94 protein-coding genes, 1 tRNA gene and 2 pseudogenes are annotated in these 109,558 nt (G+C 61.5%); 26 read left to right on the forward strand and 71 right to left on the reverse strand.

What is annotated here, in order from left to right:
• The first annotated feature begins 123 nt into the window (after window positions 1–123).
• Window positions 124–579, forward strand: a complete 456-nt coding sequence (locus M0D69_RS19260) for a hypothetical protein (protein ID WP_301783543.1) — start codon at window positions 124–126, stop codon at window positions 577–579.
• 13 nt (window positions 580–592) lie between these two features.
• Here M0D69_RS19260 and M0D69_RS19265 read toward each other — a convergent pair whose 3' ends face one another.
• The 10 genes from M0D69_RS19265 to M0D69_RS19310 form a co-directional block, all read right to left on the reverse strand.
• Window positions 593–1,720 (reverse strand): diguanylate cyclase, encoded by a 1,128-nt coding sequence (locus M0D69_RS19265; protein WP_301783544.1) that lies wholly within the window; start codon window positions 1,718–1,720, stop codon window positions 593–595.
• Between the two features lie 34 nt (window positions 1,721–1,754).
• Window positions 1,755–2,771 carry a chemotaxis response regulator protein-glutamate methylesterase gene (locus M0D69_RS19270; RefSeq protein ID WP_301783545.1) on the reverse strand — a complete coding sequence of 339 codons (1,017 nt, stop codon included), beginning with the start codon at window positions 2,769–2,771 and terminating at the stop codon, window positions 1,755–1,757.
• 28 nt (window positions 2,772–2,799) lie between these two features.
• The gene (locus tag M0D69_RS19275; protein ID WP_301783547.1) at window positions 2,800–5,175 is read right to left on the reverse strand and encodes a hybrid sensor histidine kinase/response regulator; all 2,376 of its coding nucleotides are present in this window, start codon (window positions 5,173–5,175) and stop codon (window positions 2,800–2,802) included.
• On the reverse strand, window positions 5,172–6,008 hold the full coding sequence (locus M0D69_RS19280; RefSeq protein ID WP_301783548.1) for a chemotaxis protein CheW: 837 nt from the start codon (window positions 6,006–6,008) through the stop codon (window positions 5,172–5,174). The genes M0D69_RS19275 and M0D69_RS19280 overlap by 4 nt, the downstream gene beginning before the upstream one ends.
• Window positions 6,001–7,551, reverse strand: a complete 1,551-nt coding sequence (locus tag M0D69_RS19285) for a protein-glutamate O-methyltransferase CheR (RefSeq protein ID WP_301783549.1) — start codon at window positions 7,549–7,551, stop codon at window positions 6,001–6,003. The genes M0D69_RS19280 and M0D69_RS19285 overlap by 8 nt, the downstream gene beginning before the upstream one ends.
• Window positions 7,548–8,015 carry a chemotaxis protein CheW gene (locus M0D69_RS19290; protein ID WP_301783550.1) on the reverse strand — a complete coding sequence of 156 codons (468 nt, stop codon included), beginning with the start codon at window positions 8,013–8,015 and terminating at the stop codon, window positions 7,548–7,550. Before M0D69_RS19290 ends, M0D69_RS19285 begins: the two co-directional genes overlap by 4 nt.
• 39 nt (window positions 8,016–8,054) lie before the next feature.
• The gene (locus M0D69_RS19295) at window positions 8,055–9,620 is read right to left on the reverse strand and encodes a methyl-accepting chemotaxis protein (RefSeq protein ID WP_301783622.1); all 1,566 of its coding nucleotides are present in this window, start codon (window positions 9,618–9,620) and stop codon (window positions 8,055–8,057) included.
• Window positions 9,621–10,232: 612 nt separating this feature from the next.
• Window positions 10,233–11,510 carry a type II toxin-antitoxin system HipA family toxin gene (locus M0D69_RS19300; protein WP_301783551.1) on the reverse strand — a complete coding sequence of 426 codons (1,278 nt, stop codon included), beginning with the start codon at window positions 11,508–11,510 and terminating at the stop codon, window positions 10,233–10,235.
• A complete protein-coding gene (locus tag M0D69_RS19305) occupies window positions 11,507–11,779 on the reverse strand; it encodes a helix-turn-helix domain-containing protein (protein WP_301783552.1) in 273 nt (90 codons plus the stop codon). Before M0D69_RS19305 ends, M0D69_RS19300 begins: the two co-directional genes overlap by 4 nt.
• A gap of 248 nt (window positions 11,780–12,027) precedes the next feature.
• Window positions 12,028–14,412 (reverse strand): AsmA family protein, encoded by a 2,385-nt coding sequence (locus M0D69_RS19310; protein WP_301783553.1) that lies wholly within the window; start codon window positions 14,410–14,412, stop codon window positions 12,028–12,030.
• Window positions 14,413–14,664: 252 nt separating this feature from the next.
• On the opposite strand from M0D69_RS19310, the gene M0D69_RS19315 reads away from it, so the two are divergent.
• Together M0D69_RS19315 and fetB are read left to right on the forward strand one after the other, a co-directional pair.
• Window positions 14,665–15,345, forward strand: coding sequence for an ATP-binding cassette domain-containing protein (locus M0D69_RS19315; RefSeq protein ID WP_301783554.1), 681 nt, complete (start codon window positions 14,665–14,667; stop codon window positions 15,343–15,345).
• The gene (fetB, locus tag M0D69_RS19320; protein ID WP_301783555.1) at window positions 15,342–16,154 is read left to right on the forward strand and encodes an iron export ABC transporter permease subunit FetB; all 813 of its coding nucleotides are present in this window, start codon (window positions 15,342–15,344) and stop codon (window positions 16,152–16,154) included. Before M0D69_RS19315 ends, fetB begins: the two co-directional genes overlap by 4 nt.
• Before the next feature lie 37 nt (window positions 16,155–16,191).
• On the opposite strand, the gene M0D69_RS19325 is transcribed toward fetB, so the two are convergent.
• From M0D69_RS19325 to M0D69_RS19360, 8 genes are all read right to left on the reverse strand, one after another.
• On the reverse strand, window positions 16,192–18,132 hold the full coding sequence (locus M0D69_RS19325) for a response regulator (RefSeq protein WP_301783556.1): 1,941 nt from the start codon (window positions 18,130–18,132) through the stop codon (window positions 16,192–16,194).
• Between the two features lie 136 nt (window positions 18,133–18,268).
• The gene (locus M0D69_RS19330; RefSeq protein ID WP_301783557.1) at window positions 18,269–18,733 is read right to left on the reverse strand and encodes a response regulator; all 465 of its coding nucleotides are present in this window, start codon (window positions 18,731–18,733) and stop codon (window positions 18,269–18,271) included.
• A 60-nt stretch (window positions 18,734–18,793) separates the two neighbouring features.
• Window positions 18,794–21,154 carry an ATP-binding protein gene (locus tag M0D69_RS19335; protein WP_301783558.1) on the reverse strand — a complete coding sequence of 787 codons (2,361 nt, stop codon included), beginning with the start codon at window positions 21,152–21,154 and terminating at the stop codon, window positions 18,794–18,796.
• Window positions 21,151–21,750 (reverse strand): biliverdin-producing heme oxygenase, encoded by a 600-nt coding sequence (locus tag M0D69_RS19340; protein ID WP_301783559.1) that lies wholly within the window; start codon window positions 21,748–21,750, stop codon window positions 21,151–21,153. Before M0D69_RS19340 ends, M0D69_RS19335 begins: the two co-directional genes overlap by 4 nt.
• A gap of 433 nt (window positions 21,751–22,183) precedes the next feature.
• The gene (gene ligD, locus M0D69_RS19345; protein ID WP_301783560.1) at window positions 22,184–25,018 is read right to left on the reverse strand and encodes a DNA ligase D; all 2,835 of its coding nucleotides are present in this window, start codon (window positions 25,016–25,018) and stop codon (window positions 22,184–22,186) included.
• A gap of 47 nt (window positions 25,019–25,065) precedes the next feature.
• Entirely contained in the window at window positions 25,066–25,974 is a 909-nt protein-coding gene (locus M0D69_RS19350; RefSeq protein ID WP_301783561.1) for a Ku protein, read from the reverse strand.
• A 221-nt stretch (window positions 25,975–26,195) separates the two neighbouring features.
• Window positions 26,196–26,780 carry a DUF6013 family protein gene (locus M0D69_RS19355; protein WP_301783562.1) on the reverse strand — a complete coding sequence of 195 codons (585 nt, stop codon included), beginning with the start codon at window positions 26,778–26,780 and terminating at the stop codon, window positions 26,196–26,198.
• 174 nt (window positions 26,781–26,954) lie between these two features.
• The gene (locus M0D69_RS19360) at window positions 26,955–27,971 is read right to left on the reverse strand and encodes a zinc-binding alcohol dehydrogenase family protein (RefSeq protein WP_301783563.1); all 1,017 of its coding nucleotides are present in this window, start codon (window positions 27,969–27,971) and stop codon (window positions 26,955–26,957) included.
• A gap of 136 nt (window positions 27,972–28,107) precedes the next feature.
• On the opposite strand from M0D69_RS19360, the gene M0D69_RS19365 reads away from it, so the two are divergent.
• The gene (locus M0D69_RS19365; RefSeq protein ID WP_301783564.1) at window positions 28,108–29,052 is read left to right on the forward strand and encodes a LysR family transcriptional regulator; all 945 of its coding nucleotides are present in this window, start codon (window positions 28,108–28,110) and stop codon (window positions 29,050–29,052) included.
• A 197-nt stretch (window positions 29,053–29,249) separates the two neighbouring features.
• On the opposite strand, the gene M0D69_RS19370 is transcribed toward M0D69_RS19365, so the two are convergent.
• Window positions 29,250–30,467: a cytochrome P450 gene (locus tag M0D69_RS19370; protein WP_301783565.1), complete on the reverse strand. Its 1,218-nt coding sequence runs from the start codon at window positions 30,465–30,467 to the stop codon at window positions 29,250–29,252.
• Between the two features lie 140 nt (window positions 30,468–30,607).
• Here M0D69_RS19370 and serB point away from each other — a divergent pair, with 140 nt between their 5' ends.
• Entirely contained in the window at window positions 30,608–31,453 is an 846-nt protein-coding gene (gene serB, locus M0D69_RS19375) for a phosphoserine phosphatase SerB (protein WP_301783566.1), read from the forward strand.
• A gap of 68 nt (window positions 31,454–31,521) precedes the next feature.
• On the opposite strand, the gene M0D69_RS19380 is transcribed toward serB, so the two are convergent.
• From M0D69_RS19380 to M0D69_RS19450, 15 genes and pseudogenes are all read right to left on the reverse strand, one after another.
• Window positions 31,522–32,718, reverse strand: coding sequence for a cystathionine beta-lyase (locus M0D69_RS19380; protein WP_301783567.1), 1,197 nt, complete (start codon window positions 32,716–32,718; stop codon window positions 31,522–31,524).
• A gap of 89 nt (window positions 32,719–32,807) precedes the next feature.
• Window positions 32,808–33,464, reverse strand: a complete 657-nt coding sequence (locus M0D69_RS19385) for a hypothetical protein (RefSeq protein ID WP_301783568.1) — start codon at window positions 33,462–33,464, stop codon at window positions 32,808–32,810.
• Between the two features lie 26 nt (window positions 33,465–33,490).
• A complete protein-coding gene (bktB, locus tag M0D69_RS19390; protein ID WP_301783569.1) occupies window positions 33,491–34,678 on the reverse strand; it encodes a beta-ketothiolase BktB in 1,188 nt (395 codons plus the stop codon).
• 56 nt (window positions 34,679–34,734) lie between these two features.
• Window positions 34,735–36,126 carry a 30S ribosomal protein S12 methylthiotransferase RimO gene (gene rimO, locus M0D69_RS19395; RefSeq protein WP_301783570.1) on the reverse strand — a complete coding sequence of 464 codons (1,392 nt, stop codon included), beginning with the start codon at window positions 36,124–36,126 and terminating at the stop codon, window positions 34,735–34,737.
• Between the two features lie 115 nt (window positions 36,127–36,241).
• Window positions 36,242–37,294, reverse strand: a complete 1,053-nt coding sequence (locus tag M0D69_RS19400; RefSeq protein WP_301783571.1) for a tRNA-dihydrouridine synthase — start codon at window positions 37,292–37,294, stop codon at window positions 36,242–36,244.
• A gap of 9 nt (window positions 37,295–37,303) precedes the next feature.
• Window positions 37,304–37,690 carry a type II toxin-antitoxin system VapC family toxin gene (locus M0D69_RS19405; RefSeq protein WP_301783572.1) on the reverse strand — a complete coding sequence of 129 codons (387 nt, stop codon included), beginning with the start codon at window positions 37,688–37,690 and terminating at the stop codon, window positions 37,304–37,306.
• Complete coding sequence (locus tag M0D69_RS19410) at window positions 37,687–37,935, reverse strand: type II toxin-antitoxin system Phd/YefM family antitoxin (protein ID WP_301783573.1); 249 nt, start codon at window positions 37,933–37,935, stop codon at window positions 37,687–37,689. The genes M0D69_RS19405 and M0D69_RS19410 overlap by 4 nt, the downstream gene beginning before the upstream one ends.
• 239 nt (window positions 37,936–38,174) lie before the next feature.
• The gene (locus tag M0D69_RS19415) at window positions 38,175–38,546 is read right to left on the reverse strand and encodes a type II toxin-antitoxin system HigA family antitoxin (RefSeq protein WP_301783574.1); all 372 of its coding nucleotides are present in this window, start codon (window positions 38,544–38,546) and stop codon (window positions 38,175–38,177) included.
• Window positions 38,543–38,799: pseudogene (locus tag M0D69_RS19420) on the reverse strand (type II toxin-antitoxin system HigB family toxin). The gene M0D69_RS19415 and the pseudogene M0D69_RS19420 overlap by 4 nt, the downstream one beginning before the upstream one ends.
• 218 nt (window positions 38,800–39,017) lie before the next feature.
• On the reverse strand, window positions 39,018–39,614 hold the full coding sequence (gene phaR, locus M0D69_RS19425) for a polyhydroxyalkanoate synthesis repressor PhaR (protein ID WP_301783575.1): 597 nt from the start codon (window positions 39,612–39,614) through the stop codon (window positions 39,018–39,020).
• Between the two features lie 173 nt (window positions 39,615–39,787).
• Window positions 39,788–40,528 (reverse strand): 3-ketoacyl-ACP reductase, encoded by a 741-nt coding sequence (locus tag M0D69_RS19430; protein ID WP_047897600.1) that lies wholly within the window; start codon window positions 40,526–40,528, stop codon window positions 39,788–39,790.
• Between the two features lie 88 nt (window positions 40,529–40,616).
• Window positions 40,617–41,798: an acetyl-CoA C-acetyltransferase gene (locus M0D69_RS19435; protein WP_301783576.1), complete on the reverse strand. Its 1,182-nt coding sequence runs from the start codon at window positions 41,796–41,798 to the stop codon at window positions 40,617–40,619.
• A 307-nt stretch (window positions 41,799–42,105) separates the two neighbouring features.
• Window positions 42,106–43,938: a class I poly(R)-hydroxyalkanoic acid synthase gene (gene phaC / locus M0D69_RS19440; protein ID WP_301783623.1), complete on the reverse strand. Its 1,833-nt coding sequence runs from the start codon at window positions 43,936–43,938 to the stop codon at window positions 42,106–42,108.
• 471 nt (window positions 43,939–44,409) lie between these two features.
• Window positions 44,410–45,270 carry a peptidoglycan editing factor PgeF gene (gene pgeF / locus M0D69_RS19445; protein WP_301783577.1) on the reverse strand — a complete coding sequence of 287 codons (861 nt, stop codon included), beginning with the start codon at window positions 45,268–45,270 and terminating at the stop codon, window positions 44,410–44,412.
• Window positions 45,271–45,275: 5 nt separating this feature from the next.
• The gene (locus M0D69_RS19450) at window positions 45,276–46,535 is read right to left on the reverse strand and encodes an RluA family pseudouridine synthase (RefSeq protein ID WP_301783578.1); all 1,260 of its coding nucleotides are present in this window, start codon (window positions 46,533–46,535) and stop codon (window positions 45,276–45,278) included.
• 57 nt (window positions 46,536–46,592) lie between these two features.
• Between M0D69_RS19450 and M0D69_RS19455 the strand changes: the two genes are divergently transcribed.
• Window positions 46,593–47,465, forward strand: a complete 873-nt coding sequence (locus M0D69_RS19455; protein WP_301783624.1) for an outer membrane protein assembly factor BamD — start codon at window positions 46,593–46,595, stop codon at window positions 47,463–47,465.
• A gap of 118 nt (window positions 47,466–47,583) precedes the next feature.
• On the opposite strand, the gene M0D69_RS19460 is transcribed toward M0D69_RS19455, so the two are convergent.
• The 3 genes from M0D69_RS19460 to M0D69_RS19470 all read right to left on the reverse strand — a co-directional run bounded on the left by M0D69_RS19460 (window position 47,584) and on the right by M0D69_RS19470 (window position 51,077).
• Window positions 47,584–49,806, reverse strand: coding sequence for an ATP-dependent DNA helicase (locus M0D69_RS19460; RefSeq protein ID WP_301783625.1), 2,223 nt, complete (start codon window positions 49,804–49,806; stop codon window positions 47,584–47,586).
• A gap of 164 nt (window positions 49,807–49,970) precedes the next feature.
• Window positions 49,971–50,207, reverse strand: a complete 237-nt coding sequence (locus M0D69_RS19465; RefSeq protein WP_301783579.1) for a DUF465 domain-containing protein — start codon at window positions 50,205–50,207, stop codon at window positions 49,971–49,973.
• Window positions 50,208–50,282: 75 nt separating this feature from the next.
• Window positions 50,283–51,077 carry a colicin transporter gene (locus tag M0D69_RS19470; protein ID WP_301783580.1) on the reverse strand — a complete coding sequence of 265 codons (795 nt, stop codon included), beginning with the start codon at window positions 51,075–51,077 and terminating at the stop codon, window positions 50,283–50,285.
• On the opposite strand from M0D69_RS19470, the gene M0D69_RS19475 reads away from it, so the two are divergent.
• Together M0D69_RS19475 and M0D69_RS19480 are read left to right on the forward strand one after the other, a co-directional pair.
• Window positions 51,064–51,438, forward strand: coding sequence for a hypothetical protein (locus M0D69_RS19475; protein WP_301783581.1), 375 nt, complete (start codon window positions 51,064–51,066; stop codon window positions 51,436–51,438). The genes M0D69_RS19470 and M0D69_RS19475 overlap by 14 nt on opposite strands.
• 52 nt (window positions 51,439–51,490) lie before the next feature.
• Entirely contained in the window at window positions 51,491–53,854 is a 2,364-nt protein-coding gene (locus M0D69_RS19480; protein ID WP_301783582.1) for a Tex family protein, read from the forward strand.
• 110 nt (window positions 53,855–53,964) lie between these two features.
• On the opposite strand, the gene M0D69_RS19485 is transcribed toward M0D69_RS19480, so the two are convergent.
• The 17 genes from M0D69_RS19485 to ndk all read right to left on the reverse strand — a co-directional run bounded on the left by M0D69_RS19485 (window position 53,965) and on the right by ndk (window position 73,777).
• On the reverse strand, window positions 53,965–55,848 hold the full coding sequence (locus M0D69_RS19485; protein WP_367619737.1) for a potassium transporter Kup: 1,884 nt from the start codon (window positions 55,846–55,848) through the stop codon (window positions 53,965–53,967).
• A 305-nt stretch (window positions 55,849–56,153) separates the two neighbouring features.
• Complete coding sequence (locus M0D69_RS19490; protein ID WP_301783584.1) at window positions 56,154–56,714, reverse strand: phosphoribosyltransferase; 561 nt, start codon at window positions 56,712–56,714, stop codon at window positions 56,154–56,156.
• A 103-nt stretch (window positions 56,715–56,817) separates the two neighbouring features.
• Window positions 56,818–58,164: an adenylosuccinate synthase gene (locus tag M0D69_RS19495; RefSeq protein WP_301783585.1), complete on the reverse strand. Its 1,347-nt coding sequence runs from the start codon at window positions 58,162–58,164 to the stop codon at window positions 56,818–56,820.
• 174 nt (window positions 58,165–58,338) lie between these two features.
• Entirely contained in the window at window positions 58,339–59,490 is a 1,152-nt protein-coding gene (locus tag M0D69_RS19500) for an ATP phosphoribosyltransferase regulatory subunit (RefSeq protein WP_301783586.1), read from the reverse strand.
• 162 nt (window positions 59,491–59,652) lie between these two features.
• Window positions 59,653–59,844, reverse strand: a complete 192-nt coding sequence (locus M0D69_RS19505; protein WP_047897627.1) for a DUF2065 domain-containing protein — start codon at window positions 59,842–59,844, stop codon at window positions 59,653–59,655.
• A gap of 42 nt (window positions 59,845–59,886) precedes the next feature.
• The gene (gene hflC / locus M0D69_RS19510) at window positions 59,887–60,801 is read right to left on the reverse strand and encodes a protease modulator HflC (RefSeq protein ID WP_301783587.1); all 915 of its coding nucleotides are present in this window, start codon (window positions 60,799–60,801) and stop codon (window positions 59,887–59,889) included.
• Window positions 60,802–60,812: 11 nt separating this feature from the next.
• Window positions 60,813–62,276 carry an FtsH protease activity modulator HflK gene (gene hflK, locus M0D69_RS19515; protein WP_301783588.1) on the reverse strand — a complete coding sequence of 488 codons (1,464 nt, stop codon included), beginning with the start codon at window positions 62,274–62,276 and terminating at the stop codon, window positions 60,813–60,815.
• Window positions 62,277–62,323: 47 nt separating this feature from the next.
• Window positions 62,324–63,604, reverse strand: coding sequence for a GTPase HflX (gene hflX, locus M0D69_RS19520; protein WP_301783589.1), 1,281 nt, complete (start codon window positions 63,602–63,604; stop codon window positions 62,324–62,326).
• Between the two features lie 29 nt (window positions 63,605–63,633).
• Window positions 63,634–63,870 (reverse strand): RNA chaperone Hfq, encoded by a 237-nt coding sequence (hfq, locus tag M0D69_RS19525; RefSeq protein ID WP_031356421.1) that lies wholly within the window; start codon window positions 63,868–63,870, stop codon window positions 63,634–63,636.
• Between the two features lie 151 nt (window positions 63,871–64,021).
• Window positions 64,022–65,359, reverse strand: a complete 1,338-nt coding sequence (gene der / locus M0D69_RS19530) for a ribosome biogenesis GTPase Der (RefSeq protein WP_031356422.1) — start codon at window positions 65,357–65,359, stop codon at window positions 64,022–64,024.
• Window positions 65,360–65,850: 491 nt separating this feature from the next.
• A complete protein-coding gene (gene bamB / locus M0D69_RS19535) occupies window positions 65,851–66,990 on the reverse strand; it encodes an outer membrane protein assembly factor BamB (protein ID WP_301783590.1) in 1,140 nt (379 codons plus the stop codon).
• 149 nt (window positions 66,991–67,139) lie between these two features.
• Window positions 67,140–67,769, reverse strand: coding sequence for a tetratricopeptide repeat protein (locus M0D69_RS19540; RefSeq protein ID WP_301783591.1), 630 nt, complete (start codon window positions 67,767–67,769; stop codon window positions 67,140–67,142).
• Window positions 67,770–67,869: 100 nt separating this feature from the next.
• On the reverse strand, window positions 67,870–69,216 hold the full coding sequence (hisS, locus tag M0D69_RS19545) for a histidine--tRNA ligase (RefSeq protein ID WP_301783592.1): 1,347 nt from the start codon (window positions 69,214–69,216) through the stop codon (window positions 67,870–67,872).
• Window positions 69,217–69,222: 6 nt separating this feature from the next.
• On the reverse strand, window positions 69,223–70,542 hold the full coding sequence (gene ispG, locus M0D69_RS19550) for a flavodoxin-dependent (E)-4-hydroxy-3-methylbut-2-enyl-diphosphate synthase (protein WP_301783593.1): 1,320 nt from the start codon (window positions 70,540–70,542) through the stop codon (window positions 69,223–69,225).
• A gap of 164 nt (window positions 70,543–70,706) precedes the next feature.
• The gene (locus M0D69_RS19555; protein WP_301783594.1) at window positions 70,707–71,873 is read right to left on the reverse strand and encodes a RodZ domain-containing protein; all 1,167 of its coding nucleotides are present in this window, start codon (window positions 71,871–71,873) and stop codon (window positions 70,707–70,709) included.
• Window positions 71,874–72,109: 236 nt separating this feature from the next.
• A complete protein-coding gene (gene rlmN / locus M0D69_RS19560) occupies window positions 72,110–73,252 on the reverse strand; it encodes a 23S rRNA (adenine(2503)-C(2))-methyltransferase RlmN (RefSeq protein WP_301783595.1) in 1,143 nt (380 codons plus the stop codon).
• A 99-nt stretch (window positions 73,253–73,351) separates the two neighbouring features.
• Entirely contained in the window at window positions 73,352–73,777 is a 426-nt protein-coding gene (ndk, locus tag M0D69_RS19565) for a nucleoside-diphosphate kinase (RefSeq protein WP_301783596.1), read from the reverse strand.
• A gap of 407 nt (window positions 73,778–74,184) precedes the next feature.
• Between ndk and M0D69_RS19570 the strand changes: the two genes are divergently transcribed.
• Both M0D69_RS19570 and M0D69_RS19575 read left to right on the forward strand, forming a co-directional pair.
• Complete coding sequence (locus M0D69_RS19570; protein ID WP_047897646.1) at window positions 74,185–74,883, forward strand: Bax inhibitor-1/YccA family protein; 699 nt, start codon at window positions 74,185–74,187, stop codon at window positions 74,881–74,883.
• Window positions 74,884–75,073: 190 nt separating this feature from the next.
• Window positions 75,074–76,180, forward strand: coding sequence for a transposase (locus tag M0D69_RS19575; RefSeq protein WP_301783597.1), 1,107 nt, complete (start codon window positions 75,074–75,076; stop codon window positions 76,178–76,180).
• A gap of 13 nt (window positions 76,181–76,193) precedes the next feature.
• Here the strand turns inward: M0D69_RS19575 and aroC are convergent, their stop codons facing one another.
• The 3 genes from aroC to M0D69_RS19590 form a co-directional block, all read right to left on the reverse strand.
• On the reverse strand, window positions 76,194–77,297 hold the full coding sequence (aroC, locus tag M0D69_RS19580; protein ID WP_301783598.1) for a chorismate synthase: 1,104 nt from the start codon (window positions 77,295–77,297) through the stop codon (window positions 76,194–76,196).
• An 81-nt stretch (window positions 77,298–77,378) separates the two neighbouring features.
• On the reverse strand, window positions 77,379–79,313 hold the full coding sequence (locus M0D69_RS19585; RefSeq protein WP_301783599.1) for an MFS transporter: 1,935 nt from the start codon (window positions 79,311–79,313) through the stop codon (window positions 77,379–77,381).
• A 189-nt stretch (window positions 79,314–79,502) separates the two neighbouring features.
• Window positions 79,503–79,955, reverse strand: coding sequence for a CBS domain-containing protein (locus M0D69_RS19590; RefSeq protein ID WP_031359018.1), 453 nt, complete (start codon window positions 79,953–79,955; stop codon window positions 79,503–79,505).
• Between the two features lie 255 nt (window positions 79,956–80,210).
• On the opposite strand from M0D69_RS19590, the gene M0D69_RS19595 reads away from it, so the two are divergent.
• From M0D69_RS19595 to M0D69_RS19605, 3 genes are all read left to right on the forward strand, one after another.
• Window positions 80,211–81,524, forward strand: coding sequence for an O-acetylhomoserine aminocarboxypropyltransferase (locus M0D69_RS19595; RefSeq protein ID WP_301783626.1), 1,314 nt, complete (start codon window positions 80,211–80,213; stop codon window positions 81,522–81,524).
• The gene (locus tag M0D69_RS19600; RefSeq protein WP_301783600.1) at window positions 81,521–82,342 is read left to right on the forward strand and encodes an alpha/beta fold hydrolase; all 822 of its coding nucleotides are present in this window, start codon (window positions 81,521–81,523) and stop codon (window positions 82,340–82,342) included. The genes M0D69_RS19595 and M0D69_RS19600 overlap by 4 nt, the downstream gene beginning before the upstream one ends.
• A gap of 224 nt (window positions 82,343–82,566) precedes the next feature.
• Window positions 82,567–82,887, forward strand: a complete 321-nt coding sequence (locus M0D69_RS19605; RefSeq protein ID WP_047898191.1) for an Mpo1-like protein — start codon at window positions 82,567–82,569, stop codon at window positions 82,885–82,887.
• 16 nt (window positions 82,888–82,903) lie between these two features.
• Here the strand turns inward: M0D69_RS19605 and M0D69_RS19610 are convergent, their stop codons facing one another.
• The gene (locus tag M0D69_RS19610) at window positions 82,904–84,211 is read right to left on the reverse strand and encodes a YihY family inner membrane protein (protein ID WP_301783601.1); all 1,308 of its coding nucleotides are present in this window, start codon (window positions 84,209–84,211) and stop codon (window positions 82,904–82,906) included.
• Between the two features lie 122 nt (window positions 84,212–84,333).
• On the opposite strand from M0D69_RS19610, the gene wrbA reads away from it, so the two are divergent.
• The 4 genes from wrbA (at window position 84,334) to M0D69_RS19630 (ending at window position 87,772) form a co-directional block, all read left to right on the forward strand.
• Window positions 84,334–84,936 carry an NAD(P)H:quinone oxidoreductase gene (wrbA, locus tag M0D69_RS19615; protein ID WP_301783602.1) on the forward strand — a complete coding sequence of 201 codons (603 nt, stop codon included), beginning with the start codon at window positions 84,334–84,336 and terminating at the stop codon, window positions 84,934–84,936.
• Window positions 84,937–84,953: 17 nt separating this feature from the next.
• Entirely contained in the window at window positions 84,954–85,367 is a 414-nt protein-coding gene (locus tag M0D69_RS19620) for a DUF2069 domain-containing protein (RefSeq protein ID WP_301783627.1), read from the forward strand.
• A 110-nt stretch (window positions 85,368–85,477) separates the two neighbouring features.
• A complete protein-coding gene (locus tag M0D69_RS19625; protein WP_301783603.1) occupies window positions 85,478–86,941 on the forward strand; it encodes an FAD-binding oxidoreductase in 1,464 nt (487 codons plus the stop codon).
• A gap of 27 nt (window positions 86,942–86,968) precedes the next feature.
• A complete protein-coding gene (locus M0D69_RS19630) occupies window positions 86,969–87,772 on the forward strand; it encodes a metallophosphoesterase (RefSeq protein ID WP_301783604.1) in 804 nt (267 codons plus the stop codon).
• Window positions 87,773–87,938: 166 nt separating this feature from the next.
• On the opposite strand, the gene M0D69_RS19635 is transcribed toward M0D69_RS19630, so the two are convergent.
• Window positions 87,939–88,109 (reverse strand): hypothetical protein, encoded by a 171-nt coding sequence (locus M0D69_RS19635; RefSeq protein WP_158934310.1) that lies wholly within the window; start codon window positions 88,107–88,109, stop codon window positions 87,939–87,941.
• A 164-nt stretch (window positions 88,110–88,273) separates the two neighbouring features.
• Window positions 88,274–89,212 carry a LysR family transcriptional regulator gene (locus M0D69_RS19640; RefSeq protein ID WP_301783605.1) on the reverse strand — a complete coding sequence of 313 codons (939 nt, stop codon included), beginning with the start codon at window positions 89,210–89,212 and terminating at the stop codon, window positions 88,274–88,276.
• A 208-nt stretch (window positions 89,213–89,420) separates the two neighbouring features.
• Between M0D69_RS19640 and M0D69_RS19645 the strand changes: the two genes are divergently transcribed.
• From M0D69_RS19645 to M0D69_RS19660, 4 genes are read left to right on the forward strand one after another with little or no spacing between them, the layout of a single operon-like run.
• On the forward strand, window positions 89,421–90,926 hold the full coding sequence (locus M0D69_RS19645; protein ID WP_301783606.1) for an efflux transporter outer membrane subunit: 1,506 nt from the start codon (window positions 89,421–89,423) through the stop codon (window positions 90,924–90,926).
• 2 nt (window positions 90,927–90,928) lie between these two features.
• Complete coding sequence (locus M0D69_RS19650; protein ID WP_301783607.1) at window positions 90,929–93,088, forward strand: FUSC family protein; 2,160 nt, start codon at window positions 90,929–90,931, stop codon at window positions 93,086–93,088.
• Window positions 93,078–93,278, forward strand: coding sequence for a DUF1656 domain-containing protein (locus M0D69_RS19655; RefSeq protein WP_301783608.1), 201 nt, complete (start codon window positions 93,078–93,080; stop codon window positions 93,276–93,278). Before M0D69_RS19650 ends, M0D69_RS19655 begins: the two co-directional genes overlap by 11 nt.
• Window positions 93,279–93,317: 39 nt before the next feature.
• Window positions 93,318–94,184 carry an HlyD family secretion protein gene (locus M0D69_RS19660; protein WP_301783609.1) on the forward strand — a complete coding sequence of 289 codons (867 nt, stop codon included), beginning with the start codon at window positions 93,318–93,320 and terminating at the stop codon, window positions 94,182–94,184.
• A 6-nt stretch (window positions 94,185–94,190) separates the two neighbouring features.
• Here the strand turns inward: M0D69_RS19660 and astE are convergent, their stop codons facing one another.
• From astE to M0D69_RS19705, 9 genes are all read right to left on the reverse strand, one after another.
• Window positions 94,191–95,219 (reverse strand): succinylglutamate desuccinylase, encoded by a 1,029-nt coding sequence (gene astE, locus M0D69_RS19665; protein ID WP_301783610.1) that lies wholly within the window; start codon window positions 95,217–95,219, stop codon window positions 94,191–94,193.
• On the reverse strand, window positions 95,203–96,546 hold the full coding sequence (gene astB / locus M0D69_RS19670) for an N-succinylarginine dihydrolase (protein ID WP_301783611.1): 1,344 nt from the start codon (window positions 96,544–96,546) through the stop codon (window positions 95,203–95,205). Before astB ends, astE begins: the two co-directional genes overlap by 17 nt.
• Before the next feature lie 9 nt (window positions 96,547–96,555).
• Entirely contained in the window at window positions 96,556–98,031 is a 1,476-nt protein-coding gene (gene astD / locus M0D69_RS19675) for a succinylglutamate-semialdehyde dehydrogenase (RefSeq protein WP_301783612.1), read from the reverse strand.
• Between the two features lie 11 nt (window positions 98,032–98,042).
• Window positions 98,043–99,092 carry an arginine N-succinyltransferase gene (astA, locus tag M0D69_RS19680; protein ID WP_301783613.1) on the reverse strand — a complete coding sequence of 350 codons (1,050 nt, stop codon included), beginning with the start codon at window positions 99,090–99,092 and terminating at the stop codon, window positions 98,043–98,045.
• Complete coding sequence (gene aruF, locus M0D69_RS19685) at window positions 99,089–100,144, reverse strand: arginine/ornithine succinyltransferase subunit alpha (protein ID WP_301783614.1); 1,056 nt, start codon at window positions 100,142–100,144, stop codon at window positions 99,089–99,091. The genes astA and aruF overlap by 4 nt, the downstream gene beginning before the upstream one ends.
• Before the next feature lie 43 nt (window positions 100,145–100,187).
• Window positions 100,188–101,399 (reverse strand): aspartate aminotransferase family protein, encoded by a 1,212-nt coding sequence (locus M0D69_RS19690; protein WP_301783615.1) that lies wholly within the window; start codon window positions 101,397–101,399, stop codon window positions 100,188–100,190.
• A gap of 225 nt (window positions 101,400–101,624) precedes the next feature.
• Entirely contained in the window at window positions 101,625–102,368 is a 744-nt protein-coding gene (locus M0D69_RS19695; protein ID WP_301783628.1) for an ABC transporter ATP-binding protein, read from the reverse strand.
• Between the two features lie 217 nt (window positions 102,369–102,585).
• Window positions 102,586–103,011: a hypothetical protein gene (locus tag M0D69_RS19700; protein ID WP_301783616.1), complete on the reverse strand. Its 426-nt coding sequence runs from the start codon at window positions 103,009–103,011 to the stop codon at window positions 102,586–102,588.
• A gap of 33 nt (window positions 103,012–103,044) precedes the next feature.
• Window positions 103,045–104,256 carry an EAL domain-containing protein gene (locus tag M0D69_RS19705; RefSeq protein ID WP_301783617.1) on the reverse strand — a complete coding sequence of 404 codons (1,212 nt, stop codon included), beginning with the start codon at window positions 104,254–104,256 and terminating at the stop codon, window positions 103,045–103,047.
• 419 nt (window positions 104,257–104,675) lie between these two features.
• Here M0D69_RS19705 and M0D69_RS19710 point away from each other — a divergent pair, with 419 nt between their 5' ends.
• The 4 genes from M0D69_RS19710 (at window position 104,676) to rpsU (ending at window position 106,673) form a co-directional block, all read left to right on the forward strand.
• Window positions 104,676–105,221 carry a GNAT family N-acetyltransferase gene (locus M0D69_RS19710; RefSeq protein ID WP_301783618.1) on the forward strand — a complete coding sequence of 182 codons (546 nt, stop codon included), beginning with the start codon at window positions 104,676–104,678 and terminating at the stop codon, window positions 105,219–105,221.
• An 82-nt stretch (window positions 105,222–105,303) separates the two neighbouring features.
• On the forward strand, window positions 105,304–105,897 hold the full coding sequence (locus M0D69_RS19715) for a YigZ family protein (RefSeq protein ID WP_301783619.1): 594 nt from the start codon (window positions 105,304–105,306) through the stop codon (window positions 105,895–105,897).
• A 5-nt stretch (window positions 105,898–105,902) separates the two neighbouring features.
• Complete coding sequence (locus M0D69_RS19720; protein ID WP_301783620.1) at window positions 105,903–106,250, forward strand: 2Fe-2S iron-sulfur cluster-binding protein; 348 nt, start codon at window positions 105,903–105,905, stop codon at window positions 106,248–106,250.
• A 210-nt stretch (window positions 106,251–106,460) separates the two neighbouring features.
• Window positions 106,461–106,673: a 30S ribosomal protein S21 gene (rpsU, locus tag M0D69_RS19725; RefSeq protein WP_006999077.1), complete on the forward strand. Its 213-nt coding sequence runs from the start codon at window positions 106,461–106,463 to the stop codon at window positions 106,671–106,673.
• A gap of 398 nt (window positions 106,674–107,071) precedes the next feature.
• Here the strand turns inward: rpsU and M0D69_RS19730 are convergent.
• Together M0D69_RS19730 and M0D69_RS19735 are read right to left on the reverse strand one after the other, a co-directional pair.
• Window positions 107,072–107,148, reverse strand: a tRNA-Met gene (locus tag M0D69_RS19730).
• Window positions 107,149–107,226: 78 nt separating this feature from the next.
• Window positions 107,227–108,375, reverse strand: a pseudogene (locus tag M0D69_RS19735) (peptide MFS transporter); the annotation flags it as partial.
• A gap of 32 nt (window positions 108,376–108,407) precedes the next feature.
• Here M0D69_RS19735 and M0D69_RS19740 point away from each other — a divergent pair.
• Window positions 108,408–108,551, forward strand: a complete 144-nt coding sequence (locus M0D69_RS19740; protein WP_301783621.1) for a hypothetical protein — start codon at window positions 108,408–108,410, stop codon at window positions 108,549–108,551.
• The last annotated feature ends 1,007 nt before the right edge of the window (window positions 108,552–109,558 follow it).

Consider the following 109,558-nt stretch of genomic DNA (forward strand, 5'->3'; position numbering starts at 1 on the left):
TACATACATGTATAAGTGTTCCTAAGCCACTCAGGCAATCATCTGGCGCGCTGTCCATCTCCGGCCTGAAGGCCGAGGTCTTTCGCGCAACCTGATAATGCGGCGAGCGGAACCGCCGCCGGCGTGCAGCGCAGCGCCGAAACCGCCGTGCGCGGCGCGATAGTCGAATTGGGCGGCGGTTTCACGGTCCTTCGCCGGCCGCGGGCAATCGTCGATGTAATCGGCGGCCTGCGTTATCTCGGCGCTAATGGAACGCTCGATGCGAGCTTCGAGCTGCCCGGCGGCGGTACGCGCGGCGCGCATACCTCGCAGAGCGCGGACATCGTGAACGGATTCGCCGGCGTGCACGGCCGGATCGCGATGACGCAAGACGGCCGCTGGTATGTGCCGTTTTATCCGGATGCCGGCACGGGCTCGTCGAAGGTGACGTGGCAGGCCATGACGGGCGTAGGTTATGTCATGAAATGGGCCGACGTCAGTCTCGCATATCGCTACCTGGCGTTCCACGGATCCAACGATCAACTCATGCAGACCGTTCGCATGAGCGGCCCAAGCCTGGGCGCAACCGTCCGGTTTTAATCGGCCAGCCAGTTCAGTTGGCGACTTCCACCCGATTGCGCCCGTCACGCTTCGCCCGATACAAAGCAAGATCGGCGGCTTCGATCAACTGTTTAACCTCTTCGCTTGGCTGTGGCACCTGCATGACGCCGCCTACGCTGATCGTCACCCGTTCGCTGGCTGAACCCGTGTGCGGGACGGCCAGCGCCTCGACCGCCATGCGGATCTTTTCGCCGAGCAGACGCAAGCCGCCCGCCGACGTGGACGGCAGCACTACCGCAAATTCCTCGCCGCCGAAACGCGCGGCGAGATCGGCGGGACGGTTCAGGCTCGATTCAATCGCGCGCGCGACGAGCTTCAGCACGTCGTCGCCGGCGACGTGGCCGTACGTGTCGTTGTACGACTTGAAGTTATCCACATCGATCATCAGGAAGCCGAGCTGCGACTGGTCGCGTGCAGCGCGTTTCCACTCGGCGTTCATGTAGTCGTCGAGACAGCGACGGTTCGATAAACCCGTCAGCCCGTCCGAATTCGTCAGGCGCTGCAGTTCCAGATTGGTTTCGAGCAGTTTCTGCTGCGACTGCCGCAATGCGCGGTACGCCTCGTCACGCTGCAGCAAGTTCAGATACGAGCGCGAGTGATAGCGAATCCGCGCGATCAATTCGATGCTGTCCGGCAACTTTACCAGATAGTCGTTAGCGCCCGCGGCAAACGCTGCGCTCTTGATGCGCGGCTCTTCCTTCGTCGACAACACGATGATCGGAATATCGCGCGTCGACTCGTGCTCGCGGTATTGGCGCACCAGCGTCAGCCCGTCCACGCCGGGCATGACCAGATCCTGCAGGATTACGGTCGGCCGCGTGGTCTGGGCGACCCGCAATGCGTCCTCGGGATTCGCACAGTAGTGGAAATCCAGCCGCGGCTGATCCACCAGCGCGCGGCGCACCGCTTCAGCCACGATCGTCTGATCGTCGACGAGCAGCACCATGACCGGGCTCTCGGCCGCGCTAGGTGCGTTCAGCGCATCGGCGAGCAGGTCGGCGGCCGAACGGTCCTCGGCGGCGGCATCGAGAGGATCGGCCGGGCTTTCCGGATTGGCTTCCGAACTGGCCTGAGCGCGTCGTGCGCGCTCGGCCAGCGGATCTGCATTTCGATGTTCCATGGCTGAATCCTGTTCTGTATCGAGTTCGAGCGCCTCATTTGCGCGACGATGCGAACGCCTTCTGCAAGGCATTCGCGATATTCGGGAGCGGCAGGATAGCCACCGCCGCATTGAGCGCGGCGGCCGCTTTCGGCATGCCATAAACGGCGCATGTCGCTTCGTCCTGCGCGATCGTGTAATAACCCTTGGCGCGCATGGCGGCGAGGCCCGCTGCGCCGTCGCGGCCCATGCCGGTCAGCAGCACGCCGACGGCATTGCCGCTCCAGCGCGCAACTACGCTCTGGAAAAATACGTCGATGGACGGCCGGTATGGCGTCGCCAGCGGCTCTTTCGTGTAGGCGAGCCGATTGCCGCCGCCGAAGAAATGCAGGTGATCGTTGGTCGCGGCGAGCAGCACGCAGCCAGGCACGGGCCGGTCGCCCTCGCGAGCCACGCGCACGGGCAGCGCCGACTGTTCGTTGAGCCAGTCGGCCATGCCGAGCGCAAACGCCTGATCCACGTGCTGGACGATCACCGTGGCCGGTGCGAAGTCAGCCGGCAGCGCGGCCAGCAGCGTCGCCAGCGCGCTAGGACCGCCCGCCGACGCGCCAATCGCCAGCAGGTCGGTGTCGGAGGTGATACGCGGTGCCGCCGCGACCGGATTCGCGGCGGCTTTCGTCACCTGCTGGGCGCCAATCTGGTCGATCTTGGCGATCAACGCCGCGATCCCGCGCTTCGCGTCGGGGCCCGAGAGCACAGGGGTATCGACGGCATCCAGCGCGCCTGCACCCATCGCCTCATAGACGCGCCACGCGTTCGCCCCCACGTCCACCGTCACGATCAGGATTGCGCACGGCGTCTCGCGCATGATCCGCCGCGTGGCCTCCGTGCCGTCCATGTGCGGCATCACGAGATCCATCAGCACGACGTCGGGTTTCTGCGCCGTGCAGTAGTCGACCGCCTGCGCGCCGTCGGTCGCCACCCAGATCACCTCGAAGTCGCGCCGGGTCGCCAGCGCCCCGCGCAAGGCATCCACTGCCAACGGCATATCGTTCACGATCCCGATCTTCATCGCTCGTCTCTCTCTTTTTAGTGGTCTCTCACGACTGCGCCTCGCCGATCAGGTCGCGCACTGCATCGAGCAAGGTCTGGTCGTGGAAGCTGCCCTTCGCCAGATAGTAGTCCGCGCCGGCATCCAGTCCCCGCTGGCGGTCCTCCGCCCGATCCTTGTACGACACGATCATCACCGGTGTCTCGCGCAGATGCGGATCGCGCCGGATCAGCGTGACCAGTTCGATGCCGTCGAGGCGCGGCATGTCGATATCCGTGATCACGAGATCGAAGCGATCGCTGCGCACCGCGTTCCAGCCATCCATGCCGTCGACCGCAATCGTCACGTCGTAACCGCGCCCGGCCAGCAATTTGCGTTCGAGTTCGCGCACGGTCAGCGAGTCGTCCACCACCAGCACGCGTTTTTTCGGGGTGGCGACCACACGCGCCGCGCCCTGCGAGACACGCCCGAGTTCGCCGTCGACAACCAGCTTTTCGACCGCGCGCAGCCAGTCGTCGAGATCCGCGATCAGCAGCGGATCGCCGTTTTCCATCAACGCGCCCGCCGCGATGTTCGGCACCTTGCCAAGACGTTTATCGAGCGGCTGCACGACCAGCATGCGCTCGCCGAGAAAGCGGTCGACCACCACGCCGTAGCTCACCGCCCCCTGCCCGATCACGACGACGTTAAGCGTGTCGCTGACGGTTTCGAAGGTGCCCGAGCGGAGAATCTGATGCGCGGTGATAATGCCTAACCGCCGGCCTTCGAACGCGAAATGCTGATGCCCTTCGAGCAGATCGATCGATGGCCGCGGCAGCACCAGCGTACGCGTGACATGCGCGAGCGGCAGGCCGTACGGCTCGCCGTCGACTTCCACGATCAGGCTTCGGATCACGGAGAGCGTCAGCGGCAACTGCATGACGAAACGCGTGCCGGCGAGCGCTTCCTGTGTGACTCGCAGACTGCCGCGTACCTGGCGCACGACGTCCTGCACGGCATCCAGGCCGACGCCGCGGCCTGAGACGTCGGTGACGGTGTCGCGCATGGAGAAGCCCGGCAGGAACAGGAATTCAAGTAGTTCGGCATCCGAAAGACGCGCGGCGGTGGCCTCATTGGCCAGGCGTTTCTGGACGATGGCGCGGCGCAACGCGGGGAGGTCCACGCCGCCGCCGTCGTCGCTCACGCTGATGAAGAGCGAACCCGCGCTATGGCGTGCTTCCAGCGTGATCGTGCCTTCAGGCGGTTTGCCGAGCGCCAGGCGCAGCGACGGCGCTTCGATACCGTGATCGACGGCGTTACGCAACAGATGGCCGAGCGGCGCTTCGAGCAAGTCGAGGATGTCGCGGTCCACCCCCGTCGATTCACCGACAATGACGAACCGCACTTGTTTATCGAGCGAACGCGCGACGTCGCGGACCATGCGCGCAAAACCGCCGGTGGCGTCAACGAACGGCCGCATCCGGCACTCGAGCGCTTCGTCGTAGAGTTGCTGCGACAGGTGCGTCGAGCGCCGGTCGTAGTTTTCCAGTTCGGCCAGGCGCTCGCCAAGCTGACGGTGCGCTTCAGCATTCAGACGGCGAACTTCATCGAGCGCGTCCAGCGTGCGGGAATCGAGTGCCGCGGTCGGGGCGGCCATTGAAGTCGGGGCCGAGGTCGAAGCCGAGGTAGCCGCTTCGGTCAGCGATTCGTGCAAGAAGTCGAGCGCCCGGCTTGCGTCGCGCTGGATGCGCTTCACGCGCAACATGGATTGCGCGAACGGTTTGAGCCAGCGCGATTCAACCAGCGATTCACCCGAATGGCTCAGCAAGCGGTCAAGCGTATCGGCACGCACGCGCAGCATGCGGGCCGGCTCGCGCAGTTCGGCGGAGCGGACAGGCTGGTGGGTGGACTCCAAGGTTTCCGTGACTTCGGCGGTTTCCTCAACCGGCGCGGCGAGTGTTAATTCAGCCGATAAATCAAAGTCGGCATCTGCCTTCGGTGCTTCAAAAAAAGATGCAGATGAAGGCGCGGCCACGCCGTTCATGCGCGCGTTCAACTGGTCGACGAACGCATCCACGTTCGTCTGCGACACCGTTTCGTCGCCGGAAGCATGACCAATCTGCACGATCAGATCGACGCCGCTCAGCAGCACGTCGATCATGGCGGCATCGACGCTCACGCGCCCTTGCTGCGCGCCGACGAAGCAGTCCTCCATCACATGCGCGAGGCTCACGCCGGCCGGCACACCGACAATCCGCGCTGCGCCCTTCAGCGAATGCGCCGCGCGCATGCAGGCCTCGAGCGTCACCGGATCGCGCGGCGCGCGTTCGAGCGCGAGCAGGCCGTCGCTAAGAATCTGCCCCTGCGCACGCGCTTCCTCGCGAAACAAGTCGATGAGCGACGGCTGGCCGCGGCTTGGCCCCTGGCCTGTTTCAGCACCGCTCATGTGAGGCTCCGGTTCAAGGTCTCGAAAAGTTTGGCCGCGTCCAGCAGGCCCACCGTCACGCCCTTCCACGCCGTCACGGCCACGGCGTGCGACGCCGACATGCTGGCGACCGTCGCCGGCACTGCCTGGAAATCGGCGCGCGCGAAACGATGCACGCCATCGACCGCATCGACGGGGAACACGATCGGATTGCCGAGATCACCCCGCTGACCCTGCTCGCCGCCCGGCTCGACGACCAGCAGGCGCGCGAGATCCCGGGCATCGACGCCTTGCTGCGTGCCCGGTCGCCGGCCATCCTGCCCGACCTCCGATGCGATCCCGAACAAGCGCGCGAGCGACGCACACACAAGCAAGGTCCCGCGCACGTTCACCACGCCGAGCACCGCCCGATGGCGCCGGTGCGGAAGCGAGTGAATCGGCCGCAACTGCGCGACTTGTTGAAAGATCGCCGTGGGCAAACCCAGCCACTCATCGCCGATACGAAATACGAGCCACGACGTGGCATCCGCTTGCCCGGCAGCGTATTCGCTCAGCGACTGCGTCGTCGGCCGATGCACCCCCTCGCGCTCGATGGAGGAATCAGCGGCTTGGTCACGATCCAGCACGCGCGCCGCGGCGGCATCGTGTACAGGACAATTCCGGCAATGGATGTAACCCGCCAGACGCGGACAAGAACCATCGCCCCGAACGCCGATGCGGTTCCAGCAGTCATCGATAGCCGTGTCAAGCAAGGGCAAGGGCAACCGCTCAGCCGGAGCCAACGCTGCTTCAAGCCGCTCGGCAGTTTCATGAAGCTCAAGAGGAGCGTCTTGTTGGTCGCGCGGATCACTCATGGCGGCCTCCCGATACTCGCTCGGCACGCGCCAGCAGCAATTGCGCGCCCGTCCGATCGCCTTCCAGCCCAAGCACGGCTGCGAGATGCGTCAGCGCTTCACCATGCTCCGGATCCAGGTACAGCGCACGCTTGTAAAAACCTCTCGCCTCGGTTTGCTCGCCCTGAGCATCTGCGATCACCCCGAGCAAGTAGTAAGCGTCGGCGCTGGTTGGATGCGCCTCAAGATACCCGCGCGTCATGTTGGCGGCTTCGAGCAAAGCGCCGGTGTCGGCGAGCGCATGGGCCTGTTTGAGCAGGTCCGGTTTAGCGGCAGGCCCGGCATTCGTCATCGCTATGTCGGAGGTTGCTCGCGGCGCAGTCGCAACAGACGAGCCGGATGAGAACGAGCGCCCGTGTGCATCGTTCGCATGCGCGCCTGACCCGGTGCGTTGACCGAACACAGTGGCCACGGCCCGGCTCAATCCGGCAACCGGCACCTTTGACGTTGTTGCACGCGTCGCCAGCTCCATTGCCCTTTCAGCGCTGGCGATGGCCGCGAACAGCGCACGCGACCGGTCTCCCAGAACATGCTCGCCCCGTCCGCGCCCGCCAGCAAACCCCGGCAACGCACCGCCCGCCAGTCCGCCCTCGGGCCGTGTGAACGCGAACGCCAGCGGCAGCTTCGCCGACGCCATGCCTTCGCGCATCATCAGCCCGGTCTCGGCCGGTCCAACGAACAGCATCCCGCCGGGCGCAAGCAAATTGTCGAGTACCCGCATCGCCGTATGCTGCGTCTGTCGGTCAAAGTAGATCAGCACGTTGCGGCAGAAAACGAAATCGAAGGGTTCGAGCGTCTGGGGATCGAGTGTCAGCAGATTCGCCTGGCGAAACCGCACGCGCTCCGACACCACAGGCAAAAGCCGCCATTGCTCGCCAACCGGCGCAAAAAAACGCTCGCGAAAGCTGAGCGCGCGGCTGCGGAACGCGTTGCCGCCGTAATGCGCACGACCGGCGATCTCGAGCGCGCGGCCGCTGATGTCGATTGCATCGATGGAAAAACGCTCCGGCGCAATACCCGCTTCGAGCATGGCCATCGCGATGGTGTAGGCCTCCTCACCCGTCGAACACGGCATGCTCAGGATCCGCACCGGCTTGAACGGCTGGTCGAGCAACCGGACGCGCGCCAGTCCGACCAGCGCGCTGAACGCTTCGGCATCGCGGAAAAACCACGTCTCCGGTACGACCGCCGCCTCGATCAAGGCCTGCAATTGCGCCGGCACGCTATTCACCACGAGCCAGAACGCTTCGATGCTCGCCCGCGACGGATCCAGACCGTCGGCACCGGCCGCACGCCACGCGGCAAACCGCTCGGAGACCACGCGTTCGATCCCTTTCTCGCCAATAGACGCTGGATCCAGACCGATCGTGCGCTGCAACAGCGCGGCGAACTGCGCGACCTGCGCATGTGGGAGCGGCTCGCGACGGCTCTCATAGATCTCCTGGATCTTGTGAAATGCGTCGGCGGCGCGGCGGGCCTGATCGGAGATGAAAGCGCGCTTCATGCTTCACTCTGCGTGAAGAGTTGCGCCTGCACATGTTCCGGCAACAGATGTTCGATGCGCACCCATTGAACGAGGCCTTGCTCGTCGCGTGCAAGCGGCCCGAGATAACGCGCGTCCGGCGCTTCAACGCCCGCGTGCCGGAACGCGGCGCTATCGAGCGTTAGCATGCGCGTGGCGCGCTCGAGCAGGATGCCGAGGCGCCGGTACTCGACGCCCGTGATGCTGTCATGCGGGTAATACACCAGCGCCAGGCGCGTGGAGAGACGTTCGTGCGAACGCCGGCCGAGTGCGAGTGCGGCCAGATCGATGACCGGCACCGGCAAACCTTCGTACTCCAGCACGCCCGCGACCCACTCCGGCACGCCGGGCATCGCCTTCAGCGGCACAAGCGAAAGCATTCGCTCGACCTGGGAACTGTCGATCACGTAGCGGTCGTTATCGAGCGTGAACTGGACGAAGAGCATGGTCTCAGCAGCCGGACAAACGATCAGAAAGCGCGCGGGTCACGTCGCCACCTTAAAGCGTGACACACCGGTACGCAGGCCATTGGCGGTGTGCGTCAGGTCGTCGATAGCTTGCGTCGACTGGCGCAGCGACTCGGCCGTCTGCTGCGCGGCTTCGGACAATTGGGCGAGCGCCTGCGTGATCTGGTCGGCGCCGGTCGCCTGCGTCTGCATCCCTTCATTGACCATCACGAACCGCGGCGCGAGCGTTTGCACCTGCTGGATGATCTGCGACAACTGTCCGCCGACCTGCTGCACGTCCGTCATGCCGCGCCGGACTTCCTCGGAGAACTTGTCCATGCCCATTACGCCCGCCGCCACCGCCGACTGGATCTCCTTCACCATCTGTTCGATATCGAAAGTCGCCACCGCCGTCTGGTCGGCGAGACGCCGGATCTCGGTCGCGACCACCGCGAAACCGCGCCCGTATTCGCCCGCTTTTTCGGCCTCGATCGCCGCGTTCAGCGACAGCAGGTTGGTCTGGTCGGCGACTTTCGTGATGGTGGCCACCACCTGGTTGATGTTGCTCGCGCGCTCGTTGAGGATCGCAAGCTTGCCGTTCACCGATCCGGCCGCCTCCATCACGAGCCGCATGGTGTCCTCCATCCGCGTGAGGCCCAACTGACCCGTGCCGGCCAGCAGCGCCGATTGCTCGGCCACGCCGGACACTTCGTTCATCGTGCGCACGAGATCGCGGGATGTCGCAAAAATCTCCCGCGACGTCGCGCCGATTTCGGTCGTCGTCGCAGCGGTTTCGCTGGCCGTGGCCTGCTGTTCGCGAGCGGTTGCGGCAATTTCCGCCACCGATGTGGTGACCTGCACCGCCGACTTCTGGGCCTGTCCGACAAGACCGGTCAGTTCGTCAGTCATACGGTTGAATCCTGCTCCGAGCGCGCCGAATTCATCCCCGCGCTCGAGACGCAGGCGCTGCGAGAGGTCGCCGGTGCGCATTGCGTCCACCACTTCCACTAGCCGCTCCATTGGCACGGTGATCGCTCTTAGCAGAAGGAAACCGGCCCAGGCCGCCGTCAGGATGGTCGCCACCAGGATCACCAGCAACGTGATCTCAGCCTTGCTGACAGACTCGCGAATGCTCTTCGACGAGGCCGTCTGCTGATCGTTGTTGTGCTCGACGAGCGCCCTCACCACGGTCCGGCCCGTTTCCCAGACCGGCGTGAGCTGGGTGTTGAAGACCGCTGCGGCAGCCTCTTTCGACGCCGGCAAATCGGCCATGATCTGCGCCTGGACCGGCGCGTAGAGGGAGCGCTGCTGCTTGAAATCGGTGAAGAGACGGCGGTCGGTGTCTTCAAAGACCGTGGCCGCGTATTGGTCGATCAGCTTGTCGAGCGATTCGCGGGTTTCCGCGATGCGCTGCGTGTCGCGCTGAACCTGGTCAGGCGCGTTATCGATGAAAATAAGCCGCTGTGTCACCGTGTAGTTCTCGAACCACGCTGCACGGATGGTCGTCGCGAGATACACGCCCGGGGACGAATCCTCTTCCTGGCTGCGCGCGTCCCGGTCGATGGCGCCGAGCAGGATGTATGAGCACACGGCCATCACCAGCATCAGCGCCAGGATCACGCCAAAGCTGGCAAGAATTCGATTTCGTATGGTCAACTGCTTCACGCATGAACCTTTTCAGTAAGGGTGGACATCGGTGCACAGCGCACGGATCGAGCAGGGTGCGGCGCAATTTTAAGACGGAAAACGAAACGGTTTGCGGATAAATGCGAGCGTTTGTCTTTTAGCTACTAGGCGAGCTGCAACAGGCAGCCAAGTTGTGCACAGAAACTGGGGAACACCCTGTTGACAACCTTCTGACAAACACCCGAACGCGTTGAACGCAAACGGTTTTCAGGCATCGCTTCAAAGTGCGCCGGGCGTGTCCATTCGATGGTTTTATCGCAAGAAGTTGTGCACACAAACTGTTGAAGGATCTGTGGACAAGCGTGAGGTTAAGTTTGCAAGTCTTTGATAAATAAGCGTAGTTCTGAATCGATTCGATTTGAACCACGCACAACGGGCCATTTGGCCGCGGCGCGGGTCCTGCAACGACCGGCGACTTATCCCCGGGAATTGTGGGCAGGGTTGTTATAAGCACGGGGCTGAACGCTTAAGTCACTGACGCAGCACGGTTTAATACCCGTGACTCAAAGGCGTCTTGTTGACGCCAAGGTTTCAGGGCAGGCGGAATGCCGGCCGCTTCGCCCGCGCGACGGGGATCGCGCCCGTGCGGCGGATCACGTCTCGAATCTGTGTGAGCAGATCGTCGGCTCTATATCGATCGTCGTGGCTAAGGCGCTCAGCGATGGTCTCGAATGCCCGGTCGATACGCAGCAGGATCGCTTCCGCCTCGGCGCGTTTCAGGCCCAGGCGTTCGCCGTACGCCACGAGCTGTGCGGGAACGGGAAAGACTTTCGATTTATTCAGGTTCAGCGCCATCCGGCCGTCGAGCAACGAATAGACGCCCGTGCAGACGACATCGTAGATGGGCGCCAAGCGACGCGGCCCGGTGGGATCGGCATAGACAATGCCGATATTCTTCATGTGCGCGTCGCCGTCGCGAAGAAAGCACGACAGCGCGACGCGCTCGAACAACCGGATCGATTGCGCGCGGAAATCGGCGCCTGTGTAGACCTCCACCGCCCGCGCGATCATTTCGTAACTGCCGCGGTATTTGTCGTTTCCGGTCAGCACGCTCATGTCCTCGAAGCCGAGCGCCGTGCCGTCCGGCGCACGATCGAAGCGCGCCATGACGAACAGCAGGCCGTCGTTGGAGAGCCAGAAATCCGGTACTTCGAAACCCGCCTCGCGCGCCACCGACATGCACAGGAATTCGTTGCGCGCGACCCCTGCATAGTCGTCGCCCTCAGCCTTCACGATGACCGTGGTGAGCGGCAAGGCCGCATGCGCGTCGAGCGTGGTTACGCTTGTGGAAGCATCGGAAACCAGCGGCACCACCGTCTTCGGCTGCACGCCCGAAATGCCCGAACCCAGCGCATATTTGCTCACCAGCCGCTCGAACAATTGTCCCGATGGCGACGACAGCAGCTCGTCCAGGCGCTCACCCTCGCCTTCGGGCACCGTCTCGCCGTGCAGCGCGTAGGTGAGTCTGCCGATCTGGTTTCGCCCGGCGAGGAACAGCAGGAACATGTCGCTCGGGGTGCCGAAACGCGCCAGTTTTTCTTCGATGATGTATCGCAGATAACCTTCCGGGCGATTCATCGCGAATATGTTCATCAGCGCGCCGCTGCTATAGCTCTTGCGCCGCACAGGCATGGTGAGCGACACAGCCGCGTCCGGCTCGACATCGCCGTAATTGAAGACGAAGGTGCTTTCCTTGGCCAGCAAACCCGCTATGCCCTGAGGTGTGTGGACGTCGAGCTGGCGGATTTTGTCGAAGAGCTTTTCCAGGTCGAACGGCGGCGCAGGTTTAAGCGATGACGGCGTGCTCATTCTTCCTCCCTGAAGAAGAAGTCCAGGTCTTCGAAGACCACCGTGTCTTTCGGACGCAACGTGAGGTCGTAGCCGAGCGCGTTGGCGATCCGGCAAAGCTCGTGAACTCCGACGTTCTGCCCGCCTTCCGCATTGGTGATTGTGCGCCGGGAGACACCCGCACGATCAGCCAGCGTTTGTTGACTCATACGGCGTTCGCGCCGGAGCGAGCGGAGTTCCGCTGCCAGACGTTCGAAATTGCTGATGGGGTCGGTATATTTGCGCGTCATGATGCGTAAATATAATCTATTTTCAAATTTTGCGTATTATTATGCGCATTTTTTGCTGTGACAAGCATGGTTTATATACCTTCATGATTGAGCACTATTGTACGCAAATTATACTGAATTGTTAAAAATGCGCGCCAAAATGCGCATTTTTACTGAAATGAATGTGTAGATTTGGTGGCCCAATGCAAGAAGCCCCGCTTCGCGGGGCTTCTTGCAAACATAGACGGATGGCAATCTCGACGCCATTATCAGCTCCCGCGATAGAGCGCCGCACCGGCCGGGGCGGATGCTGCCGGCCGGGCCCGGCCCTTGGCGCCACTGGATGACGAAGACGACGCAGCCGCCGGATTCGCCACACCTGGTTCCATATACCCCGGCGCACCCTTGGCCTTTTCCTTCTGCCCGGGCGGCGGTGCGCTCGGTGCGGTACGCATGTCGGCGAGCATCTGCGTGCACGGCAGCGGTTTGTTGTTACTCGGCGCGATCAACGGAATCAGCGCGGCAAACGGGTTGAGCAACCCGAGCCCGACCGCCGCCGCGCCACGCGCGGCCAGCGCGCCGGCGCTCACGCCCACATGCGGGTCCTTGAACGTCCCCTTCACATACAGCGGCGAGCGCAGCGAGAACACCCGGAAACCCTTGGTGTGCGGATGAATATTCAGGTCCATCTCTTCGGTCTTGAGATTCACGGTGCCGTCCATGTTGATCACGGCGTCGTCGGTATCGAGGGCGAACACGCGCGATTCGAGCACGCCGTTGGTCGCCACGAAATCCGCGGCCGCGCAATTGATCTTCACATCGCGTTTGCCGAAGAGCTTTTCGTAGACCGCGTTCGCCACGTTCAGCCCAGCCGCTTCCATATACAGCCGGCTGACGGCGCCGTCGGTGATCAGTGCCTTGATCTCGCCGTTCATCGTTCCGGCGAGTGCGGCCGGCGAATTGCCCGTCGCCGATAACGCCGCATCCCCGTTCACTTCACCCAACGCGGTCTGCATCGTCTTGACGGTCGGCAGCAACTCCTTGAGCTTAAGATGCCGCGCCGATGTCGAAAAACGGCCCTGGAGCGGCTCCGTGCTGCCGTCGAGATGAATGTTCGACGACAGCGTTCCGCCCGCCACGCCGAACGACAACGGTTCGAACGACAGCACGCCGTCCTTCATCATCAGGTGCGTGTAGAGGTTGGTGATAGGCAGCGCCGGGTCCTTGATGATCTTGCGGCCGGTGAACTTCACGTCGGCATCGATTGTCTTCCAGCGATCCGTCTTGAACTCCTCAGCCGGCAGCGCCTTCGACGACGGCTGTTTCTCCGTGTCGCCGCGCTTGGCTTTGCTGGCGTTCGAATCGGCGCCGATGACCGGAGCGAGATCGGAGAACTGCAGCAGGTTCGAAACCAGTTCGCCAGACAACAACGGCCGCGGCTCGCGCCCCACGAACGTCAGCGATCCGTTCAGGTCGCTGCCGCCCACGCGCCCGGTGAAGTTTTCATACCTGAAGACGTTGCCGCCCGCCTTGAACTGGCCGACGAGCCGCCCTTCCGTTGCATACGGCGGCGTCGACGGCAGCGGCACCCCGACGATCGGATACAGATGCTCGAAGCTCACGCCCTGCAGCCACAGGCGCAAATCGAGCGCCGCGAGATGCGCGGGGTCCGTCACGGTTCCCACAAACGCTATATGCGTATCGCCGATACGAACATCCGCCTGCACGGGGAACGGGCGCATGGCGTCCTGCAGCGCGAGCACGCCGCCCACCTTGCCGTCGCCGGACACCGCCACATTGTTGTATTTGCCCTTCACCGACCAGCCGATGCCATAAGGTGGCACGGTTGGCTTAGGCCCGTCCTTGGTGGTGATGCTGGTGTTTGCGGAGACGCTCGCCGGGTTCGGCGCGCTGGCATTCGCGGCGGCCGCCGCCGACGCAGCGGATGCGGCCGCGGCTTCCGATGCCGCGGCTTTATCGACTTGCTGGTTCAGCTTGTTCGCGCCGCTCTTGCCGACCATCTGGGCCGACGATTTCTGCGATGCCGCTTCTTGCTGCTTCATGACATCGCCGATGGGAATCATCTGGCCGAGCGTGGTCACGACGGCTTGCATGTCCGCTTTCGTGATCTCGTCGGCGTAGGCGATGGTGCCATTGTTCAGGCCGATGTCATGCAGTTGAAGATTCCAGGCCGACGGTTGCGTCGACTGCTGGAACTTGAACGTCCAGCTGTTGCGGTTGTCCTTGAGGCGTTCCAGATCAACCGATGGATTCACCAGGTTGATCGATGGAATCACAATGTTGCGCGCGAGCAGCGGCAGGATCTCGACCTGGAAATCGATCTCGTCGAGGGTCGCGAAAAATTTCTGTTTGGTCCAGTCAGGGTTTGCCACCGTGATTTTTTCGGCCGAAAAACGCGGCCAGGGAACCCAGCGGCGCCAGCCGGTTTCACCGGACGGCCGTTGCCAGCCGACCTTCAGGTCGCCGGTAATCTGGAACTGCCGCCCTATCGCCTGCGAGACTTTATCGTCGACCCAGGGGCGGGCCCGGTTCCAGTCGAAGGCGAGAAACACGATCACCAGCACAGCGATCAGGACGATCAGAACCGCAATGATCCAGGCGACTATTTTTCCGATTTTCCGGCCAAGCGCCATAAAGGCTCCATCGTTATTCTTGAGTTTGTCTTGAGTTTTTCTTGATTGACACGCGCAGCACACCCCGTGCCTGGCGGATGATACCGGCCAGGTCCGCATACCGGCGAGACCGGATGAACCCACCGCTCGCGACGTTTAGAAAGCGCGATCCAAAACACACGCACAAACACGCGCAGCTAAGTCCCAAGCATCGCGTAAGGACGGGTGATTTATGATTGCGCTCCGAGATCATTCCCCGAGCATGTCTTCGCCATGTCCACACTCGCCGACACGCCGCTGATTCGCGCCACTGCCCTCACGCGCCACGATCCCGTGCGCAACACGAGCTTGCTGCACCCGACCACGTTTATTTTATCCGGTGCTCAGCGCGCGGTTATCACGGGACCATCGGGATCGGGCAAGAGCGTGTTCCTGCGTGCGCTTGCGCTGCTCGATCCCGTCGACGGCGGTGTCATCCAGTGGCGTGGACGGGCTATCGCGCGGGGGGGAATCCCGGCTTACCGGCGGCAGGTTGCCTATATTGCGCAACGCCCGGCCATGCTCGATGGCAGCGTGGAAGACAACCTGCGTTATCCGTTTTCGCTGAAGGTGTATCGCGACGTGCGCTTCGATCGTGAGCGTGTGGTGGAGCTGGCGCGCCGGGCAGGCCGCGACACCGATTTCCTCGACAAGCGCGCCAGCGAGCTATCGGGTGGCGAAGCGCAGATTGCCGCGTTGATCCGCGTGTTGCAAGTGGACCCCGACGTCCTGCTTCTCGACGAACCGACTGCATCGCTCGATCCTGCTTCGGCGCTGGAAATAGAAGCGCTCGTGAGCGCCTGGTTCGCCGATGGCCATGGCGAACGCGCCAGCATCTGGGTGTCGCACGATCCGGCACAAGCCAAACGCGTGGGCGACCGTCAGCTCGTCATGACTGCGGGGACTTTGTCATGAGCGGCTATCAGAGCCTGAGTCTGCTCGACATCGCCATTGCGGCGGCGTTGATCCTGGTGAACGGAGTGTTGTCGGTTGCGTTGAAGCTCGACCTGGAACGCAAGCTGGTCTGGGCGGCGGCGCGCAGTGTCGTGCAGTTGCTCGTGATCGGTTATGTGCTTGGATGGGTCTTCCGGTTTGACCGCTGGTACGTCGTAGTGCCGTTGATGGCGTTGATGACACTGATAGCGGGACTGTCGGCATCGAACCGCGGGCGGCGTACGTACGTCGGGCAGCGCGTGGATAGTGTCGTGTCTATCTGGGTGAGTTCGTGGCTGGTGGCCGCAGTGGGATTGTTCGTCGTGATCCGGATTCATCCCTGGTACGAACCTCAATACGCGATACCGATTCTTGGGATGATCCTCGGCAACACGCTAACGGGTGTATCGCTGGGCATCGAGCGGATGACCGAGGAACTGACGGCGGGACGAGGTGCGGTGGAGATGTCGCTGGCGCTGGGCGCTACACGGTGGGAAGCGGCGCAACGACCGGCGCGGCAGGCGGTGCGAGCGGGAATGATCCCGACGTTGAACCAGATGACGGTAGTGGGACTGGTGAGTCTGCCGGGAATGATGACGGGCCAGGTGTTAGCGGGTCAGTCGCCGCTGCAGGCGGTTCGCTATCAGATCGTGATCATGTTTTTCATCGCCGCCGCCTCGGCTCTCGGAACCGTGGGCGCGGTGTTATTGACCTACAGGCGGTTGTTCTCGCCGGAACATACGTTCATGGCGTCGAAGCTAATAGAGAGGGAGAAGCCCAAGCGCGGATGAAACGAAGAGGGACAAAGGGACCATAGAGTCCCCGAACTCAAGCGCCGCCCGGCCGCCGCGCCAAAGCATGAATCAGCGATTCGAGCCGGGCGAAGTTGACCGGCTTGGTGAGGTGATCCATGAACCCGGCATCGCGGCATCGGCGGATATCTTCGTCCATGCCGTAGCCGGTAATGGCAACCGACGGTTTTCCCGGCTGCAACTCGGTCCACGCCCGGGCGACGTCGAGGCCGCTGCCATCGGGCAGACCGATATCGCTGACCAGAAGATCGAACACTTCGCTGCGGGCCAAAGCAAGCGCCTCGGCGACGGTCGTGGCAACCCCGACCTGATGCCCGAGCACCTCCAGCACCTGTGCCATGGCCGACGACGTGTATTCGTTGTCCTCGACGAGCAGCACCTTCAACGACCGCACGATCTCATCCGGATCCTGAGCCGCGCGAGGCGAAGTTTCGTCTTCGGTCGCCGCCTTGACGAGCGGCAACGTCAGCGTAAACCGTGCCCCCTTGTCGCGCCCTTCGCTCTGGGCGGTCAACGTTCCACCGTGCTTCATCGCAAGCGTACTGGCGATAGCCAACCCCAGCCCCAAGCCGCCAAACGCGCGCGTAATGGAGTCATCGGCTTGCTCGAAGGCCGAAAAAATCCGCGGCAACGCTTCGGCACTAATCCCGATACCGCTATCGGTCACCGAAATCGCGATGGTCGACGCATCCGGATTCCACGTCCGCACCGCGATACGCCCCCCCGCCGGCGTGAACTTCACCGCGTTTTTCACCAGGTTCCACACGATCTGCTGCAAGCGCGCGGCATCGCCGAAAACAAGCGTGGACGCGGCGCCCAACGTGGTTTCCAGCGTCAGTCTCTTGCCGCGCAAATCGGACTCCGACATATCGAGCGCGCTCGACATCAGCGTCTCCAGCACCACGTTCGCAAAATTCAGCGAAAGCTTGCCGCGCGCGATACTGGTCAGGTCGAGCAAATCGTCGATCAAGCGCGCCTCCAGCTCCACATTGCGCCGGATCAGTTCGAGCGTGGCCTGCGCATCGGCGGGCAGCGCGTGGCGTATTTCGAGCAAACGCACGGCTGCGACGATCGGCGTAAGCGGCGTGCGCAACTCGTGCGAAAGGACCGCCAGGAAGTGGTCTTTCGCCCGGTTCGCGGTCTCGGCCTGCTCCTTCGCGACGCGCAAGGCATCGGCGGCCATATGCTCTTCGGTGACATCGCGGATGATCTTCGAATAACCGATCAGATCCCCGTTCTCGGCGCGAATCGCCGTCGTCACTCCCGACGCGAAGAACGAGCGTCCGTCCTTGCGCCAGAGCCAGCGGTCGTCGCTCGCACTGCCTTCGACCTGCGCCGTTTCCAGTTCCTTCGCAAACACATTGGTGTCGCGATCTTCCTGGCCGTAGAACACCTCGGCGGACTGGCCGAGCACATCGTGCGGCGCGAACCCGAGAATCCGCTCCGACGCCGCGTTCCACGTCCGGATCCGGCCCTCCTGATCGAGCGTGATGACAGCGTAATCCTTCAGCGCATCGACCAGCAGGCGGAAGTGCGTTTCCGTTTCCCGCAGCGCGCGTTCGACCGCAATGCGCTGCTGGCGCTCGGTGCTTTCCGTCAACGCGCGCCGCACGACGGCGGGCAGCCGCTGCAAGCGTTGCTTCAGGACGTAGTCGGTTGCGCCGCGCTTGAGCATGTCCACCGCGTGCTCCTCGCCGAGCACGCCCGAGACGAAGATGAACGGCGTATGCGGCACCCGCTCGCGGGCAATCGCCAGCGCTTCGACGCCGGAAAACACCGGCATCACGAAGTCCGCGAGGATCACATCGAAGTCGGATGCCTCGAGCGCCGCGATGAAACCCTGCTCCGTGTAGACAATCTGCACGTCGACTTTGTAGTCGGCGCGCTCCAACTGGGTCAAGGTCAGTTCCGCGTCGAGCGCGTTGTCTTCTACGAGAAGCAGATGCAAGGGCTGCATGGTCTGGGCACTCAGGCGAACCGGCGCGCGCGATACTGCCGGGTGGCTCGCATCGGGCGAAACAATGAATGGACCAGCGTGCCCGGACCGGAACACCGAGCGCCGTGCAGGATGAAGAAGACAGTGTGCACCAGATTCATTCCGACGCCGGTTGACGGCGAACACGCGTGGAACCGGGCGGCGGTTCGTTCAGCACGGCCCAGAACACGCCGAGATCGGCAATCGCTTCCACAAATTCGTTGAACCCGACCGGCTTCACCACATCAGCGTTCACGCCAAGCGCGTAGCTGCGCACAAGATCCTGCTCCTCGCGCGACGACGTAAGCATGACCACCGGAGCCGACTTCAGCGTGTCGCTGGAACGGATGGTTTCCAGCACTTCGAGACCGTCTATTTTCGGCAGCTTCAGGTCGAGCAAAATGACTGCCGGATTACCCGGATTGCGTGCGCTCCAGTTACCTTCGCACCGCAGATAGTCGATCGCTTCCTGACCGTCGCGCGCCACGATCACTTCATTGGCAAGCTGGCTCTTGTCGAGCGCCATGAGTGTCAGTTCGAGATCGCTGGGATCGTCTTCGACAAGCAAAATGGGTTTCAGCATAGTCCTGAATGACAGGTTTAAAGAAACGTTGGCAGGGGCGATCGATCAAGTATTGCACCTTCACCTCGACGATGACGGCAGTTCCGGTTTGCGCCGCTTGCCAGCTTCGGTTTCAGTGCGTCCGGGGTCGGCCCTGAACACTTTCGGCAGCGAAAAATGGAACACGGCGCCTTCGCCTTCGCGGCCTTCGGCCCAGGTCCGGCCGTCGTGCCGCTCGATGATCCGGCGCACGTTCGCAAGGCCAATGCCGGTGCCGTCGAACTCTTCCGCACGATGCAGCCGCTGGAACACCCCGAACAATTTGTTCACGTACTTCATATTGAAACCAACGCCATTGTCCCGCACGCTGACGATGTATTCGTCTGTCGTCGAATTCACCGACAACTCGATTTTCGCCGATTCACGTGTCCGCGTATATTTCACCGCGTTCGAGAGCAGATTGCGCAGCGCGATCTGCAGGAACGCCGGATCGCCGGTCACTTTGGGCAGATCCGGGATGATCCATTCCACCTTTCGGTTCGCTGTCTCGGCCCCGAACTCCTGCGCGACCGATCTCACCAGCTGGTTCAGATCGACGACCACCGGGCGCAACGCGGCGCGGCCCATTTGCGAAAACGTCAACAGATCGTCGACCAGCACGCCGGCGAAACGCGCCGAATCGAGCATGTTGTTGAGAAAACGCTTGCTGCGCTCAGACAGCTTCTCCCCTTCGTTCTCCCGCAGCAAATCGCCATACCCGGCGATATGCCGCAGCGGCGCGCGCAAGTCGTGCGAAACGGAGTACGAAAACGCCTCGAGCTCCTTGTTTGCGCGACGCAGTTCGTTCGAGAGTTCCGCCAGTTCCTCCGCGCGGCGCAGCACGATGTTGAGCAGCCCCAAGCGAAATTCACCCGCGATTTCCAGTTCCACCGGACGCCAGTGGAGCGAGCGGTTGCGCACGGTTTCAAGCCACGGGGCAAAGTCGCGGCGCGGCGCGACGCTGCCGTCCTGGCTCGACACGCGCTTGACCGGCTCGCCCGCCCACTTGATCGTGCGCGTAGTTTCGGGACGGAACCAGATCACGTAATTGCGGAAAATCTGCGAGATCGGTACGGCCAGGATGCCGCTCGCGGTGTCCGTGTGATGGGATGCACGCGGCCACACTTCCGGCAGCGCATCGGTCGCGTAGACGCCCATTGTGCTCGACGCAAGCCACTGCGCGAGCGCAAGCACAGTGTCCTGATCCGGCGTAGAACCGACGAGCGTGGCTTTCCCCTCGACCACGATCGCGGCACCGGTCGATCCGGCGAAACACAGCAAGTCGGCGGGCGCGGCTTCGAGACCGGCAAGATAGTCATCCTGCTCGGCCAGGGTGCCGATGAGGCGTGACATCGTGCGCCGCAAGCCCAGCAGATACGCGGTCTCGGCGCGCTCCTCCTTCGCCTCGATCTGCAGCGACAGGATCTGCCCGAGGTGCTCGATCGCCAGGCGCACTTCAAACGGCACGAGGCGCGCGTCGTGGTCGTGGCACGAGATCAGGCCCCAGAGCTGCCCGCGCACAACCAGCGATACCGACATCGACGCATACATGCCCATGTTGCGCATGTACTCGAGATGGATCGGCGAGAAGCTGCGCAGCGCGGCATAAGTCAGGTCGGTCGGCCGGCCAGTCGCGGGGTTCACTGGCGGCACGAGCCGCGCGGCTTTCGCGTCCACATTCGCGACGAGACGCACGCGCTGTTTCACGTATAACGCGCGGGCCTGGCGCGGGATGTCGGAGGCGGGGAACAACTGGTTCAGGAATGACGCGTAGCCCTCCTCTATATGCTCCGACAGCACCTGGCTGCGGCCCTCGTCATCGAATTTGTAGAGCAGCACGCGGCCGAAACCCGTCATCGCGCGCACTTCGCGCACGGCGAGGTCCGCGAGTCCGACTATAGTCTCGACGTCCTGCAGACTGCGCGTGAAGGTGCGCACGAGCGGATACATCGATGCAAACACGTCCGCATTCGGATGCCACGTCACTTCAAGTTCGACGATCAGGTTGCCGTCGTGCCGGTGCATCGTGATGTCGAGTTCAGGGCCGTCCATCGTCGCGGCTGCGCGGTCCTGCGGGGCTTCGCGCGGGCTGAAGAGCGGGTTCGCCACCGAGCCGATATAGAGCGGCGCTTCGTCAAGCATGGTCGTGGCCGCGGCATGTGCGACCCGTGCCGCAGCCGCGCTACCAATCAGCACGTCTACGGGCTCGCCCAGCAATTGCTCCACTGGCCTGCCCACAAGCGCCGCGACGTTCTCGCTGGCTTGAAGGACGGTGAGCGTGCCGGAGAGGCACAGCAGATAACCGTGCGGCTGGATGCCGCCGGGGATATGAATCGGCTCGGCGTCGCATTGCGCGTTCGCCGCATCCGCGGCCGGTAACACCGGCTCTGACTCACTGCTCATGCCATTGCCCCTGACCCTGTGCGAACCTTGCCGAGCCAGTCGTGCAAACCCTCGAACGTGGCGATCGCGGCATCGACTGCCACGTCGGCCTGCTCGGCCGGCACGTTCGCGCGCACGGTCTCGCGGAAGACGTTCCACATGCTGCCCGTGCGTAAGCCGTAGCCCTCGAAATAAGCGTTGCCGCGGCCGCTTTGCAGACCGAACAATGTCGCGACGTGCGGCGCGATAAAGCGCCCTCCGAGCGTCGAGCCCTCCATCACGTACATGGAACCGAATACGCGGCCGATGCTGTCCATCGCCGGCAAGCGCTCAACTTTTGTCACCGCGCTGGCGCGAGCGTTGTCCCCGGTCAGAAACGTCAAATCCGACGCAAGCAGCGACGCCTTGCGCCGTCCTTCGAAAAACTCGCGCAGCGGTGCAGGCATGGCCGCCGCAACAGAGTTCTCCCAAGGTGCAACGTATCCATAAAAGCTTTCAAGCAATGCAACGTAATCCTCGCGCGGCCACTCAGTGCGCATGAGGTCCAGTGCGTTTTCCAGCCGTGCATGACACTCGGCTGTTTCGGTTTTCAGACGGGACATAAGATCGTATTGCATGATCCGTTCGATAGGTTGCCGCGCGAGCGTGCCGCGATGTTGACCCGAATGCCAGGTGCTGAGTACCGGATACCGGACCGGGCGGGCGGCGTTGCGTCAGTTCGTGATGGCTGCGGCGTGGGCCGGCACGTCAAATGGACCGGGCGAGACGTCGAGCGTGCCTGACTCGTCGTCGCGAACTCTGCGCCGAGTCGGCATCGATTACCGATGTATGCCCGGCACGCACGCAAAAATGGTAGAAACAACTGCAGTGGATATCGGGTAAGCGCCTTTCTCAGCTTGCCTCACACGGGACCGTGCGAGTTCTTCGCGAGTTCTCCCATATCGCGCGCTCATTCTACGCAAGAGCCGCTTTGTTGACCACGGGCAGCAACCAGCAAAGCCGCGTCACTGCTTGCACTTGCCGCGGATGTTCACTTGCATGGACTTGCGTTCACTTGATATCGAGCCGCTTTTTCATCGAAGCGGTGATGCGTTGCCGTGTCTTGGCGTATTCGCTCCATGGATCGGTTTTGAGTGTCTCCAGGCGTTCATGCAGATTGCCGATATTCCATTGATCGCCGCTCGTGGTCGCGTCGAGCTCGTCCCAGCCGATAGGCACCGACGCCCCCATCCCCGGCCGGGCGCGCAGCGAAAACGCGGCGACCGTGCTCGACCCGCGGTTGTTGCGTAAATAATCGACGAAGATCTTGTCCCGGCGATTCTGCTTGCCCATCTTCGCGGAGAAATACTTGGGCAGCGTGCTCGCCATATGCTGTGCAACTGCTTGCGAAAAACCCTTCACTTCGTCCCAGCCAGCTTGCGGCATGAGCGGCGCCACCACATGCAGCCCCTTCCCGCCGCTCGTCTTGCAAAACGATTCAAGCCCGAGTTCTGCCAGCAATTCACGCGTGAGGCGTGCGGCCTCCTGCATCCGGTCCCAGCCGAGCCCATCGCCGGGATCGAGATCGAAGACCATCCGGTCAGGCTTTTCGAGCTTGGCGGCAAGCGCGTTCCAGGTATGCATCTCGATCGTGCTCATTTGCGCTGCGCCCACCAGTGCGCCGACGTTTTCTATCGTGATGAGCGCAGGATGACCGGGGTCAATACCTGGATGCTGTTTGACGTTCGGGATGCTCAGCTTCTCGCTGTGTTTCTGGAAGAACAACTCGCCGCCGATATCCTCCGGCGCGCGCACCAGCGACACCGGCCGGTCCTTCAGATGCGGCAGCATCCACGGTGCGACGGCTTCGTAATACAGAGCGAGATCGAGCTTGCGGACACCGGTCGACGGGTCGATCACACGATCGGGGTGACTGATCTTCACGCCCGCCACCAGTTCGGTACCAGCGGGACTACGCGCGGCTTTTTTAGCAGCCGTTTTCGCGGAAGCGGGTTTGGATTTCCCATTTGATTTGGCCGTGTCGATGGCCTTCGTCGCCGCTCTCACCGCGTTTTTGGCCGTCGACTTCTTCGCGGGCTTTTCGTCCTCATCGTCCAACGCAACCTCCTTCGTCGATTTCGGCACTTCCTTGACGATCTGTCGCGCCGGCTTGTCGTCCCTCAGGGCGACGAACGACGCTTGCCGCACGATCCGCTCCGACGTCCATTCCGCGAAATTGCATTCGGCGACAAGTTCCGGCCTGACCCAATGCACCGGTGTCCGGCTACGCTCTTTCGGCGCGGCGGCGAACGGCATCGTCTTGATCTCGCGTGCATCGAGTTGCTTTTTGATGTCGCGCAAAGTCGATGCATCGAAGCCGCTGCCCACGCGTCCCGCGTACTGCAGCTTGCCGTGCGTGTCGTACACGCCGAGCAATAGCGCGCCGAACTGGCCCCGGCTGCCCGTCGGTTCCGTATATCCGCCGATCACGAATTCCTGCCGGCGCCGGCACTTCAGCTTGATCCACGCGCTGCTGCGTCCCGACGTATAACCGCTGTCGCGCCGCTTGCCGATAATCCCTTCCAGCGCCATGTCGCAGGCGCTTTTCAGCAAGTCGTCGACGCTGAATTCGAAGTCCGCGGAGAAACGCAGGGCGTCGTCATCGAGTGGCTCCAGCAGCGCCTTCAAGATCGCTCGCCGCTGGACCAGCGGCACGCCGCGCAGGTCGTAGCCGTTCAAGTAGGGGATATCGAAAAAATAGACGGCAATATCTTGCGGACGATTGGCGTCGAACGCGTTCTGCAGTTTCTGGAAGTTCGGCAGACCGTTGTCGTCGAGCACGACTGCCTCGCCGTCCAGCCACGCGCTCTCCACATCGAGCTTGGCTAACGCCTTGACCTGACGACTGAATTTGTCGGTCCAGTCGTGTCCGTTGCGCGTGAAGATCTGCGTCGACTTCGCTTTCGATGCCTCGCGATCGATGCGTACCAGAATCCGGTAACCGTCAAATTTTATTTCGTATGACCAATCATCGCTCGATGGAGGTGTATCCACGAGCGTCGCCAGTTGCGGCTTCATCGTGGCCGGAAGCTTCGCGCGCACCGCATCCTGGATCGCGGGATTATTGGCAAGCGTGCGCAGCGATTCCGCGCTCCGGTTAGCCACGATGTCCGGCCTCGGCTGATCCGGGCTTTTACCTTGATCTTTCACCGCGGGCCGTTTCGGCGACGGTGCAGCCTTCGTGGCCCTGCTCGTCTTCGCGGCGGTCTTGCGCTCGGCCCTGTCGCGCACTTCGCCGCTTTTCGTACGTGCGCCGAGCGAATCGCTCATCACGCTGCCTGGCTTTTTCAACAGCACGTCATAGTCGGCTTCGCTGCGCGCTTCGTCGTCGCGTTCCTTGATCAACAGCCATTGTTCCTTGTCGCCATTGCCACGCATGTTGCTGCGCACGAGCGTCCAGCCGCCGCGCAGCTTCTCGCCGTGCAGAACGAACTTGAGCTTGCCTTTTGCATAGCTTTCACGCGCTTCGCCGATGCTGCCGGACTGCGGCTCCCACGTCCCGTGATCCCACACGATCACGCTGCCCGCGCCGTAGTTATCCTCGGGAATATCGCCTTCGAACGAGCCGTAATCGACCGGATGATCTTCCACATGCACGGCAAGCCGTTTCACCGATGGATCCAGACTCGGCCCTTTCGGTACTGCCCACGATTTCAGCGCGCCATCGAGTTCGAGACGAAAGTCGTAGTGAAGACGTCGTGCATCGTGTTCCTGGATGACAAACGAAAGCGCGCTCGCCTGAGCTTTCTTCGACGTGCGCCTGGCCTTCGCAGCCGCGTGGCCGGAAGGCTCGGGCGTCTGGTTGAAACGCCTCATGCGCTGATAGGTGTCGAGTTTATCGGCCATCGGCGAATCGCTTTTCCTGGTGCGTGGTAACGCGTGACGACGAGCTCTTAGGCGCGTTTGCGGCGCGTTGTGGTCTTGCGCGCGGGTTTGGCCGCCGGTTCTTCCGCCTCGGCTTCGGAGGTGTCGTCGTCGGTATTCTTAGCGGCGCGCCTCGCGGGTTTTCCCTTCTTCAAACTGCGTTTGAGCAGTTCGGACAAGTCGAGGATCTCCGCCGATGCCTTGCGCGGCGCACCTTCCTCCACCTCCGACACCTCCTCGGTCTTGCCCTCCTTCACCTTCTTGTTGACGAGCGCCATGATGTCTTCGCGGAACGTGTCGTGATAGTCGTGCGGGTTCCACGCATCGCTCATGTCGTCTATCAATCGCTGGGCCATCTCCAGTTCTTTCGGCGATACCCCCGCCTTCTTCGAGTTCTCGTCGGGGAACTTGAACTCGTCGAAATCGCGCACTTCGTCAGCCCAACGCAACGTGTTGAGCGCCAACGCCGGACCCACCGGAATTAGCGCGGCGAGATGCTGCTTGTTGTGCAGCACCACGTTCGCAATCCCCACTTTCCCCGACGCCTTCAACGCATCGCGCAGCAGCGCATACACCTTCTCGCCCTTGCGGTCGGGCGCGAGGTAATACGGGGTATCGAGGGAAAGAAACGAGATCTCGGGTGCTTCGACGAACGCGAGAATATCCACGGTCTGCGTCGACTCAGGATTAGCCGAGCGAATTTCAGCGTCGCTCATCACGACATATTTGCCCTTCTCGTACTCGAAGCCTCGCACGATGTTCTCGCGCGTGACGTCCTTGCCCGTGTTCTTGTTGAACTGCTTATAGCCGATGGGATCCATCGAGCGCTTATCGAGCAGGTTGAAGCCGACTTTCTCCGACTGCGTTGCCGGATAAAGCTGCACGGGGACGTGGACCAGCCCGAAGCTGATCGCGCCTTTCCAGATCATGTGTGGCATCGCGCTTGGCCTTTTGCGAAAAGCCGCTCTGACGGCGTTGACGATATAAACGGTCTGCGCGCGCCGACAAACGTGTGGTCGCGTGCTCTCGTGGTCGTTACACCGTTGCAGAAAACGTGCCAGATGGGACCGCTCGCGCCGGCTTGACGACGACAGACTGAGCGCAGGCAGCGCGCCCTCGAACGCCCCCTGCGATACGCAAAATTTGCCGGACTAGAAGGTTACTTGCGGCTGGCGCTGACCGTGAGTTTCGTGCCGTCGCTGAGCGTGACGGATTTTTCGGCGCCGCCGGTGGGCATCGTGAAATGGACAAGCTGGCTGAAGAAGTTATCGGTGGGACATTGCAGTTTCTTGCCGGCCACGGTGACGGGCGTCGTCGCGCGCGGCGCGTGGCCCTGGAAACTCAACTGAACGTCGGCGTCCCCGCTGTTCGCGATCACCGCCGCGAAACGAATCTTCACCTGACGTACCGTCGTCCCGCTTGCGTTGCGGATGGCGTCCACGCCCGGGCACGCGTCCGGGACGTTCTGCGAACCGCCTGCGGGTTTGCTTTGCCACGTGAAGTCATCGGTCTGGCCCGAGCGGATCGTGCGGGTTTCCTGCGCACTGCCCCAGTTCTTCGACGCCATCTTCACCGTGTATTTGATCGGTCCGTCGTTGGCGACTTCCGACAGCACCTTGATGCTTGGCGTCGCATTGGCCGCCGACACAGCCACGCAAGCCAAAAGCGCCATGACGGCGTTGGCGGAAATCACGCGACCTTGCTTCGACCGGCAACCCTGAATAAAACCCGAACGATCGATCATGCGAAAAGCCCCTCCGTGTGCAGCCGTCACGCCGGGCATACCGCAACGGCGCCGGGGTAGTCCGAGCCGCGCGTGAGGCGCGATCAGTCTAGCGCGACGCGCGCTGCGGGCTTCTCATGGGAAACCCGGGGCACGCGGCTTGCAATGGATCGGCCGATCGATACGCTGGACGAATCAGAACCCGGTCAGCACGAGCTTGCCGATCGCCCGCCCTTCTTCCAGCAGCCGGTGCGCTTCGCGCAGGTTCGTTGCATTGATCTTGCCGAGATCGCGGCCGAGCGTTGTCTTGACCGTGCCTGCGTCGATCAGTCGCGCCACTTCGGTCAGCAGCTTGTGCTGTTCAATCATGTCCGGCGTGCCGAACATCGAGCGTGTGAACATGAATTCCCAGTGGAACGCAGCGCTTTTCGCCTTCAGCAATTCGACAGCAATCGGCTTGTCGTTTTCAACGATCGTGCAAATGCCGCCTTGCGGAGCGATGACAGCAGCGGCGGCCGGGAAATGTTTATCCGTGTCGTTGAAGATCAGCACATAGTCCACTTGCTCGAAACCTGCGTCCCTCAGTTGCTTCGGCATGTCGCCGAAATGATCGACGATATGATCCGCGCCCAGTTCGCTCGCCCATTTCGCCGACTCCGGCCGCGATGCAGTCGCGATCACCTTCAGCTTCGCGACTTTTTTCGCGAGCTGGATGCCGATCGAACCCACGCCGCCCGCGCCGCCAACGATCAGCACGGACTTGCCCGCGTCGTGTCCTTCCGCCGATACCCCCAGCCGGTCGAACAGCGCTTCCCATGCGGTGATCGTGGTGAGTGGCAGCGCCGCTGCGTGCGAGAAATCGAGCGACTTCGGTTTCACGCCGACAATGCGTTCATCGACCAGATGGAACTCGCTGTTCGAACCCGGCCGGGTGATGCTGCCCGCGTAGAAAACGGGATCGCCCACTTTGAACAGCGTCACGTCCGGGCCGACCGCTTCGACCACGCCCGATGCGTCCCAGCCGAGCACCCGCGGCGTCTCTTCAACCTTGTCCTTCGGCGCACGGACTTTCGTATCGACGGGATTCACGCCGATCGCTTCGATCTTCACCAGCAGATCGCGTCCGGCAGGCGCGGGTTTGTCGATCTCCACGTCCATCAGCGATTCCGGATTGGAGATTGGCAAGTAGCGAGTCAGTGCAATAGCTTTCATGGAATAGCTCCTTAAGGTGTGTCAAGCGTCGGATGTGCGATGCATGGACGCGATCTTAAGGATTTTCGGCTTCGCGTGAAACCGTCATAATCAATAAAACATTTTATTGATAAACAAGAAAATGACGAAAATGGATATGCAAAGCGAATCAAGCCATAAGGCGCAGCTCGACTTGCTCGACGTCGCGTTGTTCGTGCGGGCGGCGGCTTTATCGAATCTGTCGGCGGCGGGACGGGAGTTCGGACTGTCCGCCGCCGTGGCCAGCGCCCGGCTCGCTCAACTCGAACGCCAGCTTGGCGCGCGGCTTTTGCATCGCACGACACGGCGCATCAGCGTCACGCAGGAAGGCGAGATTTTCGCCGAGCGCGCCCGCGCGTTGCTCGATGCCGCCGATGCTGCGCGCGCATCGGTTGGACGTGCGTTCGAGCAACCGCAGGGGCGTTTGCGCGTGACGATGCCGTCGTCGCTCGGGCGTCAGCATGTATCGCCGGTGATCCCCGAATTTTTGCGCCGCTATCCGGGCGTGACGCTCGACTTGCGGATGACCGACCAGCTAGTCGACCTCGTCGATAAAGGCATCGATCTGGCGGTGCGCATCGGCGCGCTGAAGGATTCGACGCTGGTTGCGAGAAAACTCGCCAGCAACCGACGCGTGCTGTGCGCCTCACCGGCGTATCTCGCCGAGCATGGCACGCCGCGCCATCCCGCTGATCTTGCGCAGCACGAATGCGCGATTCTCTCCGGTCAGCGCGACTGGGCGTTCGTCACGCCGGCCGGGACTATCGACGTACGCGTGTCGGGCAGGCTCGTGACGGATAACGGCGAAGTGATTCGCGACGCGTTGCTCAGCGGGTTCGGTATCGGGTTGAAATCGACGTGGAGCGTGGCGCCGTTCCTGCACAGCGGCGAGCTGGTGACAGTGCTCGACAGCTATCCGCTCGCAGAAACGGTGGCGATCTGGGCGGTCTATCCGAGCCGCGCATTCGTGCCGCCGAAAACGACGGCGTTCATCGATTTCCTGACGGAGCATTTCGGCGATCCGCCTTATTGGGACGTCGATCCGCAACGGGTGATGCGGTAGTCGCTTCCGCGCAAATGCAAATAGGAATTTGCGTATTCTTAAAACCCCGGCGCAACGAGATCATTGAAACGCAATGACGAATTGCAGCGGATTCAACCAGCCGCCTGCGTTCGCGACAGCGTCTTGAGTTTGGATGGCGTCGTGTACCCGACGGGCCGGCGCGCCTGTGGCAACCAGTCCTTGCTGTCCTCGAGTTGTCACCCCACCGCCACCGGCGCCTTCACAAACCCTCGAAACCGCGCCCGCGGCGCGCGCACCGGCTCCCCCGCCAACCGGTAATCCGGGAACCTCGCAATAAACCGTCCGATCGCGATACGCGCCTCCAGCCGCGCCAGCGACAAGCCCGCGCACTGGTGAATCCCAAATCCAAACGCAAGATGCCGGTTCGGCTCACGAGCGATATCGAAACAATCTGCCGCCTCGAACTGCTCGGGATCGCGATTCGCCGCACCGATGCACAACGTCACCGGCGTCCCGCGCACCACTGGCATCCCGTCGATATGCGTATCCGCCGTCGCGATCCGGTTGCCGAGCTGATTCGAACTTTCGTAGCGCAAACACTCCTCGATCGCACTCTCGATCAGCGCCGGTTCGCCCAGTAACCGTGCCCGCTGCTCCGGCCATTGCGCCAGCAGCACGATCCCGTTGCCGATCAGATTGGTGGTTGTCTCGTGACCCGCGTTCAGGATAAAAATGCAGTTATGCAGCAGTTCGGCTTCGTCCAGGCGCTCTCCGTCGGCCTCGCTTTGAATCAGCCGCGTCAACACCTCATGCTGTGGATCGCCGGGATGCGCGCGGCGGCGTGCCACCAGCGTCACCAGATAATCGATGAAATCCGTCACCGCGCGGTTGCCCCGCGCTTCCTGCTCAGTGTTGAGCGCGGGTTCGAGCGCGCCGAGAATCGCGAGCGACCAGTCGCGCAACGGCGCGCGTTCATCGTGCGGCACGTCAAGCAAATTGCCGATCACTTCAACTGGAATCGCCGAGGCGAAATCGTCGATCAAATCGATCTCGCCGCGTGCGGCGACCCGATCGAGGAGCCCGTCGATCAGGCGCGCCAGACCCGGTTCCATCGCCGCGATCGCACGCGCGGTCAGCGCTCCCGCAATCAGTTTGCGCACGCGCGTGTGCCGCGGCGGATCGTTGAATACGAGGCTGGTCGTGTGATGCGCGAAAAGCGCGGTATCGGCGCCGTACTTCGGGCCGAATTCCACGGTCTTGTCCGAACTGAAGGTTTTCGGATCGCGATACACCGCCTGCACGTCCCGGTAACGCGTGAGAAGCAGCGAACCATCGGGCATTCTTTTGATCGGCTCCGTGGCGCGCAACGCGTCATAGACCGGATACGGATCGGCGTAAAACGCGGCGTCGAGCTTGCGCAGGTCGAAGGCACGCGCGCGTTCGGTCGGGGTCATGCACGTCTCCGTCGTTTGATCGACAGCCATCATAGCGGCGCGGCGCGTGCATCCGCCATCGGTCGGGACCATTACAATGGCGGGTCTTGCGCTGCTTATTTGCGTTTTCTTCCGCTCATTTTTCTCGCTCGCCGCCTGTCATGAACCTCGTCATCCAAAGCCTCGAACCGATCGCCGATACGCATCTGAAACCGCTCGCCGCCCTCGCCCGCTCGCAGCAGACCAAACGCGCCGACCCGGCCGGCCGGGTGGTGCGCCTGCTTGGCGCGGAGCCTCTGCAACGTCCCGATATCGATGCGTATTGCGGCGCGCATCGGCTGGATTACGCGTTCATCGAGCCGGCGCTGCGCCTGAGTGACTTCGGTCTGGTCGCCATGGACATGGATTCGACGCTGATCACGATCGAGTGTATCGACGAGATCGCCGATTTCTGCGGATTGAAGGCGGAGGTCGCGGCGATCACCGAAGCGTCGATGCGCGGCGAGATCAAGGACTTCAACGAAAGCCTCACGCGGCGTGTCGCGCTGTTGAAGGGGCTCGACGCAAGCGCCTTGGAACGGGTTTATGAGGAACGGCTGCGGTTGTCGCCGGGTGCGGAAACGATGCTCGAAGGAGTGAAAGCAGCAGGTTTGAAAACCTTGCTGGTATCAGGCGGTTTCACGTTCTTCACGGAGAAGTTGAAGGCGCGTCTCGGCCTCGATTTCACGCGCGCGAACATGCTCGAAATCGTCGATGGTAAGCTGACCGGGAAAGTGACCGGCGAGATCGTCAACGCCGATGTCAAAGCGCGTACGCTGCGCGAGACCTGCGCGAAACTGGGCATCGACCCGCGCCGTTCGATCGCCATGGGCGACGGCTCGAACGACCTGAAGATGATGGCGGAAGCGGGGTTATCGGTGGCTTTCCGGGCAAAGCCGGTGGTGCGCGAAGCGGCCGGGCTGGCGTTGAACTTCGTGGGACTGGATGGCGTGCTGCGGCTGTTTTGAGTCAGTCGGCGAAATCGGGCTTGACTTGAGGCTGAGGCGAGGCTCGAGCCCGATCTCGATCAACGCCCTTACCCGCCCAACCCCGCCAACGCCCGCTCCAGATCCGCCCACAGATCCGCCTGATCTTCCAGCCCGATATAAAACCGCACCAGCACGCCTTCATGTGGCCAGACACCGGCGGTGCGCATCGACTTGATGTGGTACGGCATGGCCAGGCTATTTGCCCCGCCCCAGCTCCAGCCGATCGCAAAGTTTTCCAGCGCCTCGACGAAGGTATCGATTTGCGCCGGGCTGTAGCGCTTATCGAAGACGACTGAAAACAATCCGCCCGCACCCGTGAAGTCGCGTTCGTAGAATTCATGACCCGGGCAATCGGGCAACGCCGGATGCAGCACCGCCGCGATTTCCGGCCGCGTCTTGAGCCAGCGAGCCAGCGACAGCGCCGTCCGGTCGTGAGCCTCGAAGCGGATCTGCATGCTCGGCAAACTGCGCAACACGAGCGAGCAGTCGTCGGAAGACACACCGATCCCCATGCGCATCCGAGCGCGTTTCAATTGCATATGGATGGCTTTGTCGGCGGTAATCGTCGCGCCCATCAGGATGTCGCTGGCGCCGGAATGGTACTTCGTCAGCGCCTGGACGGAGATGTCCACGCCGTGGTCGAACGGCTTGAACGCGAGCCCCGCCGAATAGGTGTTGTCGATCGCCGTCAGGATCTTGCGCGCCCGCGCGATCTTGGTGATGGCCGGCACGTCCTGCACTTCCATCGTCACGGAACCCGGCGCTTCGAGCCAGATCAGCTTTGTGTTCGGCTTGATCAATGCGTCGATGCCCGCACCGATCATCGGATCGTAATACGTTACTTCGAGGCCGAAATCGGCAGCGAGCCAGTCGGCGTGTTCGCGATTCGGCGAATAGGCGTTGTCGGGAATCAGCACGTGATCGCCGGCCTTTACCAGCGCGAAGTACACGTTGGATATTGCCGATAAACCCGAAGGCTGCAGCAACGCATGTTTGCCACCTTCGATTACTGCGAGCCGCTGCGCGAGCGCGAGCGACGTGGGCGTGGCGTGCAGGCCGTAGCGCCACTGGCTGTCGTCGCTCCAGACGAGCGCGCGCATGGCAGCGAGGTTCGGGAATACCACCGTCGACGCCCGTGCGACCGGCACCGAAAACGAGTCGAAACCGGGGCTTAGCTGGTCATCCGGATGGACGATGCGGGTCTGCAAGCTGCGGGCGCTGGACGAGTTGCTGGAATCGGTCATGAGTGTCCTGCTTGTTCGAGGCTATAAGAAAAAAGCGCCATCGAACGAAGCCGACGACGCCGTATTACATCGAACGGCGAGTTCGCGTTTCACTCGCCGATGATCACATTGCTGGTCCCGCCCAGCGCGTTGCCGGGGACCGGTGGAGCGGGTGGCGGCGCGGGTTCCAGCGAAGGCGCGGCCGGTTGCGGCGCTTTCGGTGCGACCGCACTGGCGGCAGGAGCAGCGCCCGATCCGGACCCGACCGGTTTGAGGTTGAACGGCACCGGATTGGAATCGTCGGCATTCATGCGTTCGCCCGACACGCTGCCATCGGCTGCAAACTTGCCGACCCAGTTCCCGGTGATATGCGTGCCGTCGTTCGACTCTTCGATCTCGAGCGTATCGCCGTCACGGTCGCCTGCGACCAGAATCACCGTCGATGCTCCGGCGAACCGGTATTCGCCGTGCACACCCGTGCGCTCATCTGTTTTTGCGCCGAGCTTCATTTCGATCTGCTTGTCGCCAAGCGTGCCGACATAGCGCGGGAAACGCGCGTACGCCGGATTCGGCGTCAGCGGTTTGGCGGGCGGGAGCGCGAGCGTTTCGATGGCTTCCGCCGTACCGGGCGACTGCAAGCCCAGATCGCCTGGCGTGGCAGCTGCACGTGCCGCCGAGACAGCTCGGGAGCCGTCGGGCGGCATCGCCGAATTACAGCCGGCGAGCAACAGCGCTGCCGCTATTGCCGCCACTTTCATTTGCGTCATCGAATAGTTTCCTGTCCTTACCCTGCTCACGCGCGTTCGAAGATTGCCGCGATGCCCTGCCCGCCGCCGATGCACATCGTCACCAGCGCGTAGCGTCCGCCCACGCGCTGCAACTCGTACAGCGCTTTGACGGTGATCAACGCGCCGGTTGCGCCGATAGGATGGCCGAGCGAAATACCCGAACCGTTCGGATTGACCTTCGCAGGATCCAATTCGAGTTCCTTCGATACCGCGCAAGCCTGCGCCGCAAACGCTTCATTGGCTTCAATCACGTCGAGCTCGCCAACGGTCAGTCCCGCGCGCTCCAACGCCTTGCGTGTAGCGGGAATCGGGCCAATGCCCATGTATTTCGGATCGACGCCCGCATGCGCATACGAGACGAGCCGCGCGAGCGGCTTCAGGCCACGCTTGTCGGCTACGCTGCGTTCCATCAGCACCACAGCGGCGGCTGCGTCGTTGATACCCGACGCATTGCCCGCGGTCACCGTGCCGTTTTCCTTGGCAAACACAGGCTTGAGTTTCGCGAAATCCTGGAGCGTCGGGTTCAGACGGACGTGCTCGTCGGTATCGAAGACGATGTCGCCCTTCTTCGATGCCTGCGTGACGGCAAGAATCTGTTCCTTGAAATAACCCGCTTCAATAGCCCGCGCCGCACGTCGATGCGATTCCAGCGCAAGCTCGTCCTGCATCTCGCGCGAAATGCCGTACTTCGCCGCGACGTTTTCCGCCGTGACGCCCATGTGGATCGTATCGAAAGGATCGTGCAGCGCGCCGAGCATCATGTCGATGAGACGCGCATCGCCCATGCGTTGGCCAAAACGTGCCGACTGGGCCAGGTACGGCGCACGGCTCATGCTTTCCGCGCCGCCGCCGATGGCGATATCCGTGTCCCCAAGCAGGATGGATTGCGCAGCGGAAACGATCGCCTGCAGGCCCGAACCGCACAGCCGGTTGACGGTCAGCGCGGGCGCGTGCTGCGCGACACCTCCGTTCAACGCCGCGACTCGCGCGAGATACATGTCCTTGGGCTCGGTCTGGATTACGTTGCCGAACACCACATGGCCGACGTCATCGCCCGACACCTTCGCCCGCGACAAGACCTCGCGCACCACGCGTGCGCCGAGATCGGTCGGGCTGAAGTCCTTCAGCGCGCCGCCAAAATCGCCGATTGCGGTCCGTACGCCGCTGACCACCACCACTTCACGTTGTGTCATGTCATCTCCTTTCACGGGTGATTTTCGTAAGCCGCGCCGACAGTAAGATCAAGCGCTCAGACTTCGCCCCACAAGTCATGGCCATCGGCGCCGGTGATTTTCACCGACACGAAATCGCCGGCCTTATAGCGCTTTGACGCCTTCTTCGCCGGCTCGATATACACCACGCCATCGATCTCCGGCGCATCCGCTGCCGTGCGCCCCACGCCGCCTTCGTTGCTCAGTTCATCGACGAGCACTTTCAGCGTCTTGCCGATCTTGCGTTTCATGCGTTCCGCCGACAATTCCTCGGCCAGTTCCATGAAACGCGCGCGACGGTCTTCGCGGACCTCGTCGGGCAGCGCGCCGTCGAGTTCGTTCGCAGTCGCCCCTTCGACCGGCGAATAAGCGAAACAGCCGACTCGATCCAGATCGGCAATGCGAATGAAGTCGAGCAGCGTCTGGAATTGCTCTTCCGTTTCACCCGGAAATCCAGCGATAAACGTGCTGCGAATGGTCAGCTCCGGACACATTGCGCGCCATTTCTGCACCCGTTCGAGCACCTTCTCGGCGTTCGCCGGGCGTTTCATGCGCTTGAGCACTTCGGGATGCGCGTGCTGAAACGGGACGTCCAGATACGGCAGCACGTGGCCCTTCAATGGACCTTCGGCCATCATCGGAATGACTTCGTCCACGCTCGGATACGGGTACACGTAATGCAAGCGGACCCAGGCGCCGTATTGCGCCGCCAGCTCGCCCAGCGCACCGACGAGATCCGTCATGCGTGTCTTGACCGGCTTGCCGTTCCAGAAACCGGTGCGATATTTGACATCGACGCCATACGCGCTCGTGTCCTGCGAAATCACGAGCAACTCCTTGACGCCGGATTTGAAGAGGTTTTCGGCTTCGAGCATCACGTCGGCAACCGGGCGCGACACCAGATCGCCGCGCATGGAAGGGATGATGCAGAACGTGCACCGGTGATTACACCCTTCCGATATCTTCAGATACGCATAATGCCGCGGCGTCAGCTTGATGCCGGCAGGCGGCACGAGGTCGATGAACGGATCGTGCGGCTTGGGCAAATGCAGATGCACGTGGCTCATGACTTCGGCGGTCGCGTGCGGCCCGGTCACAGCCAGCACCTTCGGATGCACTTCCTCGATCAAACCCGTTCCGCTCGCGCTTTTCTTCGCGCCGAGACAGCCGGTCACGATCACCTTGCCGTTCTCGTGCAGCGCCTCGCCGATGGCGTCGAGGCTTTCCTGCACGGCTTCATCGATGAAACCGCAGGTGTTGACCACGACGAGATCGGCGCCGTCGTAGGAGCCGGAAATCTCGTAACCCTCCGCGCGCAGTTGCGTAATGATCTGCTCGGAGTCGACCAAGGCTTTCGGGCACCCGAGGGATACGAACCCGACTTTAGGAACCGAAGGGGTCGGCACGGCGGGGGAAATGGTCTGCGACATAGGTGGGTCCGGCGTATAGCGGTGACGATGGCGACAAATGGGGACGGTGCGCAAGGTAACGGGTACGGCGTCCGTGAGGACCGGAGTCCGGACAGCGTCCCGCGCACGCAACCGTTTATTGTACCGCGCCAGCGATGGTGCAGCTGACCGGGTGGAAAGGCATTGTCGAACCGAGCCGGCCGAGGGTTGCGCTTTGGGGTGCGGGTATCGAGTCCTTGAATGCCGGAGCGCCCTCGATCACGCCAAGGATTTCGTGCGAATCATGCAGGCGCCGGATGGCTGCGTGCAGCTCGGCGGCCTGCGGCCAGGTCCGCTTGAGATAGCCGAGCCACATTTTGACGCGTCCGTGCTCATGACGGGCCGCGACACGGACTTGCAGCTTTCTCAGGTAATCGGCGAGTTGAGCGAGCACGGCCGGCCATTCCTCGCCGGAAGGCGTCCGGTCCATCAGCCCGCGGATGCGCAAAGCCAGGAACGGATCCGAGACGGCGCCGCGCCCGATCATCACGTCCGCACAGCCGCTAACCGCCCGGCACCGCTCCCAGTCGGCCACTGTCCAGACTTCTCCATTGGCGACGACCGGCACGCCCACGGCGGCGTTTATACGTGCGATCCACTCCCAGTGAGCTGGCGGCCGGTAGCCGTGGTCACGCGTTCTGGCATGCACGACAAGGGAGGCGGCACCGCCCTCCGCCAGCGCCGTGGCACAGTCGATCGCAAGCGAGGTATCGGACACGCCAAGCCGCATTTTTGCTGTCACGGCGATGCCAGCAGGCACCGCCGCGCGAACGGACGAAACGATCCGGTTCAGCTCTTCAGGGTGCGCCAGAAGCATCGCGCCACCGCCGTGTCGGTTGACGATCTTGGCGGGACAGCCGAAGTTCAGATCGACTCCATGCGGCGACAGACTGGCTGCACAGGCCGCATTCAGCGCCATCCATCCAGGATCGCTGCCGAGCAATTGAATCACCATTGGCGTGCTGCCGGGTGTACGGCCCCCGTGGAGGACTTCGGGCGTTTCTCTCTCATAGACACTTCGGGGAAGTACCGAGCCCGTAACCCTGACGAATTCGGATACGCATCCGTCGAATCCGCCTGTGCGGGTCAGCACGTCACGCAGCACGTAGTCCGCAAGCCCTTCCATGGGCGCAAGAAATAGCCGGCTCATGCGAGAACGTCAGATTTTGACAATGGTGTCACTATAAAGGGCCACCGTAGCGTCATGGGTCATCAGTCGCATCGGTTCAACCAGGGCTTGAGCAACGAGCATCCGGTCAAACGGGTCTTGATGATGCGCGGGCAACCCTTCCACCGCGATGGCATGCTCAGCGTCGATGGCAAGGAACTGATAACCGGACTCTCGGAAATAGCGTACGGCATCTTCGCTCGAGACAGGCATGTCCCCGCGCCCGAGGGCGTACTTAATCGCGATTTCCCAGACGCTGGCGGTACTGACCCAGACCGTCGTTTTCGGCGACTGAATGAGCGTGCGCGCCGCTTGGGCCAGCTTTGGGCTGTCTGTGATGGCCCATAGTGCCACGTGTGTATCGAGCAGAACGTTCAAGATTTACCTCCTCCGAGGAACAGTTCCGCTATTTCCTTGTTGTGCGCATCAATGGAGTCGGGCACCTCAAACGCATCCTTGGCTATTCCAATGCGTTTTCCTGCCGGCACGTTCTCCAGGGGAACCAGTTTGGCCACAGGCCGACCGCCTCGGGCGATGATGATTTCGCGCTCTCGCCCCTGTTCGATGGCCTCCACCAAGCGTGACAAGGTGGATTTCGCTTGCAACATGTTGACGATTTCCATTGGACATCTCCCATTATTTCATATTCCAGACTAGTCTAGTCTAGCTAAGTGATAAATTCAAGATGACTGTCGCCAAACCATTCAAGATGACTCTCGCCAACCCTCGTCCGAGCGGTGCCGCTTTGGTCGAAAGTCTAGGGAGGACCCGTTCATCCTGTGCCGCATACATCAAGCAGCGGGACTGCTGCCCGCCGAATGGGCTTTATCAGGGGGGGGTAACTCAGACATAATGCCGCGGTCTACGCGGCGCCGATCAACACTTCGGCCGGTATGCGCAAACCCTCATGCAGGCGCCGGATCATGGCTAGGCTAAGCGGTCGGGTTCCACTCAGAACCTCGTATACGCGGTTCGCGGGGCCGATGTACGGCTTCATGTCCGTGACTGACAGCCCGCCCTTCTCCATGCGAAACCGGATTGCCTCGATCGGGTCAGGCCACTCGAGCGGAAAGTGTTCCTGTTCGTAGCGTTCAACCAGGACACCCAACACTTCGAGCGCGTCGCCTTCTGGCGTCCCTTGCTCTGGATCGAGATCGACGAGCGCTGCCACTCTCGCCAGTGCAGTGCGATAGTCCTCTTCGTTGTGCAGCGGTCGAATTTCCCTATTCTTCACTCCATTTCCACAGTTTTCGCGTCGACCTTGTCGTACTCGGTGTGCGTGCCGATGAACTTAATGGAGACAGCGCCAATTCGGTATGCGATAGCCACAATCAACCGGTAGTCACATCCTTTCAGATTGAACACCACGCGGTTGCCCCCGACAAAACTGGCCGACGCATATCGGCTCTTGATATCCTGCGGGTTCGCCCAAGTTGCTTTGGTCGCTCACAGAAGTCGAGTATGGTTCGCCTGGCAAAAATTCGCATGAAATCAATCACAGTCCCAATTTGGGACTGTGTAAAGATCGGCCACGGAAATGAGAAAAAGACAGGGATGTAACGCGGTCTATTTTCACGCGCCTACGGGCATCCGAGCGAAACGAAGCCAACTCTCGGCGCGGTCGCATGCTGCGCGCCCAACCTTGACCCGCGCGGCTTTCAAAGCCGTCGCAAGTCTCCTGCAAACCGCTCGCCGGGCCGCCCCCTTACTTCTTCTCGGGCGTAGGCGTGGTTCCCGGCGTAGGCGTGCTTCCCGGCGCATTCGGGAACGGGAACGTGTTGAACATCGACTTCGCCTGGGTCTGCATCTGCTCCTGCATCTGCATGAACATATTCTTCGATTGCTCGATATAGCTCGTCATCATTCCCTGCATCATGGGCGCCTGCATGTTCATGAATTGCGACCAGACTTCGGGATTCAGCGGCACGGCATTACCGTCGATCAGCCCTTTCGACTGGTCGGTGAGCTTGTGCTGGATGTCGATGAACGCCTGGATATTCTTCTCCAGGTACGTGCCCATCATGCCCTGCATCGCGTTGCCGTAGAAGCGGATGATCTGCGAGAGCATGGTCGATGAAAACATCGGCAGGCCGCCGCTTTCTTCTTCCAAAATGATCTGCAACAGGATGCTGCGCGTCAGGTCCTCGGCGGACTTGGCGTCCATCACCTTGAACTCTTCCTGGTCGAGCACGAGCTGTTTGACGTCGGAAAGCGTGATGTAGGTGCTGGTTTCGGTATCGTAGAGCCGGCGATTCGGATATTTTTTTATGAGTCGTTCGGCGGATTTCTTTGTAGTGGTCATGTAACGCCTTTAAACGCAAAACTCAAACTGTGCCGACGGACTCCGCGTAATTGAAAGCGACGCAAGCCGCCGGTTCGTAGTCGGTGCCGGCGAACCGGCATCCAGTTGCAACGTCCCGCTCCGACGCGGGACGCGCGGCGCGCACAGCTTTATGGCGCGCCGCTTGAAGCCCCTCACCCCATGTGCAAGCCGCCATTCAGCGAGAAGTCGGCGCCAGTCGAAAACCCCGATTCCTCCGATGCCAGCCACGCCACGATCGAGCCAATTTCCTCCGGCCGCCCGAGCCTGCGAACCGGAATGGTCGCGACGATCTTCTCCAGCACGTCCGGACGGATCGACTTCACCATATCCGTCCCGATGTAACCCGGCGAAATGGTATTGACCGTCACGCCCTTGGTCGCCACTTCCTGCGCCAGCGCCATCGTGAAGCCGTGAATGCCGGCCTTGGCCGTGGAGTAGTTGGTCTGGCCGAACTGCCCTTTCTGACCGTTCACCGACGAAATATTGATCACGCGTCCGAAGCCGCGCTCGACCATGCCGTCGATCACCTGTTTCGTCACGTTGAAAAGGCTCGTCAGGTTGGTGTCGATAACGGCGGTCCAGTCTTCGTGCGTCATCTTGCGGAACACAACGTCGCGCGTGATGCCCGCATTGTTCACCAGGATGTCGACTTCGCCGACTTCGGCCTTGACCTTGTCGAAGGCGTTCTTGGTCGACTCCCAGTCGCCCACGTTGCCTTCGGAGGCGATGAAGTCGTAACCCAACGCCTTTTGCTCTTCGAGCCATTTGACCCGGCGCGGCGAATTCGGCCCGCAACCCGCGACGACCGTGTAGCCGTCCTTATGCAGCCGCTGGCAGATACTCGTACCAATGCCGCCCATGCCGCCCGTCACATACGCTACTCGTTTCGTCATTGCTCGCTCCGTTTATCGTTATGCGCGCCGCCGTCCGGGCTTCTCAACACCCGGGCCGTGGCGCGCGGTGCTCTCGCACGCTGTCTCCCTACGGTCGCTCTACCGCGAGCGCCACACCCATACCGCCGCCGATACACAACGACGCCAGCCCTTTCTTCGCATCGCGTTTCTGCATTTCATGCAGCAGCGTGACGAGAATCCGGCAACCGGACGCACCGATCGGATGACCGATCGCGATTGCCCCACCGTTCACGTTGACCTTCGACGTGTCCCAGCCCATCTGCTGATGCACCGCGAGCGCCTGGGCCGCGAATGCTTCGTTGATTTCCATCAGGTCGAGGTCGGACGCGGACCAGCCCGCGCGTTCCAGACAGCGCTTCGATGCCGGCACGGGACCCATACCCATCACTTTCGGATCGACGCCTGCATTCGCGTACGCCTTGATGCGCGCGATTGGCGTGAGGCCGAGCGCATCGGCCTTTTTCGCCGACATGACGATCACAGCCGCAGCGCCATCGTTGAGACCGGACGCATTCGCCGCCGTCACCGTGCCTTCCTTCGAGAACGCGGGTTTCAGGCCGGAAAGGGACTCCGCCGTCACACCGTGGCGCACGAATTCGTCGGTGGCGAAACGCAGCGGCTCGCCTTTGCGCTGGGGAATGTCGACGGGCACGATTTCATCGTTGAAACGGCCCGACTTCTGTGCCGCTTCCGCCTTGTTCTGCGAGAACGCCGCAAACTCGTCCTGAGCCGCACGCGAAATGCCGTATTCCTTAGCGACGTTCTCCGCCGTAACACCCATGTGGATCGAGTTGAATGCGTCCCACAGGCCGTCGACGATCATCGAATCGATCAGCTTCGCGTCGCCCATGCGGAAACCGTCGCGTGAACCCGGCAACACGTGCGGGGCCGCGCTCATGTTTTCCTGACCGCCCGCGATCACGATGTCGGCATCGCCCGCGATAATCGCGTTCGCCGCCAGCATCACGGCCTTCAGGCCCGAGCCGCACACCTTGTTGATGGTCATGCCCGGCACCGAGCTGGGCAAGCCGGCCTTGATCAGCGCCTGGCGCGCCGGATTCTGGCCGGAGCCCGCCGTGAGAACCTGGCCGAGGATCACTTCGCTGATCTGCTCGGGCTTGAGGTTCGCGCGTTCAAGCAATGCGCGAATCACGATTGCGCCAAGATCGGGTGCGGCGATCTTCGCCAGCGACCCGCCGAATTTGCCCACGGCCGTCCGTGCGGCCGATACGATCACTACGTCTGTCATTTCAGTTTCCTTTGAGAATCGAAAGTGCTAGCCCGGTTTTGGCCGGCTGACTGCGTGGCCGGCTGGATACGTGTTCGCGCTTGCCCCTTGTTAGCCTGCTCCGCTTTTTGCTCCGTTTCTTGCTCCGTTTCTGACCGGTGCAGGCGACGCTCTCAACAGCGCTGGCGCTACGATTTCTTCCACTACTTCAGCTACGTTGAAACGATACGTCGGATACTGTTGACCCGTCGCGTTCGAAATGCAATCGGGTCCGATCCGCATGACCCGCTTTGGCTAGAACTCAAGCTACACGGGTCACGCTAAAACGTCATTGATCCCGCTGCAGGACATAACGTCCCGGAGCCGGTTCGATCACCGGAAAATCTTCCGACCCGAGCGCCGCTTGTGGCTTCACTTTCTTGCCACCATACCCGTCGAGCCATTCGGTCCACGTGGTCCACCAGCTACCCGGATGTTCGATCGCGCGTTCGAACCATTCATCGGCATCTTCGGGCAAGGTTTTGTCGTCGCTATCGAGAAGCCAGAAACTGCGCTTGTTCTTCGACGGCGGATTGATCACGCCCGCTATGTGTCCCGATGCCCCGAGCACAAACGTCTGCGGCCCAGTCAACAACGGCGCGGACGCATACGCTGCCGTCCATGGCACGATGTGATCCTCGCGTGATCCGTACAAGAACGTCGGCACGTCGATCAGCGATAAATCCACCTTCTCGCCACACGTCGTCAGGTCGCCCGGATTACGCAGCCGGTTTTCCAGATACGTGTTGCGCAGATACCAGACGAACATCGGTCCCGGCAGATTGGTCGAATCGCTGTTCCAGTACAGCAGGTCGAACGCCTGCGGCGTGCGGCCCTTCAGGTAGTTGTCCACCACGTAGTTCCACACCAGATCGTTCGGGCGCAGATACGAGAACGTGTTGGCGAACTCGACCCCGCGCATCAGCGCCGGCGGTTTGCCATCCTTGCCGCCGATGGCCTGCTCGCGCATCTGCACGTGCTGCTCATCGATAAACACATCGAGCACGCCGGTGTCCGAGAAATCAAGCATGGCGGTGAGCAGCGTCATGGATGCAGCCGGATGTTCGCCACGCGCGGCCAGCACGGCAAGCGCCGTTGCGAGCATCGTGCCGCCCACGCAGAAGCCGAGCGTGTTGATCTGCTCGTGGCCGCTGATCTGCTTGACTACATCGATAGGCGTGAGCACACCTTCCTCGATGTAATTGTCCCAGGTCTTATGCGCAATCGATGCATCCGCGTTACGCCACGAGATCATGAAAACCTGATGGCCGGCATCGAGCGCATGGGCGACGAGCGAGCCTTCCGGCTGCAGGTCGAGGATGTAGAACTTGTTGATACACGGCGGCACGATCAGCAGCGGCCGCTCTCTTACGGTCGCGGTATGGGGTGTGTACTGGATCAGTTGCAGCAGGTCGTTTTCGAAGACGACCGAACCTTGCGTAGTCGCGATGTTCTTGCCAACCACGAAACCCGATTCATCGCTTTGCTGGATCTTGCCGCGCTGCATATCGGCGAGCAGATTCATCATGCCTTTTTGCAGGCTCTCGCCGCGGCTCTCGATCAGCGCCTTCTGCGCATCCGGATTCAACGCGATGTAGTTGCTCGGCGACGCGGCCGCCGCCCATTGCTGCACGGCGAATCGAATCCGTTCGCGGGTCTTGTGATCCCCTTCGACAGCTTCTGCAAGCTCCTGCAAATAGCGCGCGTTCAGTACGTACCATGCCGCGGTGAATGCAAAACCGGGGCTGGATTGCCACGCGGTCGCAGTGAAGCGCCGGTCTTTCAGCGTCGATAAATCGATGCTTTGCTCGGTTGCCTGCTTGATGAGTTCCGTGGCGTCGCGCGAGAAACCGGCCTGCAGTTCCTGCAGGCGCTGCGGCGCGATAGCCGCGGTCGGAATCTTCGGCATGGCGGGCATCGACGGTATCGCGAACGGAGATTGGCTACTGCCGCCGGGAAAACCGGGAAACCCCTGGAAACCGCCAAGCGCGGCGAACGGATTCGCCGCTGCCGATGTTGATTCACCCGTTTCCGTTTGTCCTGAATTCGCCTGAGCGGCGAACTTTTGCCACAGCGCCGGATCGGCTACTGCGCGCCACGTGTTGAGCCATTGCTCGAACATCTTTTGCACTGCTGCGGGGTCCGCGGCCGGCGTGCCAAAAGGCGTGCCCGATGTCGCCTCAGCAGCGGCGGACGAACGTGAAGAACCGGGTGACGATGAGGAAGAAGATCTGGAGGCAGCCATATCCGCGTTTAACCTAAGCGTCCCGAGAGACTGAGTTGCTGATGCAGGCGTGACGTGGAGCCGCTTCGTCGCGGTTGTCGCGCCGGGCCGCTAAACGCCCGACTGCGATGATGTGACCTTGCTACGCCGTGCGCTTTTGTGAAACATTCTTGCTCCGCGGTGCAAGGCATGTCAATGCGTCGCCTTGATTTTGACGCAGTGCGATATTTTTTTCATCATCGTTTTCCCGATGTGACACGGTGATGAATGTCAAGATTTGTTGCGCAACATAAGACGCGCAAGTCGTGTTTTCGGAGTGCAGCAAAAACCGTGCGCTGGGGCATCGGGTCAACGTGGGTGAGCGACGGCTCAATCCGCCAGCCAGATCATTGCGGCCATGCGCCCGGTTGTCCGGTCCCGTCGATACGAATAGAACCGATCCGCTTCAGTCACCGTGCAAAACGTACCGCCATGGACGTTCTGCGATCGCACGCCCGCCTTTTCAAGGCGCAAACGGGCGAGCGCGTAGAGATCCGCGAGATATTTGTGTTTTTCATCGCGCTCGACGAACGCAGCAACGGTCGCGTCCCGACATGCGGGATCGGCCGCAGCGACGAACGCGTCGAGCACGTCCTCGCCGACTTCGAACGCCGTCGGACCGATCGCCGGGCCGAGCCATGCGTGCAGCGTGCTGGTCTGGGCGCCAGCCAGATGGGCGACGCGCGCCGCCGTCTTCTCCACGATTCCAGCCGCCAGTCCACGCCAGCCGGCGTGTGCTGCGCCGACGGCGCGGCCGGCTGCATCGCAGAGAAGTACCGGCAGGCAGTCCGCGATCATCACTACGCACACAACACCCGTGCGATCGGTCACCGCCGCGTCGGCTTTAACCGCCGACGCGGCAGAACCGGCGCAGCGATCGATCACCGCGCCCGCATCTTCGATCTCCGCCCCATGCACTTGCTCGAGCCACGCAACCGGAGCAGCGGTGAGTTCGACCACACGCCTGCGGTTTTCCATCACGGCTTCGGGTGCATCGCCCGTGTGCAGGCCGAGATTGAGTCCGCCGCGGCCATTCGCGCCGCCATACGGCGCGGCGCTGACGCCGCCGTTGCGCGTGGTCGCAAACGCGTGCACGCGATGTGAAACAGCGCCGGGACCGCCCGACCAATCGGGCCAAAGACAATCGTCGTCGCGAAGCGGCGCGTACGCGGCGAAGTCAGCCTTCACCATGGGCGTCATTCCTCGTCATCATCATCATCATCTTCGTCGTATTCGATCGGCTGCGACTCGTCCCAGCCGCCGCGTGCCTGCGGGTCGTATCCCTCTTCCTCGATGAAATCCGCGTCCTCAGGATCGAGATCCGTCGCTTCGTCGCGTCCGAGGCCCAGTTCAGCCGCCAACGCTTCGATATCCTCCGGCACGTCCGCGCGCCAGTTGATCTCGCGGCCCGTGGTCGGATGAATCAGTCCGAGCCGCCAGGCGTGCAGCGCCTGTCGATTGAAACCGTCCGGCAGCGGCTGCACCGAGCGCTTGCCGCGTGCGTGGCCGTAGATCGGATCGCCGAGCAGCGGATGGCGGATATGCGCGCAATGCACGCGAATCTGGTGGGTTCGTCCCGTATCGAGATCGCAATGGACAGCGGACACAGGCTGGTTGTTCCACATCGCGCGGTCGATGGTGCGGTAATGCGTGCGGGCATATTTCCCCGAAGCGCTCTCCACCACCGCCATGCGCGTACGGTCACGCGGATCGCGGCCAATCGGGGCGTCGATCGTGCCTTCGTCCGGCATCGTTCCCCACACCAGCGCAACGTAGCGGCGCTTCACCGTGCGGGCCTGCAACTGGCGTGTGAGGACGGTCTGCGCTTCGAGCGTGCGCGCCACCACCATCAATCCCGACGTTTCCTTATCCAGCCGATGCACGATGCCCGCGCGCGGCAAACCCGCGGCGGCGTCGCCGTATCGGTACAGCAGGCCGTTGAGCAGCGTGCCGCTCCAGTTGCCCGCGGCCGGATGCACGACCATACCCGCGGGCTTGTTGATGACCACGAGCGCATCGTCTTCATAAACGATGTCCAGCGGCACCGGTTCCGGCGTGAACGCAAGCTGCTCGGGCAGCAAATCGGGAATCAGCGTGATGGTGGCGCCCAGCGGCACCGGCTGCCGGATCTTCGCGGGCGCGCCGTCCACCTGCACGCGTTGCGCATCGATCCAGGTCTGCAGGCGGCTGCGTGAGAATTCGGGGAATAACCGCGCCATGACCTTGTCGAGGCGCTCGCCGGCGTACTCGTCGGGCACGAGGATCGTGCGCGGCGTTTCGGCGTCGGCGCGGCGCTCGTGCAGGTTGGTGGGCACGGGTTTGCCATGAATCTCCGATGCAACATCCGGCGCAGCTGCCGGTTCGGTCAAATCGTCCGGGCGTGCGTCGTCGGCCGATGCGCTTGGGCTATAATCTTTGCTGCGATCTTTGGTACGACTTGTACTTGAGCGGGTCATTTAGACTGAAAGCTGGGAATTAGCCAGAAAGGCATGAGCTAGAAAATGCAAGCACTGATGCGAGCCGTGAATCAAGCTTTGAGAACCGTTTTGAACCCTGTGCGCCAGTTGCTCCGGCTATCGTCGAACTCGTCGGTCAGGGTCGTCGCGCTGGCTGCGGGTGCCGTCATTGTTGCGGGCTGTCATGGTTTGCCCGAGAAAACCGACGAAACGGCAACGTGGAATAACGGCAAATTATACTCGGAGGCGCAGGATGCGCTGTCCGGCGGTGACTTCGGCAAATGTGCGAAGTATTTCGAGAACCTGGAAGGTCGCGATCCGTTCGGCCATTTTGCGCAGCAGGCGCAGATCAATGTCGCTTACTGCAACTGGAAAGACGGTGAAACCGCTTCCGCTGATTCGGCCATCGACCGCTTCATCAAGCTGCATCCGGATCACCCGGACATCGCCTACGCGTATTACCTGAAAGGCATGATCCACTTCAACGACGACCTCGGTTTGTTCGGCCGTTTCTCCGGCCAGGACATGAGCGAACGCGATCCGAAGTCGCTGCGTGAATCGTACGACGCGTTCAAGGTCGTGGTCGACAAATATCCGCAAAGCAAGTATGCGCCGGACGCTGCGCAACGCATGCGCTACATCGTGAATGCGCTGGCTTCGCACGAAGTGCACGCGGCGGACTATTACTATCGGCGAGGCGCATATGTAGCGGCAATCAATCGCGCGCAACTCGCGATTCGTGAATACCGGAATGCACCTGCAACGGAAGACGCGTTGCACATCATGATGCTGTCGTACGGCAAGCTCGATCAGCCGCAACTGGAAGGCGACACGAAGCGCGTGTTGGCCGCCACGTTCCCCGACAGCCCGTATGTCACCGGCAAGCAGCGTCCCGGTAAGGAGAACAAATCGTGGTGGCAGATTTGGTAAGCGTTTCTGGACGCTGACCATTGCAATAAAAAAACCCGGCTTTTTCGCCGGGTTTTTTTATTGTTTGGTTTTTCATTGCGTGAGAAGCAAGCTTGTCTACGGGTGACAAACACCGCCCTTATTCGTCCTCTTCAGCCACCGCCGTTTCCGGATCGGTGAAAAACGCGCGCACCACTTCCAGCTCGCGTGTGCGCTTGAAAGGCGGCAGGCTTTGCCAGATGCGCCGGCCATAGGGTTTATCGACGAGACGGGTATCGCAGATCATCAGCACGCCACGATCCGTTTCCGCACGGATCAAACGGCCCGCGCCCTGCTTCAGCGTAATCACCGCCTGGGGCAACTGGTGCACGGCGAACGGGCTCAGGCCCTTCTTCGTCAACGCATCCAGCCTCGCCGACAACACCGGATCGTCGGGCGGCGCAAACGGCAGTTTGTCGATGACCACCAGCGACAGCGCATCGCCACGCACATCTACACCTTCCCAGAAGCTTTGGCTACCCACCAGGATCGCGTTGCCGTAGGAACGGAAGCGGTCGAGCAATTCGGTGCGGCTCGCGTCGCCCTGCACCAGCAACGGACGGTCCCAGCCACGACGTTCGATGGTGTCACGCAACCGGTTTGCGATCCGGTCGACCGCGCGCAAGGTCGTGCACAGGAAGAACACGCCCCCCTTCGATGCCTCGATGACAGGCAGCGCGCCATCGAACACAGCGTCGGTGAAATTCGGCGACGACGGTTGCGGCAGGTTACGCGGCACGTACAGCAAGCCTTGCGTCGGGTAATCGAAGGGACTGGGCAGTGTCATCGAACGGCGCGCGTTCAGGCCCATTTGCGCGGCGTAATGCGTGAAATCGCCACGCACCGATAAAGTCGCCGATGTGAAAATCCACGCACGCGGCACGCCAGCGCGCTGCTTCGAAAAGATCGGCGCGACGGACAGTGGCGTCTCGTGCAACTGCACCGTGTGCGAGAACACTTCGATCCATCGCACCATCTCGTTCGGATCGCCTTTCGCCGCCGCTTCGGCTTCCTCGGCCACGGCCTTTTCGACCGAAGTCGGCGGCGCGGTCCAGCCGCCAAGCAAGCCCTGCAACTCGCGCGCGCGACGCAGCAATGCGCCGAGAGACTCCGCCCGTTCAGCGTGTTCGCCGAGCGCTTTGGTCAGCGCGTCGAGATGCTCTTCCAGCGTATCGAGTGCGTCGAATAGCGGATGGTCGTCGGCAAGCTGACCGAGCGACATGCGCACCGAATCTTCCTTGAATGCCAGCCGTACATCGCGCGCCGCACGTTCCAGCGCCGCGCCAAGTTTGGTCCAGTCAGAGAAATCGCGGGCGTGGCTCAAACCTTCCGCTACAGCGTCGCGGGCCAGTTCGAGAAACTGCGTGGTGGATACCGTCTCGCCGAAAAACAGCGTCGCGGTTTCGGGCAACTGATGCGCTTCGTCGAAGATGATGGTGTTGGCGGTCGGCAGCAACTCGGCCATGCCGGTGTCGCGCAGCATCACGTCGGCGAAGAACAAGTGGTGATTCACCACCACAATGTCCGCCTGCTGCGCCTCGCGCCGCGCCTGCATCACAAAGCACTCTTTGTACTGCGGACATTCCTGGCCGAGGCAGTTGTCGCGTGTGGACGTGACCATCGGCCAGACGGGCGAATTCTCGGGCACGCTCGCGAGTTCGGCTTTGTCGCCGGTGCGCGTGAGCTTCGCGAAGCGGATGATTTCCTGCAAATGCGACGTGTCCTGGCGCGTCGGCAAACGGCCGTTGTCGGCGGTGCGTTGCAGGTAGTAGTGACACAGATAATTCGCGCGCCCTTTCAGCATGGCGACCGACACCGGCACGGCGAGCGCGTCGCGCACGGTGGGAATGTCCCGCTGGAATAGCTGGTCCTGCAAGTGCTTCGTGCCGGTCGAGACGATCACCTTGCCGCCCCACAACATGGCCGGCACGAGGTACGCGAAGGTCTTGCCGGTACCCGTGCCCGCTTCCACGATCAGCGTGTTCTCGCCGCCGTCGATACCGGTCGACGCCGTCGCCAAACCAAGCTCGTCCGCGCCGCCCTCAGGCACGACCGGCGCATCCGATGGCCCGAATTTGCGCGCGGGACGGCGTTGCGCGTCGAACATCGCGGGTTCGGGCATCGCACGCCCGGACGCTTCCATGGCTGCCGCAACCGCGCGCGCCATCTCGACCTGCGAGGCACGCGAACGATAACCATCGATGTGCCGCGCCAGCAGACCCTCGGCGGCAAAAATCGCGTCGAGTTCAGTGCGCCGCTTCGGTGCGAGTGAAAGCGAAAGCGAGGTGTCGACGACACCCGCCTTCGCGGCCGGCTTCAGCACGGATTCCGCGTTCTCTGTGAGAGCATTGTCGGGCGAATTCAAGGGGGCGTTCCTGCTTGTGTTCCTGCTCGTAACTGGCGTAAGCCAAGCTTGTTTCTACCCTGCCGGCGAGGCGGCCTGGGCAGCTGGCATGAAGTTCTTCCGGGCTACGCACGTCACGCGACTTACGTATCTTGAGTGCCTGAGCGCCCGTCCGGTTCCAGCTGCAATTGCAGCAGGATGATTGTGTCCTTGACCTTGAGCTTGCGCTTCTTCAGCCGCCGGATCTCGAGGTCGTTGATGCCGGGAACGTCGGCCATCTTGCCGATAAGACTATCCAGGCCGTGATGCTCCGCCTCCAACTGCCCGATACGTTCGCGGATCGTGCCTGTGTCGACTGCTGCTGCAGGATATGCATGCATACTCGGCTCCCCTGGTCGCGGCGAGCCGCTTCAGGTCATTGGCGGCGTCGCCCGAGGTTGCGGTGCGGCCCCGGCTTACTTCGGCTGCTGCTGTTGCTGTTGCTGCTTAAGCTGTTCCTGATGCGCGCGGTCTGCCGCGTCCTGCTGTGCACGCTGCGCCTGCTTGGCGGCTGCTTCCTTCTGCCGGGCCTGGACTTCCGCCTGGTGCTCGGCAGCGTCGCGTTGCTTGGCCGCAAAGCGTTCGGCCTTGTCCTCGCGGTCCTTTGCGTCCTGCACGCCGCGCGCGGCGGCATCGGCGAGTTTCTTCTGGTAGTCCGCCTGCTTGCGATCGAAGGTAGCCTGGTTCTGTGCACGCTGCGGCGCTTCCGCGTTCCGCTGCGCCGCGGATAACTCGTTCTGGCGCTGCTTCTCGGCGAACGATTCCGCGCTAGCCTTCTCGCTCGCCGAACGCTGCGGCGCTTCGGCCGCGTACTGTGCGCGTTTGATCGCGGTTTGCTGGTCACGCTGCTGCGCGTGCAGCTGGCGTTGTTCGTCGTCGAGCGCCAGCTGTTCCTTACGAATCTGCTGGCTCACCTCGCGCTTGGCTTCGCGCGCGACGCCCACACAATGATTGACGAAGAAGTCGCTGTAGCAATCGTGCTGCTTGACCGCGTAGCGATAGTTATTCTCCTCGCTGCGCACATCCAGCGCCTTCTGGCGCGCACTGAAACCGTTTGGGTCGGCCGCTGCGTCGGGCGCGCTAGCTTCGAGTGCGCCGGCCGCCTGACTTGCCGGCACGTCCGATGCAGCTCCCGCGGCACTGCCTTGCGCGCCTGTCTCGACGAGCGGCGTTTGCGTGACAGACGTGCCCGGGTCGATGGGCTTCTGCATCTGCGCCATCGCCGCGGGCCCGAAACCTGCGCAGGCCAGCACGAACAGCACTGCGGCGACGGGCCGGGCGACCTGCAAGACCTGCCGCGACGCCCTTGTCGGCCGCACGACGGCAACAGCGCCGCCCGATGCGGTCAGACCGGTCGAGGCGAACGAATCGACTGGAGCAGTCGGCGAAGCGGGCAAAAGGCGGGAAGTCGGCAACGTGATAGCCAGCGTGATAGACAAGGAGACGGACAAGGTAGTGAAAGCAGCGTCTACGATCCTGAAATTCTATCACCGCGCGCCGGAGCCCTCCGGCATTTATGGCAAAATGCCCCGCTTCACCAACCCGGCAAACGTGTTCGCGCGGCTTTTGTGAAAAGCGCGGCACTAAAAGCCCTTGATGAGCCAGCAGGCTGACGCAGACCCCCATGACGGAAACCGTAGCACTCAAGATTGTCCAGCGCATCGCCACCGAGTTGAGCGTGCAGCCGCGGCAGGTCGCCGCCACCGTGCAACTCCTCGATGAAGGCGCAACCGTTCCGTTCATCGCCCGTTATCGAAAAGAAGTGACAGGCAATCTCGACGACACGCAATTGCGCAATCTCGAGGAACGGCTCATCTATCTGCGCGAGCTGGAGGACCGGCGCGCGGTGATTGTCCAGAGCATCGACGAACAGGGCAAACTCACGCCCGAGCTGCGTGCAGCCGTGGAAGGCGCCGACAGCAAGCAGGTGCTGGAAGACCTGTATCTCCCGTACAAACCGAAGCGCCGCACCCGCGCGATGATTGCTCGCGAAGCCGGCCTGCAGCCGCTCGCGGACGCCCTTCTTGCCGATCCGAAGCTCGATCCGCAAACCGAAGCAGCACGCTACGTGGATGCCGAAAAAGGCGTCGCCGATATCAAAGCCGCGCTCGACGGCGCCCGCGATATCCTCTCGGAGCAGTTCGGCGAAACGGCGGAAATTCTCGGTAAGGTTCGCGATTACCTGTTCAAGCAAGGCAGCGTGATTTCGACGGTCGTCGAGGGGAAGGAAAAAGAGGAAGGCGAGAAATTCCGCGATTACTATGACTACTCGGAGACGATCCGCACCGTGCCGTCGCATCGGGCGCTCGCGCTGTTCCGGGCTCGTAATGCGGGCGTGCTAACGGTCAAGCTTGGCTTGGGCGGAGAACTCGATGCGCAAGTACCGCATCCGGGCGAAACCCTGATCGCGAACCATGTGGGGATCGCCAATCAAGGGCGCCCCGCCGATAAATGGCTGGCAGACGTGTGCCGCTGGTGCTGGCGCGTGAAGGTCCAGCCGAATATCGAAAACGATTTGCTGACGAATTTGCGTGAAGAAGCCGAAGCTGAGGCCATTCGCGTGTTTGCACGCAACCTGAAAGACCTCCTGCTCGCAGCGCCTGCGGGTCCGAAAGCCGTGATCGGCCTAGATCCGGGCATGCGTACCGGTGTGAAAGTGGCCGTGGTCGATCGTACCGGCAAGCTGCTCGCGACCGACGTGATTTATCCGCACGAACCGCGTCGCGACTGGGACGGCTCGCTGGCCAAACTCGCGCGAATCGCCGCGCAGACGCAAGCCGAACTGATCAGTATCGGCAATGGCACGGCGTCGCGTGAAACCGACAAGCTCGCGAGCGAGTTGATCGCGAAACATCCGGAACTGAAGCTGCAGAAGATCGTGGTGTCCGAGGCGGGCGCATCGATTTATTCGGCCTCCGAACTGGCATCGAAGGAATTTCCTGATCTCGATGTGACGCTGCGCGGCGCTGTGTCGATCGCCCGGCGGCTGCAAGATCCGCTCGCCGAACTCGTCAAGATCGATCCGAAAGCGATCGGTGTCGGCCAGTATCAGCACGACGTCAACCAGCGCGAGCTTGCCCGCTCGCTCGACGCAGTAGTCGAGGATTGCGTGAACGCGGTCGGCGTGGATGCCAATACCGCGTCGGTTGCGCTGCTCGCGCGCGTGTCGGGGTTGAACGCGACGCTGGCACGCAACATCGTCGATTTCCGCGACGCCAACGGTCCGTTTGCCTCACGTGATCAATTGAAGAAAGTGCCCCGTCTCGGCGATAAAACCTTCGAACAGGCCGCCGGATTCTTGCGCATCAACAACGGTGTGAATCCGCTGGACCGCTCGTCCGTGCACCCGGAAGCGTATCCGGTCGTCGAACGGATCCTGGCCAAGATCAAGAAACACGCCGCCGATGTCATGGGCAAGCGCGAAGCATTGGCAGGTTTGTCGCCGGCGGATTTCGTCGATGAACGATTCGGCCTGCCGACCGTGCGCGACATCCTCGCCGAACTTGAAAAGCCGGGCCGCGATCCGCGTCCCGAGTTCAAGACGGCCACGTTCCGCGAGGGCGTCGAAAAACTCTCCGATCTCACGCCGGGTATGATCCTGGAAGGCGTGGTCACGAACGTGGCGGCGTTTGGCGCGTTTATCGATATCGGTGTGCATCAGGACGGATTGGTGCACGTATCGGCGATGTCGACGAAGTTCATCAAGGACCCGCATGAGGTGGTGAAGGCGGGTCAGGTGGTAAAAGTCAAGGTGCTGGAGACGGATGTGAAGCGCCAGCGGATCGCGCTCACGATGCGTCTGGACGACGACTTCGCCGCGGACGGCTCGTCCGCACAACAGCAGCCACGTGGTGCGCAGGACCGCCGAGGCGGCAGCGGTGGCGGTGGCGGTGCAAGCGCCCGCGACATCCGCGGCAATGCGGGTGGCAAGCGTGAGCCGGAAGCGGCCAGCGCGATGGCAGCGGCGTTTGCAAAGTTGAAGAAATAAGCGAACGACACTGCTCGAAGAAATGAAAACGGCCCGTTCAGCGAGACGGGCCGTTTTCATTCAACGATCAATTCGGGCCGCGTGTATAGACTATTCAACCACGCTCACCATCAGATCTCGATCTTCGTCCCCAACTCAACCACCCGGTTCGCGGGAATACTAAAAAAGTCCGTCGGCTTGGCGGCATTCTGGTGCATCCACGCGAACACGCGTTCGCGCCACACAGACATGCCCGGCAACTGCGTTGGCACGACCGTCTCCCGTGCCATGAAAAACGATGTATCCATGAGTTCGAACGTCATGTCATGGGTACGACCAATTTCGTGCAGCACCGCCTTAACGTCCGGCGTTTCGTTAAAGCCGTACTGCGCCTTCGCAAGATATAGCCCGCCGCCCGCGTCCTTTACCTCCACTCGCGCAGCGTCGTCAACGTACGGCACATCGCGCGTCACGAAATTCAGGAAGATGGTGCGCTCGTGCAGAACCTTGTTGTGCTTCAGGTTGTGCAGCAGGCTCACGGGCACGAGCGAGTCGTTGCCGGTCAGATAAATCGCCGTACCCGACACCCGATGCGGCGGATGCGCGAGCAATCCCTGCAGGAACGGCATCAACGGAATACCATCCGCGGCGGTCCGGTCCTTGACGATCATGCGGCCCTTGAACCACGTCATCAGCAGGAAAAACAGCACCCCGCCGATACCCAGCGGCAACCAGCCGCCCTGCTCGATCTTGAGAAGACTGGCGCCGAAGAACCCGACATCGACGATAAAAAACACGCTGATAATCGCGCCCACCAGAAACTTATTCCAGCCCCACAGCTTGGTCATCACGACCGACGCAAGAATGGTCGTGACCAGCATGGTCGCGGTGACGGCCAGTCCATACGCTGCCGCAAGATTCTCGGAGCTTTTGAAGCCGATCACGATGCACAGGATGATGAACAACAGCATCCAGTTCACGACCGGAATATAGATCTGCCCGATCGCGAGATCCGACGTATGCAGGATCTTCATACGGGGCACGTAACCAAGCTGGATTGCCTGGCTCGTCAGCGAATACGCGCCTGAAATCACAGCCTGGGACGCAATCACCGTCGCAACAGTCGACAGGATCACCAAAGGCAGCAACGCCCATTCCGGCGCCATGAGAAAGAACGGGCTTTCCCGGGCTTCCGGCGAGTGCATCAGCAACGCGCCCTGACCGAAATAATTGAGCAGCAGCGACGGCATGACGAGGCCATACCAGCCGTAGCGAATCGGCTTTGCGCCGAAGTGCCCCATGTCGGCATACAGCGCTTCTGCGCCGGTCAGCACCAGCACGACCGACCCGAGCACGATATACGTCTGCAGCACGTGCGCGGCCATGAACGAAAACGCGTAGTACGGGTTCAACGCGATCAGCACGCGCGGCATTTGCACGATGTGATACACGCCAAGCAAGGCAAGCGTCAGAAACCACAGCACCATGATCGGGCCGAAGAGTTTGCCGACTACCGACGTGCCGCGGCGCTGGATCCAGAACAGCATCACGAGAATGACGATGGTAATGGGAATGACATAATTCGACAGTGCCGGCGTGGCGATTTCCAACCCTTCCACTGCCGATATCACCGACATGGCCGGTGTAATCACCGCATCGCCGTAAAACATGCACGCGCCGAAAATGCCGAGCATCATCATCACGCCGGTCGCACGCCCGGACCCCTTCAACGTGCGCAATGCAAGCGTCATCAGCGCGAGCACGCCGCCTTCGCCGTTATTGTCGGCGCGCATCACGAAGAGCACGTATTTGATGGCGACGACAATCACGATCGCCCAGAACAGCAGCGAGATGACCCCGAGGATGGAAGCTTCGTTCAGTTCGATGCCATGCGACTTGCTGAAGGCCTCTTTCAATGCATACAGCGGGCTGGTACCGATATCGCCGAACACCACGCCGATTGCGGCGAGTGCCAGGGCAGGCAGCGGCTGTTTGCGCTCATGCGCATGGGTCATATTGTTCATAAACGCGGGAGCCGTCCGAAGCGGAAAAAAACGAACGCCATTCTAACGTTGCGTGCGGCGCCTGACCGGCCTGTTGTGATACCACGACGGCCGGAGCGAGACGGCAGTTTAGCATTGCGGCAAAGCCGCGAAGGTGCATGGACGGCGCTTTCCGCCGTTTATCGGCGATGTGCAAAAAAACGCCGTTCGAGCGCATTGGATTGCGAATCGAACGGCGTTTAGTTTCATTTTTTGTTCTTCTTTTTTTGTTCCTCCGAGTCACGGCCGGCCGGGATCAAGACAGGCTCAAGCCCCGATCAACCGCGATCGTCTTGTACGCCCCGCTTGATCCACGCGCCGAGATTGTGCGGCCGCACGGTATCCCATTCCTCGAATGGTTGATGAATCCACGGATTCGTCTCGAGGAATTGCACGTGATAGTCGGGCTTCACCTTCGAACAGCCCTTGTACCAAAGCACGGCCGAGCGCACTGCGGTGACCGCCGGATAACGTTCCTTCAGGTGCTGCTGCACGCGCGAGAGCGTCACGCCCGAGTCGACCAGGTCATCCACGAGCAGCACGTTGCCCGACAGTTCGCCGCGCGTCATGGTGATGTATTGACCGATATCGAGCGATCCCTGCTCCGTGCCCGCCGCCTCGCGATAGGAACTTGTCGCCAGGATGGCGAGCGGCAGGTCATAAATGCGCGAAAGCTGGTCGCCCACACGCAAGCCACCCCGCGCGAGGCACAGGATATTGTCGAACTTCCAGCCCGAGTCGTGCACGGCGAGCGCGAGCAGTTCGATCAGCCGGTGATATTCGTCCCAGCCTACCCACAGGTTCCGGTCGTCGTTGCGCGGATCTTTCATCGCGATCATGGTGAAACTCTTTTCAATATGTACAGCTATGTACGTCTGTTGAATATGCAAAAGTGGCCGCTGATTCGCGGCCACTTTGGTCGTTGCTACACGTCCGGGCTACTTAAACCTTGAACGGGTGGCGTAACAGGATGGTTTCGTCGCGGTCCGGACCGGTCGACACCATGTCGATAGGCACGCCCGCCACTTCCTGGATACGCGACAGGTAGTCACGCGCATTCGCCGGCAAGCTATCCCATTGCGTAATGCCGATGGTGCTTTCCTTCCAGCCGCCGAACGTCTCGTACACCGGCTCGCAACGGGCCACCTCCGACGCGCCGCGCGGCAGGATGTCGACATCCTTGCCGTCGAGCTTGTAGCCCACGCACAGCTTCACTTCGTCCAGGCCGTCGAGCACGTCGAGCTTCGTCATGCACAAACCCGAGATACCGTTGATCTGGATCGAACGGCGCAGCGCGGCGGCGTCGAGCCAGCCAGTGCGGCGCGGACGCCCGGTCACCGAGCCGAATTCCTTGCCCACGGTCGCGAGCGTCAGGCCAACCTGCTCCTGGCGGTTCGCGTTGTCGGCGTCATACAGCTCGCTCGGGAACGGACCTGCGCCCACGCGCGTGCAGTACGCTTTCGTGATGCCGAGGATGTAGTTGAGCTTTTGCGGACCCACGCCCGCGCCAGCGGTCGCCGCGCCAGCCACGCAATTACTCGACGTGACGTACGGATACGTGCCGTGATCGATGTCGAGCAGCGTGCCTTGCGCGCCTTCGAACAACAGGTTGCGCCCAGCATGGTTTTCGTCGTAGAGACGGCGCGAGACGTCGGTCACCATGGGCGCGAGGCGCTCGGCGTAACCGAACATGGTGTCGAGCGTTTCCTGATAGTCCACGGCGGCGGCGCCCAGATAGCCGGTCAGCACGAAGTTGTGGAAATCGAGGGTTTCGCGCAGGCGTTCCGCGAACACGGCCCGGTCGTACAGATCCTGCACGCGCAGGCCGCGACGGCCGACCTTGTCTTCATACGCCGGGCCGATGCCGCGTCCCGTCGTGCCGATCTTCGCCGCGCCACGCCGCGCTTCGCGCGCCTGGTCGATGGCGATGTGATACGGAAGAATCAGGTTGGCGGCTTCGGAGATGAAAAGACGCTTCTGGACGTCGACACCCGCTGACTCCAGCTCGCCAATTTCCTTGAAGAGCGCCTCCGGCGACAACACCACGCCATTGCCGATGTAGCAGGCGGTGCCGGCGCGCATGATGCCCGAGGGAATCAGCCGAAGGATGGTTTTCTTGCCGCCGATGATCAGCGTATGGCCGGCATTGTGGCCGCCCTGGAAGCGCACGACGCCCTGGGCGTGGTCCGTCAACCAGTCGACGATCTTGCCCTTGCCCTCATCACCCCACTGGGTGCCGACCACGACGACGTTGCGCCCCGGGTTCACATTCACTGCGCTGGCAGACATGTCAATTTGATAGCTGGTTAAAAACGCATTTTACCTATGTTCGCGGAAGGTTCCGAGTTTTTCCCGGTATTTGCGAACGCGTATCGATTTTGCATCGATCGAATGAGGCTGAAGTCTGGTCTGCGGTTTGACGCTGCAAGACGCCGCAGAACGCGGCAACAAACCGCAAAACCGCTAGGAACGGACCTCCACGACCCACTTTCCATCGCGCTCGATCAGTACGCGATCGAACGCGAACTCGTCGAGATCATGGTCGTGGCCGGGCAACGCCTGGATCACCACCTCGCCCGCGTCGCGCAATTCAGCGACCGCCGCGAGCAGCGGTTCGTCGTGTTTCCATGGGGCGAGCACGGCGCTGCCGCGGGCATCGACGGGAGAAATACGGGCGACTTCGCGCAGGTCGAGCGAGAAACCCGTTGCCGGACGCGCGCGGCCGTAGGCCTGGCCGACGTGATCGTAACGGCCGCCGCGCGCCACCGCGTTCGGCACGCCGTCCACATAAGCCGAGAACATCACGCCGCTGTGGTACGCGTAGCCGCGCAGATCGGCGAGATCGATCATCAGCTCTGCGCCATTCGCCTGGCCGGCGAGGAACGCGAGGTCGTCGAGTGCGCGGCCGATTACCGGCAGATTCGGCAGCCGGGCGCGCGCTTCGTCGAGCACGGAAGCGTCGCCATACAGCGACGGCAACGCGCGCAGCGCTTCCCGGGTGACATCGCCGAGATTGGCTGTGAGTTCGTTCAGGCGCGGCACATCCTTCGCACCGAGCGCGTCATACAGCGCTTCGCCGAGCGCCGCTGCGGCCGGCTCGAGTTCGAGCAAGGCAGCCAGAACGCCGGCGTGGCACAGGTCGAGGCGCACTTTATCGAGGCCGCTCAGACGCAGTGAATCCAGCATCAGTTGCTGGATCTCGAGATCCGCTTCCAGTCCGGCGTGACCGTAGATTTCCGCGCCAATCTGGATCTGCTCACGCGTGGCGTGCAAGCCGCGCGGCCGCGTATGCAGCACATTGCCCGCGTAGCACAGGCGCGTCACGCCCTGGCGATTCAGCAAATGCGCGTCGATACGCGACACCTGCGGCGTAATGTCGGCGCGCAGGCCGAGCGTACGGCCGGACAATTGATCGACGAGCTTGAACGTGCGCAGGTTCAGATCGCTGCCGCCGCTGGTCAGCAGCGACTCGAGATACTCGAGCATCGGCGGCATCACGAGTTCGTAGCCATACGAACGAAAACGGTCCAGCAGCCGGCGGCGCAATTCTTCAATCTTGCGAGCCTCGGACGGCAAGACGTCGGCGATATTCTCGGGAAGTAACCAGGTGGACATCAGTGCGTTTCCTACGGAGCGTTTGAGCACGGCGGATAATGAATGTCGCCGGTCAGGGCAAGCTTTGAGTCTATGGGCGACCAACTACTGCACGTCGTCCCACTTTGAAATTTCCGGTCGCGAGTTTCAGGTCGCAATTCAGGTCGCAATTCAGGTCGCAATTCAGGTCGCAATAAGCAGCAGGATCACGCCAAGCACCATGGCGATCAGGCCGCCGATGCGAATCTGGTGCGGCGGCCGTTGCGCGATCCGGCGGAACGTGTCGCGCCAGGAGTTAGGGAAGACGAACGGAAACATCCCTTCGATAATCAGCATCAACGCAATCGCGAGCAGTAACGATGCAGCCATATCCATTCGATTTAAGGCGTCGCGGCTCGCACCGCGACGCTTGGACGCTCAGCGTTTGTGCGCGAGCGCCGGGGTGGTGGCATCGGCTCCGCTCGGCGCAGCGCCATTCGGGCTGCGCATGAAGCGGAAGAAGTCGCTGCTTGGATCGACGACCATCACGTCGCCGGCATTGAAGGTCTTTTTATACGCTTCGAGGCTTTGATAGAACTGGTAGAACTGCGGATCGACGCCGTATGCGTCGGCGGCAATCGACGCAGCCTTGCCATCGCCCTCACCCTTGATGGTCTGCGCTTCTTTGTAGGCATCGGCGAGAATGGCTTCCTGCTGGCGCTCCGCGCTCGCTTTCAGCGCATCGGCATCCGCCGTGCCCTTCGCGCGCGCCTCGGCCGCCGCTTGCTGGCGCGCCGCGATCATGCGTTTGTAGACCGAATCGGCCACCGCCGGCGGAAAGTCGATGCGCGTCAGTTGCAGATCGACGAGTTCCACGCCGAACGCGGCCACCGGCTGCTCGATCTCCTTCTGTGCTTCGCTCGCGATAGCCTGCTGTTCACCCAGCACGTCCGTCAGCGAGCGTTTCGTGAACGCCGATGTCAACGCCGTGCGCGTGAGCGCGGCCAGCCGGTCCTGCGCCGTTTGCGTGTTCTTCTCGTTGCTTTCGAAGAGCTTGAGCGGATCGGTCACGCGGTACTTGATGACCGTGTTCACGATCACCTCGTTCTTGTCCGACGTGTTGAAGCGATCCGTGCCCGCTTCGTCGAGCGTGAGCGTACGCGTGTCGATCAGCGTGAGCGCCTGGAACGGCGGCGGCAGCTTGAAATGCAGGCCGGGCGTGACGAGCGTGGGCGAGCCGCCGCCATGCGAGGTCACCACGCCCGCATGGCGTTCGTCGACCACGAACATCATGGACGAGCCGATGAACAGCACGATTACCACAGCGACTACGAGCGCAATAATTCGATTCATGATCGCGCTCCTCATTGAGTTTCGTCTTCACGCGAGCGCGAGCGAAATGCGTCGCGCGAGCGGAATGGGTCACCCGACGACTGCGCTGCTGCGCCCGAAGCGGCAGCAGACGCCGCGGCGCTGGCGGCGCTGGCGGACTGGGCCGTCACAGCCGAAGCCGCCGATGCGCTTTCCGCACGTGCGTCCTGCGTGATAGAGCCCCCGGAACTTCCCAGCACGCCCGCAGGCGGAGCCCCGACCGGCTGATTCGGGCCTGATGACGCTGCTGCACCCGACGCCGGAGCGCCTGCGTTTGCATGCTGACGGTTTGCATCGACGAGCTTGTCGAGCGGCAGATACACCACGTTATTCGAGCTCTTGCTGTCGACGAACACCTTCGTCGCACGCGAGTAGATCTGCTGCATTGTGTCCAGATACATGCGTTGACGAATCACTGCCGGCGCCTTCGAATATTCTGCGTAGACCTGCTTGAAGCGCTCGGCATTGCCTTGCGCCTGCGAAACGACCCGGTTGCTATAGCCCTTGGCGTCGTCGATCATGCGCGCCGCGTCGGTTTTCGCGCGCGGCAATAGTTGATCGGCGTAGGCCTTAGCGGTATCGACCGCGCGCTCGTTGTCCTGACGCACCTTCGCCGCATCCTCGAACGCGGCCTGAACCTGCGCCGGCACCTGCACGCTCTGGATCGTCACACCGGTCACCTGCAAACCCGTCTTGTACGAATCGAGCGATGCCTGGATCCGGTCGACGAGCTTCGCGCGCAATGCTTCGCGATCCTTGAAAAGCAGGTCGTCGGTGCTATGCGTACCGGCGATCTCGCGAATCGCGGCCTGGGCCGATTCCGTTACGTTCTGGTCGGGATCGACATTGCGGAACAGATAGTCGGTTGCCGACTTGATCTGGTACTGCACGGCAAACCGCACATCGACGATATCCGCGTCGTGCGTGAGCAGCGACGCGTCGCGTACGTTGGCCTGGGTAACGGTGTTGTTGCGACCGACTTCGACCGAACGAATCTGCGACGTATTGACGATCTCCTGCGACTCAAACGGATACGGAAGACGCCAGTGCATGCCCGCGTCCGCCGATCCTTCATATTTGCCGAAGCGCGACACGACCCCGACATTGCCGTCCTGTACGACGAATACGCCGCTGCCCAGATAGATCGCAATCAACACGCCGATGACAACGCCCATCCCGATCTTGGCGCCGCGGCCGTTGTCCGTTCGCGGACCACCGCCGGCCGGTTTTTTGCCGAACAAGCCGGCGAGCTTCTTGTTGAAGTCGCGCCACATTTCGTCGAGATCCGGCGGACCTTCACCGTCCTTGTCCTTCGATGGACGCTTTGGTTCCTGCGGACGCTGTTGGTCCTGGCTTTTGCCGTCGCCATTGCCATCGCCCCGCCCCCAGCGCGGATCGTTGATCGAAAAGACGGCATGCGAAAGCTGCCGGTTACTCCGCTCGTTGTAGTCGTTCACTCGGTGATTCACCATTAGACAGCCGGGTCAATGCAAATCGGAACAGATCAGTGCCCGTGCTCGGGGACCTTGCGGTCTTCACTTTTGTCGGCTGACCGGTGGTCTTCCGGTAGCGTGGTTCCGTCGTCGGATGTGCTATCCATGGACTCCGGCACGATTGTGCCGTCCGGAAGTTCCGTGTACTCGTTGTTATCTTTGGGTTCGGAAGCCGCAAATTCGGCGATGGCCGCGCGCAGCGCGTCGAGTCCCTGACCCGTTCGTGCGCTCAAAAAGACGCGCAAAATATTACCATACTCGTCCCTTTCAACCGCGTCGCCACGGGCCGCCAATTCAGGCACCGCGTCGATCTTGTTGAAGACGAGGATCTGCGGAATGCCGTCGGCACCGATACTGCTCAGCACCTTGTTCACCTCGTCGATCTGATCGAGGCGCACCATGCTCGACGCATCCACCACGTGCAGCAGCAAGTCGGCCTGAACGGTTTCTTCGAGCGTGGCGCGAAAAGCCGCGACCAGTTGGTGAGGCAAGTCACGGATGAAACCAACGGTGTCGGACACCACTGCCTGGCCCGCTTCTTCGCTGAGATAGACCCGTCGCGAGGTGGTATCGAGCGTGGCGAACAACTGGTCCGCCGCATACGCCTGCGCCTTCGTCAACGCATTGAACAGCGTCGACTTGCCCGCGTTCGTATAACCGACGAGCGACACCGACGTGGTCCGGTTGCGCACGCGCTGACGCCGCTGCGTGCCATGCTGGCGCCGCAGCTTCATCAACCGCGCCTTCAGTGCCTTGATCCGCTCGCCGATCAGCCGGCGGTCGGTTTCAAGCTGCGTTTCACCCGGACCGCGCAAACCGATACCGCCCTTTTGCCGCTCGAGGTGAGTCCACGCGCGAATCAATCGGGTGGACAGGTATTGGAGCTGCGCGAGTTCGACCTGCAGCTTGCCTTCGTGACTGCGGGCACGCTGCGCAAAAATGTCGAGGATGAGACTGGTCCGGTCAATCACACGCCGGTCCAGCGCCGTCTCCAGATTGCGTTGCTGCGCGGGCGCGAGGGCGTGATTAAAAATGACAAGTTCCACGTCGTTGGCTTCGCACGCGAGGCGCAGCTCTTCGACTTTGCCGCTGCCGACAAACATCTTGGCATCGGGACTGGAACGGCGACCGGTCAGGGTGACGGCGGGATGGGCACCCGCACTTTGTGCGAGCAGACTGAGTTCTTCGAGACTGGCATCGAAATCGATTTTGCCGAAGTCGATACCGACAAGCGCTGCGTTGATCAAATTAATGTTTTCATTTTGAAGCGACCGGTGAATTAGCACGTTCATTCATGCCGTGACACCGGGCGCAACGAGGTTTAGGGCGTTTCTGCATCCGGGTGGAAATTCACCGGACGCGCCGGCACGACCGTAGAAATGGCGTGCTTGTAGACCATCTGGGTAACCGTATTCCGGAGCAACACGACGTACTGGTCGAACGATTCAATATTGCCTTGCAGCTTGATGCCGTTGACCAGGTAAATCGACACCGGCACATGCTCTTTTCGCAGTGCGTTCAAAAACGGGTCTTGTAACAATTGCCCTTTGTTGCTCATAGCAAACTCCGTATTATTTTTGCAGGTTGACGTGATTGCGACGAAGAAAAAGAGATCCGCCGTCAATCGCTACACTATAGCCGATTTTCATTTTCGCACCAGCGCGCCCCAGCCGGCGAAAACCCGGCGAAACGCTTGGTGCACGCGGGATTCAGCCTTTGTCCGCGTAAGGGTTCGCGCTTGAACGGAACTCTATGCGCAATGGAGTCCCAACCAGCCCAAAAGTTTCTCTAAAGCGGCCTTCGAGATAACGTTTATAGGTATCGGTGATCGCGTCGAGGGCATTTCCGTGCACGACAATGATCGGCGGATTCTGCCCGCCCTGGTGCGCATAACGTAGCTTCGGACGAATCGGTCCGCGGCGGCGCGGCTGCTGAAATTCCACTGCATCGATCAGTGCGCGCGTGAGCTTCGGCGTGGGCAGCTTGGCCATGGCAGCGGCGTAGGCGTCATCCACCGACTTCATCAACTGGCTGATACCCGTCTTTTCCAGCGCCGACACGTAATGGAATTTAGCAAAGTCCAAAAACTTGAGCTTGCGTGTAAGGTCGGCCTTGGTGCGCTCACGTACATGCGAGTCCAGTCCGTCCCATTTATTCACACCGACCACCAGCGCCCGCCCCTGTTCGACTACGAAGCCCGCGATATGCGCGTCCTGGTCCGAGATGTCCTGCTGTGCATCGAGCAGCAGGATCACCACGTTAGCGTCGGAAATGGACTGTAACGTCTTCACCACCGAAAACTTTTCCACGGCCTCGAACACCTTGCCGCGACGACGTAACCCTGCCGTATCGATTAACGTGTATTTGCGGCCGCTGCGCTCGAAATCAACATAGATGGAATCGCGCGTAGTGCCGGGCATGTCGAACGCGATCACACGCTCTTCGCCAACCAGCGCATTGATCAGCGTCGACTTGCCGACGTTCGGACGTCCCACGATGGCGATTTTTACGCCGCGCGCCGCCTTTTCCTCGGGGTCTTCTTCGGGCTGCCCGGCATACGCGATTTCGAGTGCATCGCCGATCATTTCGGTCACGCCGTCGCCATGCGCCGCCGAGATCGCACGCGGGTCGCCGAGGCCGAGTTCGTAGAAGTCGGCGGCCACCGCGCTGTACTTCATACCTTCGGCCTTGTTGACCACCAGGAACAGCGGCCGGCCGGTCTTGCGCAGATAATCCGCGATCGCCTTGTCCTGCGGCGCGAGTCCGTTGCGACCGTCGGTGATGAACACGACCACGTCGGCCTCTTCCACCGCCTGGCGCGTCTGGCGAGCCATTTCGTGCAGGATGCCATCTTTCGCGACCGGCTCGAAACCACCGGTGTCGACCACCAGGTAAGGCCGATCGCCGACCCGGCCTTCGCCATAGTGGCGATCGCGGGTAAGGCCGGGCAAGTCGGCGACGAGTGCGTCGCGCGAGCGCGTCAGGCGGTTGAAAAGCGTCGATTTCCCCACATTGGGGCGCCCCACGAGGGCAATTACGGGTTTCATCAGATGGTGTTCACAGTTGAACGCAAGGCGGATGATTCCGGCCCGGCGCGCGCCGGATAAAAGTCCGGAAACGGCGAGCCGCGAGTGTACGTGGCCCGGCGATGTGTCGAAAATTAGCACGGTTCCAGCGGAGCGACCGCGGCGTGCAGCGATGTTCCACGTTCATGGCGTTTGAAGCGCATGTGGAACGCAGTGAGCGCTCCGCCAAACGACATGATCGATCGAGCAACGTCACCCGAAGGTGTGGACCGGTGCACAACTCTGCTGCCGAAATCCCGATGCCTGTTGTTACTTGTACCGTTGCCTGACCTGCTGCTTATGTTGCCTGTACTACTTGTGCGCTTATTTGCCGCACGATAATCCTTCACGCGCGGCCTTGATGAATCGATTCTATTCGCACGGCGCGGACTCAAAAAACAAAAAAGTCCGGAAAAACACGAACGGCCGGCAAAACCGGCGCGCTCGTCAGAACTTTAGATCAACTCAGGCCATCAGCGCGGACGGAAACCATACAGGCCGCCGTCGTGCGTCTGGATGACCAATGTATCGCCCGCCAGCACCGGCGCAGCGGTGATTGCGCTGCCGTCGGTCTTCGCACGGCCGACAAATTCGCCATTTTGCGTCGAAAGGAAATGCACGTAGCCCTGGTAATCGCCGACAACCACCGCGCGACCCAGGATGAACGGCACGCTGACCGTGCGATTCTTCAACTTGTCGTTCTTCCAGAGAGGCGCACCGTCAATACCGCTAAACGCGTTGACGACCGACCAGTCGTCGCCGGCGGCGACAATCTCGTTGTCCTGCGCAAGACCGCTGTCGCTTGAGAACGCTTTTTCCCATTGCGGCCGGCCCGAATTCGCGTCGAAACAGCCGATGCGTCCCTGGAACGTCACCGCGCAAGTCTCCGATCCCACCAGCGTCGGCGCACCGGTTACGTCGTTGATACGTTCGACTTCGGTCACGCCCTTCGGGAACGACACCGGCGTCTGCCAGTAGGCATCGCCGGTTTGCAGGTTGATTGCAGCGAAAGTGCCGCCCGGGAAGCCCGCCAGGACCGCTTGGGACGCGGCGAACGTCATGCCCGCAGCCACACGCAGGTTAAGCGGCACGGCGCGCGCCTGGAAAATCCACTTCTGTTCGCCGGTCTGGGCGTTAAACGCGATCACCTTGCCGTCGATCGTCCGGACGATGACAACATCGTTGCCGACCAGCGGCGGCGAGATGATTTCGCCCGGTGCCGTCGCCATCCAGAGTTGCTTGCCGTCCGGTCCGAGCAGGTAGACGTTGCCTTTCAGGCCGCCGACCGCGGTCAGGTTGCCGTCGCTGCCCACGCCAGCCGACAGGTCGTCTTTCAGCTTGGTGCGCCACACGTCCTGACCGGTCTTCGCGTCGATCTTCGCGACCGTGCCGTTGGCGCCCGCGGCGTAGATGGCGTCGCCTACAGCCACCGGCGAGAACAGATAACGCCCGGCCTTGCCGACGCTCGCCTTCCAGGCCTGCTCCACGGTTAGAACCGGCTTGATGTCGACAAGCGGAGTCGGTACGCGGCGCTCGTCCTTGGTGGCGCAGGCGGTAAGCATAACCGTCATCGCGCAAGCGAGCGGGAGAGCGTAGCGTTTCAGAAAGATCATCGGTGGACGCAACATGGATAAAGTGAAATCGGTTGATCGGTGTGCGGCGTGGTGCTCGGGTTCACCGCTGCAAACCGGTGACTTTAACCTAGTGAGCAACGCGCCTGCATAAAGACAAGGTCGGCTGGGCCTGTAGTCGGCCGTCGAGGCTAGCCGCCGAGTGCGTCCAGCTTGAACTGGACCAGTTGACGAGCGGACGTGTCGGACTTCGGCAGCGTGTCGAGCGCGGTCTTGTAGGCCGCGCGCGCGTCATCGCGTTTGCCTTCGGCTGCCAGCAGGTCGCCGCGACGATCCGAGACCACGCCCTTGAACGCGTCGAGCGGCGCGTCGTCGAGCACCTTCAGGCCTGCGTCGTAGGCTTTTTCGTCGAGCAGCAACAACGACAGCCGCAGTTTCGCGATCTGTTTGTATTCGGCGTCCTTCGCGTGGTCAGCGGCCCATTGCAGTTGTGCTTTAGCACCTGCGTTGTCGCCCGCGGCGTACAGCGATTTGGCGGCGGCGAGCGCCGTCATCTGCGCGTAAGCCGTGCCGCCGAACTTGTCTTCCATGTCCGTGGACACGCGGGTGACCAGCGCCTTGTCAGTCGATGCCACTGCTTGCTGGACCTGATCGTAGAGCACCGCAGCTTCGGCAGCCTGCCGGCGCTGCCAGAAATTCCAGCCGTTCCATCCTGCCGCGGCGACCAGCACCACGAGCACGATCCAGGTCGTGGAGTTGCCCCATTTGGCCCACCAGGCCTTCAGGTTTTCAAGTGATTCTTGTTCTTCGTGATAGCTCATGCCCTGCGTATTCCTTGACTGCTTTTGTGTTCGCGCGCAACGCCGCGCGCCGTTGTTTCAGGCCGCCGCACGGCTTTACACGCATGGCGCTGCCCGACAATCAGTCGGCGCTGTCGTCGGCGGTTGCCACCATCGCATTGATTAGAAATTCGGTCAAGTCTTCCACCGGCACCGTGGCTTGCTCGTTCTTTTGACCCGTCGATTCGAGCGACGCACTGCGCAGCGGCTTCACGCCGACCATGCCCTGCGCCAGTTCGTTCTCGCCGAGCACAACGGCGAACGCCGCACCGCTTGCATCGGCTTTCTTCATCTGCGACTTGAAGCTCGACGGCGTGCCGTCGGAGCTGCAATGCAGAATGACGTCGAGACCGGTATCGCGCAGACGCTCGGCGATGATAAACGCCTGCTCCGCCGCCGCTTCGCCCTGGTGAACGACGTAGATGTCGGTCCCTTCCGGCGCCGGCACGAGATCTTCTTCTTTCAGCAATTCAAGAATGCGCTCGACACCCATCGCCCAGCCGCACGCCGCCGTCGCCTTGCCGCCCAGTTGCTCGATCAGAGGATCGTAGCGTCCACCGCCCGCGACCGTGCCCTGCGCGCCGAGCTTGTCGGTCACCCATTCGAACACGGTGAGGTTGTAGTAATCGAGGCCGCGAACCAGACGCGGATTGATCTTGAACGGAATGTTGTTCGCCTTGAGCAGGCGCTGAACGCCTTCGAAATGCGCAAGCGACTCGGGCCCGAGGAAATCGACGAGCTTCGGCGCGTTCTGCGCAATCTCCTGCATCGCCGGATTCTTGGTATCCAGCACGCGCAGCGGATTGGTATAGAGACGGCGCTTCGATTCTTCGTCGAGGGCATCGACGTGTTGTTCGAGATACGCGATCAATTCCTGCCGATGCGCAGCACGCTCTTCCGGCTGGCCGAGCGAATTCAGCTCAAGCCGGATACCGGACAGGCCGAGATCGTCCCACAAACGCTGGCACATCATGATGATTTCAGCGTCAGTGTCAGGACCTGCGAAGCCGAGCGCTTCCACGCCGACCTGGTAAAACTGCCGGTACCGCCCGCGCTGCGGACGTTCGTGGCGGAACATGGGGCCGATGTACCACAACCGTTTAGGGCCGTCGTAGAGCAGATTGTGTTCGATCGACGCACGCACCACGGCAGCCGTGTTCTCAGGGCGCAGCGTGAGATGCTCGCCGTTGAGCGCGTCGGTGAAACTGTACATTTCCTTCTCGACAATATCCGTCACCTCGCCAATGCCACGCGTGAACAACTGCGTATGCTCGACGATCGGCGTCCGGATGTTCTGATAGCCGTATGCGCGCAGCATCGACTTGACGGTGCTTTCGAAGAATTCCCACAACGCGGCATCCTGCGGGAGGATGTCGTTCATGCCCTTCACGCCGCTCAGCTTCTCGAGCTTTTTCTTCTGTTCAGTCATCTGTCTTTAAAGTGTTTCTGCCTGCGCGGTTTCGCGCTTGCCGTAAGTGCGTGTGACGTACTCGCTGACGATTTGCTGGAAATCCTGAGCGATATGGTCGCCGCGCAGCGTCTTCACCTTCACGCCGTCGATAAACACCGGCGCCGCCGGATTCTCGCCCGACCCCGGCAAGCTGATGCCGATATTCGCCTGCTTCGACTCACCCGGCCCGTTCACAATGCAACCCATCACCGCGACGTGCATTTTCTCGACGCCCGGGAATTGATCGCGCCATACGGGCATTTCGTTACGCAGATACGTCTGGATCTGCGACGCCAGTTCCTGGAACAACGTGCTGGTGGTGCGCCCGCAGCCGGGGCATGCGATCACCATCGGGGTGAACGAGCGCAAGCCCATGGTCTGCAGGATTTCCTGGCCGACGATCACTTCGCCGGTCCGCGCACCGCCGGGTTCCGGCGTGAGCGAGATGCGGATCGTGTCGCCAATCCCTTCCTGCAGCAGCACCGACAACGCCGCCGTCGACGCGACGATACCCTTCGAACCCATGCCCGCTTCGGTCAGGCCGAGGTGCAGCGCGAAGCTACAGCGCTTGGCCAGCTCGCGATACACCGCGATCAGGTCCTGCACGCCGCTCACCTTGCACGACAGGATGATCTTGTCGCGCCCGAGTCCGAGTTCAACCGCGCGTTCTGCTGACCCGATCGCCGATTGAATCAGCGCTTCATACATCACGCTTTGCGCTTCCCACGGCGTGGGACGGGCTGCGTTTTCGTCCATCATCCGCGCTAGCAGGTCCTGGTCGAGGCTGCCCCAGTTCACGCCGATCCGCACCGGCTTATCGTAGCGTGCAGCCGCTTCGATCATCTGGGCGAACTGCGTGTCGCGTTTGGCTCCTGCGCCAACGTTGCCCGGATTGATCCGGTATTTCGACAGCGCTTCGGCGCAAGCCGGATAGTCCCGCAACAGCGTATGACCGTTGTAATGAAAATCGCCGACGAGCGGCACAGTCACGCCCATCCGGTCGAGCTGCTCGCGTACCGCGGGAACCGCGGCCGCAGCTTCAGGCGTATTCACCGTGATCCGCACCAGTTCCGAGCCGGCTTGCGCCAGTTCCTTGACCTGGATTGCCGTGCCGATGGCGTCGGCGGTGTCGGTGTTCGTCATCGACTGGACACGCACGGGCGCATCGCCGCCGATTGTCACGAGCTGGCCGCCCCAGCGTACGTCGACGGCATGCGACGCCCGCCGTTTCCACGATCCGCCGAAGACTGGCTCCGACGAACAAATCTTGCTTTCAATAAGGGGTTGTTGAGCTTTGGATTGCATCGAAAGACCCTTTGCGCCGCCGGCTATCACACGGTGACGCGTATCTGGACATGAATGAGACTCGAGGACATAAAACGACGCCGCCACCTTTGCGACGCCCTGATGAAATCTTCGCACAACTCCGTGTCAAGGCTGAGAATCAAGGCTGAGAATCGGGCCTGAACTCAGGGCAGCGAAAAACGGGCGACGTTGCCCTTCGCCGGGCCGAATTTGGCTGGATCAACGGGTTGTCCGTCGAATGTCAGCGTATCGAGACCCGCCCGATTTCCAACCGTGATCTTGAACGGCGCGTCGCCTGCCACTCGTTGCACGCTGCCAGCCTTGACCAGGCCTGAAAACACTTCCTTGCCATCCTTCTGGCGCACGCTGAACCAGCTGTCGCTCGCCACCTTGAATTCAAGTTCGTTGGCGCCGGACCCCACCGAAGCAGCCGCTGAGGCCGTAGCAATCACGTCTGCCTGCGGCACAGGTTTCGTCGAACTCGCGACCGGCGGACTGACCGGAGCACTTGCGCTTTGTGCATGCGCGGCGGCGCCCTGAACGGCCGTAATCGTCGATGAAGAAGCGGGGAGCGCATTCGTGCCCAGTGGACTTGGCATCGGTTGCGCACCGGCCACATTCGCCGGCGCTTCCGTAGCAGCCTCGCCCGATGCAACCGACCCCGTGTTCGCTGTTGTTTCCTCGGTGGCCGCCACCGAGGAACTCGCGCTTGTCTCGCCGCTCGTTGCCTGGGTCGCACCGTTGGCGCTAGCCTTCAACCGGGCAAGCCACGCGGCGGAATCCCCGCCCGTGTGCCACATAGCGAGTGCGATCACCGCGACAATCACCGCCGCGACGCCCCACAGCCACGACCGGCGCCTCGGCGAGCTGCCGAGCGGCACGGAAACGCGACCACGCGGCAAGCCCGCACCGGACGATGCCGGCAGCGACAAATTCTGCTCGACCGGACCGCTCGCATGACGCAACGCGGCCGTGAACGGTGCGGGATCGGCGCCCATGATTTTCGCGTAACTGCGGACGATGCCCGTTGCAAAGTTCCGGTCGGGGAATAGGCTGAGGTCGCCGCTCTCGAGCGCACGCAGTTTCTGCGGCGATACCTTCAATCGAGCGGATACATCGTCGAGTGACCAGTTTTTCGCTTCTCGAAGCTGCGTAAGACGCGCACCGACCGCTGCGACCGAATCGAGATTCACTGCCTGGATGTCGCCCGGCGCGGCATTGGCGACGCTCGCGGTGTTCTCGGGCTCACTGCCGGGCAGAGCTCCGGCCTGACTGCCAGATTGGCCAGCTTTATGAGCGCCGAAAGGCGTCGGGTGCTGCGGCTCACTCATCCCAATTTCCTCGCATCGATTCTTTTTTGTCGCTGTTCAGCTTCGTCGCTGACCATGGCACCACCGCACGGTACAACCGAGCCGGTGTTGCAGACCGCTTTATAACAAAATGCACGGCTTTGTGTGCCGCCTTCGATCGTTTATTGCCGGAATTTCCGGTTTTTTCGCTGAATGAGGCGCTGCAGGTCGGCAGCGCACACATCCCGCTTATCGTCCTGCTTACCATCTCACTTCCATCAGACAGCGCGAACCTCGATAACCTTCGCCGTTTTGCCCATGCGCTGCGCGAGCCGGGTACGGTCCTGCACCGCGCCGGCCAACTGCCCGCATGCCGCGTCGATATCGTCGCCCCGCGTCTTGCGCACCGTTGTCACCACGCCAGCGTCGATCAGCACCTGCGCGAATCGCTTGATTTGTTCGTTGCTTGAGCGCGTCAAACCGGACTCGGGGAACGGATTGAACGGGATCAGGTTGAATTTGCACGGCACGTCGCGCGTGAGTGCGACCAGCTCACGCGCATGCGCTTCGCTGTCGTTCACGCCGTCGAGCATGCAGTATTCAAAGGTGATGAAATCTCGCGGCGCCACTTTCAGGTAGCGCTGGCACGCCGCCATCAGTTCACGCAGCGGATATTTCTTGTTCAGCGGCACGAGCATGTCGCGCAGCGGATCGTTCGGTGCGTGAAGCGACACAGCGAGCGCCACCGGCAAATCTGCACCAAGACGGTCCATCATGGGCACCACGCCGGAGGTGGACAGCGTCACCCGGCGACGCGACAACCCGTACGCGTTGTCGTCGAGCATCAGCCGCATGGCCGGCACCACGGCGTCGTAATTGAGCAGCGGCTCACCCATGCCCATCATCACAACGTTGGTTACCACGCGGTCGGCCTTGCCATTATTGGGCGCGCCGTAACTGTCACTCTTCGACGCACGCAACGCGAATTCGGCCATGCGCAACTGGCCGATGATCTCGCCCGTACTCAGGTTGCGCGAAAAACCCTGCTTGCCGGTCGAGCAAAACCGGCAATTCACAGCGCACCCCGCTTGCGATGAAACGCACAGCGTGCCGCGATTTTCTTCCGGAATATAGACGGTCTCGACCGCGTTGCTGTTACCCACGTCGATCAGCCACTTGCGTGTGCCGTCGGTGGAAACGTGGTCGGTCATGATGGCGGGCATGTCCAGAGTTGCCCGGCCTTTTAATTTTTCACGCAGCGATTTCGCCAGATCTGTCATGCCGTCGAAGTCGTCGACACCGAACTGGTGAATCCAGCGTTGCAATTGCTTGGCGCGAAACGGCTTTTCGCCCAGGCTATCGCAATAAGCGACGAGCCCGGCGGCATCGAGGTCGAGAAGGTTGACGGTGGAGGCTGTCATTTCGATTCTGCCATTTCCTTACTGAGCGAAGCCCGGAACGCGTTCTGAGCCGCGTTCCAGGTATTTCGCGCCAATTCCTGCGATAAATCTACTCCCGAATCAACGCGAATAAACGTTCACTTCGGGGAAGAAGAAAGCGATTTCCTGACGTGCGGTTTCCGCGGCGTCCGAACCGTGCACGGCGTTAGCGTCGATGCTGTCCGCGAAATCAGAGCGGATCGTGCCCTTGTCCGCCTTCTTCGGATCCGTTGCGCCCATCAGGTCGCGATTCGTCAGGATGGCGTTTTCGCCTTCCAGCGCCTGGATCATCACGGGACCCGAAATCATGAATTCGACGAGGTCCTTGAAGAACGGACGCGCAGCGTGAACTGCGTAGAACTTTTCAGCATCAGCGCGCGACAAATGGACCATGCGAGCCGCGATGATCTTGAGGCCAGCTTGCTCAAAGCGGCTGTAGATCTGACCGATCACATTCTTTGCCACTGCATCCGGTTTAATAATCGACAGGGTGCGCTCGATCGCCATGAAAAACTCCAAAAAATGAACGGGTTACGAATATAAATGAATCGACAATTGTAGCACGAAGCGTTGTATGATTGCGATGGAAACCTTACGGCTTCGTAAGCATCAAAGTATGAAACAAGCGCGAAGCGGCTATGCAACGACAATGAAACGGGCGGTAATTTTACCGGTCTGAGTAGTGCGCAGCAGCATCATTGATTTCGGTGCAAGATAGGTCCATATCTAGTGCCGGAAGGTGCTCTCGGGCCCGCAGCGTACAATGCAAGCCGAAGGTTTCGCGGCAATCGTCTGACAAAGCCGCTGGACTGCTGAAAGTCGTGCTTACTCACGGCGAAGTCGAAGTTTTACGGCAAATCAAGCCGGTGTTTTTGAACCAGATGGCTTTACACAAGTTTAGGCAAGGAGAAACCATGAACGAATCCCCTTACAGTTTTGGCCGCAGCGGTAGCGTAACGTCGGCCGAAACCCGCAATCGCGTCCTACGGAACACGTACTGGCTGCTCGCGCTTTCCATGGTCCCAACAGTCCTGGGTGCGTGGGTCGGCGTGGCAACGGGCTTCTCCCTGTTTGCGGCCACCAGTCCGGCCATGAGTTTCATCGCGTTCATGGCAATCGCATTCGGCTTCATGTTCGCCATCGAGCGGACAAAGAACAGCAGCATTGGCGTGTTCGTGCTGCTCGGCTTCACGTTCTTCATGGGCCTGATGCTGTCGCGTCTGCTGAGCTTCATCCTCGGCTACACGAACGGGCCGCAGCTCATCATGATGGCGTTTGGTGGCACTGGTGTGATCTTCGCCGCCATGGCGACTATCGCGACCGTCAGCAAGCGTGACTTTTCCGGACTTGGCAAGTGGCTCTTCATGGGCGTACTGGTACTGCTGCTGGCCGCGTTTGCGAACGTCTTCCTGCACCTGCCGGCCTTGATGCTGACGGTATCGGTGCTGGCCATCGTGATCTTCTCGGCGTACATGCTGTTCGACGTCCAGCGGGTAGTGAATGGCGGTGAAACGAATTACATCAGCGCGGCGCTCGCGATCTATCTCGACTTGTACAACGTGTTCACGAACCTGTTGATGCTGCTCGGCATCTTCGGCGGCAACCGGAACTGATTGCGCGTTAGCCTCTCTAGTAAAAGAAAACCGGCCTTTTCCAAGGCCGGTTTTTTTATCAGGTTGCGCGAAAGACCTCGGCCTTCAGGCCGGAGATGGACAGCGCGCCAGATGATTGCCTGAGTGGCTTAGGAACACTTATACTGTATGTATGAACAGTGTTCCCGCTAAAACGACCCGAACCCTGCGCTTGCGCCTGAAGGATAAGCACGCCGTTTTTCTGCGTGAGCAAGCTCGGGAAGTGAACTTCGTGTGGAACTACTGTAATGAGTTAGCGCTGAAGATCCTTCAGCGTGAAGCACGCTTTTGCTCCGCTTATGACCTGCACCGCTACACCACCGGCGCAACGAAGCAGGGTCTGTCGTTGCACTCGCAGACCGTGCAGGCCATAGCCGAAGAACTGGTGAGGCGCCGCCGTCAGTTCAGCAAGCGCCGCCTGGCCTGGCGCAAGAGCGGCGGCGCGCGCCGCTCACTGGGCTGGATTCCAGTCAAGGCGTCAGCGCTGCGCTACAAGGATGGGCAGGTTTGGTATGGCGCCCGAGCATTGTCGTTGTGGGACAGTTATGGCCTGCACCTGTACGAACTGGGCACCGGCAGCTTTAGCGAGGACAGCCGCGCTCGCTGGTACCTGAACGTCACCGTGAAGCTGAAACGCCGCGCGCGCAGTACGACGAGCCGGTCCGTTGGGATCGACCTGGGACTGAAGGAGTTTGCCACCCTGAGCGAGGGCCGCAAGCTCGAGGCACACCGGTTCTATCGCGACCTGGAGCCAGCGCTGGGCGTTGCTCAGCGCGCGAAGAACAAGCGCAGGGTTAGCGCCTTGCACGCGAAAATCGCCAATCGGCGCAAGGATGCGTTACACAAATTCAGCACCGCGCTCGCGCGCGAGTACGGTGCCATCTTCGTGGGCAATGTGAACGCCTCCGCCCTGGCGCGGACCGGCATGGCGAAGTCCGTGCTGGATGCGCGCTGGAGTGCGTTTCGAACCATGCTGCAGTACAAATGCGCTGACGCAGGCGTGTGGTTCGAGGAAATCAACGAAGCGTTTTCAACCCAGACCTGCTCGTGCTGCACAAGCCGCACGGGGCCGAAAGGTATCGCAGGTCTTGGAATAAGGCAATGGGAGTGCCGTGTCTGTGGCGCGCTCCACGACCGCGACATCAATGCTGCTCGAAACATCCTGGCGACGGGGATGCGACAGGCGGATACGCGCGTCGGGGAGTTGCAAGACGGCCTTGCGTCAACCCATGCTGCGGCCGGACGTGGCCGTCTTGCAGAAGGAATCCCGGTCCTTTAGGGCCGGGAGGACGTCAATTGGCGATATGCGCAGCGATATGAGGCGTCGTCGTCACCACATCGCCGTTCTGCGCACGGTGCCGCAACGCATGATCGATCAGCACGAGCGCGAGCAGCGCTTCAGCAATAGGCGTAGCGCGAATGCCAACGCACGGATCATGGCGGCCGAAGGTTTCGACTGTCGCTGAATGACCGGCTTTATCGATGGATTCACGCGGCGTGCGGATGCTCGACGTCGGTTTGATGGCGATCGATACGGTAATGTCCTGGCCACTCGAAATGCCGCCGAGCACACCTCCCGCATTGTTCGCGGCGAACCCCGCAGGCGTCATTTCGTCACCATGAACCGAACCGCGTTGCGCGACGCTGGCGAAGCCCGCGCCGATCTCAACGCCTTTCACCGCGTTGATGCCCATCATCGCTTTTGCGATATCGGCGTCGAGGCGGTCATAAAGCGGTTCGCCCAGCCCCGCCGGCACACCCGTCGCCATTACGCCGATGCGCGCGCCGATGGAATCACCATCCTTGCGCAGCGCGTCCATGTACTCCTCGAGACGCGGCACGATGTCCGCATTCGGCGAGAAAAACGGGTTTTCGCGCACGTGTTCCCAAGCGATAAACGGAATTGCGATCTCACCCAGCGCGCTCATGAAGCCGCGTGTTTCGATGCCCATTCGTTCACGCAGCCATTTCTTCGCTACGGCGCCGGCAGCCACAGTCGGCGCAGTCAGCCGCGCCGACGAACGTCCACCGCCGCGATAATCGCGGATGCCGTACTTCTGCCAATAGGTGTAATCGGCGTGCCCTGGACGGAAAGTCTCGACGATATTGCCGTAATCCTTGCTGCGCTGATCCGTATTCCGAATCAGCAGCGCGATAGGCGTGCCGGTCGTCTTGCCTTCGAACACACCGGATAGAATCTCGACCTGATCGGCTTCCTGACGTTGCGTCACATGCCGCGACGTGCCGGGTTTGCGCCGGTCCAGTTCGATCTGAATATCCGCCTCCGATAGTTCCATGCCCGGCGGGCAGCCGTCGATCACGCAGCCGATCGCGGGACCGTGCGACTCGCCGAAGTTCGTGACGGTGAAAAGCGTGCCGAGAGTATTGCCGGACATGAGCGTCGTCCTGAAAGAGCGAAAGATGCAATATTATGCCAGCCGAGCGCCCTTTGAGTCCCCTCGCGCCCCGCTCAAGGCCTATTTGCGGGCACCTCGCAGCGTCGCGACCACCTGTTGCAGATGTTCCGGCGTGGCGTCGGCGGGATCGATCGGCTCACCCACCGCGAGCGTCAGGCGACTCATCACGCCGCGCTGGACCGGACGCGGCCAGCGGTTGTCGTCGTAACGGGAAAAAACGCTGCCCCACAAGCCGCGCAACGCGATAGGCACGACCGGGGCCGAATGGCGCTTGAGAATTTCACTAATGCCATGGCGGAACGGGTTGATATCGCCGGTTCGGGTGAGCTTGCCTTCCGGGAAGATGCAGACCAGATCGCCGTCGGCAAGCGCGCGGCCGCAGGCGTCGTAGGCTTTTTCCAGCAGCTTCGCGTCTTCATGAGCGGGCGCGATCGGAATGGCCTTGACGTGACGGAATAGCCAGCCGACCAGCGGCGAGCGGAAAATCCGGTGATCCATGACAAAGCGGATCGGCCGCGGACTTTCCGACATGATCACAATGGCATCGACGAAACTCACGTGATTGCACACCAGCACGGCCGCCCCGTGCTCGGGAATGCGCTCGGCGTTCACGAGCCTGATCCGGTAGAACGTATGCACGAGAATCCACGCGAGAAAGCGCAGCAGGAACTCGGGCACGAGCGAATAGATATACACGGCCACCACGATATTGAGCAGCGCCGTGGTGAGAAACAGCCCCGGAATGCCCACGCCCGCCGACGTCAATCCCACGGCCATCAACGCCGACACGATCATGAAAAACGAGTTGAGGATGTTGTTCGCGGCAATGATGCGCGCGCGGTGCGTCGGCTGGCTGCGCGACTGGATAAGCGCGTAGAGCGGCACGCTGTAGAACCCGCCGAACATGGCGAGCAGGAACAGGTCGCCCAGGATGCGCCAGTGCACGCCGATCTGAAGAAACTCGCCGACTCCCATCAGATGACCGGCCGGCGCGATACCGTGGCTGGCAAAAAACAGGTCGATGGCAAAGACGCTGATGCCGATGGACCCAAGCGGAACAAGTCCAATCTCGACCCGGCGCTTCGAGAGCTTTTCGCACATTAGTGAACCGATCCCGATACCGATCGAAAACGTGCCGAGCAGCACGGTCACGACATCCGGATTCGCCGACAGCACGTCCTTCGCGAAGTTGAAAAACGACGTGAGAAACGTCGCGCCGACGAACCACAGCCACGAAATCCCGAGCAGGCTCAGGAACACGGTGCGGTCCTGACGCGCAAGCGCGAGGTTGCGCCACGTCTCGCTGAACGGGTTCCAGTTGATCTTGAGATCGGGCTGCAGCGCCGCCGTTTTCGGCACGAAACCCGACGCGACGCGCCCAATCAGCGCAACCGTCACGCAGCACGCGGCGAGCAACATGGCGCCATGCTCCGTCAGCCCCGCCGCTGCCCCGCCGATGATCGTCCCGATCAGGATAGCCACGAACGTACCCATTTCGACCAGCCCATTGCCGCCTACAAGTTCGGACGGCTGGAGATGCTGCGGCAGATAAGCGTATTTCACGGGCCCGAACACCGTCGAATGGACACCCATCAGGAACGTGCAGACATAGAGCAGCGGCGCGCTGTGCAGCATGAAACCCGCGCCGCCGATCAGCATCACGACGATTTCGAACGTTTTCACAAAACGTGTGAGCGTGGCCTTGTCGTATTTATCGGCGACCTGGCCCGATGTCGCGGAAAAGAGTACGAACGGGATGATGAAGATCGCGGAGATCAGGAAGGCCGCGGTCTTCGGATCGACGCCTGAAAAGCGCGCAGCCTGAAACGTGACCAGCGACGTAAAACCGACTTTGAAGACGTTGTCGTTGAGCGCCCCGAGAAATTGCGTCCAGAAAAACGGCGCGAAACGGCGTTCGCGCAACAGGCGGAATTGACCGTCGCCATGTTGAGCCTTGGCCGCTTTCGCGCGCAGTGATGCGGATGATTCGCTCATGGATTATTGGAGTTGGTCGCTGAGAGAGTGTTGGCGCTTGAGGTTCCAGATACGACCGCGACGGTCCGCCCGGCCCATGTTCGTATAAAACCCAAGGGGCGAAAAAAATGCGCGCCGCTCTGGCGCGCATTTTTGCGTGACGTTGTGATGCGCTTCGTCCGGGTTACCGCAACTCGCGCAACGCTCGGATCAGCGCGCTTCTTCTTGCTGCTCCGGCCAGTCACGGATGTAGGCCTTGAGCATCTTGTTCTCGAATCCCTGCTCTTCCACCACGGCCTTGGCGACGTCATAGAAAGAAATCACGCCCATCAGCACGTTTTTTTCCATCACCGGCAGGTAACGAACGTGATGCTCGAGCATCATCCGGCGCACCTCGTTCACGTCCGTTTCCGGTGTACATGTGATCGGATGGTCATCCATGACCTTGCGGATGGTGGATGTGCCCACACTGCCGCCGTTCTCGCTTAGCGTGAGGATGATCTCCCGAAACGTCAGCATGCCGGCGAGATCGCCGTATTCGATCACCACCAGTGAACCAATGTCGTGTGACGCCATTGTGTTGATCGCTTCGTGCAGCGGTGTATCGGGCGTTACCGTGAAGAGCGCGTTGCCCTTGACGTTCAAAATGTCGCTGACTCGCATGATTGTCTCCTCGCGAAAAGCCTGAATATCTGTCGATCCTAGCGGAAAGACACTTAAAAAGAAAGCGCGCAAGAACCCCGTGTTTTGTCTGCAAAAGCACGCGGGGCGGGCTTTTGCACCGGGTCGGCGCATACCGGGGCGCCGCTGCCGTTGCCACGCCTGGCGTCGAGCACCAACGCTGGCGTCTACCCCAAGTTTGTCCGGCCACACCCGATGTTACGATAAATGACTCTTTCTCATGGTAGCCCGCCCACGATGCCCGCCAACCGCTTCGACACGCTCGTGCTGCACGCCGGCGCCGCGCCCGACCCTACCACCGGCGCTCGCGCCACGCCGATCTACCAGACCACGTCGTTCTCCTTTCACGACACCGATCACGCCGCTTCGCTCTTCAACATGGAGCGCTCAGGACACGTCTATTCGCGCATTTCGAACCCGACAGTCGCCGTGTTCGAGGAGCGCGTCGCCGCGCTGGAGGGCGGTGCGGGCGCGATCGGAACCGCGAGCGGCCAGGCCGCGCTGCATCTTGCGATCGCGACGCTGATGGGCGCGGGCTCGCACGTGGTTGCATCGAGCGCGCTTTATGGCGGCTCGCACAACCTGCTTCACTACACGCTGCGGCGCTTCGGTATCGACACCACGTTCGTGCCGCCGCACGATCCCGACGCGTGGCGAGCGGCCATTCGGCCCAACACGCGCCTGCTGTTTGGCGAAACGCTGGGAAACCCCGGTCTCGACGTGCTCGACATCGAGACGATCGCGGAAATCGCGCATTCGAATCACGTGCCCTTGCTGGTGGATTCAACCTTCACCACGCCTTATTTGCTCCGCCCCTTCGACCATGGCGCCGACTTTATCTATCACTCGGCGACGAAATTCCTGGGCGGCCATGGCACGACGATAGGCGGCGTACTGGTGGACGGCGGCACATTCGACTTCACGACGACCGATCTCTTTCCCGAATTCACCGAACCCTACGACGGTTTCCACGGCATGGTCTTCGCCGAAGAAAGCACCGTTGCGCCGTTCCTGCTGCGCGCCCGTCGCGAAGGATTGCGCGACTTCGGAGCCTGTCTGCATCCGCAAGCCGCATGGCAGCTCTTGCAGGGCATCGAAACCTTGCCGTTGCGAATGGAGCGGCACGTCGCCAACACGCGAAAGGTAGTCGAATTCCTGCTCGCGCATCCTGCCGTGGAAGGCGTGGCTTATCCGGAACTCGAAAGCCATCGCGACTATGCGCTCGCAAAACGCCTGCTGCCGCGCGGCGCGGGCGCTGTGTTCAGCTTCGATCTTCGCGGCGACGTAGCGGCGGCACGGCGCTTCATCGAAGCGTTGACGCTGTTCTCGCATCTTGCCAACGTCGGCGATGCACGCTCCCTCGTTATCCACCCCGCTTCAACCACGCATTTCCGCATGGACGCCGCTGCCCTCGCCGCAGCGGGGATTGCGCCGGGACGTATCCGGCTGTCGATCGGGCTGGAAGATCCTGACGATCTCATCGACGACCTCAAACGCGGGCTCAAGGCATCGCAAAAGGCATCGCCGAGTGCCAGCGGGAGCCGCGCATGATGCTCGACGTCGATGGTGCTTCGGCCTACGCCTACACCGGCGGCCACGCGTTCGAGCCGGGGCGTCCAGTGGCCGTGTTCGTGCACGGCGCACAACACGATCACAGCGTCTGGGCACTGCAGACGCGCTACTTTGCCCATCACGGCCTGAACGTGCTCGCCGTTGACCTTCCCGGTCACGGCCGCAGTGCGGGTCCGGCGCGGCGAAGCATCGCAGCGCTCGCGGACTGGCTTGTCGCGCTGCTGGACGCCGCCAAGCTCAGCGAAGCAATGCTGATTGGCCACAGCATGGGCTCGTTGATTGCCCTTGATTGCGCCGCGCGCTATCCGTCGCGCGTCACGCGTCTCGTGCTTCTCGCCACCGCGTTCCCGATGACCGTATCCGACACGCTTCTCGACGCCGCCCGCGACCGCGAACCCGAGGCCATCGACATGGTCAACCAGTGGTCGCACTCGTCGATCGCCGCAAAACCGTCGTGCCCTGCGCCGGGCTTTTGGCTGCATGGCGCCAACCAGCGCCTGATGGAGCGCGTGGCCGTGCGGGGCGAGGCGCATCTCTTTCTCACCGATTTCAACGCCTGCAACGCCTATGCGGACGGACTCGAACGGGCAGCGGCATTGCGTTGCCCGGTACAAATCATCGCCGGACGCCACGATGCAATGACGCCTCCGCGCGCTAGCCGCGCACTGATCGACGCGATGCAGCGCGCGGACGTCTCGGTCGAAACGGTCACGCTCAATGCCGGACACGCCCTGATGAGCGAACAACCCGATGCGACCCTCTCCGCATTATTCAGGTTTGCGACGCGATCGGCTTAGGTAACAGATCACTTTGGGGTCATGAAACAGGCTCGTGAAACAAGCTCATGAAACAAGCCTAACCACCCTCGCCCCGATGCGCCATTAGCCGGATGGGAGGGGGTCCCCCACTCTTTCCGGATCCGTATCCGGATCAGTTCGAATCGCAGTTGCGCACCAGCCTTAATCGCCGGAGAATGAATCTTGCTGAGCCGCTGCTGGAAACGCTCGACAAGGAGACTGTCATGGCCCAAACCGCACATTCCGATCACTTCGCGAGCTTCGCCGAGTTCTATCCGTACTACCTCGAGGAGCACCGCAATGTGGTGTCGCGCCGGCTGCATTTCATCGGTTCACTGGGGGTGATCGGCTGCCTCGCCATGGCCATCGCCACGGGCGACTGGCTCTGGCTTCCCGCTGCCGTGATTTGCGGCTACGGCTTCGCCTGGGTCGGCCATTTCTTCTTCGAGAAAAACCGCCCGGCCACCTTTCGCCACCCGCTCTACAGCCTGATGGGCGACTGGGTCATGTTCAAGGACATCTGCATCGGCAAGATTTCGCTTTAGGCTGGATCAAGACGCTTCAGGCAGTTTGATGTGGCATAGCCCCCGCCCCTTGCGCCTCGCGTGCGCCTTCCTGACGAGAAGCCGCACGCGCCGCCAGCAACGTGGCCAGCGTGACGTCGAGTTTCTCGTTGCTCAGGGCGTTCATCAATGCGGCACGGTCGATATGCGATGAATCGAGGCGCAACTGATAATCCAGTTCTTCGCGTTCGATCACGAAGAGGTCGAACAAGCTAGCCACCGTGATTTGTTGCGGATTGGCGATCAGCACATAACGCGGCACCCGAAGGTTCTCCAGCCTCGCAATCCACTCCAAGGCATCGAGCTTGCGGACCAGGCGCATGGAAGTATCCATGTCACAACGCAGCATCCGTGCGAGTTCGAGCGCCGTGTAACCCGGCAGGCCGGCTTCACGCGCTTGCGCGAGGCGCGCGAGCAATTCGAGGGCATCGAGCAGATCGCTACCCGGAAAATCAGTTCGATGAAACTGGCCGATGCGAATAGCCGGCAACGCCGACGTGAGCATTGCGCCGATCAGCGTGATCATCCAGCACAGATAGACCCATAACAGGAACACGGGCAACGCCGCGAACGCGCCATACACAGCGGTGTAAGTCGGAATACGGCGCACGTAATAACCGAACCCACGCTTCGCCAGTTCAAACGCGATAGCCGCGACGAGTCCGCCGACCAGCGCATCGCGCCACTCCACTTTGCAATTCGGCAGGAACACATAGAGCATCGAGAACGCCAGCACCGTGAACGGCACCGATGCGCTCGCGAGCGCCCACTCGACCACTGGCGGCATGAGATTGTGCGAGCCGGCAAATGCAATGGACTGCGCGAACAGGTAGGACGAGGTCGACAAGCTCACGCCAAACAGGATGGGCCCGAGCGTGATGATGGCCCAATAGACCAGGATGCGTTGAGCCAACGGCCGCGATTTGCGCACCCGCCAGATCACGTTGAACGCGGATTCGACGGTCATCATGGTCATCACGGACGTAACGAACAAGATGATCATGCCGACCGTGGTTAGCCCTTTTGCCTTCGCTGCAAACTGGTTCAGGTATTTGAAGATCTGGCTGTTGATCTGCGACGGCATCAGGTGCGCGGCAAGAAAATCCTGCAACGACATCTGAAACGACGCGAAGATCGGAAACGCGGTGAACAACGCGAACGCGACCGTCGCAAGCGGCACGAGCGATAACACGGTGGTAAATGTCAGGCTGCCGGCCACCTGCGGCACGCGATCCTCACCCGTTCGACGTGCGACGAATCCGGCGAGCCGCTTCGTTGTGTCGAGATCGATGGGAAACTTCAACAAGAATCTCTCTCCTTCAATTGTTACAACAGATCCGCGATGCAGCTTGAATAGCGGGCAAAACCACGCCAAAAAGTCACGCTCACGCACCCGATCCTTATAATACCCGTTCACCGAAAAGGCTCATGAACGACATTCTCGTGCTCTATTACAGCCGCAACGGCGCCACTCGCGAGCTCGCCCAGGCGATCGCTCAAGGCGTTGACAGCGTGCCCGGCATGCAGGCGCGCGTGCGCACCGTGCCTCCTGTCTCCACCGTTTGCGAAGCCACGCAGGCGGATATTCCCGCCGACGGTCCGCCCTACGCCGAAGTCCGCGACCTCGAGGAATGCGCCGGGCTCGCGCTCGGATCGCCCACGCGCTTCGGCAACATGGCGGCGCCGCTGAAATATTTCCTCGACGGCACCTCGCCTCAGTGGCTGTCCGGCACGCTGGCCGGCAAACCCGCCAGCGTGTTCACCGCCACGGGCAGCTTGCACGGCGGGCAGGAAACCACCCTGCTTTCCATGATGCTGCCCTTGCTTCACCACGGCATGCTGATCGTGGGCATTCCGTACACCGAGCCGAAGCTGACCACCACGCAAACCGGGGGCACGCCTTATGGCGCGTCCCATTTTGCCCGCGCTGAAACGGCCGAAAGTGGTATCTCCGCCGACGAAAAAACGCTGGCCATTGCGCTCGGCGCACGCTTGGCCCACACGGCGCTCAAGCTTCAGCGCGGCGCCTGATGACCACTACGCCCGCTATGGACCCAGCCAGGGCACAGCCCGGCTTTGCACTCGGCGCGCTGTTCAGCCTGATTGCGCTGATTGCGTTGTCGCTTGCGTGGGAGCTTTGGCTCGCACCGCTGCGCCCGGGCGGCTCCGCGCTCGCGCTCAAGGCGATCCCGCTGCTGTTCGCGTTGCGCGGCACACTCAGGCGCAACGTGTACACGCTGCAATGGGCGTCGATGCTCGTGCTGCTGTACCTTGCCGAAGGTGTCGTGCGCGGCATGACGGACAGCGGATTATCCGCACGCCTTGGCTGGCTCGAAGCGCTGCTCGCCCTTGCGTTCTTCGTCTGCGCGCTTGGCTTTGTCGCGCCGTTCAAACGCGCCGCGCGAGCTGCGAAGCGAGCCGCCGCTGCGACGCCTTCAGCACCCGACGGCAATCGTTTGTAGCACGGAATCGTTCGCGTGAACGAGACCTATGCCGTGAGGCCAGGGTTCGCCCGGCTTAACGTTACGCGATACTGTGTCACCTGTCGTCCACGCTACTGCCATCGAAATTCATGACTGCATCCGACCGTTCACGTTATTTTGTAGACGCCTGCATCGAGGCGATCGGCGCTGCCCATGTGCTGACCGACACGCACGACACCGCGCCGTTTCTCACTGACTGGCGCAAGCGTTACCGCGGCGAAACATGCGCCGTGGTGCTTCCCGGCACCACCGAACAGGTCGCGAAAGTCGTGCAGCTCGCGCGCGAGTTTCGCGTCCCTATCGTGCCGCAAGGCGGCAACACGGGTCATTCCGGCGGCGCGACGCCGGACGCCAGCGGCACGCAAGTGGTTATCAGCTTGCGCAGGCTGAACCGGATTCGCGACGTCGATCCGCTCAACAACACCATCACAGTGGAAGCCGGTGTGATCCTCGCCGACATCCAGGCGCGCGCCGAACAGCAACAGCGTCTCTTTGCGCTGAGTCTCGCCGCTGAGGGCAGTTGCACGATCGGCGGCAATCTGTCCACGAACGCCGGCGGCACTGCCGTTCTGCGCTACGGCAATACGCGCGAGTTATGCCTCGGGCTGGAAGTGGTGACGCCGCAAGGCGAGATCTGGGACGGTTTGCGCGGGCTGCGCAAGGACAACACCGGCTACGATCTGCGCGACCTGTACATCGGGGCTGAAGGGACGCTCGGGATCATCACCGCCGCCGTGATGAAACTGCATCCGGCACCGGTCGCGCGCGTGACGGCGCTGGCCGCCGTAGCTTCACCCCAGGCCGCGCTCGATTTCCTTGCCACCGCACAACGTTACGCAGGTCCGTTGCTGACCGGCTTCGAACTGATGTCGGATTTTTCGCTGCATCTGGTGACCACGCATTTCCCGCAGATGCGTTATCCGTTCGACAAGAAACATGGCCAGACCGTGTTGCTCGAATTGTCGGACAGCGAGAGCGAGGAGCACGGCCGCGCTTTGTTCGAACGGCTGATGGAACATGCCATGGAGCAAGGCCTGGTCGAGGATGCGGTCGTTGCGGAGAATTTGTCGCAGTCGCAGGCGTTCTGGAATTTGCGCGAACACATTCCGCTCGCGCAGTCCGTGGAAGGACTCAACATCAAGCACGATATTGCGGTGCCTATTTCACGTATCGGGCATTTCATCGAGGAAACCAACGCGCTTATCGCCAAGCTGATACCGGGTGTGCGCATGGTGACGTTCGGTCATCTCGGCGACGGTAATCTGCATTACAACGTGCAGGCGCCGGAAGGCGTCGATCCAAAAAGCTTTCTCGCCGAATTCCAGACGCCGGTCAATGCGCTCGTCTACGAGCGCGTGCACGCGCATCGCGGCAGCATCAGCGCGGAGCACGGGTTGGGACAATTGAAGGTAGAAGAAGCCATGCACTACAAATCCCCGGTGGAAGTGCGACTCATGCGCGCGCTCAAGACAGCGCTCGACCCCGAGAACCTGATGAATCCGGCGAAGGTCTTGCCGGATGTGCACGCGCTTCGTGCGTCGCGCGTGTCCTAACCGAACCGTACTGAGGAGATAAGCGCCGTGAAGATTCGCGTTCTGTCCGACCTGCATCTCGAACACGATGAACCGCTCGCCATTCCGTACGCGCAGGCCGATCTCGTCGTGCTGGCCGGCGACATCCACAATCACGCGGAAGGTCTGCGCTGGGCGGCGGAAAACTTCGACTCGCAGATACCTGTCGTTTATGTGCCGGGCAACCACGAGTATTACGACGGTGAGTTTGGCGCACTTGAAAGTGCTATGCAGGACGCTGCGCGCAGCTTGCCCAACGTGCATTTTCTGAACAACACCACTCTCACCGATCGATACGGCAAATGGCGCGTGCTCGGCACCACGCTGTGGACGGATTTTGCGTTATTCGGAGCAAGTGCTGAGGCGATGCGCGAGTCTATCGAAGCGGCCGAGCGCGTGATGGTCGACTTTCGGGGCGTGATCCAGGTTGCGTGGCCGGAGCCGGAAGACGAACCGCGCTCGTTTAGTCCGGGCGATTCGCTGGCGCTGCACCAACAGGCTCTGGCATGGCTGGAACATGAGCTTGCGAAGCCCTTCGACGGCAAGACGATTGTCGTCACGCATCACGCCCCGCTCAAACAGAGTCTGGCTGAAAAGTTCGCGACGGACCGGGCATCGGCAGGTTTTGTGAGCGATCTGCCCTCGCTCGTGCGCGCGCCGGTCGCACTGTGGGTTCATGGCCACACGCACACGGCATTCGATTACGTCGCTGAGGGAACGCGCGTGATCTGCAATCCGCGGGGGTATCGCGACCGACGCACAGGGGCGCCTGAAAACCCGTCATTCGAATGGGACAAGGTGGTCGAGATTTGAGCGGCACACGCGACGAACTGCGAGGCGCGCTTTCGGGCAAAAGCACGTCAAAGACGCGCTGCCGGGCGCAAATCGTCACACCAAATGTGCCGCTACCCGAGCGGCGTTAAAGCCGGCCCCATTAACCGCAAACATGCAAAAAGACCGATAAATCGGTCTCTTTTTTTCAACGATCCGACGAATCTCGCGATTGACGATTCTTGCGCTCGTCGATGCGGATGGGGATCAGGCGCGCGCGTTTCGCATTCTCACGGGCCGTACGCAGCAGTTCACGGGTAGCGGGCACGGCGATCAGAGCCAGCAGTGCGTAGATGGCGATCATCAGCGGCGTATTCATAACTTCCTCGGATTTTGTCGAAATCGGTAAATAGTGAATCTGTGAAGCAAAGAGACAATTCACAAGCTATCAAGATGCGGCTGAAATAGACGTAAGCAAGTGTTGCGACGCGGCAAGATCATGAAAATGCCAATCGGCTTAGTCCCATTCTCCTGCTCATAAGCTTACGACGCCACAAATTCCTGCAATGATTTTTCGTCGGCGGCGAGTGCGGCAGGCAACTCACTGCGCAAAAATTCCACCCAGGTGCGGATTTTCGCGTCCAGATATTGACGTGATGGATACAGCGCGAAGACGTTGAGCAACTGCATGGTGTACTGCGGCAAGACGCGCACCAATGTTCCTGCACGCAATGCAGGCAACGCGGACGAGGTCGGCAATATGCCAACCCCCATGCCCTCGCTGATGGCCACGGCCATGGCTTCAGCCACGTTTACCGTAAAAGTCGCCGGACCCAGAGTGATGGTTTCCTGGCCGTTCGGGCCATCGAAGGTCCATTTGTTCGGCGGAAACGCAGGCGTGATGAGTTGCAGGCATGTGTGTTTCACCAGATCCGACAGCACATGCGGCACGCCGTGTTGCTGGATATAAGCCGGTGATGCGCACGCAATGCTGAACGCGCCGCCCAGCCGCTGCGAAACCAGCCCGGAATCGGGCAGTTCGGTGCCAAGCACGATCGATACGTCAAACCCTTCATCCAGCAGATCAGGCACACGCTGCGCAAGCGTCAGGTCTATCTGCACCGACGGATGCAACGTCTGATAGCGCGAAATCATCGGCACGATGTAATGCTGGCCGATGCCCGCCATGGTGTGCACCTTGAGCTTTCCGGACGGCTTCGCGTGAGCATCGCCGGCTTCGGCTTCCGCCTGATCGACGTACGCAAGAATCTGCTCGCAACGCTGCAGATAACGCTCGCCCGCCTCGGTCAGCGCAATCCGGCGCGTGGTCCGGTTGAGCAAGCGGGTACGTAAATGCGCTTCGAGATCGGAGACGGCGCGCGATGCATAGGCCGTGGTCGTGTTCAGGTGCTGAGCCGCAGCGGTAAAGCTGCCGGCTTCCACGACCCGCGAAAACACGCGCATGTTTTGAAGCGTATCCATGAGCCTTGAGTCTCGTTCAGGTGATGTCGCCATTGTTGCCGCATTGTTACGCCCTAAGCAACGATGATTAACTCATAACCCGCAACAATGCTTTGTATTTTTATCGGTTACTCACCAATACGGGCAAAAATATAATTCTGGTCTGTGTCTCAATCCAATTTGAGAAATAATTTTGCTAGATCGCACGATCAGAAACACCATCATCCCGATGGTTCTTACATTTATTTTAACAATAGCAGGTTGCGCGAGCACTAAAAACGTCGGTCCCGAAGATACCTTGAAGGACGCGTCGTCGCTCGATGCCGGCGCGACGCTGCGCGCGGCTAACGCCGATGCGGCATGGCCGGCATCGACCTGGTGGCGCGCCTACAACGATCCCCAGCTCGACGCGTGGGTTGCGCGCGCGCAGGCCGGGAGTCCGACGCTCGGGCTGGCCGCTGCACGCGTGCGCGAAGCGCGTTCGCTAACTGGCGTGGCGCTTGCGGCTCTCGCGCCGCAAGTCGATGGATCGCTTGCGATCGACCGTAAGCAGTGGCCGGAAAATCACTATTACGGTCCGGGTACCTTCAACGACGTCAACACCTGGAACAACACGGCCGCGCTGCAACTGTCTTATAACCTCGACCTCTTTGGCCGCGATGAGAACGCGGCCAAACGCGCGCTGGACGCGACCCACGCGAGCGCCGCCGATGCCCGCGCCGCGCAACTCGAACTCGAAGCAAACGTGGTGCGGGCGTACATCGGCTTGTCGCAGGGATTCGCGTTGCGCGATATCGCTCAGTCGACGCTCGAGCAGCAGCAGAAAATCGCGGCGCGGGCACGTCGGCGGCTGCAGGGCGGGATTGGCACGCAGCTCGAAGTTGCCCAGGCGGAAGCATCGTTGCCGGACTACGAGCGTCAATTAGAGACCTATGACGAAGCCATCGCGCTCTCCCGCAACCAGCTTGCGGCGCTTGCCGGCGCAGGCCCGGGTGCGGGCGATTCGATCACGCGTCCCGTGTTGTCGCTGGCAACGCCGCTCGGCTTGCCGTCGGCTTTGCCGGCCGAGCTGATCGGACGCCGCCCGGATGTGGTCGCGGCGCGCTGGACGGTGGCGGCGCAAGCGCGGGGTATCGATGTCGCGAAGGCGCAGTTCTATCCGAACATCAACTTGATGGCGTCGCTCACGCAAATGTCCGCGGGCGGTGCGCTGCTGACCTTCCTCACCGGTAATGGCAGCGGTTGGAGTGCGGGGCCCGCCGTGACCCTGCCGATTTTCGAAGGCGGACGGCTGCGCTCGCAACTCGGGGCGGCATCGGCGCAATACGACCAGGCGGTCGATCACTACAACGCAACGCTCGTCGCCGCTTTACGCGATGTCGCCGATCAGGTCGTGCGGCTCCAGTCGCTCGATCGTCAGCTCGACGCTTCGGGCCGTTCGGTCGCGGCTGCGCAGAAGAGTTATCGGCTGGCTGACGAGGGGTATCGGCGCGGCTTGACCGATTACCTCAACGTGCTCGTCGCGCAGACCCAGTTGCTGCGCGCGCAGGACGGCGAGGCGCGCGTGCGTGCCGAACGGCTCGAGGTCTATGCGACGTTCTCGGCGGCGTTGGGTGGCGGAATCGATAGTTCCAGCGATAGCCCCGCCGATCTCGATACCCAGATGAAACCCGCAAAGCACATCGGGCCATTCGCGGGGCATAGAGAAACGTCGTCCGCCGACCGGAGCGAGTGACCATGTCGACACCCTCTTCCCCGCTAAACCGCCCGCACCCGCTGCTGGCAGACTGGGCGCTCACCGACGGCCTTGCGTGGATTCACATCTTCAAGACCGTGCTGGCGGCGTTCCTGGCGCTGTGGATCGCGATGCGGCTCGATCTGCCGCAACCTCGCACCGCGATGACGACGGTGTTTATCGTGATGCAGCCGCAAAGCGGCATGGTGCTGGCGAAAAGTTTCTACCGTTTCTGCGGGACGCTCGTCGGGCTCGTGGTGATGCTCGTGTTCATCAGCCTGTTCTCGCAAGAACCGGTTCTGTTCCTGACGGCGACGGCGCTCTGGGTCGGCATCTGCACGGCGGGCGCGGCGCGTAATCGCAATTTTCGCTCGTATGGTTTCGTGTTGTCGGGTTATACGGCCGCGCTCATTGGCGTGCCGGTCGCGCAGCATGCCGACGCCGCATTCCTGACCGCGATGACGCGAGTAGCCGAAGTGTCGCTCGGCATCGTGTGTTCGGGCGCGGTCGGCGCGCTCGTCTTTCCACGGCACGCCGGGAGCCAAGTCAGGGCGACCGTGCGGCGGCGCTTCACGGCGTTCGTGGATTACGTGTCGAAGGCGTTGGGCGGAGGAGTCGAACGTTCGCAGATCGAGCGCATCAATGCGGCGTTTGTCGCGGATGTGGTCGGGCTCGAAGCGGCACGCAGCGTGGCCGTGTTCGAAGATCCCGGCACGCGGATGCGCAGCGGCCGGGTCGCGCGCCTGAACGGCGAATTCATGAGCGTGTCCACGCGCTTTCACGCGCTGCATCAGTTAATGAACCGGCTGCGGGTCAACGGCGCCACGATGACCGTCGACGCTTTGGAACCGTACTTCCGCGAAGTCGCGCCCTTGCTGAGCGCAGCAGGCGCACCGGTGGAGAAAGCCGCCGATGCCGCCCACGCCGCAGCGCAACTAGATACGTTCAAAGCCGCGCTGCCGAAGCGCATCGGGGCGACGCGGCGCACGCTCGATCCAGCCATCGATCTGCTCGAATTCGATACCGCGGCCGAGTTGCTATATCGATTCGTCGATGACCTGCATGCCTATACGCAAACCTACGCGTCGCTTGCCGTGCCCACGCATGAACGCGAGCACCCCGTCACGCGATATGTGCCGAAGACCAGCATGCTTGCGGCGAGCGTTTCCGGACTGCGAGCGTTCATCGTCATCCTGATCTTGAGCGGCTTCTGGATCATGTCGGCGTGGCCGAGCGGCGGCACGGCCGTGCTGGACGCCGCGGCGGTGATCGCGCTGGCGTCGTCGTCGCCGCGTCCCACGCAAATGGCTTTCCAGATGGCCGGCGGCACGGCGCTCGCGACCGTCGCGGGAATGATCGTGGTGTTCGCGCTGTATCCGCGAATAGACGGGTTTGTGCTGCTGTCAGCCGCGCTCCTGCCTTTTCTGATGCTCGGCGTGTTCATCAGCACGCGGCCGGGCATGACGGGTGTGGGCGTCGGTTATTGCATCTTCTTCTGCTTTCTCGCCGGTCCCGACAACGTCATTCAGTATGACCCGTCGGGCTTCATCAACGACGCCATCGCGCTCGTCATCTCCATGCTGATCGCTTCGATGGCATTTGCCGTGCTGCTGCCCACTGACGCGCCGTGGCTGCGCCGTTTGCTGCTGCGCGAATTGCGGCGGCAAGTGGTGACAGCAAGCAAGGGCCGTCTGACCCGGCTCGCGATGCGTTTTGAGAGCGGCACACGTGATCTGCTTTCGCAAATCGACGCGCTCGTCGCCGGCCGCGAGGATCTGCAGCGCGAAGCGTTGCGCTGGCTGTTCGCGGTGCTTGAAGTGGGACACGCGGTAATCGATCTGCGTACTGAGCTAGGCCGCTACAGCACCGGCACTGACGCAGCATCGCGTGATTCGATCAGGCAGGCGCTGCATCAGGTAGCCCGTCTCTTCGACCACCCTGGCCCACAGCGCTTCGATGCGGCGTTATCGGCGACCTCCATCGCCATCGACAATCTGCGCGCTGAGCTCGATACCGTGCGCGAGCCTCGCGAGGAACGCGAGGCACGCCATCGGTTGCAACGGATGTCGAGTCATCTGCATTTCATCCGCACGGCCTTGCTCGATCCGCAATCGCCGTTAAGGGCATTTAATCAGCACGAAGGAGCGCTCCATGCCGCGTGATATCGCCATTCTCGATGCCTACGTGCCGGCGATCCTGCTGCTGTTTATCGCGGGCGGCTTGCTGACCTGGCTCATCGACCGCGTGCTCGCGCTGACCGGTTTATATCGCGTGGTGTGGCATCCATCGCTGTTTCGCGCGTGTCTGCTCGTGTGTACGTGCGGCCTGCTTGGGCTCGCGGTTTATCGCTGACCTATAGCTGAAAAATTGTTGAAGGACTAAAGAAGCACCATGATCATCAGGAAAATTTTCGGCATCTTCATGACGGCGCTGATTTTTGCAGCGGCTTTTCTGATCGGGCGCGTGCTCTGGGTGCATTACATGGACCAGCCGTGGACCCGCGACGGCCGCGTGCGCGCCGACGTGATCAACGTCGCACCCGATGTATCGGGCGCGGTCGTGACCATGCCCGTGACCGATAACCAGTTCGTCCACAGGGGCGATCTGTTGATGGAAATCGATGCGTCGCATTACAAGATCGCCGTCGAGCAGGCACGGGCTACGGTCGCCGCCCGCAACGCGGATCTGCGCATGCGTCGCGACGACGCCGCGCGCCGTGCCGATCTGGATAACGAAGTGGTGTCGAAGGAGTCACGCGATAACGCCACGCAGACTGCATCCGGCGCCGCCGCGAACTTGCAGCAGGCGCAGGCTGCACTCGACGCCGCCGAGCTCAATCTCGCCCGCACCAAAGTGTTTGCGCCGGTGGACGGCTACGTGACGAACCTCAACGTGCATCGCGGCGACTACGCGACGACGGGCGCAGCGAAGCTCGCTATCGTCGATAGCCATTCGTTCTGGGTCTATGGATACTTCGAGGAGACGAAGCTGCCGCGTGTGCGTATCGGCGATAAAGCCGAGATGCGGCTGATGAGCGGCGGCGTGTTGAAGGGCCGCGTGGAAAGCATTTCGCGCGGCATCTATGACCGCGATAATCCGCAAAGCCGCGAGTTGCTCGCCGATGTGAACCCCACGTTCAACTGGGTGCGGCTGGCGCAACGGGTGCCGGTGCGCATACGTATCGATGAAGTTCCGGCAGACGTGATGCTGTCTGCGGGAACGACATGTACGGTGACGGTGGCGCCCTCTGGCAAATAACGAGGTCTACAGCGATTCGAACGTCTCGCTCGTCGTATCGATGACCATCAATCCCGCCCTCAATCCCGGCTTCACCGTCGGATTCGGAAACACGATGCGCTCCTCGTCGCGCATCACTTCATACCGGTAGTCGCCATCTTCGGCAAGCACCGTGCCGCGTGTGAACGGCGTGAAATTCGCGACATCGCCGGCTACGTGCAGCTTGAACTGCTCGCTCTGTTTATCGATTTGCCCGACAACCGTGAATACTTTGAGCGTGTCGCTGGACGGCGCCAGTGGCGCAACGCCTGCGATCAACCGTCGCAGCGCTGCATCGGAAGCCGCGAAGCGCGTCAGGTCGTTGTGCCCGAACGGTCGCACCTTGCCCAGCTCCAGCGTGCAGGCCAACGCCCCCGATTGCTCCGCGGTGAAATGCGTGAACGTGTTCGACTTCTCACGATGCAGCAACACCGCCGACAATCCCGCGTCCTTCAACCAGTCGAACATCACGCGTGACAACGGTGCACCCGTGTAGGGCAGCAACGCGAATTGCTCGAAGACCGAGGGGCGGATGGCCGTGTGCATATCGATATGCCACTTCGCGTGGGATACGTCCTTGAAGAAGGCACGGGTCACGTTTTCCAACTCGGCCGCACGCGGTGATTCATGACTTGCCGCAAGCTCGAGATAACGGCCGTTGAACAACCGGTTGAGATCGTCGTCGCGATAACGGCACGATGCGCGCATCGCGTCGATGTTGCCGAAGATGATAAGCAGGCGGCTTTTCAACGCCGCTTTGCCACTTGCGATATCCGCGACGAGCATCGAAAGGATCTCAATCGGCGCGGTTTCATCGCCATGAATTCCCGCCGATGCCACTACACTTTGCAGTACCTCGCCCTCTGCGCCCTGTGGTTCAAAGCGCACGATGCCATCGCCAAGCCACGTCCACTTCACGCCCGTCGGCAACGTGCCTTCAGTCAGCGCGGGCTTTTTTCCATCGATGACAAAGTCGAGAAAGTTAGCGAACATGGCCGGCTCAACGCTGGAAGTCATAGATGGCACCCAGTTTCAGAATGCCAGTCAGTGCGTCAAGCGCAGCACGCGATTCATCGAGCAGTTTCAGATCGGCAAGATCGCCCGGCGCGATGCGGTCACGATAATGCGTGTCGATCCAGGCATCGAGTTGCGTGAAGAGCGCGTCGTTCATCCAGACGCCCGGATTCACGGCAACACGCTCTGCTTCGTTCAAGACCACACGCAATCGCAAGCATGCGGGACCGCCGCCGTTCTTCATGCTTTCGCGAAGATCGAAGACGAGCACCTCGTCGATGGACGTTGAACGTGTGTGCAATGAATCGAGGTACTTGGCGACACGCGCGTTCTCACGGCATTCCTGCGGCACCACGAGCACTTGCCGGCCATCGGGCCGTGTGAGCAACTGGCTGTTGAACAGATACGAGGACACCGCGTCTGCCACGCTCACTTCCGCTTCCGGCACTTCGATCGCAGTGAATGCGCCGCCGTGCGCGTGCAGTTTCGCGCTGAGTTGGTCGTAGACGCCGGCCTGGTTCATGAACGCGCGTTGATGGCAAAACAGCGTGTTGCGGTTGCCTACAGCGATCACGTCGTTATGGAACACGCCTGCATCGATGACATCGGGCAGTTGCTGCGCGAACACGGTGGTGTCGTCGCAGAGACCGTGAAGGCGAGCAACCGCGCGGCTTGCTTCAAGCGTCTGACGAGCAGGAAAGCGCTTTGGTTCGGCCGAGCCTTGACCGTATTCGCTGCGTCCGTAGACGAAAAACTCCACGCCCTTCTCGCCGTACTCGTTGCAAAAACGCGTGTGGTTCGCCGCGCCTTCATCGCCCAGTGCAGGCGTGCCGGGTAGTGCGTGATGAATCTTGAAATGCTTCTCGTCGGTGAAAATGGCTGAGAGCGAACGGCGCGTTTCTTCGTGCTCGATCGCGCGATGCAACTTCGTGCTGAGATTGGCAGGGGTGAAATGCACGCGGCCGTCGTTGGTATCCGCCGATGGACTCACCGTCGCTGCGTTCGCGGTCCACATCGCCGAAGCGGAACTTGCGGCAGCCAGCAATTCCGGCGCTTCACGCGCAGCGCGTTCAATCACAGTAGCGTCGTCGCCCGTGAAACCAAGGCTACGCAGCAATTTCAACGACGGCCGTTCAAGCGGCGGCAATACGCCTTGATGAAAACCGAGGTCGGCCAACCGCTTCATCTTGCGCAAACCCTGCTTCGCCGCAGCCTTCGGATTAGCCGCCGATTTCTCGTTGTTGCGCGACGCGACATTGCCGAACGACAGCCCCGCGTAGTTGTGCGTCGGGCCAACCAGCCCGTCGAAGTTCGCTTCGAATGCTTGCATCGTGTGTCCTCAGAACTGAAGGCCGGGCGAGACGCTCGCGGGCATTTGCAACTGGGTGCTTTGGACGGACGCCATCGGATACGAGCAGTAATCCGCTGCGTAGAATGCGCTCGGGCGCTGATTGCCAGACCGCCCGATACCACCGAACGGCGCTGCCGAAGACGCCCCGTTCGTCGGCCGGTTCCAGTTCACAATGCCCGCGCGAATGGTGTGCTGGAAGTGGGTCCAGGCGGCCTCGTCGTCGGCCAGGAGGCCAGCGGATAATCCGTAGGCGGTGTCGTTGGCGCGCTCTATCGCTTGATCGAAAGTAGCGTAGCGCGTGAGTTGCAGCATCGGGCCGAAATGCTCTTCGTCGGGGACGTTGCGCGCGGTCGTGACGTCGATGATGGCCGGCGTGACGAAGCCGAGTTCCGCGGAACGCTGCGTCATTTCGAGCAACGGCTTGCCGCCCGCTTCGATCAATTGCGCCTGCGCCTGCACGAGCTTCGCTGCCGCCCGCGCCGAGATCACGGCGCCCATGAACGGTTGCGGATCGGCATCGAAGGCGCCAGTTTTGATCTTCGATGTCACGTCGATCAAGCGCTTGATGAACCGCTCGCCGAAGGCGTTATCGGGAACGAACAGACGGCGTGCGCACGTGCAGCGCTGCCCCGCCGATAAATACGCCGACTGGATCGTGTGATGCACGGCGGCATCGATGTCCGCGACTTCGGCCACCACCAGCGGATTGTTGCCGCCCATTTCCAGCGCGAGCACGATCTCCGGACGGCCACCGAATTGCCGATGCAACAACGTGCCGGTATCCGAGCTTCCGGTGAAAAACAAACCATCGATCTGCCGATGATTCGCCAGCGCAACGCCTGTCTCCTTCTCGCCTTGCACGAGGTTCAACACGCCCGAAGGCAAGCCAGCCTGCGCCCACAAATCCACTGTCAGCGCGGCCACGCCAGGCGCGAATTCCGATGGTTTGAACACCACCGTATTCCCCGCGATCAACGCCGGCACGATATGCCCGTTCGGCAAATGCCCCGGGAAGTTGTACGGCCCGAACACGGCCACGACGCCATGCGGACGATGCCGAAGTACGGCTATGCCGTCGGCCATTTCCTGACGTTTCTCGCCGGTACGCTCGTGATATGACTTGACGGAGATATCGACTTTAGCGGCCATTGTTGCGACTTCGGTGCGGGCTTCCCACAACGGCTTGCCCGTTTCGCGACCGATGGTGTGAGCGAGCGTTTCCTTGTGCTCGGTCAGCAGCGCCGCGAAACGCCGCGTGATCGCGATACGTTCGTCCAGCGTCAGCGCAGACCACGAAGCGAACGCATGTCGCGAAGAAAGCACGGCGCGGTCAACGTCCTGAGCCGATGCGCTCTGACCCTCCCACACCACTTCGCCGTTACCCGGATTACGCGACGCAAAAGGCGCGCCGCTGCCATCGCTCCACGCGCCATCGATAAACAACTGAGTCGAAATCTTCGTCATGTTCCTTGTCCCTAACTTGCGTTCTTCGTTGCGTTCTTCGGGCGCGGTTGCGATGCCAGCACACGCACCGTATCGCCCTCTTTCACGCGCAAAGCCGCCGCTTCTTCTGCCGTCAGCAGGAAGATACCGTCTTCGGGCACGCCGAACGTCGCGCCACATCGGAAGTCGTCGAGCGACGTATTCGATACCAGGCTGCGGGCCTCGCCATTCTCTTCACGCTCACCTATGCGCACCGACACGAGCACGCTTTCCCGCACCGTGCGCAAGTCCGCTATGTGGCATTCGAGGACTGGGCCGGCATCGAAGATATCGACGTGATTTTCGTACCGCAGCCCTTCCGTTTCGAGCATCTTGCGTGCGGGCATGGTGTCGCGATGCGTCAAGCCAACCGCCGCTTGCGCGTCCTCGGGCAGCATCGCGAGATAAACCGGATAGCGCGGCATCAACTCGGCGAGGAACGACTTTTTGCCGTGCGAGCTGAGATAGTCGGCTGCATTGAAATCGATCTGGTAGAAGTGCGAACCCACCGCTTGCCAGAATGGCGAAGCGCCGCTTTCGTCGAAATGGCCGCGTAACTCAGCGCACAACCGCTCCGGAAACCGCTCGCGAAATTGCGCGATAAACATAAAGCGCGAACGCGACAGCAAACCGCCGACACCCGCCGTGCGATATCGCGGGCTCAGGAACAGCGAACAGACTTCGGCGTACCCGGTGAGATCGTGTGAGATGTTAAGCAGCGACATCTTGGTCCACACGCCCAGATCGCGGCTCGCATGCACGACCGTCGACACACGATAGTTATAAAACGGCTGCTCCAGCCCGACTTCCGTTTCGATACCGCATACGCCCGCAATATCACCCGTCGCGGTGTTTTCCATCGCGAACAGATATCCCGCTTCGTAGGGCTCGGCTTCATCGGCCAGGGTGCGTCGTGCACGCTCTACACGTGCTGTCAATGCATCGCGATCCGGCTTGAAGGTGGTCAGTCCCGGTCCGGTCTCGTGCGCGAGCGCGACGAGCGCGTCGACATCTCCAGGCTGCACGCAGCGGACAACGATCATTGCAATTCTCCCGAAGCCTGATGAAGCGGCACACAGCGCACCGTATCGGAATCTTTCACGCTTAATACCTGGCATAGTTCCGCGGACAGCGGCGCACCGTTCCCACGCGCCGACGGCAGACTGGCCAAAGCGCAACGAAACGCGTGCGCACCCCCGGCCGCGACCAGATACGGCGTGCCGGACACGCCCGCGTCATCTTGCGCGGTCCGCACGGCGCGAACCTCATTCGCCAGCACCGACGCACTACGTTCCACGGCGACGGTCAGAACGGGACCGGCATCGAAGATATCGACGAAACGATCCGGCTCGAAACCCTCTTCCAGATGGATGTCATACGCGAGCAAAGCGCCGTCGTCCGGCTCGCCCAACACGCGCTGCGCTTCGGGCGGTAACAGCGGTACATAAAGCGGATAAGTCGGCATCACTTCCGCGATAAACGTCCGGCTCCGGCCACCCGATTCCAGCTCCACCTGCTCGAAATCGCGCCCGAAGAATTTGCGCCCCACCGCTTCCCAGAACGGCGATACGCCCGCTTCATCGGTCACGCCGAGCATCAGCGAAAAGACGTCGTCGGAGAAACGCTTGCGGTTCGCGGCGACGTACATCATGCGGGCACGCGAGAGCAGATGCGCGGCGGCATCGTGCGTGGCTTCGCGTATTGACGGATCGATGTAGAAGCCCGTCAAGCGGCTCTTGCCCGTAAGCTCATGCGACATGGTGAGCGCGTGGATCTTGCGGTTCACCTTGAGTTCGCGCGAGGCGTGGATCAACGCGTCGTTGCGAAACGCGTAGAACGGTTCCGAATAGCCCGCCGATGCCACGATGCTCGACGTGCCGAGCAATGCGCCCGTCGCTGTGTCCTCGAGCACGAACAGATAAAACTCCTCGCCGGGAAACTCGACTTCTGCGCGAAACGAGTCTTCGGACAGCGCGACGCGCGTTTCCAGCACGCGGCGATCGCGCGGCAGCGAATGCAGCACCGGATGCGCGGCGTGCGCCATCCGTTCGAGCGCGTCGAGATCGGCGAGTCTTGCGGGGCGGACGATTAGCATCGGCGATTCCGTTGGTTTAGAGAAGATGCCGAAGTGCGCACGTTCAATGCGCCACGTCGGCGATAGCCTTTTCGATGCGCGCGAAACCTTCGTCGAGATCGGCCATCGGCATGATCAGCGACGGCGCGAAACGCAGCACGTTCGGCCCGGCGATCAGCATGATTACGCCATGTTTCGCAGCAGCGTTGAGTACGTCTTTCGCGCGGTCCTTGTAGGCATCGGCGAGTTCGGCGCCGATCAGCAGACCCTTGCCGCGAATCTCCTTGAACACCGAGAAACGCTCATCGATACGCTTCAGATGCGCCTTGATCGCAACGCTGCGTTGCTGCACGCCTTCGAGCACCGACGGATCGCTTATAAGCTCGACCACCTTGTCCGCAATCGCCGCGCCGAGCGGATTGCCGCCGTAAGTCGTACCGTGCACGCCGACCTTGAAATGCGCGGCGATCTTGTCGGTGGTCAGCATGGCGCCGATCGGGAAACCGTTGCCCAGCGCCTTCGCGGTCGTGAGAATGTCAGGCGTCACGCCGTAGCCCATGTAGGCGTAGAACGAGCCGGTGCGGCCCACGCCTGTTTGTACCTCATCAAAAATCAGCAGTGCGCCGTGCTGGTCGCAGGCGTCGCGCAGGCCTTGAAGGAACGCCGGATCGGCGGGCAGCACACCGCCTTCGCCCTGCACCGGCTCGACGATCACCGCGCAGGTTTGCGGACCGATCGCCGCACGCGCCGCAGCCAGGTCGTTATACGGAAGATGTGTGATGCCCTGCGGCGTCGGACCAAACCCTTCCGCGTATTTCGGCTGTCCGCCTACGCTAACCGTGAACAAGGTCCGGCCGTGGAACGACTGCGTGAACGAGATAATTTCGACTTTCTCGGGACCGGTGTTGTCGATGGCGTAACGGCGCGCGAGTTTCAGCGCGGCTTCGTTCGCTTCCGCGCCGGAGTTGGCGAAGAACGCACGGTCCGCGAAAGTGAGATTGGTGAGGCGGGTCGCAAGACGCAAGACCGGCTCGTTGGTGTAGCCGTTGCCGATATGCCAGAGTTTCTGGCCTTGATCGTGGAGCACTTTCAGCAGTTCAGGATGCGCATGACCCAGCGCCGTCACCGCGATACCACCAGCGAAATCGACATAATCGCGGCCTTCCGTGTCCCACACGCGGGAACCGAGTCCGCGATCCGGCACGAAATTCGCCGGGGCGAAAAGAGGAACCATCACTTCGTCGAACGTACTGCGCGTTACATTGATATCCGTCATGAACCGCTCCTTTGCTTGTTCGGGTATGCCAGCTTGAGCATCGTTATTGGATGGTAGGCGCGTGCGGACGCCGCGTCTTGCGGGAACGCGACAAGGTTTCATGGTATTCGAGGGGGATGACGCTTTGTGGCGGGGTTTCGGGGGCCAGGTTTGTTTCGTTTGAAAAACAACCCGTCCCCGATTCCGTTCGATCCACTTTCGCCGCGCCGCGGCGTGAATCCACGCTTACTTGAGGCTGCCGGAAAGGAACTGCCGCAGCCGTTCGCTGTTGGGCGTGGTCAGCACCTCGGCCGGCGCGCCCTCTTCTTCCGTGCGGCCCTGGTGCAGAAACATCACATGATTCGACACATTGCGCGCAAAGCCCATCTCATGCGTCACGACGATCATCGTGCGGCCTTCCTCGGCCAGCTTCTGCATCACTTTCAGCACTTCGCCCACCAGCTCGGGATCGAGCGCGGACGTGGGTTCGTCGAAGAGCATCACGTCGGGATGCATGGCCAGCGCCCGGGCGATGGCCACCCGCTGCTGCTGCCCGCCCGACAAATGCGACGGATATTGCTTCTCGACCTTTGGTGCGAGCCCGACCTTCTCGAGACATTCGCGCGCCCGTTCGGTCGCTTCCTTCTTCGATAACCCCAGCACGTGCATCGGCGCTTCCATGACGTTTTCAATCGACGTCATATGCGCCCACAAATTGAAGTGCTGGAACACCATCGCGAGTTTCGTACGCACGCGCTGCAACTGCTTGTGGTCCGCGACTTCGAGATTGCCCATGCGATCGGTTTTCGTGCGCACCGGCTCGCCGTCGACCACAATCTCGCCCGCATTCGGCCGTTCGAGGAAATTGATGCAGCGCAGGAAGGTACTTTTGCCCGAGCCGCTCGACCCGATGATGCTGATCACATCGCCGGCGTTGGCGGAGAGCGAAACGCCCTTGAGCACCTCGTTATCGCCGAAACGCTTGTGGATATCGCGGGCGACGAGTTTGACCGCGGCGTTTTGCGCGGCGGCCGTTGCAGCATTTTGTGCGGATGATTCCAACGCATTCTCCCCGGAAGGTGGGTCTGAGGTTCAGCTTAATGCTGGCCTGAATCTCGGCCCTGTATCGATCATGGCTGCGGATTTTACCGAAAGCCGCCGGCATGCAGGCATAGGGACAAACGCCCTCGCCTGCAAGCGTTCATGGTCAGTCCTTTGCAACCGGCGCCGGCGTCACGGCGCGCACTTGCTGTGCCACGCGGCCATTCGCCATCGCGATGTCAGGACTGGTTTGCAGCATCGGGAGGTATTGAGTGTCGAAGGCGGCGTTGCGGTTCTTCGCGCCGAACATGGCCGTGACCGCGTGTGCCATGTCGATCCGGGCTTCGGGCGTGGCGTCGGTGTCGTCGAGCACGTCATCGAGGGCGGCGATCAGCGTGGATAGCGGGCCAAGCCATTTGTAAGCGCTGCCGTTGATCACGATCTGCAAGAACTCACCGGGCGACACCACGCCGAATTCGGCTTCGTGGCGGGTGCGCAACTCGTCGAGGATGCTACGGTGCAGCGCCAGCAGCGGATGGCGCACGTCCTTGAGAAACGTGGTCGCGGCCGGGTCGGTCATCCTGATGGTCATGGTCATTGTCCCGAAGTGGAAAATGAGCCAAGCCTACACCGTCGTCAGGCCGCGCCCTACATAGCGAATAAAATCGGGCGCGGTCAGCGGCGCGGAAAAGAGCCAGCCCTGCCCGAATTGTGCGCCGCGTGTGTGGAGATAACACGCCTGCTCCTCGCGCTCGATCCCTTCGGCCACCACCTGCACGTGCAGCGTCAGCGCCATGTCGATAATGTGCGACGCCACGCTGCTCGACGCCGCGTCCTGACCGACCGTATCGACGAAAGACTTGTCGATCTTCAGCGCGTCCACCTGGAAATTCTGCAGATGCGACAGGCTCGAATAACCTGTCCCGAAGTCGTCGATATACACCGGATGCCCTGCATCGCGGAACGCCTGGATCACTTCCTTCGCGGCATCGGCGTCGAGAAAACAGCGCTCGGTCGCCTCGATCCGGATTTGCTGCGGCGCGATCTGCGCGGCTGCAAGCGCGGGTGTGAGCCGCTCCAGGAAGCGCCGCGAAGTCAGGTCCGCCGCGCTCAGGTTGATCGACACATACAGCTCTTCATACCGATGCAAAAATTCGCCGAGTTCGAGCAGGACCGTATCGAATACCTGGTCTGTAATCGCCTGGATCAAGCCGCGATGCTCCGCCAGCGGGATGAAATGATCGGGGCGCACGATCCGGTTCTGGTGCTTCCAGCGCACCAGCGCTTCAGCGCCGATGCAACGGCGCGTGGTGAGATCGACTATCGGCTGGTACGCGACGATGAACTGATGGCGGCGCACGGCGTCGCTGAGCTGGCCGAGCGGCGACAGGCGCCGCACCATGAACAGGCCGAGCCACGCGGAGAGCGTCAGGCCGGCCGCGACACCCGCGAGCAGCCAGGTCCAGGGCAGCGCACGCAGACGTTCGACAAACGTCACCTCCGATGTGTCCGGGGCGCTGGCCGCGCTCGTCGATGCATAAGCGCGGCGCGCCGGGTTGGCGTTTTCGGGCATGGCGGTCGCCGCGAATCCGGCTACGGGGAAGTGGGCAAAGAGCCGGGACGGACCCGCAACGGAAGTGTTGGCGATCAGGCGGATCGCGCCCGTGTCGACCATGCGCACAACGTAGTTCTCGAGGGCGGCGGCTTCCCGCGCAGCGGCGACACGTTCGTCCACGCCGGGCGCAAACAGGACGCACAACGCCGCCGGCAGCATCGCCGCGATCAGCACGATGCCAGCCAGGAACGCCACGCGCCCACGGCGTTTAAACGTGTTCATCGTGCGCTTTTCATTTCGCGACGCCCTTTGCGCCGGAATCGCGCTCCATGATCGTTTTAATGCGGCCCCTGATGATGTGTCCATTCGCATGTGCGTTATTGCAACGACCGGGGTCTTCGCGCCGTTCGTCATGTCGATCCTCGTTGACAACAGTTTTCCCTGCGTCCTCCTGGCAAACGACCCAGTGTAGCGGCGGGTTATACCGGGCTTCAATGCTTTGCCATCGACGAAATGCCTGCTTTGGTGGGCTGGCGCACGCCGGCTCGATGCTTTTCCGGCGCGCGTGCGCGGACGTCTGGCAAATGGCGGATGAGTCCGTTAGTCGTGAGAAAATCAGGCCTCCGGATGATGACCGCTACCATCGTTCGTGCTTCACGTGCTTCACCTACCGATTAACGCCAAACTCAGGGAGCCACTCGATGGCATTGCACGACGCCAGCGTTTTCACGATCCGCGACGCGAACGCCGCCGATTTCGACACGATCACGCGCATCTACGCTCACTATGTGCTGCATGCTCTTGCGACCTTTGAGGAGACGCCGCCCGGCGTCGACGAGATGCGCGCCCGGCACACGTCGATCACCGGTGCGGGCCTGCCCTATCTCGTGGCCGAAACGGACGGCGCGGTGGTCGGCTACACGTATGCGACCGCGTATCGGCCGAGGTCGGCGTATCGGCACACGATCGAGGATTCGGTGTATATCGCCGATGGCTTTGGTGGGCGCGGCCTCGGTCTCGCGCTGCTGACGGCGCTGATCGAGCGTTGCGACGCAGGGCCGTGGCGGCAACTCGTGGCGGTGATCGGCAACAGTGGCAACGCGGGGTCGATTGCGTTGCATGCGCGGCTTGGATTCGAACATGTCGGCGTGTTGCGCAAGGTGGGTTACAAACACGGTCAATGGGTCGATACGGTGCTCATGCAACGCTCGCTCGGCGAGGACAAGGCGTTGATTCCGCAGCCATGAGACCCGCTATTACCGGGCTGTACCCGGCTCGCGCGCCCTTTCGCCGTACCATTGCATCATGACCATTTAGCCTGAGCTTTAGTTGCCCACTTACACCCTCACCGCCGCCGTCAGTGCCGAAATCGACATCCGCAAGAGCCGTTTTATCGCGCTGGCAATTCCTGTCGCCGATCGCGCCGCCGCGATGCTCGAACTCGACACGCTGCGTGCCCAGCATCCCGGGGCCACGCATGTCTGCTGGGCGCTGCTCGCGGGCGGGGAATCCGGTATGTCGGACGATGGCGAGCCTTCCGGCACAGCCGGCCGGCCGATCCTGGAAGTGCTGCGCCATCATGAAGTGGACGGCGTGCTGGGCGCCGTCGTGCGCTACTACGGCGGTATCAAGCTCGGTGCGGGCGGATTGGTGCGCGCCTACACCGACGCCATCGCCACCGCGATGCAACTGGCCGAACGCATAGAACGCGTGGCGCTCGGACTGCTGCAAGTGGAAGTGGATTACGCCGACGAAGCGCGCGTGCGGCGCTGGGTCGAACAGGAAGGCCATGCACTCGACGACCCTGGATACGGCATGACCGTACGCTTGTCGATCCAGATGCCGCTCGTCGTCCGCGATCAGGCCGCCGACGCTATCCGCGACCTGACCCACGGCCGTGCGGCCATCACGAAAGCACCTTGAGCGCCATGAGCACCCTCGACCGCCCGCACGTCTTCACAATCACGCTGCTGCCCTCAGGAAGGTGTTTCTCGTCGACGGAGCAGACAACGATCCTCGAAGCGGCGGCGCTCGACGGATTGCGCCTGTCGAGTTCGTGCCGCAACGGCACATGCCGTGCGTGCCTGTGCCGTCTTGCCGATGGCTCGGTGCGTTACCGGATCGACTGGCCGGGCCTGAGCGCGGACGAAAAAGCCGATGGCTGGATTCTTCCGTGCGTGGCATTACCCACGTCGGATTTGACTGTCGATCAAGTGGATTTTCTGGAAATTCCGAATCCCGCCGATATAAAACCCGGTCGCGGCCGGGGCTTCTGATGGTTTGAATCAGGCTCGGTGCTAATTCGGTACAGATGTAAACCAGAACCCGGGTAATCCGGGATTGTTGTCTTTTATCAAAGACATACGATGGCATTCCCGAGCGGCGAAGTGCGCCCCATTGTTCACCGGCCTGTAATAGAGCCTCCAAAAAGTGTATAATTGCGTTTCGCCCAATTTTCTGGCAGGGCCAGACCAACTGAGATATCAATGACTAAAGTATTGTTGAAAGAGAACGAGCCTTTCGACGTCGCCATGCGCCGTTTTCGCCGCACCGTCGAACGTACCGGCCTGATTCAGGAACTGAAGTCGCGTATGGCTTATGAAAAGCCGACCACCGAGCGCAAGCGCAAGAAAGCTGCTGCTGTTGCTCGCCTGCGCAAGCAGATTCGCCGCGCACAGTTGCCGAAGAAATTCTATTGATGGTGTTGCACGTGTGAACGGCGGCTTGCAGGTCGACCAGGTTCGATCGAAGCGCCGGGTAGCCGGGGACTTGTTCGATACGTCCCGGATGCACGCTTTGCCACATGAGTGAATCGCTGAAAAACGCGTTCCAATCTCTCTTGCGCTACTTTCGTTGGACTGTCGATAAGTCTCAAGCGTAGAGATCTGCTTCAATCTCGCCGAAACATTCAGAACTCAAAAGCCTGCACGATATTAATCGTCCAGGCTTTTTGTGTCCGCTTCGACTTTGATTCGACGAATGGATGATGCTTCCACCCACGCATCAGCATCATGATCACGCGTCAAAGCACTTTCGCGCTATGCACGACCGTAAACGCATAAAGCCCGGATAGACCGGGCTTTATGCGTTTAATCCTTGGTTGCGGGGGTAGGATTTGAACCTACGACCTTCGGGTTATGAGCCCGACGAGCTGCCAGACTGCTCCACCCCGCGAAAAAGATTATAGCGCTAAGGACATGTCAGGTCAAACCGAATCGAAGAATATTGCTATTGAATGTGAGTGCCTTGAATTTATCGCACGGGTGCGGGCTTCGACGGAGGGAGCGGATCGGTCCCACGACGCACCGCTTCCACACAACGCCGATGTTCTCGCGACAAGCGATTCAACAGCGGCAGCAAAATGATGGCGACAGCCGCCCCGCCTGCGGCGACCCAACCGAGTCCGAAAAAGAGCTTCGTATAAAGCGGCAGCGATTGCAGCGAGCCAAGATCGTTCGACGGCATGCGCGCGAAGTTGGCGACCACACTACCGAGATACTGCGAAACACCCGTCGCGACGTAATACGCTCCCGTCATGAAGCCGCTCATGCGCGCGGGCACGTAGTGGGCGATCATCGCAAGGCCAGGTCCAGAGACCAGCAGTTCGCCGAGCGAGTACAGCCCATATCCGCTGACCATGAACCACAATGACACGCGGCCATCGACGGCATAGCGGCCGCTGAATGCGAACACGAAAAAACCGAGCGCAACCACCATGAACCCAAGCGCATATTTCGCGGCGATCGGGATATCGTGGCCGCTTCGCGCAAGCCGCGTATAAGCGATGGCGAGAAAGGGACTCAGCAGCATGATCCAGAGCAGATTGAGCGCCTGGAATTGCGCCGCGCTCCATGAGAACAAGCTCATGTTGAAAAGCTTGCACGTCGGGTCCACGTTGCGCAGCGCGAACAAGGTCAGCGACGTCGACATCTGCTACGTCGACATCTGCTCATAGAAGATGAAGAACAGGATGACCTGCATCGTCAGGATCAAGGCAGCGAGCAAGCCGGCACGTTCGCTTCGGTCACACTTCATCAGCATCCAGCCGAAGATCACGAGAATCGCAACGCCGGCCGCGTACACGCAGATCGCGGCCACCTGTTCGTTCTGCAGCACGAATACCGTAGCCAGACCCAAGGCCACACCGCCCGCTGCGACAAGTGAAAAGCGGCTCCAGAGCATGGGTTCGTCGTCGGGAGCGGAACCAATGTGCCCGACCGTACGGCGCGTCAGCGTGAAGTTGAGCAAGCCGAGCACCATGCCCGCGAAGCACACGGCGAACGCGGCGTGCCAGCCCCAGTGATCCTTGATCCACGGCGTTGCGAGCATCGAAATAGTCGAGCCGATATTGACCGACATGTAGTAGATGGTGAACGCGCTGTCGAGGCGCGCATCCCCGTCCTGAACTCACGCTCACCGACTGGCCGAGGGACATGCGCCGAGCACATGCAGCGCTGCTCGGTGAGGACATCCAAATCGATCGGATGCTCGCGCAGTCGATCACGGTTCTCGAATACATCATCATCGCTCGCAACGGCCGGTTGCCGGCGGAGATCACCTCTTCACATTCTCCCTGACCATAGAGGCCGATTGATTAGGGCGCGGCAAACCTGGCCGGGGAAGGAAGGATTGCACAGTGCTATATAGCCGTATAGCGTGCTATTTAGCGCGCAATGAGCCATATGAGGAACGCACCATGCAGATTGACCGCGACCGCCCCTGAACGATGCCAAGGCAATGGGCACGGCTTTTGAACGGTTCTCGAAGGAGCTAATGGAAAACGAGCGCATCTGATTGAAACACGGCGGCCGTCGTTGATCGCATCATCCGTGACTTCACGACTGATATTCTCGGGCTGGTCGGCCGCGACGACTTCATGACGCAGCTCGATTTCCGCTGCCGCGAGATGAACGGGCTGTTCCTTGGCGAGTCGTTAACGGATATCGGAAGGCGCTGCAATGCTTGAGCGGGATGTGTCGACTGAGGACTACGTCAAGGAAAAGCTCGACGCTACTATGAACGACGTCGTAGCGAGACTTCTGCAGACGAAGTACTGACGGTCGCTGAGAACGGGGGCGTCTCAAGATCCGGAAATTTGCGCACTAAGGCGGGCGTGTGCCGTCTTCGATTGCTGCGCAAACCAGTTGTCGTTGAATTGGTAACGCAACTGGTTTCCGCAATTCTCGCACGGCCATCGCATCGATCGCGCGTCGGCGTTGCTTAAACGATCGTTTGCGCAATCCCGGCACAGAGCCACAGGGCGGATTGCTGACAGTGGCGGCATCGAGCAGTCGGACGGCAGCTTCCTGCATCAGCGAACTCACACTCCCGACCCAGTCGCTCACAATCGCTTGGCATCAGTGACCGTTTCGTGGGGTATAGCGGCCTGCGAGTGCTTTCACGCCACGCACTTTTCAGCAGGTGGCCATACGGCGGCCGACGACTGCGGAATCATTAAACGGCTAACGACGACGCAGAGTGCCTAGCCGAAGCCACGCACGACCCACCTTGGCTGACCATGGCCGTCGCGGTCATTGATGGCCTCCCGTCTGGCTTACCTGTCTTGCTTGCCGACGAGGTCACA

The sequence above is a fragment of the Caballeronia sp. SEWSISQ10-4 2 genome, from assembly GCF_030464885.1.
GTDB lineage: Bacteria > Pseudomonadota > Gammaproteobacteria > Burkholderiales > Burkholderiaceae > Caballeronia.

Bases quoted from the DNA above. Each gene is read 5' to 3' on its own strand.
- M0D69_RS19300 (WP_301783551.1), bottom strand. From the start codon at position 11,510: ATGAGCACGCCGTCATCGCTTAAACCTGCGCCGCCGTTCGACCTGGAA.
- pgeF (WP_301783577.1), bottom strand. From the start codon at position 45,270: ATGGTGAAGGCTGACTTCGCCGCGTACGCGCCGCTTCGCGACGACGAT.
- M0D69_RS19285 (WP_301783549.1), bottom strand. From the start codon at position 7,551: ATGAAGCGCGCTTTCATCTCCGATCAGGCCCGCCGCGCCGCCGACGCA.
- M0D69_RS19275 (WP_301783547.1), bottom strand. From the start codon at position 5,175: ATGAGCGGTGCTGAAACAGGCCAGGGGCCAAGCCGCGGCCAGCCGTCG.
- M0D69_RS19350 (WP_301783561.1), bottom strand. From the start codon at position 25,974: ATGCCACACATGATCTGGAAAGGCGCGATCAGCTTCGGGCTGGTCCAC.
- M0D69_RS19635 (WP_158934310.1), bottom strand. From the start codon at position 88,109: ATGAATACGCCGCTGATGATCGCCATCTACGCACTGCTGGCTCTGATC.
- M0D69_RS19585 (WP_301783599.1), bottom strand. From the start codon at position 79,313: ATGAGCGAATCATCCGCATCACTGCGCGCGAAAGCGGCCAAGGCTCAA.
- aroC (WP_301783598.1), bottom strand. From the start codon at position 77,297: ATGTCCGGCAATACTCTCGGCACGCTTTTCACCGTCACGAACTTCGGC.
- M0D69_RS19645 (WP_301783606.1), top strand. From the start codon at position 89,421: ATGGTTCTTACATTTATTTTAACAATAGCAGGTTGCGCGAGCACTAAA.
- wrbA (WP_301783602.1), top strand. From the start codon at position 84,334: ATGAACGACATTCTCGTGCTCTATTACAGCCGCAACGGCGCCACTCGC.
- M0D69_RS19700 (WP_301783616.1), bottom strand. From the start codon at position 103,011: ATGACCATCAGGATGACCGACCCGGCCGCGACCACGTTTCTCAAGGAC.
- bktB (WP_301783569.1), bottom strand. From the start codon at position 34,678: ATGACACAACGTGAAGTGGTGGTGGTCAGCGGCGTACGGACCGCAATC.
- astE (WP_301783610.1), bottom strand. From the start codon at position 95,219: ATGACTTCCAGCGTTGAGCCGGCCATGTTCGCTAACTTTCTCGACTTT.
- M0D69_RS19625 (WP_301783603.1), top strand. From the start codon at position 85,478: ATGACTGCATCCGACCGTTCACGTTATTTTGTAGACGCCTGCATCGAG.
- M0D69_RS19310 (WP_301783553.1), bottom strand. From the start codon at position 14,412: ATGGCGCTTGGCCGGAAAATCGGAAAAATAGTCGCCTGGATCATTGCG.
- M0D69_RS19355 (WP_301783562.1), bottom strand. From the start codon at position 26,780: ATGATCGATCGTTCGGGTTTTATTCAGGGTTGCCGGTCGAAGCAAGGT.
- M0D69_RS19335 (WP_301783558.1), bottom strand. From the start codon at position 21,154: ATGAGCAGTGAGTCAGAGCCGGTGTTACCGGCCGCGGATGCGGCGAAC.
- M0D69_RS19570 (WP_047897646.1), top strand. From the start codon at position 74,185: ATGAACGAATCCCCTTACAGTTTTGGCCGCAGCGGTAGCGTAACGTCG.
- phaR (WP_301783575.1), bottom strand. From the start codon at position 39,614: ATGACCACTACAAAGAAATCCGCCGAACGACTCATAAAAAAATATCCG.
- rpsU (WP_006999077.1), top strand. From the start codon at position 106,461: ATGACTAAAGTATTGTTGAAAGAGAACGAGCCTTTCGACGTCGCCATG.
- astD (WP_301783612.1), bottom strand. From the start codon at position 98,031: ATGACGAAGATTTCGACTCAGTTGTTTATCGATGGCGCGTGGAGCGAT.
- astB (WP_301783611.1), bottom strand. From the start codon at position 96,546: ATGCAAGCATTCGAAGCGAACTTCGACGGGCTGGTTGGCCCGACGCAC.
- M0D69_RS19650 (WP_301783607.1), top strand. From the start codon at position 90,929: ATGTCGACACCCTCTTCCCCGCTAAACCGCCCGCACCCGCTGCTGGCA.
- ligD (WP_301783560.1), bottom strand. From the start codon at position 25,018: ATGGCCGATAAACTCGACACCTATCAGCGCATGAGGCGTTTCAACCAG.
- M0D69_RS19290 (WP_301783550.1), bottom strand. From the start codon at position 8,015: ATGCTCTTCGTCCAGTTCACGCTCGATAACGACCGCTACGTGATCGAC.
- M0D69_RS19400 (WP_301783571.1), bottom strand. From the start codon at position 37,294: ATGAGCCGGCTATTTCTTGCGCCCATGGAAGGGCTTGCGGACTACGTG.
- M0D69_RS19465 (WP_301783579.1), bottom strand. From the start codon at position 50,207: ATGCATGCATATCCTGCAGCAGCAGTCGACACAGGCACGATCCGCGAA.
- M0D69_RS19450 (WP_301783578.1), bottom strand. From the start codon at position 46,535: ATGACCCGCTCAAGTACAAGTCGTACCAAAGATCGCAGCAAAGATTAT.
- astA (WP_301783613.1), bottom strand. From the start codon at position 99,092: ATGATCGTTGTCCGCTGCGTGCAGCCTGGAGATGTCGACGCGCTCGTC.
- M0D69_RS19540 (WP_301783591.1), bottom strand. From the start codon at position 67,769: ATGAGCTATCACGAAGAACAAGAATCACTTGAAAACCTGAAGGCCTGG.
- M0D69_RS19295 (WP_301783622.1), bottom strand. From the start codon at position 9,620: ATGCTGGTGATGGCCGTGTGCTCATACATCCTGCTCGGCGCCATCGAC.
- M0D69_RS19360 (WP_301783563.1), bottom strand. From the start codon at position 27,971: ATGAAAGCTATTGCACTGACTCGCTACTTGCCAATCTCCAATCCGGAA.
- rlmN (WP_301783595.1), bottom strand. From the start codon at position 73,252: ATGACAGCCTCCACCGTCAACCTTCTCGACCTCGATGCCGCCGGGCTC.
- M0D69_RS19475 (WP_301783581.1), top strand. From the start codon at position 51,064: ATGGGCTTCTGCATCTGCGCCATCGCCGCGGGCCCGAAACCTGCGCAG.
- bamB (WP_301783590.1), bottom strand. From the start codon at position 66,990: ATGATCTTTCTGAAACGCTACGCTCTCCCGCTCGCTTGCGCGATGACG.
- M0D69_RS19590 (WP_031359018.1), bottom strand. From the start codon at position 79,955: ATGCGAGTCAGCGACATTTTGAACGTCAAGGGCAACGCGCTCTTCACG.
- M0D69_RS19410 (WP_301783573.1), bottom strand. From the start codon at position 37,935: ATGGAAATCGTCAACATGTTGCAAGCGAAATCCACCTTGTCACGCTTG.
- M0D69_RS19340 (WP_301783559.1), bottom strand. From the start codon at position 21,750: ATGCAATACGATCTTATGTCCCGTCTGAAAACCGAAACAGCCGAGTGT.
- M0D69_RS19265 (WP_301783544.1), bottom strand. From the start codon at position 1,720: ATGGAACATCGAAATGCAGATCCGCTGGCCGAGCGCGCACGACGCGCT.
- ndk (WP_301783596.1), bottom strand. From the start codon at position 73,777: ATGGCGATCGAGCGCACCCTGTCGATTATTAAACCGGATGCAGTGGCA.
- M0D69_RS19430 (WP_047897600.1), bottom strand. From the start codon at position 40,528: ATGACGAAACGAGTAGCGTATGTGACGGGCGGCATGGGCGGCATTGGT.
- M0D69_RS19720 (WP_301783620.1), top strand. From the start codon at position 105,903: ATGAGCACCCTCGACCGCCCGCACGTCTTCACAATCACGCTGCTGCCC.
- M0D69_RS19370 (WP_301783565.1), bottom strand. From the start codon at position 30,467: ATGACCCCGACCGAACGCGCGCGTGCCTTCGACCTGCGCAAGCTCGAC.
- M0D69_RS19280 (WP_301783548.1), bottom strand. From the start codon at position 6,008: ATGAGTGATCCGCGCGACCAACAAGACGCTCCTCTTGAGCTTCATGAA.
- M0D69_RS19710 (WP_301783618.1), top strand. From the start codon at position 104,676: ATGGCATTGCACGACGCCAGCGTTTTCACGATCCGCGACGCGAACGCC.
- M0D69_RS19500 (WP_301783586.1), bottom strand. From the start codon at position 59,490: ATGTCCACCTGGTTACTTCCCGAGAATATCGCCGACGTCTTGCCGTCC.
- M0D69_RS19655 (WP_301783608.1), top strand. From the start codon at position 93,078: ATGCCGCGTGATATCGCCATTCTCGATGCCTACGTGCCGGCGATCCTG.
- der (WP_031356422.1), bottom strand. From the start codon at position 65,359: ATGAAACCCGTAATTGCCCTCGTGGGGCGCCCCAATGTGGGGAAATCG.
- M0D69_RS19620 (WP_301783627.1), top strand. From the start codon at position 84,954: ATGGACCCAGCCAGGGCACAGCCCGGCTTTGCACTCGGCGCGCTGTTC.
- M0D69_RS19740 (WP_301783621.1), top strand. From the start codon at position 108,408: ATGCGCCGAGCACATGCAGCGCTGCTCGGTGAGGACATCCAAATCGAT.
- M0D69_RS19690 (WP_301783615.1), bottom strand. From the start codon at position 101,399: ATGACGGATATCAATGTAACGCGCAGTACGTTCGACGAAGTGATGGTT.
- M0D69_RS19595 (WP_301783626.1), top strand. From the start codon at position 80,211: ATGCCCGCCAACCGCTTCGACACGCTCGTGCTGCACGCCGGCGCCGCG.
- M0D69_RS19380 (WP_301783567.1), bottom strand. From the start codon at position 32,718: ATGACCGATTCCAGCAACTCGTCCAGCGCCCGCAGCTTGCAGACCCGC.
- M0D69_RS19455 (WP_301783624.1), top strand. From the start codon at position 46,593: ATGCGAGCCGTGAATCAAGCTTTGAGAACCGTTTTGAACCCTGTGCGC.
- M0D69_RS19490 (WP_301783584.1), bottom strand. From the start codon at position 56,714: ATGATCGCGATGAAAGATCCGCGCAACGACGACCGGAACCTGTGGGTA.
- hfq (WP_031356421.1), bottom strand. From the start codon at position 63,870: ATGAGCAACAAAGGGCAATTGTTACAAGACCCGTTTTTGAACGCACTG.
- ispG (WP_301783593.1), bottom strand. From the start codon at position 70,542: ATGCAATCCAAAGCTCAACAACCCCTTATTGAAAGCAAGATTTGTTCG.
- phaC (WP_301783623.1), bottom strand. From the start codon at position 43,938: ATGTTCGAGCAATGGCTCAACACGTGGCGCGCAGTAGCCGATCCGGCG.
- M0D69_RS19470 (WP_301783580.1), bottom strand. From the start codon at position 51,077: ATGCAGAAGCCCATCGACCCGGGCACGTCTGTCACGCAAACGCCGCTC.
- M0D69_RS19705 (WP_301783617.1), bottom strand. From the start codon at position 104,256: ATGAACACGTTTAAACGCCGTGGGCGCGTGGCGTTCCTGGCTGGCATC.
- M0D69_RS19270 (WP_301783545.1), bottom strand. From the start codon at position 2,771: ATGAAGATCGGGATCGTGAACGATATGCCGTTGGCAGTGGATGCCTTG.
- hflX (WP_301783589.1), bottom strand. From the start codon at position 63,604: ATGAACGTGCTAATTCACCGGTCGCTTCAAAATGAAAACATTAATTTG.
- serB (WP_301783566.1), top strand. From the start codon at position 30,608: ATGAACCTCGTCATCCAAAGCCTCGAACCGATCGCCGATACGCATCTG.
- M0D69_RS19435 (WP_301783576.1), bottom strand. From the start codon at position 41,798: ATGACAGACGTAGTGATCGTATCGGCCGCACGGACGGCCGTGGGCAAA.
- M0D69_RS19305 (WP_301783552.1), bottom strand. From the start codon at position 11,779: ATGACGCGCAAATATACCGACCCCATCAGCAATTTCGAACGTCTGGCA.
- M0D69_RS19365 (WP_301783564.1), top strand. From the start codon at position 28,108: ATGCAAAGCGAATCAAGCCATAAGGCGCAGCTCGACTTGCTCGACGTC.
- M0D69_RS19660 (WP_301783609.1), top strand. From the start codon at position 93,318: ATGATCATCAGGAAAATTTTCGGCATCTTCATGACGGCGCTGATTTTT.
- M0D69_RS19480 (WP_301783582.1), top strand. From the start codon at position 51,491: ATGACGGAAACCGTAGCACTCAAGATTGTCCAGCGCATCGCCACCGAG.
- M0D69_RS19385 (WP_301783568.1), bottom strand. From the start codon at position 33,464: ATGACGCAAATGAAAGTGGCGGCAATAGCGGCAGCGCTGTTGCTCGCC.
- M0D69_RS19600 (WP_301783600.1), top strand. From the start codon at position 81,521: ATGATGCTCGACGTCGATGGTGCTTCGGCCTACGCCTACACCGGCGGC.
- M0D69_RS19315 (WP_301783554.1), top strand. From the start codon at position 14,665: ATGTCCACACTCGCCGACACGCCGCTGATTCGCGCCACTGCCCTCACG.
- M0D69_RS19505 (WP_047897627.1), bottom strand. From the start codon at position 59,844: ATGGATATGGCTGCATCGTTACTGCTCGCGATTGCGTTGATGCTGATT.
- M0D69_RS19640 (WP_301783605.1), bottom strand. From the start codon at position 89,212: ATGGATACGCTTCAAAACATGCGCGTGTTTTCGCGGGTCGTGGAAGCC.
- fetB (WP_301783555.1), top strand. From the start codon at position 15,342: ATGAGCGGCTATCAGAGCCTGAGTCTGCTCGACATCGCCATTGCGGCG.
- M0D69_RS19325 (WP_301783556.1), bottom strand. From the start codon at position 18,132: ATGCAGCCCTTGCATCTGCTTCTCGTAGAAGACAACGCGCTCGACGCG.
- M0D69_RS19555 (WP_301783594.1), bottom strand. From the start codon at position 71,873: ATGAGTGAGCCGCAGCACCCGACGCCTTTCGGCGCTCATAAAGCTGGC.
- M0D69_RS19485 (WP_367619737.1), bottom strand. From the start codon at position 55,848: ATGACCCATGCGCATGAGCGCAAACAGCCGCTGCCTGCCCTGGCACTC.
- M0D69_RS19330 (WP_301783557.1), bottom strand. From the start codon at position 18,733: ATGCTGAAACCCATTTTGCTTGTCGAAGACGATCCCAGCGATCTCGAA.
- aruF (WP_301783614.1), bottom strand. From the start codon at position 100,144: ATGCTAATCGTCCGCCCCGCAAGACTCGCCGATCTCGACGCGCTCGAA.
- M0D69_RS19605 (WP_047898191.1), top strand. From the start codon at position 82,567: ATGGCCCAAACCGCACATTCCGATCACTTCGCGAGCTTCGCCGAGTTC.
- M0D69_RS19495 (WP_301783585.1), bottom strand. From the start codon at position 58,164: ATGTCTGCCAGCGCAGTGAATGTGAACCCGGGGCGCAACGTCGTCGTG.
- hisS (WP_301783592.1), bottom strand. From the start codon at position 69,216: ATGACTGAACAGAAGAAAAAGCTCGAGAAGCTGAGCGGCGTGAAGGGC.
- hflC (WP_301783587.1), bottom strand. From the start codon at position 60,801: ATGAATCGAATTATTGCGCTCGTAGTCGCTGTGGTAATCGTGCTGTTC.
- rimO (WP_301783570.1), bottom strand. From the start codon at position 36,126: ATGTCGCAGACCATTTCCCCCGCCGTGCCGACCCCTTCGGTTCCTAAA.